The sequence below is a fragment of the Sinorhizobium garamanticum genome, from assembly GCF_029892065.1.
In the GTDB taxonomy this organism is placed as follows: domain Bacteria; phylum Pseudomonadota; class Alphaproteobacteria; order Rhizobiales; family Rhizobiaceae; genus Sinorhizobium; species Sinorhizobium garamanticum.
Genome location: NZ_CP120375.1, coordinates 402,151 through 517,493, shown reverse-complemented (window position 1 = coordinate 517,493; position 115,343 = coordinate 402,151). Strand labels below are relative to the sequence as shown.

Here is a 115,343-nt window from a genome sequence, read left to right as displayed (position 1 = left end):
AAATGCCGCCAGCGTCGTTGGATCTGGCTCCACTACTGCGACGATCTCTCCATTACCAAACGGTGTATTGCAAGGTCCAAAAAAGGTGTCAATACTGACTGGCTCCTTCGGGGATCGCGGTAAGTAGATGTTGAAGTGCGTACCTCGCCCAACCCTTGAGACAACGTCAATGTATCCTGCAAGTGCGCCCACATGGCCGTGCACCGCAGCGAGGCCCAGTCCCGTTCCGCCGGAACGAGAGCGCGTGGTGAAAAACGGCTCAAAAATATGTGGTAGCACCGATTCAGCAATGCCTTCGCCGTCATCACAGACGGAGAGGAGGACATAGTCTCCGGCTGGTAAAGTGCCGCGAGCAAGTGTCTTCGATTGTGAAACAACAGTGTGAGAGACGCTGACCTCAATGCGGCCTTCATTCGAGAAAGCCTCCGAGGCATTCTTGCAGAGGTTCATCAGGATCTGCTGTATTTCCAATGGGCTCCCTTCGATTACCTTCTGTCTTTCGTCAATTTTGAAGTGCAGCTCTACGTCCGCAGGACACGCAACGCGCAGCAACGGAGCTAAATCCATAACCACCTCGGAGAGGTTGAAGGGCTTGGCTATGCGCGCCCGATTTCGGCTTAAAGCGAGGGTCTGGTCAATGATCAGCCTCGCTCGGTAGCCTGCCAAGATAATTTGGCCGATGTAACCTCGAGTCCTCGAGGGGCGACGCAGAAGACTGTGGGCCATCTCGGCATAGCCGATGATTGCACCTAAGATGTTGTTGAATTCATGAGCGATGCCACCTGCAAGTGTGCCGGCAGTCTTTAGGCGCTCCGCATGTTCCAACTGCCTCTCCAGAAGATTACGCTCCGTCTCCTTACGTCGAAGATCTAGGTAATTGCAGACGCGACCAGTAGCGCTCTCAAGAAATTGGAGCTCACTGGAACAGGGTCGTGGACGATCCCGCTCATAGACAAGGCAACAAACCGCGACTAGCTCCTCGGAAGCCTTCAAGGCGAGCATGTGACAAAGACCAGAAATCCCCTCACCAACGGAGCGAACTTTTCGCGCGGAAACGATGTCAAATACTGGCTTCCTCTCCTCTCCCTTGGCACGAGAGGCGATTTCAAGCAGCCGAGCATTCTTCCAGATAGGCCCAGGAGTGGTTGCGGCGAAACACTCAGCTTCCCCCCCCGTGCGAACGTCCAAGAGTGCCAGCGCGCACTGATCAGCATTGAAAAAGCGCTGAAGAACTCGAAGTGCTGCTTGGGTCGAGGAGGTTAGCGTCCCCTTACTTGCTTCACCACCTCTAAAGCAAGTCCCAATCTCCTTCATCGCCGCTTCAAACTCCAAGTGCCTTGCCAACCGATTGGTCTGCAGACGCAACCTTGAAATTAGAGCGACTACAGAAACACAAAGGAATATCGAAAGCGCGACCAGGAAAATCATGCCGTCCACTCGCTCAGATTTTGACAAGGCGTGGCCTTCCAAAGTCGCGCTTCGAGCATTGGTCAGTGGCCCGTCTGAAGGCCAGAGAGGCGGGATGCACTTTCAACATAGTCGAACTCCGAAGGTATATTGCCCCACGAGGCTACTACTATCGAAGCCTGGTGTGCCAAACCGATAAATCGTTACATTTGCAATCTGGGCTTCTCCAACTCCAGAGCACGTCTTTGAAATCGGAATTGTTTTTGCGACATCGCCCGAGGTTACGATCCGCGGCGATTCAGGGTGCCCGGCATAGTCATTCCGATCTCGATGATGTCATCCTGCGGAACGCAAGAGCTACCTGCACCGGCAAGCCCCAAGCTGCCGCTTCACCTGCGAGCAGCGACCAGGAGCGAGTGGCAAGCCGCGCTTGGCTGTGATACGGCGTGCGGTGGCAGCCGATGTGCCGTTTTCAAGGGTAGCCGCAGACGCGGTGTCTGGCGTCGGGGACGCCGAAAGAACCCTGCGGCGAGCCTGCAAAGGCTACGTTGCTGGGGTCAAGTCGGACCACCATTTCGGCTCTTGGTCGGGGAAGCCTCCGGTCGCCGGCACAGCTCAGGAGATCGCCCGTGATCTCGATCCAAAAGCATGGCAGCGTCTTTCCGCCGGTGAGGGCACGAAAGGCGCACGGCCTCATAACTGGGCCTACTGCGAACTCGCAGATCTCGCTGCCGACGAATATAGGGAGACGAAATCGGGACTTTGGACCCGTGGCCTGCTGATCCGGCGCAACGTCAGCGACGGTGATCTCGCATTCTTCACCACATGGTGCCCGGTCTGGACGGGCATCCAGACGCTCGTTTCCGTTGAAGGCCACCGCTGGGCGATCGAGGACAGCTTCGAGACCGCAAAGAACGAGCTCGGACTCGATCACAACGAAAGCCGGTCATGGCATGGCTGGCATCGCCACGGCTCCCTCGTCATGCTCCCCTCCTTGATGACGGTGATCCGATACCGCGCAATGACGCGCCGCCCCAAAAAAAAGACCGCGGATGCCGACCATCAGGATTTGGATCCGCTCGTCTATCCAGGAAGTCCGGCGCATTTCGCCTTCAGGCTCGCCGAGCGTCGCATAAACCCCCGCCTACGTCATCGCACGGTCATGCTGGAGGCGCGCCATCAGGCGGCCGCGCGACGAGCTCATCTGAGAACTAAAATGCAACTGTAATGCTAGAGAGCTTCCGGGAAGCGCCCATCGGGTGTTCGGGCGCTCCGTGGTGTCCAAGCTTGGCTACCTGCGGCTGCAAGCTCCCAATGAACTCATCGCCCCGAGCTTGAACGTCCCCTGCTTCTACCGCATTCCATGAATTCCGCACGCGCGCGATCAAAGGTTTCAGTGATGGATTTCGCGACGTCGTGCATCGCCTTCGCTTGCTCCAATGAACCGACTCCTGCTGGGAGCCGTTGGACCTGAGCCTCAATTGCGTCGATGCTCCTGTCCACTGACCTCTGCGGCTGTACAGGCTGCCTGTGGGACCACTCTTGCTGATCTTGCATCAACTGGTTATAAAGCGGGACCAACTCCGGAGTATGGTCAAACATGGCGGCAAGTTGCGCCTTGTCGCCTGCGTTCAAATAGTCATTTCCCCTTATAAGGGCCCTGGCTCCGTTGTCGCGAACTACTGGTTCATCGTCCGCGAAAGAAGCCAGCGCTCGATCAATAATGCGCCTTCTATCATGATCATGATAAAAGTCCCCCAGGTTGGTCGATAGTACGGCGGCCGCGGCGGCTTTATGCCATTTGTCATCGTTGGAGATGACGTGGTCGACTATTGCCGTTTGCGCATTGGCCTCGTAAAATTTTAGTAGTGGCTGGATCGCGGGAATTTGCCTGCATGCGAAATTAAAGTTGGCCTCGGGAGTACCGTCCGGCAATTCGGGCAGCGCCTTCTCGGACAAAGCCGCAAATGAAGTGCCGAGCCGATTGAGCCGCGCTTCAAACTGCGCTGCGTTGCCTCTCGCGAACTCGCCTTGCACCGCATGGCTCGTTAAACTAAAATGAGCAAGGTTGATCGCCGCTTCGCGCGGGTTATCAGGGGTTAGACCTTTCGCCACTTCTGAAAGTGCGTCTGTCGGCAGGTCAGTTAGTCGTGTGACGCCACCGGTGGTACGGGACGAACTTTCACCTGTACGTACACGTTGATCGCGATCCATGGTCGGACTCCGAAGTTATTTCTTTACCCTACGAGGGTACCATCGAAGCCTGGTCTGCCAAACCAACATTGCGTTACATTTGTAAGCTGGAGAGGCTTCTCCAGCTCCAGAGCGCATCCTTTGAAGTCGGAAGCATCTTGTTCAATTGAACGAAGCCGCTTTCGCGGCATCTGGCAACAATACGGCTTGCGCACTGCGGTCTTCTTTGGCGTCATGCCAGGTCAAGCCGCGATTTAGCTTCTGCTTGGCCGGAACAACCTGTCACCACGGCGCGCTGAGGTTTCCAACACCCTCGTATCTCAAGCGTTCGCAACGCCGCGGCGATCATCAACTCACGTCATCGATAACGAGACGACGAGTGCCCGCAACCTCGGTAAGTTACAAAGGTGTTTTAATCCGATTGAACCTGTAACAATAATATACTCTTTTAACTCGATTATGATTTTCGCGGCGTGGCGTTTTAGTCCATTTCTGGATATTGCGTATCTCAGCCAGGTCCGAATCTTCCGCTCTCTGGGTGCCGCCGCTAACGAGTGGCAACATCGCCTAATGACGGGTTCTATGCCGTGAGGACGCGGCATTTTACTACCAATCGAACGATACGATAGACTGATGATTTCAAACGAAACTAGGCCTTTAAGCATAGCTGTCAGTATCGTGTGTTCACTGGCTGCAGGTTTTTGTGGAGCAAGCATGTACTCAACATTCCGTTACGGATTTGACGGAAGGGCTTTGTTGACGTTTGACATCTTCGCTTTTTGGTATGAGACGCCTTTCTATCTGGGCTACACAACCCTCTCCTTCTATCGGGGTTTGGCTGTCGTCGTCTTAACGTCCGGAACCATTCTGCTAATGCAGCAGATGGTACCCGGACGCAATCGGCAACATCACGGCACCGCGCGCTGGGCTCGCGTGGATGAAATGCGGCGTGCAGGTTATCTTCAGCGGTACAATCGCATCAGTGGTCCAGTGTTTGGGAAGACGAGTGCTCGTTTTTGGTCTGACTATTACCTGACCAATAGCGAGCAGCCTCACAGCCTCATCGTTGCGCCGACGCGCGCGGGAAAAGGCGTGGGCATTGTCATTCCAACGCTACTTACGTTCAAAGGCTCAGTGATAGCCCTCGACGTTAAGGGCGAGCTTTTTGAACTCACCTCTAGGGCTCGCAAAGCGCGTGGCGACAGCGTGTTTAAATTGGCGCCGCTAGACCCAGAGCGACGGACGAGTTGCTACAATCCTCTATTGGATATCATGGCAATGTCGCCAGAGCGGCAGTTCACCGAAGCGCGTCGCCTGGCGGCGAACCTCATTACGGCCAAGGGACAAGGCGCGGAAGGTTTCATCAACGGCGCACGAGATCTTTTTGTCGCCGGCATTCTTGCCTGCATCGAGCGCGGCACGCCAACGATCGGGGCCGTCTACGACCTCTTTGCTCAGCCAGGGGAGAAATATAGCCTCTTTGCGCGCCTCGCGGAGGAGACCCGGAATAAGGAGGCTCAGCGGATCTTCGATGACATGGCAGGTAATGATACAAAAATCCTAACCTCCTACACTTCTGTGCTGGGGGATGGCGGGCTCAACTTATGGGCGGACCCGCTGGTTAAAGCGGCGACAAGCCGATCGGACTTCTCAATCTACGATCTGCGACGTCGCAGGACTTGCGTTTATCTTTGCGTCAGCCCGAACGATCTTGAGGTGGTCGCCCCTCTGATGCGCCTGCTTTTCCAGCAGGTCGTTTCAATTCTGCAACGCTCGCTGCCTGGCAAGGACGAGAAGCACGAGGTGCTATTCCTGCTCGATGAATTCAAGCACCTGGGTAGGCTGGAGGCGATCGAGACGGCCATCACGACGATTGCGGGCTACAAGGGCCGTTTTATGCTCATAATCCAAAGTCTCTCGGCGCTGACCGGAACCTACGACGAGGCTGGCAAGCAAAACTTCCTCAGCAATACTGGTGTGCAGGTCTTCATGGCAACAGCCGATGACGAGACACCGGTTTATATTTCGAAAGCCATCGGTGAATATACGTTTCGAGCACGATCCACTTCCTACAACCAAAGCCGAATGTTCGATCGCAATATTCAGAATTCAGATCAAGGAGCACTCCTATTAAGGCCCGAACAGGTGCGACTGCTTCCTGACAAATACGAGATCGTTCTCATTAAGGGCCAGCCACCATTGCAACTGCAAAAGGTACGATATTATTCCGATCGCGCGCTGAAGCGCATCTTTGAAAGTCAGACAGGCGACCTTCCGGAGCCGGTACCCTTGATGATTGCAGAAGGGAAGCTGGGCGCAAATTCGAGCTTCAACGACTGTTGACCAGCATACTCCGCAAAGCGCGACTGAGGGGCGGCTGAGCGCTTCCCGCGGGATGCGACAGAACGAACCCCTACTTCATGCGATAAGGTGGGCGCTGACGGCGCTAAGACATACCACTACGATAAAGGCGGCTTGCATCGATGACGACCTGCTGCAGGGGACCCTTGCTCAGGGGTCACCAAGTATCTCCAGAAAACAACCGTTTCCAGGTGCGAAGATATGCCTACCACGGGCGGCTGCCTGTCCTCGAGCCAATGCTGTAGCTCAAGAGGGGTTTTGCTTTTTCGGCGGCTGGACGATCAGCGACTAAGAAGTGTGTTGGCTGCCTAATTTTCTGCATCCAAAAGTCAACAAGCGTGAATTCATCGTCCGAGCGGGGTTACTGCGCCTACCCTAGAAACTACCTACACACCCGTCTCGGGTGACCGCACGAAGCGCGCAGCGGCTCGCGCACAACACCGACGGCTGTAAGGACTACTGATCAAGCGGCCAATGTGCCCCCGTAGTGAATATCCACATCAGCGTCGAAGAAATAGCCTGCACCCCGGGACGTTTTGATCAGACGAGGGTTGGCCGGATCCGCCTCAAGCTTTCGGCGCAAGCGCAGGATGAGGACGTCAACACTTCGGTCATACACCTCTTCTCCACGTACTCGGCTCGCAAGCAGAAGCTGTTCCCTGGATAAAACGTCGCGTGGTTTTTCCAAGAAGGCGACTAAGAGATTGAACTCACCTGCGGTCAGCTTGAGTTCGCCGCTCTGTTCAGAGATCAGTCGGCGTTGCTTAAGATTAAGCGTCCAACCGGCAAAATGAAATGAACGCCGATCTTTTGTCCGTGGGATGATGGGCCGCTGCCGCAATGCTACTCGAATGCGGGCCAAGAATTCTCGCATTCCAAACGGCTTGGGAACGAAATCAGTTGCTCCGAGTTCCAGTGCAACAACTTTTTCGGCCTCCTCAAGACGGTCCCCGCTGATGATAATGATCGGAATATCCGATTTTCTCGTCAAATTGCGGATGATGTCCAGTCCATCTTCGCGACCCAAATTAAGATCAAGAACCACGAGATCAACCGGCTCGCACGAGAGCACGCGATGGAGCTGCCCACTATCGCTTACTGCGGTTACCTTGAAGGCATGCGTCGTCAGATACTCGACAATGAGGTGCCGCATGGCGATATCGTCATCGATGACAAGAACGTGTTTCAATTGCTCACCTTTCAATCTTGAACCGGCTTGCAAACCTCTAATCAATCGATCGTCGCCGATTGCTTTCAGGTGTAGTTCCGGATTGTCGGGGATTTCGTAGGACGAGACACCGGTAGAGTTCGGGATCTACTGGCAGGCGCTTTTCCTCGAGACCCTTCGGATCACTGCGCGCGCATTCTTCCAACGGCGTATCGACTAAAATTTCGATGAACTCCCCTTTCTGCAGCAGCTCGCGTATGCGCCGTTTGCCGCGGAACGGCGACATGAAGAATTGCAGGTTGATCGGTCCCGCACGCCCATGAGCTTGGCAGACTTCCGCGACGCGCCGAGTCTCCTCGACGCGATCGGCGTCGGTGAAGCCTACTCCTGATTGAAGCCGTGGTCTAAGTTGTCGCTGTCGACCGGAAGCGTGTATTTGCCGCCGTCGGGCAGGAGCCGATCGAGTGCATTTGCGATCGCCCTGCCGAGGTCGGAAAGTCCGGTGAACGACAGGACAGCAGGGCGCTGGCTCTGCATCGTTGCGCGCGCACCTTTGTTCACGTCCATCGCCTGCCAAAGGGCGTTGTCGACGCCGGAGCGGGAAATCAATTAGCGGGGCTCCGACCGTTGCGCTGGTCACCCGGTCGACGAATACTAAGTTACCGGTCGCCAGCTTATCCTTGTAGGAGTCGAACGCGATCGGCACGCGCGTCGAGATGTTGCAGAAACCGACTTTGTTCATCTGCAGCAATTTCGCTGCCTCGCGCATGAAGGTGTTGACGTCCATTTGTTGCTTGAGCGCGGTGACAGTGGCGCTGGCACTGTCCGTTTTCGCCCGCAGAATACAGCTTCGCCAGAGGAGCGTCGGATTGGCATCGGACCAGATGACATGCAACGCGAACTGATCTGTCAGTAAAGGTCTCGAAGCGGGCGCGACGAGCATGTTACCGCACGAAGCCTTCACCTCGTCTGCAATGACGAAGGTGCAGGCCTCGCCCTCCCCCGCGCTCACGAGGTTCTCGTTATGAGTGCCGATCTCCTTGACGCCCGACCACATCGAACGCGAGATAACGGTAGAGGTCAGGCAGTAGACGGGGCTCCGGCTTGTTGTTGTTTCCACCCCAGCACGATCGAAAGCGCCAGGCACGTCCGATTGGGACGTCCAATCCTGACTGTGAGTGGATGGTCGAGCCCAGTAAGCGGCGACACGATCGAAATTCGAACCCATCCCTCCGGAAAAGCTTCCCTGGCAGCACCTTGATTTCGTTATCTTCTGGCGCTGTCTAATAGGAAGCAGCGAGACCGGTAAAGTTGATTGTTTGGATAACGATCATCTACGCTATGGATGTCGCCCATGCGTACGGATGACCGTTGATGAGATGACGTTGATGCTGATGTTGGCGGTCAATCAGTGAAAGTGAAAGGCTCTATAGAGCTTGACCTCAGGACACCGAATAGAAAAGTTCCAGAACCAGGTGCAGACATAGAAGCTCACATCGGCTCACAACGTGCGCTACCGATATTCGAACCACTAACGCTTCCGCCAGACTCGGCTCCCTGCCGCTTACAAGTATTACCGCACCACATGATCTTATCTGTGTTTCGGCATGCAAATTTGGGCTCTGACGCAGAATTGGTGCATTACTTTCATGTCGCACCGATCAGCCGGGCTTGAAGAAGATCGAGCTTTCCGCGTTTGTACATTTGGCGTTTTACCAGCTTGAGCTTGGTGATCTGCCCTTCGGTTTGCCCATTGGACCATGGTGAGACGATCGCCGCCCGGACCGCCTGAATGTCTTTCGCTACGCCGTTGCCAAAGGAGGCGACCAGACTGTCTCGGGCGCGGTCGATCCACGGCATGAGCTGGGTTTCCATTTTGCGCCGAACCATCAGATGGAAGTCGGTAATGATATCGCGAGCCGTTATGAGCAAGGGGACGCCGCTTTCGATCGCGGCGATGGTGCCGGTTTCGGATTTCGTCAGGTTGTCTCTGTTGGTTGTTAAGAGGCGAGCAATCGTCCTGGCGGAGGGAGTGCGGGTCAACGATTCCGCATCCGCCTTGTCGGCCCGCTTCCGCCGTGTGGCCCATTCACTCACGACCCGGCGCGAACCGCGAAAGCCCTGTGTTCTCAAAAGCCGCCATAGCTCAGTGCCGTTCCGCTTGCCGGCACCCCATTGCACGTCGAGCCATTCGAGATACAGTTCCAACGAACTTTCTCGGGACCGAAAGACATCGTTTCGTTGCCCTCTGAGCACCTGGCGGACCAAGCCGCGGCTATGACCGGTGCGGCGCACGATTTCCTTGATCGTCATGCCGTCCTTTGCCAGCGCCATGATGGCCGCGTTGGTCTGTTCCCGTCGGAGATAGCCTTCGTATTGAAGGCGTTCGGCCGCAGTCAGCAGCTTTGGATCGACGCGCGTTGCGCCGAGCGTCTTGCGGATTTGCCGCATCGATTTGCGGACCGCGTCCAGGAATGCACGGCTGGCATTCTCCATCAAATGCCATCGATCAGCGACCTGCACCGCATCAGGCAACGCCCTTGCGGCCGCCAGCCCGTAAGCGCCGCCACGGTCGCGAGCAACGATTTGGATTTGGGGGTTCTGCCGCAGCCAAGCCTCCGCCGTCGCTGGCTCGCGGTCTGGCAGCAGACTGACCGGCCGCCGCCGTTCCAGATCACACACGATCGTGCCGTAGCGATAATTGCGACGCCAGGCCCAATCATCGATGCCAATCACCGAGGGTGGGGCTGATGGCGGAGGCCTTGCCTGCGGATGACGCTTAGCAAGGTGTCGTTGCTGACGGGAAGCATCAGGCGCTGGGCAAACGGGCCGCCGGGCGTCCACCAAGCGCGAGAGCCAAGTGACGGACAACATGCTCGAGGCGTCCGGTTCGTCTGGCGTAAGGCGGCAGTACACCGCCGAACCGCTCGGCGAATATCTGTCTCCCACAAAGCACGGCATCACCCGCGAATCTTCTTGTCTGCACGAGCAGCCTGACGCGTTTCCCAGAGAGGGGAAGGTCCGCGACCTGGCGGCAATAGCGACTTCGAACCGTTCGTGACATGCGTCCGCATGCCGGACACGCCGCGGTAGCGCCGGCTCGGGAAAGCAAGATGCAAGTTTCATCGTCAATGTGGGTGATGCGTTCGGCGATGAAGAAATCAGAAGCGCGACGCGCTGAGTAGGATGGGATCGAAGCTGTTGTAGAATGAACCTAATGCTGCTTCAGAAGACCAGCCACTGTCTCTCCGCGTCGGCGCGCGTCGGCCGCCAGCCAAATCTCGCCAACTTCATAGACGTCACCATAGCTTCGAAACGGCACAATGACATCGATGGCCGCCGACAGCATATCAATCAGCGTGAGGTCTTCTATGGCAGCTCCTTGCGGGCTGCTCTTGACAAGCGAAAAGAGCTTCTTGAAACCTTGGACGGGATCGGCTCCGTGAATAGTGGAGATTGATCCTGGATGGCCAGAAACAACTTCGCTGAGATATGCCCAAGCGGCATCGTCGCGCATCTCGCCGAGCAGTATGCGGTCCGGCCGCATGCGGAGACTAGCTTGTAGAAGCTGTTCCGCGGTTACGCCACCTAAACCTGCCCCATCCTTCGAATAAAGTAGCCTGACATGATTCTCATGCGGAATTGCGAGCTCGAGCGTGTCTTCAATAGTGATCAGCCTTTCCTGCGGCGGAATGGCGTTGATCAAAGTCTTGCTCATCGTCGTCTTGCCGCTACCCGTGTGGCCGCAAAGTAGTATCGTCAGCCGCCCAGTCACGCACGCGTGCAGGAATTCTTCCAAATTGCCGCGGGCGTAGTACTCAAGGATCTGTTCATCCTGTTGACCTTGGCGCTCCTTGCGCAACCGCCATTGATTCCAGCGTGAAGCGTCATAGCGAGATGAAACTTCCTTGAGTTCCGAAACGCGAGAGGATGGGCGCCGGATTGTCAGGCTGACTGTACCTGACGGCACTGCGGGCGGCAAACAAATCTGTAGCCGCTCTCCGTCCGGCAACTCGGTGGCGCAGAGAGGGTTTCGTGGTCCAACATCTTGTTTTCGTAGCGCTCCCGCCAAGATCGCGATATCTTCGAGATCGTCGTAGGTGAGAGGTGAAGGATATTTCGTATACGCGCCAGCCTGGCGGACGAAAGCCTGCCCAGGTCTATTAATCGCGACCTCTTCGGTCCTGGGGTCCTCAAGCCATTTCAAAACAGGTTTGAGGAGGAAACGCAATTGGGTATGTGCCTCCGCTTGCATTCAAGTCTCCAATCTTCATTGTCGTTGGACTGCTTGGGCTAGGGCCGTCGATTGCGCGCTCTCGTTGTCGCATTGGTCGTGCGAAGCTCGTATATATCTGAGAAATCAAGATCCCGAGCCACGAATATTGACACTGCGTCCCCCTGGTTCTTCTTCAGGGTTGGCGGAATGTTGATCGTTGCTTTAAGCGCCGTGTCGGCGGCTTGTGCCCCATTGTTTTGAAAGCTGTTGAGGTTAGGTCCGCCGGAGCTTTCTGTGTATTGACTGGCGGTCTGGAACGCACCTTGGACGACGCTCAAGAGCATTGCCCCTCCGAAACGTTGCCAGAAATGATTGTCCACCGTGCCAGGCATGCCGGAGCGGCCGAGTTCATCAGCGCCCGGTGACACGAGCGACACCACGGCATGATTCGGTGTTTCGGCCCGGTTCCAGATCACAAAGACGCGCGCATCGCCCTGCTGAAGACCCTGCTGAATCTCGCCGATGACGGTTGTTCCGCGATCTAGAAGCACGACGTTGTTCGTCGCCCCACGGACGTCTTGGGGTAGGACGCACTTTACATAGCCAGGCAAACTTGTATCGATCGCTGTTTGTAAAATGCAGGGAATGATCGTTCCTTGCGTAATCATGAAGTCAGGGTGCGGCAAGAGTGTGGCCCGGCTTGGCTCCTGCACACCTGCTTTCATCCGCTTTGATAGGTCATTATCGACTGAAGCTTCGTCCGCGAGCATAGAGGCATACTTTTCCGAGGTGGAATCCTCTTTGTCTTCGCGAGTGTGACCGATGTCCGCGGGTTGCTCACCACTTTCATAGGCAAAAATAGGCGATTGCTCGGCCTGCGGATCAGTTGCTTCCGAGGAGCTCTGTGCCGGCGGAGGAACTGCCGGCTGCTCAGCCGGCGGGGGTGCTGAACGATCAGGAGCATCCTCAATCGGTGCCGGACGAAAGGGCTCGGTGTTGGTGAAAACTGTTGTTTGAGGCGCAGGGGATTCCACTTCTCTCTTTGAGAGTCCGCCAACCCAGATTAGGGATAGTGATGATGCCACAATAACGCTTGCAATCATCAACTTCTGCGGTCCCGAAAGGCGCCGGCGAGTTGGCTCAGAGACCAGGGATCCGGCTGCATCTACGTCGTGCCGGGTTTGTGGATCGGCGTCGTTCATCGACTTGCCCCCTTCAGAACGCGCCACACATCATGTCTCACTGTACCGGTGCCCGGCTTTCGTCCAATGGGATCGTATGCGCTATTCCAAATGCCTAATACTGTACGGCCATCTCTCAGACGCCATTCACGGGCAACTGCAGAAACCTCGACATAGTCTCCTTTGACCGAATAATTGGCGGCGGCTTCCTTGCCGTCCGGATTGATCCTGTAGATGGAGGGAATGCGCACATTACCTGGAAAACGGAATACAGTACTTACTCCGTTATCAAAAACCTCCAACGGCGTGAGCGAACGGTCGCCCTGTGCGACGTAATGGAAATTGTTGGATCCGGGATCGGCGATTCCGGCCGGCTGATCCAATAAATCCTGAGCCCTCTGTTGATACTGCGCTTTCGCTCGGAGCCGATCGACAATCGACAACCTTTCTACTTCCTTTTGCCGAGCAGCTGCTTCGTCGACAGGATAGACGAATTGTACACTGTAATAGAGGTCAGGCTGCTCTTTGTTGAGCCGAGACATGGTCTTGGTGGAGATACTGAAGACATATCGTCGGGTACCTGCCTCGCTCGCGGTCAGCACGACGACAGGCTGCGGCGGGAGGGCTTGGCTTGCCTTGAAAAAGAGATAGTGGCCGCGAGGAAGGGCTGCCAGATCTTTGCTATTAGAAACGGCGACAGCTGTTACGGTCTCGTTGGCACCGAATGTAACAACTAAAGTGGCCCCGACAGCGGTCGACAGGCGGACCACTTGGTCGGGATTGTAGGCCAGATAGCGCATGCGCGGATCTAGTTTGCCGGCTGCAGGGGTGTCTTCCGCATGCGCGCTTATCGCTAAGGAAAGCAAACAGATTATTGTGAAAAAGGTCCTTGTTGTCATGGCTCGCTAAGCCCCTCGTTCGATACCGTGTCTTCCGCGGCCTGGTAGGAGGTAACAGTCAGCCCCCCTGGATTGGACAGTCTCGATTCACCGGACAGGCTTGTCACCTTTTCATAACGGATGGTTGCGGTCCAAGTACTCACGACCGGCCTCTGGCCATCCATGATGAGCGTTCGTTTGTAGCGAATCTGCTGGACGCCCGGCGCAATATCACTTGAGGAGAAGTGCTCGACATCTAGTCTCCCCCCCTCACCGATTGTGACCTGTGGCGACGTCGGATTAGGGTAATTGAAGAATTGCTGATATTCCTGGCGCACAGATGGTGCGCTGAAACTCGATACGAGATCATAGGCGTATTGAGCTGTGTCCGCTGTATAGCCCTCACGCAGACGGACATATTGCCAGAGTGAAGCGTTGATAACGGCCTGCTCTTGCGTTGCGGGCAGTCGCGACACGGATACTTCGCTGTCAACGGTTCCATCCGCTCGTACCCAGAGATACACAGGCACGAGCTTGGCCAGCGGAACCATAGTGGCGATAGTGAAGGCTTGCGCGATATTTCCAAGAACTGCGGCCGCCGCAATGACCACAAGAATCTTGGAAAGACGCCGCGCCGACTTCGCACGTGACGTTTGGAACGCCTCTACTTCCCTGTAGTGCGCGGAAAGCGCTTCTCGCTCCACCAGGAGAGCATGTTCAGCGCCCTTCATTAGGTTCTCCCGCACATTCGAACTGAAGATCCGATGCCGTGGGTTGCCATCGCTCCACATTCAGCTGAAACGCAGCACCCTTGCAGGTCGCCAGTGTATCACTTGTCTTGCAAGCGGCCAAAGCGAGGAATAAAACCAAAGAACAATACTTCATGCAGTCAACCTACTAGTTTCATTATCATTGCGTTTAACGGCGCGCAACTTGGGCCAATTGGCGGTTGAGGCTGCTGGGAGATTTATTTGAGCCTGGCCAATAGGCACCTGCAATATTGCCGGCAATCACCGGAAGCGCGACGATCAGGGCGTCACCAGCTAGAAAGAGCATGTCGAGTTCGTAAAGCCCGATAATCTTGGCTGCCGTCGTGCCCGCATTGTTGATCACCGCGAGCATTATTGCGAGACCCGCTAATTCCGTAGCGATGACTATAGTCGCCACCATGTTCAACAGGAGAAGCAGCAGCCCGTAGGAGAGGAGCTGGCCGACCCATTTGGAAGCCATGTCGCGGGTGTGATCAAAGAGATAGCCTATCAGGATCAGCGGCCCGATCGCTAAGAGTACCTTGGTAAGAATCCCACAGGCGTCATAGATCTCGAACGCTACCCAAAGCGCACCGTAGAAAACCCACTGTGCGCCTTCAAAGGCGAGAATGTCTTGGCTGTTCATTGGTCCGATTTCGGACGCAATCTTCTGAAAGGCGACCTGGCTTAGAGCAAACATTATGTCAAGCTTTTGCGGAATATTAATCAGCGGAATATTGCTGCCGCTGACCTTGTGAACGAAGCCCGGAATTGTATTCTCAAAGAATGAGACTACGTAAACATGATAGTTCGCCTGCCCCAAGACAAGGGAGACAACGATCGACACTTTGATGATCTTCATGATCCCACCACGAGCATCGACTTCGCCGCGCATCACCAGAATGCCCTGGACTATGATCCAAAGCGTGACGCACGCCACCAGAGGCGCATTGACTGCGCTCTGGATCTTTTCGAGCACTGAGTTCAGTGCGAGTGTAAAGGCACTATCGAAGACCGTATGTATAGCCGTAAACGGCGCAGAAATTGAGAATTTCATCGCTCCAACCTGAATTGGGTCGTTCCACCGCAGTTGGGCGGAGTTGAACTCTTATCTGAGCCGCATTGCCCACCGTTCAACTATGGGAATAAGAAGATCTTCGCGGTTTCCTGGCGTTCTCGTCGCTCGGCTGCGGCCTCCTCTGCGGCGTGGAGGCTGGCCTGTGCAGTGGCCATCGTCAGCAGACTCGTAGCCTGGCTGTTCTGGATAATTGCGTCGTGGATCTGTTTGAGAAGCAATCCGTTTGTGACGGTAGCCTGCATAATGTTCCGTGAACGCGACAGCTGACGTAGCGTGTTGCCATTTTCCCGAAGGCGCTTGTCCATCAACTCGAGATTGTCGGCTGCAATACTCGCGGTATTAGCAGCACCGGTGATCTGCTCACGGAGCAACTCTGCATGTGCGTCGCCGCCATCGATTACGCGATCGCGATCCATGGCGATCGAGCGTGCTGTGGCTGAGACTGGTCTCTTACTGTCAAACATCTGCTCGCTTAGGTTATTCGTCGAGGGGTACTTATTCTCTTGGTTGAGCTGGCTCAACAGCCCTGTGACAGCGAAGGTCGACGTGAACATCGCCACCATCGTCATCGTCTGTTCCAGCAGATCCGCTGTCTTGATGAGGCTAAGACCAGAGTTTACATAAGTCAGCCACGTGTTCACGTTTGTTGTGGGGTCGGTGACGACCCACTGCGCACGGGCCGGCGCCTGCATAATAAGGCAAGCGGCAAGCGTCGTTACTGTCAGTTGGGTGAATTTCATGAAACTTCCTCCGTCAATCTTGCACTTCGTTGTAGCGTGCCATGAACTTGTCGATCCACGCATCAGGGGCATTTCCGTATTTGTCACGGAGCTGATCGACAAAACGCACCGTGTTGGCCCGCCCCGACAGTACGGCGACATATTCGCGCATCTCGCCGAGATCGAACTCGCAGATAACGCTTCCGCTCTCGCGCTTAAGCAGAAATTTGCGGCTGCCGATTGCCATCTGCTCGCGGACGGCCTGAAATTCTCCTTCGGTACACTTTAAGCCGCCGATGTAGGCTGATCGGTCCGCTGTCGGTGATGGGTAGAAGATTTTCGTCATGCATTGTGCAACGAGACTTGCTCCCAGGGGCGATTCGAGAACATGCTCAGGCTGCTGTGTTGCGAGTATCAACATGCCGTTATTCTTGCGAACAGTGAGCAAGAACTTGTCAATGACTGCAGCGAATTGGGGGTTTAATAGATAAAACCGAAACTCGTCGCAGCTCATGACAAACCGACGGCCATCTACGACAGCGCCCACGCGATGCAGGAGGTATGCAGCGGCCGGCGCACAAACCTCTTCGTACTCTAAGAGCTGTGTCATGTCGAAGCCGGTAATGGAGGCATCCAGCCTTACTTCATCCGCCTCGCCATCGAAGGCCCAACCGAGCGCGTTTCCTCTGCACCACCGCTCCAGTCGCGCTCCCGCGCCCTCGGATGGGCTGTGTAACAGGAATTCGCGTAGGCCCGCGAGTGAACGCATACTGGGCTCAAATGAAAGCTGCCGGACGATAGCGCGTTCGAGGCGGCGGTTCTCTTCCGGCGAAATAGCTCCGCGTCCGTCGCTCTCGATCAGGGCCGTCACCCACTCGCGCAGAAAGTCCCGGGAGGCCGATGTATCGTCCAGGCCCCGTAGAGGCGCCAGGCCGCTGGGAACGCCTCTGCGTAGCGCCAGATACGTGCCTCCCGTGGCACGTACCAGCAATTCACCACCGCGGTCCTTATCAAAGAAAACAATCGTACCATTGCGTCCAACCATGCTCTGCTCGAGCATCGCAAGGACAAAGGTCATGAGCGTTGTTTTGCCTTTTCCGACGGGTCCGAATATTGCCGTCATACCCACGTCATTCTCGTGAGGGAGGTAATCGAAAGGAGTTCCACCGTTGGTGCGGAAGCGCGCAACCGCATTGCCCCAGTGGCCCGAATCGGTGCCGCTTGGGAAATTCTCTAATGAGACAAGACCCGCGAAATTTCGTGAGGTGATCGCCCCGGGTCGCGTGCGCCACTTGGTGTTTCCCGGAAGTTGCGCCCAATAAGCCGCCTCCATCCCAATACCCTCTTGGACGATAACGGCGCCCGCATCCGTCAATCGCGTGCGGGCGCTTGCGGCGCGGTCGGCAAGGCTATTGAGATCAGCGGCATAGACGCAGAGACTTAAGTGATGCGAGCCCATCACGAATTCGTTGCTTGCCAGCGCGTCCTCTGCCTCGGCCAGTTCATTTATCTGGGTGACGGCCTTGTCACCGGAACTCGTCATTTGATTGGACTTGAGGCTGAGTTTGGCATGGGCCTGTGCACGCGTGAGGAACGAGAAACTCTGGCTCAACACAAGCGGGAAATTCGCGGACAATAGCGGATTGAGCATGCCTGGCCGCGTCTTTGCCGGATATTCTCGAAATGAAAACATTGAGCCGACGTAGCTATCTCCGGGGGTTCGAATCTCTAGTGCCCGCTTGCCGCAGATTACTCGGTCGGTATAAATAGAAGCGCCTAGTGAGCCGCTTACCACTGGAACCGGGGTAACGCGGCAGGTCATTATCAGTCGGAGCGCCTCCGCGATTTCTGAGAAAATGACGCCATCTTTCTCGCGGATACCGAGTCGGCGGAGACCATAGGCATCGAGGGCGGCACCAGTGATGTGCCACAGATCTTCCAGGTTCCGCGTTTGATTTGCTAAATCGTTCTCGTTTCTATTGTTGCGCTTGATGAACCGGCCCGCGAGTTTGCCGACCGCAGTGCGGGGAAACACCACCAAGGTGAGGAAATGATCGTTGCGAAAGAGTTTTCCGGACAGCACGCGCCGCTCATAAGCTTCGCTCAGACTGCCGGCAAACGCGCTATGGAAGTGCCGTGCCGGGGGCGACGGCACATCGTTATGTCGGACCAGATGAGCACATATTGATACATTATCATCGGCAATGTTGCGCAAGAGCGCATTAAACGCTCGGCAGCGTGCGTTGCGGGTGGCAACGTCTTCAAGTTCAAAGGGCAAACCTTTGACATGTGCCATGGCCATGATTGAGCCGTCTTCGAGAAGTACAATCTGGTCACTTAGGTGACCGATGTATGGTAGATAGATCTCACCAGACCTCTCGGTCCTGCCACTTGTGCCGAGCATTAAACCATTCCTCTTCCTCGTCCCGGCACTTTGATCGGGTTTGGGCTGACGCTTGCCCCGCCCCAGATCGGCGCATCCACGCTTCTGCCAGCGGTCTGCAGATAAAGTAGCGCTACACTCGCGGCGTTATAGTCGCGCTCAACAACAACCCGCGATCCGAACCACAGCGGCACCAGAATAATTTCGTAAAGAGGGTTCTGAACGATGACGATGATTAGGCCGGCTAACATCATGAGCAATCCGGCCAAGCTCAGCGGCACGCCTAGGAATAATGCAGGGCGTGTCGCCGCCACGTAGAGAATACTCTCTTCCAGTCGGTCGCTCATCAGCCCCCCCCTATGAGGGCTTTACCAAGGAAGCTGGCCCCGAACATGATGACGATCCCCCCGATGACACCGGCAACGAGGCCGAGTGAAGCACGACCGAACATCCACGATATGCCGATGGCGACGATGCCGAGAACAGCCAGAGACTGTCCGAAGGGACCAAGGATGAATGCGCAGATATTATTCACCATTGTGGCAGGGTCGGTCCCCCCTGTAACTTGCGCGATCGCTGGCCCGGAGCAGACAACGCTCCAGGCCGCCGCCCCGCCAGCAGCGGGCGCAAAGTCAACCGCCATGCGCAACATGGCGTGCAGGAGAGAAAAGGGATTAAAACGCGCACGATTTCTGTTAGATGACGCCATTACTGTGCTGTACCTCCATTCAATCGAATACAAATGGTTTCTTTTTCGAGGGTTCACGGTCTCCAGACCTCTGGAGTGCTGGAAGGCTGATGAAATCGCCTGCCGAACGGTCTCGCTCATACGAACCCCAGACATCCCATGTTTCTTCCGAGATCGGCTTTTCATCAGTCCCTTCCGGTTGTTCGACCAGCGGTGGCACGATCTCTCGAGCGGCCGACTCAACCTTCTGCACATAACCGTTCGCAAACCCGCGCGTCAGGTCACCCGTGTTGTAGGCCGAGATTGCCTGGCGAAGTGCCAATTGCTTTGCCGCGGTAGTGTCGCCGCCGGCATAGCGGCTTTCAAGCAAATGCGCCGCAGCCACAAGTGACATGCAGGGCTGAAATGCCTTTTCTATCGTGAGATTAAGGAAGGAAAAGTTTTTACTGTTGATCTGCATAAGCCCAACGTCGATTGAATGTTGTGCTTCGAGGCGGGCTTTGACGCTCTGGTGCGCTTGCGTTTGATCATTCCAGTGAAGACTCTCGCCGGTGGTATTGTCATGTGCCGCAAGCGGATCAAAGCCGCTTTCAACCTTGGCAATTGAGGCAAGCGTAGACGGATCCACCCGCGGAGCGCATTCGCGAGCGAGGCGCTCGAACTCACGGAAGGAGAGTGGCGCGGCCTCGCTTGATACGCAAGTCGAGGTCAAAACGGCGACCGCCAAGGGCCAAGCTGCATTCAACATTTCCTATCGCCTCAAAGTCGCGAGCTGCCGAAAGAATCGGCGTCATTTGTCACTCGCGTTTATTAAGGCGGTCTGTTACTCTAGGATGTTCCAGTTCCACGTTTTTGGTTTCATCTGAAACAAATGGCGTGTCCACCGTGTCAGCGAGCACAAGGCGATACGATGCACGGTTGTCGGCCTGATGCGCTCTTTCGCGGCTTGAGCAAATCCACGTTGTGCAAAACGATGGGTCGAAAGGGGCTTCTGTCTAAAATCCTCCAAAGAGTAGAGCAGACAGCACCGATCCAGGTCGGCGCCGCGAAGGCGCGCCGACCTGCCGAGCAACGCATATCGCATCGAGAAGAACCCGCGAATGCATGGTCTGGCGGTTCATATTAGCCATTGGTTCGACGTTCAGCTGAGTATAAGCAAGCATTTCTAGCTCGCGCAAAAATATCCGTGATGCGCGCGAGCTGCGCTCGCATCTCGTCCGTCACGCAGCTGACGTTGCGCTTCTTGAACTGGTAACGGGTCTCGGACGCATGGAGATCGACCATGACATAGGGAGCAGGCTCAGAGAACGCACCATGGAGTGCGGCGCTTCCAAAGAGCCCCGCTTGCCAGTCGTCGACCAGCGCGGGCGCGAACCTGTCGCCGAGATCAAAGCAAGTCCAGAAGCGCGGCCACCGCCGCGTGGGGACGCTTGCTTGCCTCGTAGACATAATTCGCACCCGGATGCCATGTCGGCAGGCATTGCGCTGATCCGTGCGGGCCACAGGATAGCCCGCCGCCACTAGGTCGATTGGGTCGAATAGGCATTCGGCCAGCAAATAAGGGCCTGTGTTGCTTTGCGGTTGACGGGAGGGTGGATCGCGGCGCTCGAGACGCTGTTCAGGGCGCGCACGCTCCCCCGCCTGAAGAGATCGTGCTGGATCTGGACGCACGGACGATCCCCTGCACGGCAACGATCTTGCGATAGCGCGAGGGCTGCGGCTCAATTCCGGCCGGCTGAGCGTGACTTGCCAGCTACGGCCGCGCATGTCATCTGACGGCGCGCCTCCAGCTTGCTGGGCAGCACCGCCATCGTCGGGTCATGGCACAACTCGTCGTGGTTGTTGATATTCTCTTAGCACGAGCGAGCGCGAAGATGCGCTGGTCTACAAGCGTTTGCACCTCATGCTCGATCAGATCTGGATTGCGGGCATCCACGAAGCTTTATGGAGCTTTCCATGTTAGACCAGCAGCCTCAATCTTATGGCAACGATATTGACTTCATGACATCGTCTGCGGAATTTTGCTTTGCGGGCTGAGCTTGTGCGCCGCGCGAGAACCACCCGCTTCAAGGTGGCAGCGGGTGGTCACGGGTCGACAAAGCTGAGGCCGACGCCCGTAAGGGATGTTACTGGCTGGCGTTCGCCTTCCAGTTTCCGCCTGCCACGGGACGACAAATCGATTTCGGAAACCGAGCAGGCCCAGGCTTTTCCGGTGAAGATGGGTGAAAAGGCCTCTCAGAACGGCCGATCGAATCCGGCGTTGTGCGCGATGACGAGATCGGCAGGCTCGACGATCAAGCGCAATTGCTGGAGATCGATCATATGCCGGCCACCATTTCGTCGGTGATGCCGGTCAGGCGGGTGATTTCCGGCGGGATTGAAATGCTCGGTTGGCGCAATCCGCCATAGACGCGGATGACTTCGCCGATGCTGCCGGCTTGATCGAATGTGAAGGCGATCGCGCCGATCTCGATGAGCTCGTCCTTGCGATGATGGAGGCGTCTCGGTCGAGGATCACGCCCTCCAAGGAAAATCCCAGTCGCGCCGCCGCGGCCACAGAACGACGCTCAAGCTTTTTCAGGATGCGATAGCGGCCGGTCTCCTGGACTATCGGAGCTCGCTCAACCCACTCCTAGAATGGCGCTTCTTCGCCCGAAGAACCATCCGGCTTCGCAATGGCTGCCTCGTCCGCAACAAAGAGATCGACTGCCGCGTAATTCGGCTATTCCGGCTCATTCTGAACAACGACTCTTTCATGACTGCATCGCCCCACCAAAGTCGCTACAAGGCATCCGCTTGAACATATCAGGATAAATCATGGAAACCGTCGAAATCAGCAGCCGGAGCGACTTCGCCCTGTGGACGATACAGCGCGCGCAAGAAATCGTGACCGCAGAAGGGCGCAGCTCTTGCGATGGCCGCTCGTGACATGAACGAGGAAGTGCTGGCGGCGACCGCCGCCGCCCTCGGCAGGGCCATCAGTGACGCCATGCTCGAAGTTTTCGATAGCCTGATGGATGGATAAAGCTCACTAGGGCACAGACTTTCAGAGGCACTCCCCCTCGAGGCAGGCCGGCCGAAAATGATTTTGTTTCGAGCATCTCCGCAAGCGGCATAAGGCACAGTCGCCAGCGGATCCCTTGTAACGCGACTGGGGAGCGATATGAGCCGTCCGCTGCTGCAAACCCAGCCTCTATTGGTGCGGAGACCAAGACAATTCCGGAAGAGCTGCGGCTTCACATCGCCGCTGCAACAGGCGGAGCTGTGACCGATCTTACCGGCGGCCTTCACATCAGGACCGCCGGTGTGCTCGTCGGCGGGATAGGAGTTGGTTCGGGCACGGCGACGCAAAGCTTGGCGTGATGCTTGTTCAGGCACGCGCTCTTATTGGGATTCCGATTGCTGGGGTCAATTCTGAGCTGGGCCTGCGCATAGATCTCTTGGCGCTCGTTCATCAGTTGTTTTAGGGTTCCTTTTGGATCCTGGGCGGTACGCGCCTTTGCTTCAGCGCTGGCAAGGGACAAGAATCGCGCACCACGCATCCGCAGCTGGCCAAGGGTGACTCCGCTTGCATCGACAATGACAATGCATTGCGGCTGCCGCAATTCTTGCATCGTTCTCGGGCATCAACGATCGAGACGCAACTCAGCGAAGGCAACACCCTCAAGGACGCTATCAAGAGCGCCGGCATATCAGAGCAAACCTACTATCATTGGAAAGGTGCTGCGAAGCCTGTCGAGCTAAAGGACACTAAGAGCACCAAGCCCCTGCCGGACGGCGATGAGCTGGCAGATCTTGTCCAGCTCGAAGAGGAAAACCAGAGGCTCCGCAAGCTACTGGCGGAGAAGCTGCGAGCGGAAAATGCCGAACTGCGCAAGAGGCTCGGTCTCGACTAAACAGGACCGGGAATGCGCGGGGCGACGTTCTTCGGCGTCCTCCGTGTTACGCCAGAAGGCTTATATTTGCTCCCCAATGGCATCGTCGCGGCAAACGAAGCCCTTGCTGTTCTCCGCTCGTGCCGAAAGGCGCGCCAACTGCGAGGTTAACGAGCAGTTGAAGCGCGCGAGGAAGGTCTGTATTGGTGCGCCCGCAGGAATGCAGCGGCGCCAAGTGGCGTTGAATTTTTCACGGACTGCTTGGGATCGAAAGTAGATGAAGACGCCACAACGGAGATTCGTTGTTGAATTCAAGTCGGGGCGACGACAGCCAAAAGCCCGGACGAAGTCAATCTGGGGAGACACGGATCTCAAGGCTTTGGCCCGCGAAGTGGAAGATGCGGCCTCGCATCTGTTCAATTCAAATGAAGCACCTGGAACGCCTGGCTCCGGTGAAACCAGGCCGGCTGATCCGATCCATGCAGAGTCTGTCAACGAACGCGCCGACGATGTCGACGTTGCGCGAGCAGCGATACCATTTGCGAACGGCGCAGAGGTCGAAATCTCGAAGCCGCATGAGGCCGATCATCCGGCCGAAGCCGTTGTGCAAGTACAGAAGAGCCAATCGGCATCGCAGCCTCGAACGACAGCAACCGGGACTCCTCGAAAGCGTGCCAAACGCGCCCCCGCTCAGGCGATGGTGCACAACTCGAAGGTTGGGCACGAGGATCGAAATGCGCAGACCGGGACTGTCGACAATCCGGTCTCCCTCGACGGGCTTGCCGCTCTGGATGCAGACAACAAGCGCCTCAAGAGGTTGCTGGCTGAACAGCTTCGTGCACAGAACCTTCGGCTCAAAAAGATGCTTGAACGATTTGATGCCGAGTAGCGAGGTCGGACCACGGGCGTCGATGCAAAGAAACTCGCTGAGCAGCGAGTTCCGCGGATAGCCCCGGGCTGCACTGTCTCGATGTCACCTGGCGGGTTTTCGCGCGTTGCACTAGGGGTCGGGTCTGATAACCCGATATTTCTAAGTCAGGCGGAACGTCGAGTTTGGCAGTTGGAGTGCAGAGGCAATGCGCCTGAGCCTGGCGGGGTCGAAATCTGCGCCCAGTTCAATCCTGGTAATTTCGGCGCCAGTGAGACCGCAGGTCAAGGAGAGGTCCTCGACGCTGTATCCCCTTGCCTCGCGACATTGCTTGACAGCGAAACCTATATCGACGCGGTCTCTGCACGTGGCAACGTCCAGCTTGCTCATAGGATTTGTCATGAACTGACTCCTATCAATAATGCGCCAGGAGCGCGCGCTTGTTTCTGAGAGAGAGCCTGCAGCCATCGATATGTCGGCCTGACAGGATCATTGATGTTGCACTGCAATATAGGTCCCAAAAGTTGCCTCATGATCATGATCGGTATTGATCCAGATCGAGATGAAGGATCCTGCATCCATAGAAAGCTGAACGAATCGCGGGCGACGATGCCGGGCATCAGCGCCTCTGTCGTCAAAAGAGCTGTTCTGCTTGACCCCAGCCATGGCACTCAACGTCCCGCGGAGCGCTCTCTGCTTCTGAAGGAAGCGATTAGGTCCGCTCGGGCTTGATCGGAGGGTTGGCTGATGGACGTCGTGGTTGCTTCGCTCAGCTGCTGCCGCCCCATGGCGAGGCTTTGCGGATTATCAGTCCTCTGCCTCTTCGCCGGTCTCAACAGCGCTGTGTAATGTTCATTGTTGATGATGACATCACCGCTGTTCACGAGGTGGCTCCTGTCAAGTGTACTCGTCAGCTCGTCCTGGGCCTCGCGCGTCTTGCCCAAGTGCCGTTCAAACGGCGCTGGCGCGACTTGTCGGGCTTGCTGCTCTTGCAAGACGGCGTATTGCACCTGCGACCCAGCTGCTCCAAAAGCTTCCGCGGGGATTGCGGCAAGCTCGTGCGGCAAGCGCTCCTCTCTCAGTCGGTTTTGCAGCGCCTGCCGATCGGCGACGAGGTAGTTGAGGTGCAGCGGCCGCTGCTGGTCTGGCCGCTCTTCGGTCGCCAATCGATAAACCAGCTCGCGCGTGCCGTCCACCACGAAGACGCCGCAATCAACACCGTTGTTCTGCTGGGCCATGGCGGGTGTCACCAGGGTGGTCGCGTCCAGTCTTGTTGCGAGCTCCCGTGCAAGCGCGTCGTTGGATCCCTGTCCATTGTGCTGGATGGAATCGTAGTGATAGGCGACCGCTCTTTCCGGGTCGCGGCGATCAACGAGCAGCAGCGACCAATGGTTGATGCGTTGAGGATCCGGCGCCGGATCCATAGGATCGGCACTGTTCACTGGCAGGAACACGAAGTCGGCTGGGGCGTCGTTTTGATGATAGATGGACAGCAACCTAGCTTGCACGTCCACGTCGTGACGGCGCAGTTGATGGGCGACCATCGCATCCACCAGCCGCGTTCGGGTGGCGAGCGCTGGATGGGCCTCCTGCAGGTCCTGCTCCAGCAACCGGTAATCCCTGTGGATATGGGCGTCGCTCAGCAGTTCGGCGGCGCCGAGCACCGCCCCCTCGGGGAGGTTGGACGAGCCTGACGGAAAAGCTCCGATCTGAGCATCGGAGGAGGTGGTCAGATCGACCAACGGAACACCGCGATAGGTGTCTGACAGCCTGGCGGTCGCTGGCGAGGCGGGTTCTGGTGCCCTTAATTTGCCCGCCTCATGATACACACGGAGGACGTCCAACGCCCACTTCATGCTATCGTTTTTCGGAAAGAAAGCATTGACGTGATCGACCAGGGATCGGTGATTCTTTAGATCAATCGCTTGGCCACGAGCGCCGAGATCATTCACCAATCGGCAAAGTGCACTCCTGTATGTACCGACCGTGCTCGCGCTATAGTCTCGCTGGGCCGCAACGTGAGTGATCGCCTGATCAATAAGGCCCCGGTGTTCGCCGGACAGATGGGGATAGGGGGCTGAATAGGGCGCTGGCCGCCCGGCAGTAGCTGAATAGCCCGGGCGCTCATGATACGCACGGAGGACGTTCAACGCCTGCTTCATGCTGCCATCGTCTTTCGGAAAGAAAGCCTTGACGTGATCGACCAGGGATTGGTGATTTGTTAGATCAATCGCTTGGCCATGAGCGCCGAGATCATTCGCCAATCGGCGAAGTGCATAAATGTATTTCTGGGCCGTGAGCGCGCTATAGCCTCGCTGAGCCGCAACGTAAGTGATCGCCTGATCAATAAGGCCCCGGTGTTCGCCGGACAGATGGGGATAGCGGGCAGTACTCGTCAGCTCGTCTTGGGTCTCGCGCGTCTTGCCCAAGTGCCGTTCAAACGGCGCTGGCGCGACTTGTCGGGCTTGCTGCTCTTGCAAGACGGCGTATTGCACCTGCGACCCAGCTGCTCCAAAAGCTTCTACGGGGATTGCGGCAAGCTCGTGCGGCAAGCGCTCCTCTCTCAGTCGGTTTTGCAGCGCCTGCCGATCGGCGACGAGGTAGTTGAGGTGCAGCGGCCGTTGCTGGTCTGGCCGCTCTTCGGTCGCCAATCGATAAACCAGCTCGCGCGTGCCGTCCACCACGAAGACGCCGCAATCAACACCGTTGTTCTGCTGGGCCATGGCGGGTGTCACCAGGGTGGTCGCGTCCAGTCTTGTTGCGAGCTCTCGTGCAAGCGCGTCGTTGGATCCCTGTCCATTGTGCTGGATGGAATCGTAGTGATAGGCGACCGCTCTTTCCGGGTCGCGGCGATCAACGAGCAGCAGCGACCAATGGTTGATGCGTTGAGGATCCGGCGCCGGATCCATAGGATCGGCACTGTTCACTGGCAGGAACACGAAGTCGGCTGGGGCGTCGTTTTGATGATAGATGGACAGCAACCTAGCTTGCACGTCCACGTCGTGACGGCGCAGTTGATGGGCGACCATCGCATCCACCAGCCGCGTTCGGGCGGCGAGCGCTGGACGGGCCTCCTGCAGGTCCTGCTCCAGCAACCGGTAATCCCTGTGGATATGGGCGTCGCTCAGCAGTTCGGCGGCGCCGAGCACCGCCCCCTCGGGGAGGTTGGACGAGCCTGACGGAAAAGCTCCGATCTGAGCATCGGAGGAGGTGGTCAGATCGACCAACGGAACACCGCGATAGGTGTCTGACAGCCTGGCGGTCGCTGGCGAGGCGGGTTCTGGTGCCCTTAATTTGCCCGCCTCATGATACACACGGAGGACGTCCAACGCCAACTTCATGGTATCGTTTTTCGGAAAGAAAGCATTGACGTGATCGACCAGGGATTGGTGATTTGTTAGATCAATCGCTTGGCCACGAGCGCCGAGATCATTCACCAATCGGCGAAGTGCATTCGTGTATGCCCCGACCGTGTTCTCGCTATAGTGTTTCTGAGCCGCAACGTGAGTGATCGCCTGATCAATAAGGCCCCGGTGTTCGCCGGACAGATGGGGATAGCGGGCTGAATAGCCCGGGCGCTCATGATACGCACGGAGGACGTCCAACGCCTTCTTCATATCCCTGTTTTTCGGAAACAAAGCATTGACGTGATCGGCCAGGGATTGGTGATTTTTTAGATCAATCGCTTGGCCACGAGCGCCGAGATCATTCGCCAATCGGTAAAGTGCATTCGTGAATGCCCCGACCGTGTTGGCCTTATAGTGTTTCTGAGCCGCAACGCGAGTGATCGCCTGATCAATAAGGCCCCGGTGTTCGCCGGACAGATGGGGATAGAGGGCTGAATAGCCCGTGCGCTCATGATACGCACGAAGGACGTTCAACGCCCTCTTCATGCCAGCGTTTTTCGGAAAGGAAGCATTGACGTGATCGACCAGGGATCGGTGATTTTTTAGATCAATCGCTTGGCCACGAGCGCCGAGATCATTTGCCAATCGGCGAAGTGCATTCTTGTTTTTACGGACCGTGAGCTCGCTATGGTCTCGCTGGGCCGCAACGTAAGTGATCGCCTGATCAATAAGGCCCCGGTGTTCGCCGGACAGATGGGGATAGCGGGCATCATGGGCGCCACTCGCGACAGGAGCCGGATCGGCTCGGCGCGCCTCGGCCACGTCAAGCGCATCCGGCGAGGGCCGGATCTGCTGTTCGCTGGCAGCTAACACTGGCGGGGCGGCGGCCTGAACTGCGGCGTGCCCGGAGCCGGCCGCTGCGAAAGCGTCCGCCACGATGCTGTTGAGGTCGTCCGGTCCAGCGGGCATCCCTGGGTCGCTGAAAAAAGACGAGGCGGGTCGATCGTCCTGCCGCTCCTGAAGCACCTCGCGGAACCCCTGCTCCAGTCGCAGAAGCTCCTCCGGTTTGGTTGGCGGCTCGTCGGCACGATCATCGAACAGCGGCCGGAACGCCTCGGGAATGGCGTCTGACCTGGGGGACGGGGCAGCCCGGCGCCCGCGCTCCTGAGGGCCGCCCGCGGAAACGGCCTCCGCATCGCGAACCCGTTGCAACGCGGAGATGAGCTTGCGGTCGGCCGGAAACAAACTTTTGGCGAATTCGATCCGCGAATCGTGATCCAGCCCAGAGATCGTCTGGCCCCGACGCTCGAGCTCCCCGCCGTCATGGGATGAACGTTCAGCTGTAGGTGTCCGTTTGATATCGCGATCCACTGGCCGACTCCGAAGTCATGTCAACTGACCTATAAGGCTAGCATCGAAGCTTGGTCTGCTAAACCGATATAGCGTTACGTTTGTAGTCCTGCAGAGCCTTCTCCAGCTCTGCTTGGAACTTAATCTAAGCCCAAGGACGACTTGCCAACATCTTCCACACGATCAACACCCTCGCCATTGAGGCCATCGAAAGCGGACGCGAGCAGATTACCAACGAAGCCATCGAGAAATGGGAGCCGGAGTTTGATGCCGAGGCCGCCTCGCATGACGCGGAAACATCCTCGCGGCAATCGCCGGTAACGCTGGCTCCGCACACCGACGAATTCCTGTCGTCTCTGAATCAGCCGGCATGCCGAGTACTATGCAGTCCCGCCCGAATCTCGGACCTGTCGAATGAACCGATGGCGCGCCGGATATTCAGCCTCTCGGAAGGCTTAATCGGTGAGATCATCACCGTCACCAAGGCCGCCGTCGCGGCCATCCGATCCGGGACCGAACGCATTACCACGGCCGGTGTCGACGACCTGCGCCACGTGCCGATCTCGCGCCGGCGCAACGCGGCTCTGCGCGAAAGCCTTCTATGACGGCGATCAACGCTCACGCGCCGATCATCAGCTTTCGCGAACGTTATCGCGATGTCGCTTCTGACCGGTGGCCGGTCATCGTTGGAGCACGATTGCCAAGGGCACGAAGCGCGCCTTGGCAGACCGTCGCTTGGTCGGTTCCTTGCGGTAGAGCGCCTTGCCCTAATTCTGCGTCTCCTCGCGCTCCACCGCGAGGTCGATAGCAACGGCGTCATTCAACTCCTGGACACTGCTGTCTTCCCGCAAGTTCCGTGGAACGATGATCCGCGTTCAGATCCTCGCCGTTGTCGACGGCGTCGGCTTCGAACAGCAGCGGAAACGCGAGCATCAGTCAGCGAGCCAAAAACAGCGGCATAGGCGGCTTCTCAAGTATCCATCTCCTGACGCCCCCGAAGAGCCGCTCATGCAGCCGGCGGTGGCTATAAGCGCCCATGACAATCATGTCGGCGGACGCGTCGATTGCGTACCGAGTGAGCACTGAGGCGACCGATTGGCCGCCGCTCTGCAGCCGGTCGACCACCACCTGAACACCGTGTAAAGCGAGATAATCACCGATGTCGGCGCCCGGCTCGGCGCCGTTTCCGTTGTGGGTCGTCTCGGGATCGACTAGTGTGACACGAACTTCCTTTGCGCCGGACAGAAGGTCCAGCGCTTCCCTAACCGCTCGGGACGCCTCGACTTGCGAATCCCAGCCGACCAGCACGCGCCGTGGCGACAGAGTTGCACCGGCGCCCTTCGGCACAACAAGCACTGGCTTTCCCGATTTGAACAGGCTGCCGTTGATAACAAGGGGTCCGAGAATATTGTCGTCAAGAAGTGAGGGGCCGATGATTGTTAGGTCCGCGCAGAGCGCCCGCTTTCGCACAACCTCATCGACGCTGGCCAGGTCGCAATAAGCGCTGTCGACGTCACAGGAAAGCCCCATCGCTCCCAGCAGTGTCTCGAGTTCCTCGGAGCGCCTCTCCAGTCTAACCATGTCCTGCGAAATTGCCTCGATTTCGCGGCAGTGTTTTTCCAACCTGACCGTGTCCACTGCGTGTACTTCAGTCCGCTGGGGGGCAGTTACGCTGGTGCCACCGCCGAACGCCGGACGCGTGGCAAATCCGATGATCAGTACAGAAAGACGCGCTCCAATCTCGGCACACAACGTGGCAGCTGTAATAACGTCCTGATCGGAGTGGTAAGTTTCCGTCACACTGAGCACAGTTTTAAAAGCCATCTGACCGCTTCTTTCTATGTAACGTCGCATCTGTAAGCGCGTTTTAAGCCCGCAAGACTTGCCCTCAGCACGAGGAGATGCGCTGTAGGACGAGGCCGTTTTCATCCTTCTTTCTGAGCCGGCTGATCCGAACGTCCACGGTGCGTGGTCGGACATGGATGTTGTTCCGCCGCGCCGATCAGCTCAGCCCCGCTGAAGACTTGACCGTGTTTTCTCAACCGGGCGAGTAGCGGGTTGAAGCTCGATAGGTCCGAGGTACTCTCGCGGAGCCCGGTGAGCATCGAGCTTCATCTTAAGGCCGCCACAGCGTAGGGAGGGGCCGTCTTCCACCCGCCCGTGCCAGCGCCAACTTCGACCGCAGATAGTCGAGCAGCTTCTCGGTCCAGTTGACTGGGACGGCCTTGGCGTGGGCTCGCAGTGCGCGCGACTGCAGGTTGCGGAGCTTTCTCTGAAGCCTCTCATGGTCTGACATGATCTCCTCCGTCGAAAAATCGGTGTCATCACGCCAGCGCTACATGCGGGTAGGCTTCGATTACTGCGACCGCATTTATCCACCAGTTTCGTCCCTGCCCTGGCGAGTTTGCGAACCGTCGCAAAACCAAATCGGTGGACGTCGCGCAGGGTCTTCGACAGAACGACCAACCCCCCTGTCGTGAGAAGCACACGTCCGAAGCCCTCGGGGCTCATCATTATGATGGGCGATGCCACCAGGCCGGAGCGCTCCTGGATCGCAAGTCCCACACAGCGGTAAAAAATTTGTAGCCTCCACAGCACTTCCTGATCGGGATCGCCAATGATCAAGACATCACGGCGCCACTCCTTGTTGACAATGAACTCGGCGAGCAGCTCATCATCCACATTGCTTTCCCACAAACCGTAGGAGTCCTGAGCGCGGATCAGCTGAATGAGGCCTTTAAGGAAAGAGGTAGCAAGAGCCGCCTTGTCGTCGACAGCGGGGATAATGAGGTTATTGTGTGGTGTTCTCATTTCGCAGTCCTCATCGTCAAAGGGGATTCTTGTCGGCGGGCATGCCAGCGGTAGCAGCTTGTGTGCGATCGCCAGGTGCAAGGCGCTGGCTTTTCTTATCGGTGTCGGTCTGGCTACGAAACGGATCAAGTGCCCGGGGTGACGGCGCGAGGGGATCGGACTGGAAGATGTTGGCGACTTCGAAGATCAAGTCGCGCGTTCCCTGATAAAGGATTGTGAGCTTGTGCTGACTGCCGAGCCGGTCGAACACAGGGAAACCGACACGCATCATGGGAATGCCTAGACGCGCTGCCGCTTGCCGGCCGTGCGAATGTGTGACGAGAAGATCAGCGCCGGCGCCAAGACTTTCCAGATCGCCGAGATCGCCCACCTGAATCGCTTCCGCAGGGACCTTCTCGAGGATTTTCGAGGTACCGGTCGTCGTGACCACCGCGCTGATCTCGGCACCCATGCCGGTGAAGAAGGTGGCGAGCTGGTAGAGCTGGTCCGGCTCGGATGCGATCGCGATCTTCTTGCCACCGAAATGGAAGTGACCATCCAGCAGGGCGTCCTGCAGCTGTGCGCGGCGACGGCGGACTTTCGTTGGCGCGGGCGCACCGGAAATCGCGGAAAGTAGCGAGACAAACCGATCGACTGCGTTCAAACCGGTCAGCGACTGGAATAGCACGTAAGGCACTCCGGTTAGCGTCTGCAGCATCTCCGCAGGACGGCGCATATGTTCCCCGATCGCGATGCACTGCGCCGCCGTGCCAAGCTCGCGGATTCCCTCGACGCTGGTGCCGCCATAGGTAGTGGGCACCCAGCGGTCATCGGGCACCGTACCGTCGAGCGAGCCGGAGACGTCCGGCAGGATCACCGGCATGAGCCCGAAGCTTTCTACCATCTCGCGCAAATGCTCGATGTCAGCTACAGTGAGATTCCAACCTGGCAGGATCGCGACCTTCCTCGACTGCCGGGCTCGCTCACCGGTTTGCGTGATCGCTTCTATCATCGCGGTGACAGCCTTGGCCCAGCCCTCCTCGATTGCGCCGTCGAAATCCGGCGTTTTGGTCAGCACGACGTCGGTACCTGCAAGTTCTTCCGCGTGCTCCAGCTTGATTTTGGCGAGATCGCCTACGAAATCTTCGCCACGGGTTTCCGCCAGCGCCGTCGTGCATATACCGATCAGCTTTGGCTTTGCGCGGGTTTTGAGATTGAGGATTGCCTGTTCGAGATGGTCCGCCCCGCCGAGGATCGTGGCCACTTCGTCCATTGCCGTCGTTTGCAGGGGGATGGCTTCCTTGAAATGCCGTACGAAAAGCACCAGTGCGAAGCTGGTGCAGCCTTGGCTGCCATGAAAGAGGGGTACCGCACCATCGACCCCAAGAAAGGCGAAAGCGGCCCCAAGCGGCTGCGACGACTTCAGCGGGTTGATCGCCGCCGATTTGCTCTGGGGAAGGATGCGGACCATCAGCCTTCCTCGGGTTGACGACCTTCATGACCTGTTTGCTGGGCTCCTTGTCGGCGGTCGTCGATTTCTTGGCCGACATGGTGACGATCGCGATGCCGATCTCCACCAACGCAATGACGACCGCACGGGACTTTGCGGCGCCGGGGTTGAGAAGCACGGGCTTGCTTTGGAGTCGCGGCCTCCTCCGCGGGCTTGCCCCTTCTTCCGCGATCAGCGCCTTCGTGCGTTCGAGAAGCGGATCGGCCCCGTTCTTCACGAGCAGCACAGCGGTGTGCTGGAATCCGTTTGATGTAGCCTTGGTGCCGTATATCGAGCTTTCCAGGAACGAGATGCTCCAACGCTCGCCCACTCGGCCAACATTGATGAGCGCGGTTGAGCACACCGTCATGGGACGCCAGCGCCTCGGCGAGGTCGAACGCGCGGTCGATTTGGCGTTGGTTATAAATCAGCCCGACCAGCCGCGCGCCGCCCGAACGGAATACTATGTCCGGCACCTTCGAGTTCAGGATCAGGCGGGTGCCCTCGGCTTTGGGGTCGCAGCCGACGATAAGGATCTTCTCCCCGAGGCCGGCAAGCGCTGCGAGGGTACTTTGGGATGTGGACTCGTCGATGCGGCCCTTGCCATAGCATCCGATCTGACGCAAACTTGCCACTTGCTTTTCCTCCTTCGTTCGATCCGTCAACTACGACATGAATGCCGGTCGGCAGCTCTCGCCGCTTGCAACGAAGGCTTCAAAACTCGTGCCAATTTGGCCGACTTCAGCTACAAAAGACTTTTGTGATTTGTTGTCAGCTACTTACCCTCGGACAAACACGAGATTAGCAAACAAGGGCCACGTCGCGGGCCCGACAAACCCGACACGAGGTCCTGATCCACCTCGCGCACCTTGTGGAGGAAGTAAGGGCGCCGTGGCACCGTGCAAAGAGATTGCGCTTCCTCCGGCAATGGGCCATGTGTTTGACGGCAGCAATCAGAGTGCTGGCCGGCCGCAGATGACGGAGCAAGGCATTGATGACTCGCGTCTTCTGCGGATCAGCAGATCACAAAAATTGTGAACACAGTGGAGAGCGCCGCTTTGCAGATCGCCGCCAGCCCAGCAACATCCATTCTTCTGCCGTTTGACAAACGCTCCGCACAGATGGGCCCTCCATTGGACCTGATGCCTAAGCAACGTCTCCCGAACTGCCGGCTGCTTCCGGCGCAGGCCTAAATCGAGATATGCTAGCAGTTTGCCACTCGAGAAAAATCGCCGCGCCATCGGCCCGGCCGCATGGACCAGAATCGTTCTCTTCGCCAAATCCCGGCCGAGCATGCTGGTCTTACCGGCGCTTTCCTCCTCAACGCAACCATACTGGCATGCCGTCGAGAGGGGACGTCCAGCTTTTCGCTTATACGTGATAGCGCAATACGGAACATCCACCTGCTCCAGCGGCTCATCACCTCATCACCGGGCTCAACGGACAGAGCAGGGTAACGTAGCGCACGACGGCCATCGGCGATGGGTGCTGCTGGGTGAGGATGATTCGGCTCCTCAAAACTGCTGGAGCCGGCCCGAAAACTTAAAAATCCGCGCAAATAGCTCACGCGTCGTATTCGCCGAAACACTTAACGCGCATTACGGTCGCGTTGGCGCACGTTCAGCTCGCGTGATGCGCAGTCTCGAATTCTGCGCTTTGCAATCGCATGGTACTTTCATGAATGCACGGCGATTGAACGCTACCTTATGTGACTTTAAACCGCCCAAGCATCTTCTTGAGCTCTAAGTTCTCCGCACGAATCTGCTCAGCGAGCAAACTCTTGAGTCGCTTATTTTCTGCGTCAAGGGCCGCCACTTCCTCGAGGGAGATCGCATGTTCGACAGATTTGGTCTGCTCGCTCTCATCCTGATGCACGCCCATCGAAATATATGTTGTATAGCGCTCGCGCCGTCGAGAAATGCCGCTCCTTGACGGTGTCCGAGGTGGCGGGACTTCAGAGCTCCCTTGCCGATCCACTACAGCATTGCCTGCGGGAGGATTGTCCTGATGCTGCTTCGACACCTCAGCCTCTACACTGTCGCCTGAGGCTACCGGTCTGCGTGCACCGTCGAAGTCACCTGCGTCTCTGGCAACAGGACCTGCGCTCGGATCGGCCTGCGAGCCCTCCCCTACATCAGGCGTTGGGGACGTCTCCGTTGAATTGAATAGATGTGGTGCCTGCTCTTTCACTTCGCGGGCCAAGGCTTCGAAGTCCGTCTCCCCCCAAATTGAGTTCGGGCGTCCCTTTGGCTGCCGCCGCCCGGGCTTGAATTCAACAATGAAGCTCCGTGGTGTTTTCATATGTCTCAACCGCAAGAAACCATCAACGGCCAACGCCGATCGGCGCCACCGCTTCTGGACAAATACTGCTCGTCACTCGTCAATTCAACTGGCGGCAGTCAATGAGCGCATTGGCAATGCAGCAGCTTGCGTGTTTTTTTCGCGAGCCGACCGCGCCAATGAGCAAAATTGCGTTCCCAGCGGACTCCCCATGTGGTTTCAGTCCAGCCCGAGCCGCTTACGCAGCTCAGCATTCTCCGCACGCAACTTGTCGGCCAGGAGTTGACGAAGCCTCGAGTTTTCCTTTTCGAGTTGAACGAGATCTGCCAACTCATCTCCGGCCGGACGAGTTTTGTCGTCCTTTTGATCAACGGGCTTTGCTGCCCGTTTCCACTGATAATAGGTCTGCTCCGATATGCCGGCGCTCTTGATGGCGTCCTTGAGGGTGCTCTTGCGTTCGGCGACTTGCGTCTCGATTAGCTTGAGCTTATCGTTTTTTTCTTGATCGCTATACCTCCTGGGCTTAGCAGCCGTCCCTTTGGAATCACGAACTTGTTCGGCAGCCGCCTTCTGCAGTCGTGGCGACCTCCGCTTTTTAGCAGTGGGGCTTTTAGTTCCCGCATTCGCCTCAATCGTAGCGAACGGTCCCGCCTTACTCTCATCAGCCATCTGTAGTTCCTCCCTGAGCCTCATATGATTTTGGGTTACTACAGATTCAACGCAAGCGTCAAACTGCGACTTCACGTATGGTTGATTTCTAGTGCCCGACGTCGTGCGCGGCTCATGGTTATTGAACTCGCCCATACTGGTGCGGCTCGAAGTTAACCGACAAAAGCCAATGGATTCCCTGCTGCTGCGCGAACGGTGAGGCTTTGACGACGGGGATAGCCCCATGCCCAGCGCGATCGTTGACCGACTTCTGGCCTTCACCGACGGTGCGATTGATCAACCGACCGACGATTGCCGCGCTCAATGTTGACCGCCGCCACTCAGGCACGCTCGGGGGCCTTGGATAGCTGCGTGCCTAGTCTGGAGCCGCTGGTATCACCATAAGCGCTGGACGAGCGCCCCGCGTGGGTCTGGCGATGACGATCGTTATGTTTGTCTCGCTTGTGCCCGGCTCCTTTCGGCCCCAAAACACTGTGCCTTCATATTACCACGGGCGAATTTGCTACATTACCAATCGTGCTCGCCGAGAGACTTGACGAGCATTGCGATCCGACTGCGCACTTGAAGATCGCCGACGCGGGAAAACGCCCGGACGAGTTCGACCCCTTCCCCGCTCGCCGCGACTTCCATCACTTCGGGCGGGATGTCGGCTTGGTTGGCAGCGTCGTGCCCGCTCGATTCGGTTTTGTCAGGCATGCCCTCAAAGAAGCATGAAGCTGCACGTCCAAAGCCTCGGCTATCTGCTGAAGGCGGCTCGCAGCGACCCGGTTCGAGCCTCTTTCGTACTTTTGTACCTGCTGAAATGTCACCCCGATGGCTTGGCCGAGCGCCGCCTGCGACATCTGCTGCCAGACGCGCCGTTGGCGAATTCGACGGCCGACATGAACATCCACAGGGTTGTGCCTGCCTCTCTTTTTCTCGGGGTTAATACTCGGCATAGTTACCTCCCCGGTGCGCCTTCCTCTGTCGATTGCATTTTTCGGCGCGCCGGGGTCCAGATTCGATCTACAGCAAGACGCCTAGCTTAGTTGGCTCAGTTCAGGAAGTCACCAACTCATTGAGGCATCTCTGTTTTCGCGATCGTGGTGCATGCCGGCAGGTAATGCAGTGTTTCGGCAATCCCTTTCAAATGTCTGCTGCCCATCGACTGGCGCTATGCAGTTCACACGTTGGCGGAGGCTTCCGAAAAGCCTGACGGCGCAAGCGATTCCGTTTAGTAACGTCTAAGAGGTTTCCGACTGGGCTTTCATGCGAGCCCCCTCCTCTACCAATAACTCCCGCATCCAGATGCTTGCAGGATCACTGTTGTAGACGGCGGGCCACTGGATAGCCTCGGTGAATGGAGGAACTGGCACCGGAAGTTCGACGGTCCGCAGGGGTGTCGTTTTTGCGAAATAATTGACGAGACGCGACGGCACGGAGGCTATACGGTCGGTGTGTAATAGCAACGGCGGGATCAAGGTAAAGCCCGGCACGACGAGTTCGATACGTCTCATGATCCCGTGCTCCCCCAGTAACCACTCCTCGATGTTGGGCTTAACCGTACGCCCGAAGTTAGCTGAAACATGCCCCATCGACATATATGTTTCGACGGAAAGCTGTCCTGATAGCTGCTTGTTCGTGGCGCAGCCGACGCACACGAGTGTCTCGTCGAAGAGTTTCGCTCTGGGATGCGCGCCCGACATAAACAATTCCGGCAGGATTAGAAAATCGACATCGCCGCGGCGGAGAAGCTCATCAGGCTCGTCATCGAGAGCAACTAACTCGAAGGTGACGGCGGGGGCTTCTCGTGCGACGCGCTGCACGACCTTCTCAAAGAACACGAGTATCATGAAATCGGAAAGGACGAGCCTGAAACGCCGTTCCGAATGGGCAGGATTGAACGTTTCCAAGGAAATGATGGAGAACTGAATGTGCAGCAGGGCGTCCCGAACCGCGGGGGCGAGCGCTTCCGCACGCGGTGTTGGAATGAGTTCGCGGCCCTGCATTGTAAATAGGTCGTCGCCGAAATAGGTGCGCAGCCGGGCGATAGCCGCGCTCATAGCTGGCTGACTGAGATTGATGCTGCGTGCCGCGGCCGTGAGCTTGCGTTCGGTCATCAGAGCGTCGAGCGCCACGAGGAGATTTAGATCAAGGCCTTTGAAACGCATGTCTCAGGGTATCCATAGCGTGGATGATTGGCATTCACACAATCAATTTTACCAATGTTGCGATCTGCTTATATAAGACCGCGAACTTAATCGCAATCAAGGCGTCGACGGAAACTTAAGAAGTCAGGATGGTCCCTGATTTGACCGGTTCTGCTCTGGGGGCTCTCGTCAACCGGCGTCAAATCCGCCTGCCAGGCCTAACGTGCGCTTATCCTACCACTGCTTTGATCGTGTTTGGGTAAATACAACGAGCTGGAGTTCTTGCATGTCCTCGGATGTACAGTGGAAACTATGCTGGGAAAATGAGTTGGAACGCTCAGACCACTCAGAGCTTAATGAGTTCTTCAACAAAACCTACGGGCCGACGGGCGCGTTCCACACGAAACCATTCGAGGGCGGCCGAAGTTGGGCCGGCGCGAGGCCGGAACGACGTGCAATTGGCTACGACTCCCGCGGAATAGCAAGTCACATGGGCTTGTTGCGCCGTTTCATAAAGGTTGGTGAGACTGATCTTGCCGTGGCTGAATTGGGTTTGTACGGGGTGCGACCGGATCTCGAGCGAATGGGCATCGGTCATTCGGTCAGCGCATTGTTTCCAACGCTGCAGGAGCTCGGCGTCCCCTTCGCCTTCGGTACGGTTCGGCACGCCATGCGGAGCCACGTCGAAAGATATGCTCGAACCGGTATGCTTAGCGTGTTGACTGGGGTTAGTGTCCGGTCGACCCTTCCAGATTTTCATCCCTACATGCCCCCCACCCGCACCGAGGACCTGCTCGTCTTGGTAATTCCGATCGGACGCACCATGAGCGAGTGGCCGTCCGGCACGTTGATAGAACGAAACGGACCAGAACTGTGACACAACTCGACTATCTGCGCGAAGTGCCGGTTGATAGCGCCGGCGGCACCGAAGATCGCAGCGTTTACCTGACGTTTGACGATGGCCCCAATCCATTTTGTACGCCGCAGATACTGGATGTCCTGGCTGAATACCGGGTGCCGGCGACGTTCTTCGTCATCGGTGCGTATGCGAAAGAGCAGCCGGAACTCATCCGACGTATCGTCGCGGAAGGTCACGAGGTTGCTAACCACACGATGACTCATCCGGACCTGTCAACATGCGGACCCCACGAAGTAGAACGTGAGATAATCGAGGCAAATAAGGCCATTATCTCGGCGTGTCCCCAGGCTGAGGTCCGCCATATACGAGCGCCTTACGGGGCCTGGAGCGAGGACGTGCTTTCCACATCGGCGAGCGCCGGACTTCGGGCGATCCACTGGTCGTCAGACCCTCGAGATTGGTCTCGCCCAGGCGTCGACGCGATTGTTGACGCAGTACTTTCCACTGCTCGACCTGGCGCAATCGTGCTTCTGCACGACGGCTGTCCTCCCGATGAGGCTGAGCTTCTCGGTCTGCGTGACCAAACTCTTTTGGCCCTTTCCCGTATCATCCCGGTGCTGCATGGGCGTGGCTTTGCAATTCGTGCACTTCCCTAGCATCACTGAACAGACGAGAGCCCATGTATCTGCTTGACACAACCAGCACCGCCGCCATAGCGATCTATGCCCTCCTCTCGACCGCTTACAAGAGCATGCAGGTCCTTTATGCTCGCCCGACAAACGGGTCAGTAGTCTCGGCGGCACGGGTCGAGACCGGCCGCCGGCCAGCCGTGGATGTTATCGTCCCCTGCTTCAACGAGGACCCGCGCATCCTCTCGGCGTGCCTCGCGTCCATTGCAGACCAGGATTATGCTGGAGAACTGCGAGTCTATGTCGTTGATGACGGTTCTAGGAACCGCGACGCCATGGTGCGTGTACATGATGCTTATGCGCGCGATCCGAGGTTCAGCTTTATTCTGCTCCCGGAGAATGTCGGAAAACGCAAAGCGCAGATCGCCGCGATACGCCAATCATCTGGAGATTTGGTGCTAAATGTGGACTCAGACAGCACTGTCGCGTCCGACGTCGTCACCAAGCTCGCATTAAAGATGCAAAGTCCGGGGGTCGGTGCGGCCATGGGCCAGTTGACCGCCAGCAACCGGCGTGACACTTGGCTGACGCGATTGATCGACATGGAGTATTGGCTTGCCTGCAACGAGGAACGCGCGGCGCAGGCACGCTTCGGTGCCGTGATGTGTTGCTGCGGCCCATGTGCTATGTACCGGCGGGCCGCGCTCGTTTCCCTGCTAGATCAATACGAGACGCAACTGTTTCGGGGCAGACCAAGTGACTTCGGTGAGGATCGCCATCTGACGATTCTCATGCTGAAAGCAGGCTTTCGAACGGAGTATGTTCCGGACGCCGTCGTGGCAACAGTCGTGCCGGACACGCTTGGATCGTACCTGTGCCAACAACTGCGTTGGGCACGCAGCACGTTCCGGGACACGTTTCTAGCGCTCCATCTACTACCTGGCCTCGACCGCTATCTCACCTTGGACGTGATCGGGCAGAATATCGGGCCGCTGTTACTCGCCGTGTCGGTAGTGGCGGGCCTTGCACAGTTCATACTGACAGCCACAGTGCCGTGGTGGACGGTCTTGATGATTGCATCCATGACCATGATACGCTGCAGTGTTGTAGCGGTTCGTGCTCGCCAAGTTAGATTTTTGGGCTTCGCGCTGCACACACCCATCAACCTCTTTCTGTTACTTCCTTTGAAAGCCTATGCGTTGTGTACATTGTCTAATAGCGATTGGCTGTCGCGCGGTTTCGTGCCGAATGTACCAGACAGCGGTCGAAAGCAGAACTCGGTGCAAAGCCCAGGGTTGGTGACATCTGACGGCACATACAATGGCGAGTGATAGTCGGATGACCGTAAACGGGCGAGTTTTGGAAAAGAAAGCGAAAACTCAATTGTTAAATCGTGAGTTGGCCCCAGAGGATCTGTGCCCCCTTGAGCCGAGTCCGTTCGAACGGGAGCGCCACACGGGTTTAAGCGTCAAGATTTCCACACCGGATTCCATGGCAACCGTGGCAATCGATCTTGCCGGCGTAAAAAAGTCATACGGTGACCGATCCGTTGTCGATGGGCTATCGTTCACCGTTGCGGCGGGTGAGTGCTTCGGTCTGTTAGGGCCGAACGGCGCGGGGAAAAGCACGATCACGCGCATGATCCTCGGCATGACAACGCCTGATGCGGGTGAGATCACTGTGCTCGGGGTGCCAGTGCCGGCGCGGGCTCGTCTAGCACGGATGGGTATCGGCGTAGTTCCGCAGTTCGACAACCTCGACTTGGAATTCACGGTGCGCGAGAACTTGTTGGTCTTCGGGCGCTACTTCCGGATGAGCACGCACGAGATCGAAGCGATAATCCCATCGCTCCTTGAATTTGCGCGCCTGGAGAGCAAAGCGGATGCCCGTGTCGCGGACCTATCCGGCGGCATGAAGCGGCGCCTGACACTGGCGCGTGCGCTCATCAACGACCCCCAACTCCTGATATTGGATGAGCCGACCACTGGACTCGACCCGCACGCGCGCCACCTGATCTGGGAACGGCTGCGCTCGCTGTTGGCACGCGGCAAGACGATTCTCCTGACCACCCATATCATGGAAGAAGCCGAGCGGTTGTGCGACCGGCTGTGTGTGCTCGAAGAAGGGCGCAAGATCGCCGAAGGCCAGCCTCACGTGCTGATAGACGAGCAGATCGGTTGCGAGGTGCTTGAGGTCTACGGTGGGAATCCCCATGAGTTGACTGCGCTGGTGAGTTCATACGCGCGGCACATCGAGGTGAGCGGCGAGACCCTCTTCTGTTATGCCCCCGACCCAGAGCAGGTGCGAGTGCAGTTGGACGGGCGCGCGGGTCTGCGCATTCTACAGCGTCCGCCTAATCTTGAGGACGTCTTCTTACGGTTGACCGGGCGTGAGCTGAAGGACTGAACGATGTGGAAGCTTTATGCGGCGGCTCTGCCCGCCAACGGGTGGAACTGGGTTGCCGTATGGCGTCGCAATTATCTGGCATGGAAAAAAGTCGCGCTTGCGTCGATCCTCGGCAACCTCGCCGACCCCATGATTTACCTGTTCGGCCTCGGCACTGGCTTGGGAATGATGGTGGGGCGCGTTGACGGCGTATCGTACATTGCATTTTTGACGGCCGGAATGGTCGCGACAGGCGCGATGACCGCGTCGACCTTCGAAACGATTTACGCGACTTTCGCCCGCATGCGCGCTCAGCGCACCTGGGAAGCAATCCTTTACACACAGGTCACGATCGGCGATATCGTTCTCGGTGAATTAGCGTGGGCAGCGACCAAGGCCTCTCTGGCGGGTACCGGAATCGGTATTGTCGCCGCCATGCTGGGCTACGCGGAATGGTTGTCCGTCCTCTATGCGCTGCCGGTCATTGCCCTGACCGGCCTAGCGTTTGCGAGCCTAGCCATGCTCGTCACGGCACTTGCGCCCAGCTACGACTATTTCATATTCTATCAGACGCTCGTCATCACACCGATGCTGTTCCTGTCCGGCGCTGTCTTTCCAGTCGACCAACTGCCTGGCGCTTTTCAACATGTAACACGATTCTTGCCGCTGGCACATTCGATCGAAGTCATCCGTCCGACAATGCTCGGCCGCCCGGTAGTCGACGTCGGTCTGCATGTCGGCGCTCTTTGCATCTACGTAGTAGTACCATTTTTCTTGTCGACTGCATTGCTCCGACGACGCCTTATGCCTTGACCAGACATGGTACGGTGGACAATACGCGTCATCAGTGGACACTTACGCTAACGTCTATTGGAGCGTGCGCGGGACTAGCCATGCCTTATCGCGGCATGGAGGAACGGCGATCGGGCATGGTCGGATCGTTGCCCCTTAGGGGGCGATCACCTGCGCTCCAGCGTTCGTTGCTGCAGTACCTGAGGCGATGGAATCGGCGCCTCACGTTAGATCGAGGCTATTATCTGGGCGCATCGATCCTCGCGGCGCTCCTTCGGCACAGGCGCGAAGTATCCGTGAATGTTACGAGTGTTTTCCGCGCCTCAGACCGTTTTGAGGAGGCAGGAGTCGCTGCTCACCGCTCGCAACGTGTCGGCGTAATCGGCTGCTGCGGCATGAAGCTGTGGAGGTTCCAGTTTGTCCGCCTGGTAGACAACGAATGGCTTGGTCCATCGGAGCCCGCAGCGATGGGAAGTGGCCCGCAGCGGGGCAAGCAACGCGTCCATTGTGAACATGTTTTGGCCACCAGGACCGTAGGACTCTGGAGCACTGCCGGTGGTAACGGCGATCAGCAGCGGCTTGCCCCGGAGTGCCCGACCCTCGTGCTCGTATGTCATGTAGAACATGCGGGTGAGAACGGCATCCTGCCATGCCTTTAGGAGCGCTGGCGTGGAATACCACTGGAAAGGAAACTGCAGCACTATACGGTCGGCTGAGAGAAGGCGCGCAGCTTCGCGCCGGCCATCCCGTGACGAATCGATACCGTTCGGATAGAGAGCCTGCATGTCGGCAATCTCCACCCCCGGCAGTCCGGCTGCCGCCGCGACAAGGGCCTTGTTGACCTTGGAACGGGCCAAATCCGGATGGAAGACGAGGATCGAGGTCTTTGTCATCGTGGTTTCCTTCGTTTCTGGCGGGAAAACGATGATCCAGGATTAGATTCTATTCCAATCGATTTAGACACATAGTTCTATCTGTTTCATGAATTCAAGAAGCCTCTACTCAAGCTACTCGTCCTGTCGATTGTTTGACAGTCGCAATTCGGGACGGCCATCCTCGCGACTCGCAACGCTGTTGATGAGTTCCTCTAAGAAAACTTCGAGGGGCCTTCTGAATCCGAGTCTCTTGCGTGGTCGGTCGTAAAGGCGTTGCTCGATCCATCGCAGGCGCTCTTCAGTGATGGTGCTGAAGTCGGCGTGGTGGCAAGTACTGGCGTGTCAGTCCATTGCGTTTTCGTCGCTGCCGCGTTGCCAAAGCAGAGTATGGATCGGCAAAGTAGAGATCAGCCTGCGGGGCCGATGATCGGCAAATTCTTTGCCGTTGTGCCGACGCCGGCATCAACCGGCGGGCAGATGCGCCGAGGGCAACAAGCGCGCCCGACGCAACGTCGCCAAATCGGCCGAACCGGTGCAGAAGCAGGCGACGGCCAACTGGCGGATGACGATCTCGAAATGCGCGACAACCGCCTCGGTGGACACCGTCGCCGCGCGCAGCACGCCGGCCGCCTGCCCGGCGATGTCCGCGCCCAGGCGGATGGCCTTGGCCACGTCGACGCCGTCGCGGATCCCGCCCGACGCGATCAGCTTCACCGTTGGCAGCGCCCGACGTACCGCCTGCACGCTGGCCGGGGTCGGAATCCCCCAATCGGCGAACGCCATCGCCACTGCACGGTCGGCGGCATCGCGGGCGCGCTCGCCCTCCACCGCGGCCCAACTGGTGCCGCCGGCGCCGGCGACATCGATCACCGCCACGCCCGCCTCGACGAGTGCACAGGCCACCGAGGCGGACAGGCCAGACCCCACTTCCTTGGCCACAATCGGCACGGCCACGCTGCGCGCGGCGCGAGCGATCTGCGCCAGGACGCCTCGCCAGTCGCGGTCGCCCTCCGGCTGTACCGCTTCCTGCAGCGGATTGAAATGGACGATGAGTCCATCGGCCTCCAGCGCATCCACCGCCCGGCGCGCCAGGTCCAGGCCGTCGGCCTCGCGCAGTTGCGCGGCGCCGATATTGGCCAGCAAGGGAATGTCTGGGGCCAGGCGGCGCAGCGCGCGCGTCAGCCCCTGGGAGTTGTGGGATTGCAGGCTCACGCGCTGCGAACCGACGCACATGGCGATCCCCAAGGCTTGCGCTGCCTCGCTCAGATGCCGGTTGATGGCCTCGGCGCGTGGCATGCCGCCGGTCATGGAGCTGATCAGCAGCGGCGCGCGCATGGTCTTGCCCAGCAGCGAGGCGCGCAGGTCGATCTGCGTCAGGTCCAACTCGGGCAATGCGCAGTGTTCGAAACGGATGTGCTCCCAGCCGGCGGCGACCGTGGCCGGCGCCGTTCGCCGATCCAGCACGATGTCCAGATGGTCGTCCTTGCGCCGGCTCAGGGCGATGTCGCTCATGCTCGCTCCATCCATCGCATCGGGCGACGGCGTTGCGTCGGATCGGACCGACGGCAGCGCGCGCACGTCGCCGCCTCCCGCGCGTTCAGGCCGGCGCACGCTGGCCTCCGCCCGCAGCGTCGCTGCGGTAGCGGCTGGTCGAGGTCAGGTAGTACTGCGCGCGGATGGCCGCCATGGCTTCGATCAACGGTCCCCACGGCGCGGGAAAGCGTTCTTCCGCCATCACCCGGTGCAGCATGCGCGTATGGCCGGCCAGCTCGTCGTTGAGGAACTCCACCACAGGCATAGCCGGATAGCGCTGCAGCAGCAGGATCGCCGCGTTGTCGGCCTCGCCGGCCGACCTGTCCTTGTCGCGTCCATGCAGATCGTTCTGCAGGCGCCCTATCGCCGAGATGAGCCGCAGGACCTGGCGAAACGCCGGACGCGCGCGCAAGGTCGCCATGTCCAGCCCCCACAGCAACGACAGGCAACAGAACACGTTCACGTAGGCGATCGAATCGATGCCGTTGTGCAGGTACTCGGCGTAGGACCAGCATTCCGCCCCTGCCGCCTGCGCGTGTCCGGCGCGCAGCGCCGCGCAGTAGCACCGGGTATCGTCGAGAAGCTGAGCATAGTCGCGACGATCGTAGGCGAGCGCGGCCAGCGAAGCGCGCAGCATAGCGCAGCCCTCGAATCCGGGGAGCGCGCACGGCACGCCCTGCCCCAGCGCCTGCTCCACCGCGGCGAGCTGCTCCGGCGCGATCAGGCCAAGGTCGTTGCAATCGTCGAGCCAGAACAGCAGCGCCAGTTCGCGATAGAACGCCACAATCAGCGTTTCGTCCTGCGGATCGCGGCCGGTGCGGGCGCTGGTGTCGCGCAGGCTCGGGTGGATGCGCTGCAGGATGTACTGGCCGCCCCTGACCGCTTCCACGGCATGCTCGTCGGCGAACCCGGTCAGGGAGCGCCCCCACTCCAGCACCTGCGGCAGCGCGCGTTCGGTCTGGATCATGGCGCCGCTCCTGCTCCCTCGGCCAGGACGCGCCGCCCCCAACCAAGCGCCAGCCACAACCCGGCGAGTTCGGCCACGCGCACGACGCGGGTGGGGCAATACAGTTCCTTGCCGATCCACAGCGGCGTCTGCGGCAATGCATGCGCCGCATGGCGGGCGAGCATCCACTCCAGCGCACGCGCCACCGCCTGCGCGATGCGCCGGCGCCCCGTCGGCTCTTCGCTCCCGTCCATCATGTGCAACGCGAACAGCGCATAGGCGGTTTCCTCGAATGTGGAGGCGCGACCGGCGCCCCAGCCGCCGTCGTCGCGCTGCGCCCGCAGCAGCGCCGCCAGCGCGCGCTCGTCGCGCCACTGGGGCTTGCCTTGCGCCAGCGCAGCGACCGCATGCGCGGTGGGATACAGCCACGAAACGTGCCATTTTTCGTTGTCCCAAAAACCGTGAGGGTTGCGATTGGCCTCGACGTAGGCGCTGGTGCCGGCGGCGGGCTTTCCCGACAGTCGCAACGCATGCAGGGCATGGATGTTGGTCGACACCGAGGCATTGCGCTCGCCGGGGAAGGTGACGAACAGCTCGCCGATTTCGAAATGGCGCAACGCATCGACCGCCGGGTCGCGGCCTGCAAGGCGCAGGACGCACAACGCAACGGCGGTGTCGTCCGCATCGGCCGCGAAGTGCAAGGCCGGGCCCAGACCGCGCACGCCCAGGCGGGCGTCGAGCTGCGCGACGATCACGCGCACCGCGTCGGCGAGCGCGGGATGCGCGAACAGCCCGGCCAGATGCAGGGTGTACAGCGACCAGCATGGCTCGAACACATTGATCGGCCAGACGTTGGGAACGACACCTTCGATGCCGCTGCGCGTCGCCCGCGATGCCGCCTGCAGATACGCGTCGGCGCGCCCGACCTGCGGCGTGCTCCCCTGTGTCACGGCGTGCGCACGCCACGCGGCGGTGGCCGCCGGACTGATGCCGATGCTGCCGTCGTCATCCAGGCATGCGGTGGTCGGCGACGTCCCCCAGGCTTCCCAGGAGTGCAGCAACGGATGGCCGCTCGGCAACGTCGCCACCGCCCCCAGCTTGACCAGGCGCGCTTGCCGCAAAGGCAACAGTGCCGGGTGGCGCGGAAACGCCACGCCGCTCCGCAAGGATGCGGCCTCGCCGGACAACTGCGGCAGGATCAGCTCCGCGCCGATCGGCGCGTCTTCCGGCACCGCATGCGCGTAGGGATCGGGCTGGCGCTCGAGGAACCGGGTTGCAGCCTGAACTGCGTCGGCAGCGCCGGGAAGAGGATCGGCACGCTGCAATGCCAGCAACGCCGCCCACGTGGGCGCATGGCGGAACAGCGGGAAGTCCGCGCTTCCCCATCCGCCATCGGCCTGTTGCTGCGCGATGAGCCACGCGTACGCGTCCTGCCGACCGGAGACGTTGCCGTGGAACTGCAGAGCTCGCGCCGTGTCGTAGACGGAGGGACCGACGCTGCCGCCGTCGCTCATCTCGCTCAGCAGGTGGCGCAATTCGGAAAGGATCTGTTCGGACAGCGCGTTCACGCGGGATGTTCCTTCTGCAGAGGGTTGACGAGAACCAGGATCGGCCAGACGCAGCGCACGTCGCCGCCGGCGCGGCGACGCGCCCCGATGCTGGCGCTGGTCCGCCGCATAGGCTTGCGCGCAACGCGCCGCGTGCGCCGCGGCCGTGCTGGCCAACCGCTGCGACCGGCGCCGCGGACTCGGACACAGTGCAGCATGCACCGCTGCCGCCGGCCGATCGCAGCGGCACAGGAGCGACTCCATGCGGAGGCGCTCATGCGCATGGCGCGTGCTTGAACAGATACGCGTTGGCCCGCTGCAGCATCTGCGCCAACCGTTCCGCACGCGGCCCCAGCGGGGCGATGGCCTCCCCGGCGTCGCGCAACAGATCCAGCGCGAACTGGCGCGCTGCCTGCAGCCCCATGATCGACGCGCAGGTCGGCTTCTGCGCCGCCGCGTCCTTGCCGGGGGTCTTGCCCAGCGTCGCGGTATCCGCTGTCGCGTCGAGAATGTCGTCGACCACCTGCAACGCCAGGCCGAAACAGGCGCTGTAGCGATCGAGCGCACAGTACAGCGCAGCGTGCGCGGCATCCTCCGCGATGGCGCATAGCGCGCCCATGCGAACGGACGCGCGCACTAGCGCTCCGCTCTTCATCCGGTGCATCGCCACGATCCTGTCCAGCTCGACGTGCTTTCCGACCAGCGACAGATCCATGGCCTGCCCGCCTGCGGCACCCTCGGCGGACACCGCCTGCGCCAGTTCGCGCACGAGCGCGATACGGTTGTCGCCTGGCGCATCCAGGCTTGCCAGGGTCAGGAAGGCGTGCGCCTGCAGCGCATCGCCGACCAGGATCGCAGTGGCTTCGCCGAACTTGACGTGCACGGTCGGAAGGCCGCGGCGAAGCACGTCGTCGTCCATCGCGGGCAGGTCGTCGTGGACCAGGGTACAGGCGTGCATCATCTCAATGGCGGCGCCGACGTCGTCGAGCATGTGCGCCGGCGTGTCGGCCAGTGCGCCGGCAGCCAGACAGAGCAAGGCGCGGGTGCGCTTCCCGCCATGCAAGGTGGCGTAGCGCATCGCCGCCATCAGCTCGGTCTCACCGTCGTCTTCGGCGCAGAGAAGACGCGCCAGCGCCTGTTCGACCCGCTTTGCGCCGTCCTGCATCCAGATCTCCGGCAGCAGCCTGTCGGATGCGCCGGGCGCCTGCGCGCCCAATCCGCCGAGCGCGGAAGCGGCAGTTCGGTCGTCGTGTAGCGTGGAACCGGTCTGCATGTTGTTCATGTCCTTGTACCTGAAAGGAGACGGCCACGGCGAGCGGCGAGCCGCGGTGTTGCCGGCGTCGCACCGAGCGCGCGCGCCGAGTGGAGCAATGCCGCGCGTCGCCGGCGCCGCTGCGTCGCCACACGGGGCATGCGATGCCGGCTCATGAGAATCCGATGCGGATTGTCATGGACGGATGTGCGGTCGGGTAATAGCGTCGGCCTTTTTCGACGCCGCTCAGCAACCGCGGCCGCACCCCGGCCTCGTGCATGGTCAGCGCCAAGGCGATGCAGAACTGCACCAGTTCCAGCCATACCAGATGGTAGCCGATGCAGACGTGTGGGCCGGTACCGAACTGCAGCATGTCCACCGGCCGGATCGGCTCCGTGCGTTGCAGCCACCGCTCCAGGCGGAACTGATCAGGCGCCTCGTGCAGCAGCGCCGAGGTCGAGAAATGCAGCAGCGGGATGCACAAATGGGTGCCCGCGGGAATGCGCCGTTGGCCGAGTTGCAATTCCTGCAGCGCGCGACGCGGCAGGAGCGTGGTCGCCGGATGTACGCGCAGCGTCTCGCGGAACAGCGCCTCGGCGACCGGACACTGCGCCAGGTCCGCGTGCCGGGTCGGCACCGCGCCCACGCGTTGCGCCTCCTCGACCAGGGCGTCCCACAGCACAGGCTGCCGCGCCAGCTCGATCACCATCCAGGCCATCGTCGAGGCGGTGGTGTCGTGACCGCCAAGCAGCAGCAAGCGGATATTGGCGACCAGGACGTCATCGGAGAGCGCATCGTCGCTGCGATCGAAGGCGCTCACCATGTCGGTGATCAACCCGGTGCGCGCGCCATGCGCGCGCGCGTCGCGGACGAACTGGCGCAACTGCGCGTCGATCCAGTCGCGGGCGGCGCGGCCGCGCCGCAACGGAAGTCCGGGCAGGTCGACCGGGGGCGCGACGATCAACTGCAGCAGTTGCCGGTACTTGCGATGCCATCCCGGCAGGTCCTGCGCGGGGATTCCCATGAGGCTGAAGATGAGCTTGAGCGTCAGGTCGCCGGTTTCGCGCAGGATGGTTACGTCGCCGCGGTCGCGCCACGCCTGCACCCGCGCCCGGATGACCGGTGCGAACAGGTCGCCGGTGCCGGCCTGGGTCAGCCCCTTGGGCAGGAACGCCGCCTTGATCCCATTCCGCGCCTGCCGGTGCGCGCCGCCGTCCTGGGCGACCAACGTTCCGCCAAGCAATTCGGGCGCGATCTCTTCGATCAGCGTCGAGGACACGTCCTTGTGCCGGAGCAGTGCGAACGCATCTGGATCCACGCAGGTCATCAGGTGTCCTGCAGGGCCGAAATCCAGCCAGAAGTGGCTGCCCAGCGTCCGTTCCGCACGCCGCAGCAGACGCGGCAGGTCGCAGACGATGGCGGGAAGATGCCCGACCAGGGGGAAAGCGCCGGGCACGACTGGGATGTCGTGCCGGAGCCGGTGTCGACGGTTCAGCGGGTTGAGCAGCATGGCCATCAGCTCCATCAGCAGCGCGGCGCCACGGCCGCTTCGGCGGTGTCGCCGGCAGGCCGCGCAGCGCGGCTGTTGCCACCGTCAGCGTACGTCGGCACATGCGCCAGCATGCCGCCGTCGATGCACACGACCTGGCCGGTGATGAACGCAGCATCGTCGGAGAGCAGGAACGCCACCAGCGCGGCCACGTCCTCGGGGCGGCCGACGCGCGGCAGGAGCTGGTGCCGGCGCAGATGCCGTTGCATGCACTCGTCCAGCTTGGCGAGGAGGCGCTCGGTCATGATGAGACCCGGCGCAACCGCGTTGCAGCGGATCTGGGCATGACCGTACTGGGTGGCGAGCGAGGCCGACAGCATGTTCATCGCCGCCTTCGACGCGGCGTAGGACGTCTGCGCGGTGTCACCGCTGAGCCCCTGGCACGATGACATGTTGACGATCGCGCCACCGCCGCGGGCGATCATCCGTGGGATGGCCTGCCGGCAGCAGAGCAGCGTGCCGCGCAGATTGGTCGCCATGGTCTGATCCCAGACCGCCAGGTCCAGGTCGAGGATCGCGCGGTCGAGCGGGGTCAGATGCATGGCGCTCGCGTTGTTCACCAGCAGGTCGACCCCACCGAAGTGCCGCTCCGCCGTTTCGAACAGCGCTGCCACGGCCTGCGCATCGGCGATGTCCATGGCCAGGGCCAGCGCGTGGCCCGCTTCGGCCGTGATCTGCGCAGTGCAGGCGATGGCCGCCGAGCCATCAATGTCGGCCACCACCACTCTGCCGCCCTCGCGCGCGATGGCGAGGGCGCATGCCTTGCCGATGCCGGCGCCGGCGCCGGTCACCACAGCCATCTTGCCCTCAAACCGTCCCATCATGTCCTCCTGGATTGCGTTGGTCTTTCGCGGCATGCCGCTCGGCCTCCGCCTGAGGAGGCGCAGGCGCGCTGCCGCGCTCGTCATCGCCAGCGCCGCTTTCGATGACCCGAATGGCGGCGACCGGGCACTGGCTGGCCGCGAGCCGCACGGCGGCGTGCAGAGCCTGCGGGACCGTCGCCACGCACACTTCGGCCACGCCGTCCGGTTCGCGCTGGCGAAAGGTGCCTGGCAGCGTCAGCACGCACTGCCCAGTGGTTCCGCACAGATCCTGGTCGACCACGACGCGCATCTCAGCCCCTTGCGCATGCAGCCGCACCGGCAGCGCGCGGAACGTCCTAAGGAACGCGGAGGGCTCCCGGGTCGGCTGCTCGGCCAATGCCAGCGTGGGGAAGCGCGCCTGGATCCGCGGCAGGCTCTCGGCCAACTGCACGCGGGCCAATTGCGCACCGAGGCAGAAGTGGATGCCGTGGCCGAAGCTCAGCATGATCTTCCCGTCGGTCGACATGCCAGGACTGGTGCCGTAGAACCGTGCGGGATCGAAGCGGTCGGGATAGGCGAAGGCGTCCGGGTCGCGATTGCCGGCCGCGATCAGCACGCGCACGTCCGCGTTCTTCGGGATCACCACGCCGCCCAGTTCGATGTCGCGCTGGGCGATACGCGGAATGGAGCTGAACATGGCGGGCGCGTCGCAGCGCAGGACTTCTTCGACGAATGCCTCCACCCCCGCGGCGTCTCCCTGCAGCCAGTGCCGCTGTTCTGGATACGCCAGCATCGCCAGGACCGCATGGTCGATGGTCGCAGCAGTGGTGGCGAAGCCGCCCAGCAGCATGCCCCAGAGCATACTGATCAACTCCGCATCCGACAGCGTGTCGGCATCGTCGTCGTGTGCGCCGACCAGCATAGACACGATGTCGTGGCGGGGATCGGTGCGCTTGCGCTGTATGAGGTCGCCGAAGTAGGCCTGCACCCTGGCGCTGGCCGCGTCCGCCGCGGCGAGCTGGGGATCGCTGGCGTGCGGGCTCAGGCCTTCCAGAATAGCGCCGATGCCGGCGGCGAGCCCGAACATGTCGTCCTGGGGCATGCCGAACAGTTCGGCGAAGACCAGCATGGGCAAGGCCAGCGCGAATTCCCGATGCAGGTCCACCGCCTCCCCGCGCTCCAGCGCGGGCGCCATGCCGTCCAGGCGCGCTGCGACGATGCGCGCGATGCTCGGCCGCAGGTTGTCGATCTGGCGCATGGTGAAATCGCGCGAGATCAGCCGGCGCAGACGCGTATGCGTCGGTGGTTCCTTCATCGCTAGCGTGGACGCCAGCAGATTGAGCGACAGGCTGGTCGCCGCTCGGGGGAAATAGCGCGCCAGTTCGCCCGGCGCCGGTCCCCGAAACGCATCGCCCGTGGCCTTGAGCGCCCAGTAGATGTCAGCGTGGCGGCTCAACAGAAAGAGGCCCGATGCCGCACGATGCACCGGATCGTGCTCGCGCAACCACCGCATGAACGGATACGGGTCGTGGATGCACGCTGGCGAGGCCAGTTCGGCGAAGGCGTCCCGGCATGCTGCCGTGGTTTCTTGCACGTCCATCTTGGTTACCTGTTGGCTGGCTGATCTGACTGGCGCGCGCCAGGCGCGCCGGCAAATTGCGCAGAAGATCGCGCTTCCCGGCGGCGTCCGCGCATCACCAGAGCACCGGGAACTCCTCGAACCCGCCAGTGATGATCTCCTTGCGCAACTTCAGTTCTTCGGGCGCCACGGCCAGGCGCAGCGCGGGAAAGCGCTGGAAGATCGAACCGAACACCACCTTGAGTTCCAGCCTGGCCAGCTCCACGCCGATGCAGTAGTGCGGCCCGTAGGAGAACGCCAGGTGCGGCTTTGCGTCGCGCCCGATGTCGAAGATTTCCGGGTCGTCGAAATGGCGCGGATCGAACGACGTCGCCGGCAGGCCGACCAGCACCTTGCTCTCCGCGGGAATATGCACGCCCGCGATGGTCACGTCGGTCCTCGGATAGCGCATGATGCCGTCCCAGCCCGCGCCCGGCGGGTACATGCGCAGGATTTCCTCCACCGCCTTGTCCACCAGGGATGGATCGCCGACCAGGCGTTCGCGCTGTTGCGGATGGCGGAACATGGCCAGCAGACCGAATTCGATCTGCGCGACGGTGCTCTCGTGCCCCGCCACCAGCATGCCCGCGGCCAGGCCGATCGCCTCTTCCTCGGTCGCTTTGCCCTGGTCGACCGCCGCGAGCAGATCCGTCAGCAGGTTGTCGCCCGGATCCTGGCGCTTATCCCGCATCTTGCCGCGAATGTAGGCGCGCAGTTCTTCCCAGGCCAGGCGCGACGTGCTGCGCGGGCCGCTTTCATGCTGGTGCGTCATCACCTCGTCGGACAGCGCGGCGAAAAAGGCGTGATCCTCGTAGAGCACGCCTATCAGCGCGCTGATGACCATGGCCGGAAGCGGAAAGGAGAGGTGGCGCCGCAGGTCGGCGGGCTGGGGCTGGGCCGCCAGCGTCTCGAACAACTGCGCGGCGATCGCCTCGACCTGCTGCGCGAGCAGCTTCACCCTGCGGTTGCTGAAGGCCGGCGCCACGATCGTGCGTAACCGGGCATGTTCGCCCCCCTCGTGCGAGACCAGCCACCCCGGCGAACCGAGAATCACCGAATCCGGGGTGAATGCCGCCGGCGGCATTCCCGCGGGCCTGAACGCCGCGTCGGACAGCACCGCCTTGGCCTCGTCGTAGCCTGTCACCCACCAACCTTCGTGCCCGGACGGGAAGCGCACGCGGTGGATCGGACCGTTGGCGCGTAGCGCCAACATCTCGGGCGAGGGTTCAATGTGATCGACGCGCCACATCGGCAGCGTCGGCAAGGGTTGTTCGGACATGGTGGCACTTCACTCTCTAAGCGATGGAAGGGCGGAAGGTGACCGGCAGGCGCTGCGGGCAGCGAATGACGTAAGACGGCATGTAGACGACGTCCTCCGCGGCGATGGTCAGCGCCAGATCGATCTTTTCCGGATAAGCGCGAGGGTCGGCGGCATCCTCGGGAGGCTTGTCGGGGTTGGAATCGATCGCCTTGGCGACGGTGGTCATCTGGGGCTGGGCGAAAGCCGTCATGGTGGGCACCGTCGCCAAGACGATCGTCATCATCAAGCTGTTCAGAAATGCACCGCGCATGGTTTGCCCCTTCGAAAGCCTCGATAAACGTAGCCGAAGTGGTTGAAACTAACCGCTTCGCCCTCTCTTCTACGCAAGAGCTGTGCCAGTCAGACACATTTGAATAGAACCCCTATACTTCAACGGGGTTGTTTGGGTGCAGCGGGCGGCCGTGTCGGGTAAATGACACCCTAGTGTCGCAACCACGACACGCTTGTCGCTTCCGGATGGCTTTAAGACAGAGTCTAACGGTACAGGAGTGCGGCCATCCTCCACCTTCCACAACTCGGTCATTTCGTGACCGCGTCCGTGGCAGCCTGCAGCTGGATGGTTTCGTTCCTGCCCGTGTCACCATCAAATCAACGTAAGACCGTATGTCGGTCTTCGTGGCTGAGGTGGCGCGCCCTACACTGGTCGTCCGAGGGTTGCTCGGACAGGCCGAGCCGATCCTCATCACAGGAGGACGAGCCGTGGTAGAGTATAAAGAATCTTTTGTTGGAATCGATGTCGCCAAACTGAAGAATGGAATTGCTATCGCTGAATCCGGCCGGGAGGGAGAGAGCCGCTTCTGGGGGTTAGGTCGAGGCATCGGATGCCAGCATGCGCCGCATCATCCAGCGGATAGCCGCAAAGTTTGACAGCGTGCATTTCTGTTATGAGCCCGGCCCAACCCGTTACGGCCTGCATCGGCTGATCCGATCGCTTGGCCATGAATGCGTGGTTGTCGCTCCATCATTGATTCCAAGGAAACCGGGCTACAGGGTGAAGACGAACCGTCGAGATGCGCTTGCGCTCGCTCGGCTATTGAGGGCCGGCGAGCTCACGGCAGTGTGGGTTCCTGGATCCGAAGGTGAATGTTGGGAATTCACGACTGTTGATCGATTTCTATCCTTACTTCAGAGGGATGAGGTGAGCAGCCACTCAAACCTGGCAGTCGGAGCGGCTGAATTGCGGTCATTGCGGTCATTGGCTCGGCTTGGACGAATGACCGATTTGGGCCGGGAGCGGACTGTCTGCTCCCCGGCGTTGAGACGGAACAGCCGCCTTGGGCGCGAAGCAGCCTTTCACCGCCCGAACCTCTTTATCCGCTTCCGGCGGAGGGGCCCAAGACTTCGGGTCTCTGATGCGCCAAGAGGAGCCAACCCCTTCATGTCCGCCAAGCCGATCTGCAGTATCTTGCCTGTCATAGTGATTCGATAAGAATGCGGGAGAGTTCATGCATTTAGCCGAGATATTCGCTTCCGGTTTTCGTTGCTTTGCAGCCGATGCGCCTTTGAATATCGGCTTGCAGCCCGGCCTGAATGTACTTGTCGGCCCAAATGATGCCGGCAAAAGCGCCGTTGTCGATGCGCCCCGCCACGTACTTTGGACACGCGGCGACGATTTTCTCCGGCTTGATGCAAGTGATTTCCACGTAAGGGCGGACGGGCAGCGCGAGACGGAACTTCTTATTCGCTGCAAGTTCGACAGTCTTACACCGGCTGAACAGTCCCGTTTTCTTGAATGGTGTTCTAATGAAGGGGGCACGCTGCGGCTCTATGTTTGCGTTCGCGCGACTTTACGCAGGCAGCGTGGGGGCGGTCATATAGTGATGACCCAGTATCGGGCCTGCAAAGATGCTGACGGCCCGCCCGTGGAAGGTGATCTACGCGAATATCTTCGGACGACCTATCTGCGCCCGCTGCGCGACGCGGAGCGTGAGCTTCGGTCGGGGAAGCGGTCTCGGTTGTCGCGAATACTTGGCGCAATGCCGATGATGGCTTCGCAAAGCGCGCCGGCAGCAGCCGGCGGGGCGGCGACTCTTGTTGATACGATGAAGGCGGCTGACGAAAGCGTTGAAAACAATGCCGCAGTCCAGAACATCGAGCAAGCCGTCAACAGGAGCTATCTTGAAAGTCTGTCCTTTGCGGACGATCCGCTCACGGCAACCCTGAGCCTGGGAGCAAAAGGTTCATTCGATCAATTGCTGGAACGGCTTGAGCTTTACCTCAATGCGCCGCCCGGTCAGATTGAACGTCTTAATCGCGGCCTCGGCTACAATAACCTGCTGTTCATGGCAGCCGAGCTTCTGTTGCTGCAATCCCACCCTGATCAGGTTCCGCTCCTTCTCATAGAAGAACCAGAAGCCCATTTGCATCCCCAACTGCAAACGCTGTTTATGCAGGTGCTTGAAGAACGGGCTGCGCCTCCAATGCAGGCTTCTCAACAGCAAGTGCAGGTTCTCTTGTCAACGCACAGCCCAACCCTGGCCGCCGGATGCAGGCTTGATGCGATGATCATGATCATCGGTCACAAGGCCTATCCACTAGCTCAGGGCAAGACCAACCTAGCTGCTGACGACTACGAATTCCTCAAGCGCTTTCTTGATGCGACCAAAGCGAACCTCTTCTTTGCACGAGGCTTGATAGTGGTCGAGGGCGATGCGGAAAACATTCTCCTTCCGGCTATCGCAAGGAGAATGGGCAGGCCGCTTGGCAAGCATGGCGTATCGATCATCAAGGTCGGTCACCGGGGATTGTTTCGGTACAGCCGCATTCTCCAGCGCGCTGATGGGACTGTTATGCCGGTTCCTGTGGCCCTGTTGCCGGATAGGGATATCCCGCCGGATGCTGCAGCCAAGATTGTAGGCGCGCGCAAGACGGAATCGACACTCTTCCCGGCCAAGAAGCAGCAGCACCTCGCTGGCCTGACGAAGGACGACGGTGGAAACGTGCGGAGCTTTCCCTCCGAACAATGGACGCTGGAATTTGACTTGTCGCGGATGCCGGATCTGGCTGCGCTGGTTCACGCCGCAGTGAAGCTCGTCAAGGGCGACCGCAGGAAAACGCGCGATCAAATCATTGCCGATGCGACGGCGAAGGTTGCTGCGTGGCAGGCTGGCGCCAATAAAACCGACGACGATGTCGCCGCCCTCATATTTGCTCCCATGGCCAAAAAAGGCGGGGTCTCGAAAAGTGAAGTCGCAGAACAGCTCGCCCGGCTTATCGATGAACTGCCTGACGCACCGGCCGTCTTTCGAGCGAAGCTGCCGCCCTACATCGCCAATGCGATAGATTATGCGACCAGTAGTCCAGCGCCGCCCGCCGCTGGTGCCGCATGATCACGGTAGCAGAACTGACGCCCGAAATCCTAGCAGCCCTAAGCGAAGAAATGGGAGGCTGCGACTTCTCACAGCCGAGCCAGAGAGCGTTTCTTTCTTCGGTTGCATCGTGCGATGTCCAAGCCGCACCAGGCAACGGGAAGACAACTTTGCTTGTTGCCAAACTGAGCTTGCTGTCTCGCACCTGGAATTCACGTTCGGAAGGCGTGTGTATCATTTCACACACCAATGCCGCACGCATCGAAGTGGAAAAGCGCCTTGCGTCTCATGCCAGTGCATCTGCATTTCTGAGTTACCCGCATTTCATTGGAACGGTTACGACATTCATCGACCGCTTTATCGCCCTGCCATATCTGCGCGGCCTTGGTTGGCCCCTTCGGCGAATTGACGATGCTGTATTCGCGGCAATCGCCAAAAGTAAAGTTGCAAGCCGGCCAAACCTGCGGGCCCTAGCAAGACGCCAGCCGAAGAACGTTGAGAACTGGGTTGCCAATTTGGAGTTCTCACCCGCCTTTAACTTCCAACCTGGGCCCGTGCCAGATCGCATCGGCATCCGCGTACTTCCGCGTCAAGTTGGCCCCCACACAGATAGTGGCGCAGAGCTTGAGCAAATCAAGGCGAGCATTACCAGGGACGGCTACTATCGGTTTGGCGACATGACGGCTCTTGCCGCACATGCAGTGGAGCACTGCCCTGGACTTGTCGATAAACTACGCGCGCGTTTCCCTCTGGTGATCCTGGATGAGGCCCAGGACACACATGGGCCTCAACTTGCCTTGCTGCGCCGGATATTCGATGGAGGCGGTGTAGCATTCCAACTCCTCGGCGACCAAAACCAGACCCTTTACGAAGATCCCACACTTGCGCCGGGCGATTACTGGCAGCCGGCAGTCGAGGCGATACCGCTCAATGAGACCCGGCGGTTCGGCGAACCGATTGCTGCTTTCGCCAGCCGCCTCACGGTGCGGCGACCACAGATAATAACCGGCGTGGAGAATAGTCCCGGCCAACGCCATCTGATCATGTTTAATGAAGCCAGAATCGGAGATGTCATTCCGACCTATGCAGCGAAGGTGCGGGAGCACTGGGGTAACCAGATCCTTGACGGTCACGAAACCTGGGCCGTTAGCTCGCGTCACAATTTATATCGTGACAGACGGGGAAGCTGGCCGAAGAGCCTTGTCGATTACCATCCAGCCTACCGTCCCGGATCATCCGGTAGCAGCAAACCAGCTTCATTTTGCGCAATCCTGAGGCAGGCAGCCACACTGCATGCAGCGTACGAAACACCGGCGCGCATTGCGGAACTGTTCTGTCAGTCTCTATCCGAACTTCTAAGCATAGCGGAATATCAAGGGTCTCACGGCAACAGGGTCAACAGCACCAATGTTTGGCGCATTCTCGCCGCCGACGGAGATAAGCACATTGCCACCCGTCATCTGTTGTACACGCACATCTTGAATGGCCAAGCGGTTTGGAGCGTCCAAGCCTGGCAAGAATTCCTGGGAGCCTTGTCGGCGGTTCTTGGCGTTGCCCTGGACGTCAACGGTGATGATGAGTGTGCTGCTTTCGTGGCGTTCATCGATCAAGGGGCGGATAATGCGGTAGCGGCCGGAGGGCAGATTTCACGAAACGCCGTCACCGTGAATGGCGTGCGGGTTCAACTGGGGTCGATCCATTCGGTAAAAGGACGGACAGTTGATGCCATCCTTGTTTTGGAAACGGAGATATACCGCGGCCAGGCGGCCGACCAGAGAGCTATGGATCTGACGACCGTCCTGCCGCACGCACTTGGTATAGAGAACCGTGACTTCGCGGCAAACGATGCCCATCTAACCGCGGCCACGAATGTCTTTGTAGGGATTACCAGGCCTCGAACCTTGCTCGCCCTGGGCGTTCGCAAGGAGAGTGTCAGTCCCGCCATGATGGAAGCCGCCGTCGAGCAGGGATGGATACTCCAGGATCTGACGGTTTGACCGCGCTTCACGGAACCGCGCCGTGGCAGAATGTATCGCTTGTGACAGATGAGGTATGACAACCACTGTTTTTTGATCCTCGTACGGACGTCGTAAGCTATTGTTATTTAATATGAAATTTTAGCGCTTCGACAACGTCGAAATTGTCGAGCGGCGAAAGAGATGTTGTTATAAATAGCGCAGTGTGACATCGAGGCTTTTTCGCAATGGAATCCATCTCTGCACTGCTGAGGCGTGTCGGCCCAACGCTCTCGACCGAATTGATCGCCGAGATGGCCAAAGACGGCGTCTCGCTTGCCTCCGCCCGGCAGCGCATTGCGCGCGGAGGCCCGGATGTCGTGCGGCTGGCGGGCCTTAGGTTCCCGCACAATGCCCGTTTCATTTACCTCCCGGAGCAGTTCGGTGATCAAGCGTATTGGCGGGCGGTTGAGCGTGTTTTCCAAAACCATGGCAAGGCCTACTGGAGCGCGATGGCCGGACTAAGGGCGCGCGGCGGCTGCTTTCCGCGGAAATACTTTGCCGGTGTCTGCGGCAGTCCCGCCGCACGGGTAAGGCAGCTTTCACCGGACCGCATATTGGAGAGGCTTTCCTCCATCCACATGCTGGAAGAAATCAGCGACCCCGAAACGGGTCAGCCGTTCGTGCAATTCAAACCCTATGTTTATAGGCGCGATGAAATTGCGACCATTCGCGCTCGACTGGTCGCTGAAAACGTCGTTCTCCACGGCATGAAGGAGTGGTGCCGCCGGACGGGCTTCGGCAGCTTCGACAGGGTACGCATCCGCGACGACGAAACGCTGCCAGTAGTTTCGTCTATCACGTGGGATATGTCGGCGCCGTGCTATGCACGCCCACTGGTCAAGGCGTCCGCCTCAGGTCTCAAGCCTGGATTCGTGGTCTGTGACGTCAATCTCCGGGGTGTTCTCGATGAGGATGCCGTCGCGACGTTTGTTCGCAAACATGACCTGGCATCAGCGCCAGCGAATGTCGCTCCCATTATGCCATTCCTCATCGCGGATGGCTTCACGACGGCCGGATTCAGCATGGCGAAGAGCAAAGGTGTTTTGGCGACAACGACGGCGCACCTTTTTGGCGGAGATGTAGCCAAGGCGCTGAGGGATCTAATCAGCCTTCTTTCTGATACGGGGAAGACAGCGTCTGTTAATCCCGAACATGTGGAACGCGTCCTGTCAAACCTGACCAGGATCGAGGGGGCGGCAAACAACCTACGCGGCGCCTTGTTCGAGATCGTTGTAGGCTCCTTGGTAAAAGACGTGGAAGGGGGATATCTGCGCGCAGGTGAAAAATGGACGGACTTCAGTTCCGGACGTTCGGCCGAGATTGATGTGCTGCTTGACCGCCCGGACGACAAAGGTGTCCTGATCATTGAATGCAAATCGAAGATCCCCGGAAGCAGGGTCAACCTTGAAGAAGTCCAGAAATGGCATGGCGATCGGGTACCGCTGCTCCATAGCATCATCCGCATGGATAGCCGCTTCTACAACAAGCCGTTGAGTTTTGAGCTCTGGACGAACGGGCCTATCGCGGACGACGCACTGGCCTGGCTACGCGAGCAGCCTGTACGAAGTGATCTCAGCATCGCGTGGAAAGACGGCGCAGAAATGAAAACATACACCGACAGTGCTGCGAATGCCGCCATCCGCAAAGCACTGAACGAACACTACTTCCGGCATCCTCTAGCGAAGATAGAAGGCGCGGCACGCCGTGCGGCTCAACAACCAACATCAGCCATAAATGTATGAGTCTCGATGCAGATCCAGTCGCGCAAGGTTGGGCTCGCCGACGGACGCTATTGAAAGACCTTAAGCATTTCCCGCGTTATCGGCGCAACGAATTTGACCTATATCATGCTGCTGCCCGTGCGGCTTCTTCTGGCACGCTGCGGATTCATCCCAAGCCAGCATGGTCAGCGGACGGGAGCTTGAGCTGTTTGCAGAAGTGGTCACAGCCAAAGGCTGAGCCTATAAACATTTGACACCCAGCAGCTTCACCATTTCTGACATCGCGTTTGAAATCATATGGAAGCATTATGTACGAGCGATGAGTTTCTTCCCGTCCGGCACCGGCAGGACTCTGGAACTTCTGTCCAACCCGATCTGTGCGGAGGCGCCGCGTATGTCCGCTTTCAGTGGAAGGTTCCGACTGCCCGAAATGACCGATAAGGGCGCCCTGCCGCCCGTCCGGACGGGGGCCGCAAGGGGACCGTCTGCTGACAAGCTAACTGCTCGAAAAGTGGACCTTGAAATCTTGCGAGGCCTTCCAAACATCCACTGGCGTTCAACATCGCCCGCGGCTCAGTTCAGCTCGTCTTCTAACTATCTCGACGAGCACTTACGGGTTTGCCTACCCTTCGGTCGAGGGCTCCTTTCTGAAAGTGCTGATCCGGATACCGTCACCAAACAACGTTGGCGCGAATGACGAGATAATCCTCCGTTCATTCAACCATAAAGCGAATTGTTCGTTAATCGGATCTCTGTCGATTCTTGGAGACTTTCCATAGATGACTATGTCGCGGTACGGCACGGGCAAACCTCGGAGCACATCGCGCACTTCGCCCATGGTCAGTACATCGTGCAACTTATTGAACAACGATAGTTGCAGCGATTCCGGGTAAGAGTTGAGAATGACCGCGCGAACGAAATCCGATCCGTAATCTTTTGCCACGATCTTTGACCGATCGAGGACAGGACCGATGGCAGTGGCAAGCGACGGATTTTTTGAAACAAGGTCTGGGTCAATATCGCCGATGATTGCCATTTTCTGACTATCGGCGAGATTGGAATTCAGTAACCTTTCGATGACTTTGGCGTCGATCGAGAACTCGTTTCGCTTGGTCCTGTAGTCCTTGAAATTCAATTCAATGAATAGGGCCTTATGCTCATCGTCCTCGAGCTTTACGAAATTGTCGACTGAGAAAGCAGCTCTGCGCTCCTCGATCAATATCCTGATCTTTGTCGGTCCAACCTCCGGCAGAACCGTGAAGGGCAACGGCAATTTGCGGACATGTAACCTATAGACTTCGTCCGGCAGCGCGTCATTCTCAATCACGAATTTCCGCAGCGCAAACGCATTTTTGCCGTTCGGGATTGCCTTCCGAGAGAGAGCCTCGCTCGCTTCACTCTGAAGATAGGCCGTGAGAACTTCGGGGCTGAAAGCCTCGCTGGTGAGAAACGCCAAGCAATTCTCCCAAGTGCTGCCGATCTTCTGTTCCTTAACCAGAGAGGAGTGAAACGCGGCCGGAACCCCTTCGAACGACGGGAAAGTCGCCGTCTGCATACTGAGGAACTCCGAACGAAGATCGAGACCTACCTCATCGTGGCCCAGCACCTCGATGATCGCGGACGGATCTTCGGCAGTGTTGTTTTCAAGTTTCAGCAAGACATCTCGGACGTAGGCCTCGAAACCGGAGCCGACATGCTTTAGCAGCGGACTGTAGTTGGCTTCACGCAGTGAGGAGAAATGCTTGGTATCCAGATCGCCAGGCGTTGGGAATTTGACGACCTGTTCCATGATGAGTTGAATGTTGCCAAGGGAAATCCGGTATAGCCCTTCCGCTGCGACGTACGAGACCACATCGTGATTATCAGCGATGGCTCGAATATCGGCTATTTCGACCTGAAGGGACTTCAGGATGCCCAGATCGAATTCAACGCGTTCGGCGAGAATCCTGCTCAGTTCTTGAGACGCAAAACGTGCCAATGTGAAGCCAGCGGGAGTTCCTTGCTTGATCGCACCATTTGGAGCGTGCGCAAGGATTCTTGCCGCGTGTGAGACTGCCAAATCACTTCTCAAGGCGGCCACTGTGAAAGCTGGCCATCTCCGGATCAGCGTGGAAACCAATCGATCTACATGCGCACCTCGGGCATAGTAGCTTTGGAAAAAGTCCTTGCATTCGTCGACGTGGCTGGCGATGAATTCGAGTGCGCTAGTGGTTTGAGCTGCGTACTCCTGGGGGTTTTCCAGCAAGCCATCGATGATGAATCGGTTGAGGACGTAGGTTCGTCCGAAATCATCCTCGCGCATCGAGGCAATGACTTCCGAGATGCTGTCCAACTGAAAATCGGGTTCAGGATTGCTGAAACTGCGGATCTGAATCAGGAATTTGTTGTCATTGCGCGACAGGCGCCCGCTGTGGAACAGTGAGGTGTACTGATAGTAGGTATCGTCCAGGTAACCTTCCAGAATGAGGAATTTCAGGAGATCCCGGCTCTCGCCGACCTCTGCAAAAACCTCTTCTATAAGCGCGGAGCTTTCCCTCACGACCTCATGGAATTTTCTTGTCCGAAGCAAAGACAGCTCAGCCTTAAGTTCCTGAGCCTTCTTTTCCATCTTCTCCCTGTGCTCAGGAGACTTGTGCTCGATTTGCGTCTTGCGTTCCGCGAAGGACCAATTTGGATCCACCGCCGCTTCTATCCCCCGAAGATCCACACGCGATTGTTGGCCAGCATTGTTCGTGACCCTCATAGGCGGCTGTGAGAAGAGATCATCGAACTGGGGATGCTGAGGTAGCGCAGCGAGCGCTATCTGGCCGAAACTTGGGTGCAAATGTGTGTAGTATTCTGGCACGCGTTCTACGATCGCCATGGCATAGATACGGTGGAGTTCAGCGAGATCCCTAGCGTACTGCTCATCGCTGCGGACTAGGTCTGCTTGGATCTGCTCTAGCTCAGAGCGGATCTTGTCTCGCGACTTCTCAACGAATTCATCGTACCGGTTCAGCACTTTGGATAGCGCACCTTCCCGACGGTGCAGCGCGGCGAAGTCCTTCGGAATGACGTTCTTGTATATCAGGACGGCGAGCAGCTTGTTTGGATCCAGTGCGCCATCTCCGTCTGCTCGGAGATTGGACGCGTAGATCACGTACTCGTTGAAGATATTCGCAATTAGCCTCAGATCACTCAGATATCGGGAAACCTCGCGAACGAAACGCCGATCAAGCCGCCGATCAAGATCGATACGCTGAGTATGTTCGAGGACCTTATCTATCGAGTTGGAATGGTTGATCACCGGAATGACGGGAACGATGAATTCGAAGAACTTGGTCCTGTCCGTGTTGATGAATATGTCGTCGCGGAGAGCGTAAAGGAATCGAATGCGCCGATGTATGTCGGCGTTCTCATTCACCAGCGCATTGATTTCGCGTAACGTCACGAAGATGTCGGGATTGTCGAACCGGTCCAAGTCTTCGATGACGACCAGGTCGTATTTGGTGGACTGGAAGAAGTAGATAATCTCGTCGAGGTGCCGATTGAGGATCGATTCCTCGTCCGCAGCCTTCGGGGCGATCTGAATGTCCTTGAGGGAAATGCTTTTCAGGGAAAGCCCCAGGCTTTTCAAATATGCGGTGTGAACCAGCCGCCAAACGAACAGCGCTGCAACAGCAAATGATACGATGTTGAACCAGTTGGACAGTTCCAACGGCTTGAAGAACTTCCCGGAAATCACATCGGATTGATTGGTGACGAGATACCAAAGGCAGAACACCCCTAGGCATACTGCCAAAGAACTGGCTGCGGACCATTTCTCTGGAATCTGAATCCTCTTGAAGCGCGACAGCGGCAGCTTGTTTGCGCCCGCGCCGTATAGGATCTGCTGCAGGATGCTTCGTTCGATTTCCTGTTTGCTGACCCGCACCCCAGGAACCTCGCCTTCCGGCAAGAAGGATGCCAACGACAGTTCCAGCTTAGGTCGTGGGTATTTCAACAGGAAGGACTTGATGACGCTGCTTTTTCCCGAGCCGTAGGGACCGGTCAATGCAATGTTCAGCACCTCGTCGTTGTTCGTGGCGAACTCTAATGCCTCGTGGTAGATCCCCGTCTGATCGGCGTTGCTTGTCGGCGCCAGATCAACAAATCTGCACACGGGGATTTTCTGAGGAGACTTCCAGAGGTGGCGTTTCCACATGCGTAGTAAAGAATACACTGAAACAATTCCGTGGCTCGGTTTACATCCCATCTCTAGCCGCGAACGTGGCAGCCTTTGAAGAAGGTGTATAGGAAGTCGGTGAGGTGGCAACGCCTTAATAAATAGAGATTTCAACTTTCCCGCGATATTTTGAGGCTTTACGATCGCGGCCGTCGACAGAACGGCTAGTCCAGTTGCGCTGTATAAATCATAGACCTATTTCTGCGGCTTCAATCGCAGGCTGGAAACGCGACAAGAGATAGGTCGGCGACGCAAATCGATAAGGTCTGTATTTGGCGCAAGAGACCGACCGCTTTCAATAGAGCGAGGGGGGTGATGTGAAGGACCGAAATGGGGCGCAAAGCGGCCCGGCATCCGCAAGTCGCTCAAGACCGACGGCATGTGGATGGTGGTCGAGCCGACGGCCGGCGACACACTTGAAGACAATATCAATCCCGTCGGGCGGCTCTACTACTCGGCCTCGACGATGAACTGAGTAGGGGAGCGCCCGCCCGGAAAGACTCTTCTCACCGGATTGAAGGCCATGATAAGAGCCCCCATGGGCATCAAGAACTATCTGATCGAGGGCGGTTCCGGCACTGGAAAAACGTCTGTCGCTACCGAACTGGAGCGGCGGGGCTACCATGTCGTCCATGGTGACCGGGTCTTGGCCTATGTTGGCGACCCCGAGACAGGCCAGGCACTCGCAGGGCCGCCCAAAGGCGCGGACCGCATGGTTTGGGGATACGCGCACTGGATCTGGCCGGTCGACAAGGTCCGGGCTATTGCTGCCGACACCACCCATCCTGTCATCTTCTTCTGTGGCGGCTCGCGCAATTTCCACAAATTCCTGGACCTATTCGACAAGGTTTTCGTGCTCGACATCGACCTTGAGACGTTGAACCGACGATTAGATGGGCGGCCGAATGAGCCGGGCTTCGAGCCGGCCGAGCGGGCGCTGGTACTCCGCTACCATCACACCCGGGAATATCTTCCCGCTGGCATCAATATCGACACGGCCGGTACCGTCCCGAGTATCGTCGACGATATCCTCGCTCAACTCCCCGGAAGCCCTGAAAGTATTGTGATTGCGGCATTGGCGCTTTCGTAGCCGACCGGCAGCTTTCAGAACGACAAACCGGGTGCCTTAACGACCGTCTGGGGCGCACATCGGTCGTCCGCGAAGCGTGGCGGGAATGACTGGACCCGGGCTCGAAGCAGTCTTTGCCCCATTGCCATATCAGACGGCTGCAAAAGTCGCTTCGTCTGGGCGGTATAAGAGCTTTTGAGATTTGCCGGCTTATAGCCGCCGGCAAGAGATTTCGGCCGCCCGCCCACACACCGTTGGTGACATAGGCTACAGCAGACAGCCCTCAGATGAGAAGCCAAGATCTTCCGTCATCAGGAGTTGCATTTCGCTCGCTCCGCTCGCACTCTGTCCGGATCGGCGCCGCTGACGCACCAATATATTCAAATATCGATTTCTCGCGGCAGAAAGGATCAATGATTCCCTTCGCGCCGCCCCTTTACTCCCTCAGCCGGAGCCGCCATGTCGTTTTCGGATCTCATCTATCGTCCCTTTGAGACGCTCATTCGTCCGCTCGATATTCCTTACACGCCGCTGCCGTCACGCGGGCCTTTCGCGCTGCTCGTGCATTTCGCCTCGATGTTCCGCGGCGTGCTCGCGGCCGTCGCCATCCTCATGATTGCCATCGAAGGCATCAATCTCGCGACGATCTGGGGCATTTCCTTCGTCGTGGACGGGGTGACCGCCAAGGGCGCAGCCGCTTTCCTCGAAGAGGATTGGCCGACGCTGGCCGTCCTCGGTGTGCTGATTTTCCCGGTGCTGCCGCTGCTGATCTTCCTCGGTAACACGCTGAACTCGCAGACGGTGGCGGTATGCATGCCGGCCGCGATGCAATGGCAGGGTCACAAGGCGGTGGAGCGTCAGGACCTCGCCTTCTTCCACGACCTGTTTGCCGGCCAGGTGGCCACGCGCATTTCCCAGGTCGCGTCCGCCGTGCAGCAGCAGATCGTCGTGGCCTTTTACCAGGTACCGCTCTTCTCGGTGCAGTTTGTCGGCTCACTCGTTCTGCTCGGCGCGCTGTCCTGGCCGCTGGCGCTTCCCGTCTTCGTCTGGATCGCGGCCAACATCGCGCTTGCGGCGGCAGCCGTGCCGCATTTTTCTGAGCGTTCGCGCAAGACCGCCCGCGCTCGCAGCCTCGTCGTCGGCGCCATGACCGACCTCTATAGCAACATCCAGATGGTAAAGCTGTTCGCGGCAGAAGACAGCGAGGCGGGCGCGATGCGCAACATCATGGAGAACGCCATCCAGACCCAGCAGCGCGAAAGGCGCATCCACTTGACGACCGACACGAGCGTCATCCTGGTCAATACTGTCCTCACACTCGCTATTTCCACCATAGGCTTCTGGGGACTTGTGGGCGGATTCGTCACCATCGGCCAGTTCGTCGCCTCGATCGCGATCGTGCTGCGGCTCAACGCCAACTCGCGTGCTTTCCTGCAGATGGGCCAGCAGATTTTCCAAGCGGTGGGAACGATCCGCGACGCCATGCCCGTCGTGACCACGCCGCCGACGATCATCGACATGCCGAACGCCAGGTCGCTCACGGTGACGGCCGGCGAGGTCAAGTTCAGGAACGTACAGTTTGAATACCGGCAGGGACAGGGTGTGATCGAAGGCCTGTCGCTCACCGTGCGCGCCGGCGAGAAGGTGGGGCTTGTGGGTCTTTCCGGCGCCGGCAAGTCGACCCTGGTCAGCCTGCTCCTCCGCTTCTTCGAGCTGAAGGGCGGCGCGATCTCCATAGACGGGCAGGATATACGCAGCGTCACGCAGGCGAGCCTGCGTGAGAGCATTGGCGTGGTCACCCAGGATGTGTCGCTGCTGCATCGCTCGGTCGGCGACAATATCCGCTACGGCCGGCCAAGCGCGTCGTGGGAAGAGGTGAAACATGCCGCGATACTGGCCGAGGCGGACGGCTTCATCGCCAATCTCAAGGACAGCGAAGGCCGCACTGGATACGACGCATTCGTCGGCGACCGCGGTGTAAAACTGTCCGGGGGCCAGCGCCAGCGCGTCGCCATCGCCCGCGTCCTGCTTAAGGATGCGCCCATTCTTGTGCTCGACGAGGCAACGTCAGCATTGGACAGCGAAGCCGAGGCCGCGGTGCAGGACAAGCTCGCCCTACTGATGGAGGGAAAGACGGTGATCGCCATCGCGCATCGCCTCTCCACCATTGCCAGCATGGACCGGATCGTCGTGCTCGATAAAGGCCGCATCATCGAGGAAGGAACGCCGTCGGTGCTACTCGAACGAGACGGGCTCTACGCACGGCTATGGAAGCGGCAGACGGGTGGCTACATTGCTGATAGGGTCGAGGCGACGCCTCTGTCGCCTTGAAGGAACATGTGGGCCCGCGAGCCTCCGGCTCGCGAAGGTCATTTGGTTGCGGTTAGAAAGCCGGCTATTCGGCAATCGCGCGACGCCCAATAGCGCCGCCCAGCAAATCTTGCCACAATCCTTGCGAGTTGATATTTGGAGATTCTCCCGGAATGCGCGTGAAGCAAGCTCCGGGACAGGAATGATCTTGCTGAGCGAGATAGGTCACCGATGCTGCCCTAAAGGCAACATAGTGGCAAAAAAGCAAAATAGCGTGGCAATCGACAAAAAAGGACTCCCAGAGCTGAAGTACGTGCATCCTTTTCAGGAGGGAAGCGGAAGGGCCCAAGAGGCGTTCGTTTGGCAGTTAGTCGACGTTTCGGTAATCACCAACCCGCGCATGATCGAGGCGTCAATCGAGACCACGAACGACCCGTCCAATCCGGTGATGAAACACGTCATTGAGGACGCGATGAACCCGGCCCGCAGGGGTGCATCCGATCCGCATTCGAAGACTTGCGGGTGGTCGGCGAGGAGCCCCTGCAACACCATGTTCGCACCGCCCGGCCGGGCGAGGAAATCACAGGAACGGTTCTCGGCCACGACAATCGCGTTGCCAGCCTTGTGACAGATCAAGGGATTGTCGTCGCCGATCGCGCGGACCTGCCGGAGAGGTTGCCAGACGACGAGGAAATTACCTTCACCGCCCGGTCGGACTTTTCCCTCCTGTTGCGAGAGCAGCCGGCGCAGGAGGCGCAATCGCAGGCGGCGCCAGCGAGGCAGCCCCAGCAGGACCATAACCCGGAGTTGATGGCGATCGAGGCGCAAATGGCGGCACAGCGCAGCCGTGAGCGCGACGACCACGATCGCGGGCGGTAACCGGCCAAGCGGCTTTTAAAACGGCAAGAGCTATCGTGAGCAGGCGGCGCCAATGCTCTACGCCCTCCCCTTCTGTTGGGTGATTTGACGGACAAGCTACGATAGCCCCTCCCCCACGCAACCGCTGGCGCGGTCCTTCACTCTGTTGCGGCCCTTCGGGTGCATGGGCTCGCTTCGGCTATCTCCGTTTTTTGCCGTCAACCAACGGAAGGAGACGGCAATGCAGAGCATCAAGGACACCTACCAGCGCATCACCGATGCCATCATCGAGCAGCTTGAAGCCGGCACAAAGCCGTGGATTCGGCCCTGGCGCGGAAACAGCCGCGGCTCCCTCGTTCCGTGCCGCGCAACAGGCGAAGCCTATCGCGGGATCAACGTCCTGATGCTGTGGCTTGCAAGCGAGCTCGCCGGCTACGAGGAAAACACCTGGATGACCTACCGCCAAGCTCAGGATCTCGACGGCCAGGTTCGAAAGGGCGAGAAAGGGTCCCTCGTCGTCAAGTACGGCACCTTCACCCCCAAGGAGCGCGAAGATGACGACGACCGCGCAATCCCGTATCTGAAGGGCTACACGGTCTTCAACGTCGAGCAGATCGAGAACCTTCCAGACCGGTTCTATCGACCCGTCGAGGAGCTGCCGGCGACGCCAGTCCCGCATCTCGAGACCGTGGAAACCTTCGTCCGCAACACCGGCGCGGCGATCACCTACGGCGGAACAACCGCGTGCTATCGTCCCGCCCCCGACGATATCCTCATGCCCGATCGGGCACGGTTCGTCGACGAGGTTCACCTTTACTCGACCTTGCTTCACGAAACGTCGCATTGGTCAGGCGCAAAGCATCGCCTCGACCGTGACTTGAGCGGCCGATTCGGCAGTGAAAGCTACGCCATCGAGGAGCTGGTTGCCGAGCTGTCCGCTTCGTTCCTCTGCGCCGATCTTGGAGTGGCCCACGATCCTCGCGACAACACTGCAACTTATCTAGAAAGCTGGCTCAAGGTGCTAAAGAACGACAAGCGGGCGATCATCACCGCGGCCGCCGACGCTCAGGCAGCAGCCGACTATCTGCATGAGAAGCAAAGGGCGCCGTCGCAGTGAGGGGCCTCAGATCAGTTTCGCGCTTCGAACGTGTCTGTGGACGGTTGCCGCGACGCAGACAATCGGTTTCGATTCAGCCTACTATTCAATCGGAGTTGACGACGGCCAACTTTTAGGTCGGCTGACCAAGTAAAGGTCCGCGTTGCCGAGATTTCCGAATGATGGCATCTTCGATACGCTTTTTACGGGAAAGATGCCTGAAAAGCGCATCGGAAGGAAATACCTCACGTGAATATTCAAACCGTCTCGACGATAGATGTCCGCGTCGAGCGGCACGCGAAACACCTTTCCAGGCAGCTAAAGCTGCTGCGTGGCGTTTGTTTCCGCCGCTATGGCAGAAGACACTCAGACCGTTGACGTCTGGTGAAGCTGCGCAAGTGGTGTGCGTCTCTGACGGGTATCTCCGCCAGCTTTCGATCGACGGCAAGGGCCGCACGCCGGAGGTCTCGTTGAACGGCAGACGATCCTACACAGTTGCTCAGAAAAACGAGCAGCGCCACCACATGGCCTTCAATTAAGCCGACGGACGCCATCACTTATCTCCTCGAAGGCGGCCAGGTGAGAAGCTCCAGACGATCGCGGTTACGAATTTCAAGATCGATCGGCAAACCACGACCACAATACCTCGCGCAATATCTTGCGCTGGCCGGCTATCGGGTGCTGGCGGTCGATCTCGATCCAAAAGCCTCGCCGACATCCATGCTTGGGGTGCAGCCGGAGTTCGACGTTGCGATGGAGAGACGCTGTATGAAGCGAAGCGATTCGATACGACGAGAAGCGACGGCCGCTGAAGGAGATCATCAGAAAGACCTGTTTCGACGGACTCGACCTCGTACCTGGAAATCTCGAGCTCATGGAATACGAGCATGAAACTCTGCGGGCACTGAACGAGCGCTCAAGAAACGGAGAAGTGTTCTTCAAGCGCGTCGGAGCGGCCATTGCGGAGGTTGAGCAGGAATATAACCTCGTCGTTATAGACTGCCCGCCGCAGCTCGGGTAACTGACTCTCGGCGCGGTCTGTGCCGCCACCTCTCTTCTCATCACAATTCATCCTCAAGTGGTCGACGTCGCTTCGATGTCGCGGTTTCTGCTCGTAACATCGGACCTGCTTTCCGTTGTCAGAAAAGCCGGCGGCGACCTTCAGCACGAGTTCATCAAGTACATCGTGACCAGGCACGAGCCGTTTGATGCGCCGCAGTTTCGGATCGTCGGGCTTCTGCGCAGCCTGCTCGGCACCGACGTGCTGACAGCCACCGAGATCGAAAAGGGCCAGGTGCGCAAGTCGACTTACGACCGGGCTCTGGACTCCGTTAATGCAAGCATTTCGCAAAGGGGCATCATTCGTCGTCCATCCTCTTCTCGAGGAATGCCTCGATCTCAAGCGCCAGATCGATCGGCTCATGGCCGACCGTCCGCACATGCAATTCCGGGTTCTCCGGGACCTCATAGGGCGAGGACACCCCGGTGAAGTTCGCAATCTTGCCGGCGAGCGCCTTCTCATAGAGCCCTTTCGGATCGCGACGCGCGCACTCGTCGAGCGGGGTATCGACGAATATCTCGATGAACTCGCGCTCGTCCATCAGCTCTCGCGCCATGCGCCGTTCGTCGCGGAACGGAGAAATGAAGGACACGAGCACGATCAGGCCGGCGTCGGCCATGAGCTTGGCGACCTCGGCCACGCGGCGGATGTTCTCGACGCGATCCTCTTCGGTAAAGCCGAGGTCCCGATTGAGCCCGTGGCGCACATTGTCGCCGTCGAGCAGATAGGTGTGCTTGCCGCGCGCATGCAGGATCCGGTCCAGCGTGTTCGCAATCGTCGATTTGCCGGAGCCGGAAAGGCCTGTGAACCAAAGCACGGCAGGCCGCTGGTTCTTCATCGCGCTGCGCGCGCCCTTGTTCACGTCGAGCGCATGCCAATGGACATTGTCGGCGCGGCGCAGCGGGAAGTCGATCATGCCGGCGCCGACGGTGGCGTTCGTCACCCGGTCGACGAAGATGAAGTTGCCTGTCGCCCGGTTGTCCTTGTAGGCGTCGAAGGCAATTGGCGTCTGCGTCGAGATGTTGCAGACGCCCACTTCGTTCATCTGCAGCGACTTCGCCGCCTCGCGTATGAAGCTGTTGATGTTGACCTGGTGCTTGAGCGTCGTCACCGTCGCGCTGACGCTGTCCGTCTCGGTCCTGAGAATGTAGCTGCGCCCTGGCATCATCGCATTGGCGTCGAACCAGATAACATGCGCCTGGAACTGGTCCGCCACGAAGGGCCGCGAGCCGGGGGCGACGAGCATGTTGCCGCGCGAGGCGTCGACCTCATCCGAAAGCACGAGCGTTACAGCCTCGCCCTCCCCCGCCGTCTCGACGTTGCCGTCATAGGTGACGATCGCCTTGACTGACGAGCGTTGCCCGGATTTCGCGACGACCACCGGATCGCCGACCGAGATCCTGCCGGACGCAACCTGTCCGGCATAGCCGCGGAAATCCGCGTTTGGCCGCATGACCAGTTGGACCGGGAAACGGAACGGCTTCTCCCGATCGGGCGGGTCGAGTTCAACCGTCTCCAGATAATCAAGCAGAGCCGGCCCCTTGTACCAGGGCGTGTTCGCGGAAGCCGAGATGACATTGTCGCCGTAACGGGCGGAAATCGGGATCGGCCGAACACTGGCAAAGCCGAGTTCCTTGGCAAAGACCAGGTAGTCTTCGACGATCTCGTCGAATACCTGCTGGCGGAAGTCGACCAGGTCGATCTTGTTGACCGCCAGCACGACATGCCGGATGCCGAGCAGCGAGGCGATATAGGAATGGCGCCGTGTCTGCTGGAGAATGCCCTGGCGGCTGTCGATCAGGATGATGGCGAGATCCGCGGTCGAAGCGCCGGTCACCATGTTGCGCGTATATTCCTCGTGGCCGGGCGTGTCGGCGACGATGAACTTGCGCTTCGACGTGGCGAAATAGCGGTAGGCGACGTCGATGGTGATGCCCTGTTCACGTTCTGCCTCGAGCCCATCGAGAAGCAGGGCCAGATCGATCTCCTTCCCGTTGGCGGCGCCTGGGCTGCCGACGCGGCCGAGATTTGCCAACTGATCCTCGAAGATCAGCTTCGCATCGTAAAGCAAGCGTCCGATCAGGGTCGACTTGCCGTCGTCGACAGAGCCACAGGTGATGAATCTCAGGATCGACTTGTTGTCGTGCTCGGCCAGATGCGCCTCGATGTCATGCGGCGGCATGGTTTGAAGATACGACATCAGAAGTACCCCTCCCGCTTCTTTTTCTCCATCGCCCCGACCTCGTCCGTGTCGATCAGGCGACTCTGCCGTTCGGATGTGCGCACAGTCAGCATTTCTCGCAATATGTCCGGAAGCGTGGCAGCCTCGGATTCGACCGCCCCGGTCAGCGGATAGCAGCCGAGCGTGCGGAAACGCACCAGGCGCTCCGCGACCTCCTCGCCAGGCTGGATCGGCATGCGGTCGTCATCCACCACGATCAGCATGCCGTCGCGCCGCACGACCGGTCGCCGGGCCGCAAAATAGAGCGGCACGATCGGAATGTTCTCGCGCAGGATATATTGCCAGACGTCGAATTCGGTCCAATTGGAAAGCGGAAAGACGCGCATCGTCTCGCCGTTGCCGACCCGCGTGTTGTAGGTCTTCCACATCTCGGGACGCTGGCGCTTCGGGTCCCAGCCGTGCTGGGCGCTGCGGATGGAAAAGACGCGCTCCTTGGCCCGCGACTTCTCCTCGTCGCGTCGCGCTCCCGCGAGGGCCGCGTCGAACCCGTATTTCTCCAGCGCCTGCCTAAGCGCCATCGTCTTCATGACGTGGGTGTGGACGTTGGACCCGTGCGTGAACGGCCCGATGTCCTGATCGATTCCGTCCTGATTGACGTGCACCAGGAGATTGAACCCAAGCTCGCGCGCCATTCGCTCGCGAAACGCAATCATCTCCCGGAACTTCCATCTGGTGTCCACATGGAGAAAGGGAAAAGGCGGTTTGGCCGGGTAGAACGCCTTCATTGCAAGATGCAACAAAACGGACGAGTCTTTTCCAATGGAATAAAGCGCGACCGGATATGAAAACGTTGCAACGGCTTCTCGAATGACATGAATGGCTTCGGCTTCAAGCCGACGGAGATGAATAAGAGACAATTTATCGCCTTGTTTTTACTCTGTATTCGACTTACGCCCCATCGACGAGGTCGTGAAAGCTGAAACCTGATGTGGCCGTCGCCTTTCGGCTCACGTTATTTGGCCGTTCACTTGGAATGACGTGCCCTTACTACATCTTCCCCGAATACCAGAACTGCATTCATGCTGCCCATGCCGAAGGCGTTCCTCATGGCGACGCGCACCCCGCGTCCCAGCCGCCGAAGCCGAGCCCACGGTTGCGCCGAAGCGATGCGCATTTTTCGCATCGCAGGAAAGCCCGGGCCCATCGAAGGGCTTTCTACACATCCGAAATTATCTACTGCGAGCGGAGTTCCTCCCGCGCCTACTCCGTGCGACACGGCAGCCGATCCGGATCTGGTTCAAGATGTGCTATGCCCGCACAAGATGGCCGCAAGGGCCAACATCTCCCCTGGCGCATGACCATGCTCAAATCATTGCCATGCCGCCGTTCACGTGAATGGTCTGGCCGGTGACGTAGGCCGCTTCAGTGGAAGCGAGATACGCGACGGCGGACGCGACTTCGGCGCTAGTGCCCATGCGGCGGGTGGGGATCGCCGCCATGATAGTCTCCTTCTGCTTGCCATTGAGCTTGTCGGTCATAGCCGATTCGATGAAGCCCGGGGCGACGCAGTTTACGGTAATGTTGCGTGTAGCGATCTCCTGCGCCAGAGACTTGGAGAAGCCGATCATACCGGCCTTGGAGGCGCAGTAATTGGTCTGGCCAGGATTGCCGGTCACGCCGGCGACCGAAGTGATGTTGATGATGCGGCCATTCCGGCGGCGTATCATCGGACGGGTGAGCTCCCGAGTTAGCTCGAACACCGCGGTGAGGTTGACCTTCAGGACACAGTCCCAGTCGGCGTCTGCCATGTGCACGAACAGGCCGTCCTTGGTGATGCCGGCATTGTTGACGAGGATGTCGACGCCTTCGAGATCGGCCTCCGCCTTCTGAGCTAGCGCCTTGACCTCGTCACGATTCTCCAGATTAGCTGGGAACAGCTTGACGCGGTCCCCGAGCTCAGCGGCAAGCATCTCCAATTTCTCAACGCGGGTACCGTGCAAGCCGACAATAGCACCCTGCGCATGTAGCGCGCGGGCGATCGCCTCGCCGATACCTCCCGATGCGCCGGTGACGAGCGCCTTACGGCTGGTCAATTCGAACATGTCTTATCCTCTTCTCAATCATGCAGGCTGGTGAATTCGGTTAACTTTTAAAGCCGCCGCGCCAGAACTCCTCGACGGCGCTGAGTCACCCGGGCACTCAAGCGCCAGCGGCGCCGCCTACTAACGGCGGCGACGTCGCGGTTGATGCGCCGCGCCAGGCCAGACAGCACCTTGGCGGCGCCGATTCGTAGATCGTCGCGCCGCCGTTGGAGGGGAGACTCGTCCCACCGCTGAAGCCGGTGCATTCGCGCTGGCAACGAGCCGCTCCTTCTCCTGTCGAGACCAGCGCCGACGCCCTTCGACGTAACCACCTAATCTGATGCTTCGTCACAAGACTTCTCTTGGTGCTTACATTAAGACTTGCACCCTCAGCCTAGCTCACCAAGGAGGCGGTCACGGACCGATGGAGTGATTCGGCAAGCATCTGGATACGGGATGGTGAACTTGCAGGACGCATCTCGCAGGGCTTCTACACCTGTTTGAATGCTAGAATTGCGTTCAGGCCGCCCATGGAGAACGCGTTGCTCATGGCCACGCGCACCTTGCGCTCGCGCGCAACATTGGGCGTGACATCGAGATCGCATTTGGGATCTGGTTCGCGATAATTGGCGGTCGGCGGCACAACATCCTCTTGGATCGCCATCACACAGGCGATCATTTCAAGCGCACTCGCTCCACCGAGGCAATGCCCGTGGGTGGACTTGGTGGAAGAGACGGACAGCGAACTAGCATGGTCCCCGAAGACGCGCCTGATCGCCGCCGTTTCGATTTCATCGTTGGCCTTGGTGCCGGTGCCATGCGCGTTTAGGTAGTCCACATCCTCGGCATTCAGCCCGGCATCGGCAAGGCAGGCGCGCATCGCCGCTTCCGGCCCCTCGACAGTCGGCGAGGCGATGTGGAAGGCATCGGCGGAAAGGCCGATGCCGGCGATCTCGGCAAGGATCGTCGCGCCCCGCGCCGTGGCATGCTCATAGCTTTCCAGCACGGCCATGCCCGCACCCTCGCCCAGCACCACGCCCCTCCTGTCGGCGGAGAAGGGCCGGCAAGTATCCGGAGCGAGTACGCGCATGACTTCCCATGCCTTCAACACAAAAAATACGAATGGCGCGTCGCTGCCTCCGGCAAGCATCACGTCGGCCCGGCCAGCCCTGATCTGGTCGACCGCCGAGGCGATCGCATGGTTGGCCGAGGCGCAGGCGGAGGTGGCAGCGAAGACCGGCCCGCGCAGGCCGAGGCTCATGCTGACATTGCAGGCAGCTGCGCTCGGCATCCCCTTTACTCCAGTCAAGAGATCCATTCGGGTCGCGCCGCCGCCCAAAAGGAGGGCGCGGTAGGCTTTTTCGGTCGCGTCCCAGCCACCGAAGCCGACGCCCACTGTCGCGCCGAAGCGATGGGCATTTCCTTTATCGCAGGAAAGTCCGGCCTGTCGCATGGCTTCGTGCGCCGCAAGCACGGCAAGCAGGCTGCAGCGGGCCATGGAGACGACTTGCCTGCGGTCAATGTCGTGCTCAGGCAGCGCCTTGATCTCGGCGCCGATCGCGCCCTTCAGCCCATGAAGCTCTGCATTGACAATCGGGCCGATGGCGGAGCGGCCTTCGCGCATCCCTGTCCAAATCGAGGCGGCGTCGGTGCCTAGTCCGCACAGCCCGCCTATTCCGGTGATGACGACTCGTCTGTCCATTCAAGACTCCTTAGCAAGCAAGCCGCGCATGGCTTCCACAATGCCTCCGACACTCTGGACACCCGACCACGCCTCGGCCGTGTTCATTTCGATCTTGATGTCGTAGGCTTGCTCCAAGTCCCAGAGCACGTCCGCGAATCCCAGTGAGTCGATGCCGAGCTCGCTCAATTCAGTCCCAGTCGTTATATCGCCGACGATGGATGCAGTCGTGCCCTCGCCGCTCTCCGCTTCGACGCGTTTCTTGATTATGGCAATGATTTCCGTTGCGAGTTGATCAGCCATTGTGTTCCTTCCATTTCAGTTTGGCTTGACGTGGGACGCGGCTCAATTCCTGAGGCGAGCCGCGTCGCCAAATTACCATCAGACTTGCACAACTGCCCAAGCCCATTGCTTATAAGAGCCGGAGACGTTCCGGCGGGTCCGCGGCATAGGCTCGGTGACGAAGAAAGTCGCCGGCTTCCCAGGCGTGTGGGCTATGCTATGTAGCAACCGCTAAGATTGGTAAAATCGATTGTTTGGATGAAATTCATTCGTTCTATGGATATTTCTACGTGGCGCTCGAAGCGCCTTGATCTGACTCTTCTTGTCGTACTTGGCGTTCTGAGAGTAAGCCTGATCTTACCGCACGCCGCCGCAGCACTAATCCAGTTCCTATCCAAACTTGCCGTCGCAGAACGATGCAATCGACACGTGCGCTACTTACCTATAGGAGCGGGGGAGTGGTTATAGCGTCGTCGGCCAAGAGATCGACCCTTGTAGTGGCGCGTCTTGCGCCGGTCGTGACATGAGGTCGGCAGGTATTTCAGCGTGCAGGACCGCCTGCTCTATCCACTGTGTGGATGCTTGTCATCACTACAATCAATTTTACCACTCTTCCCGAGCGCCGTTAGAAAAGCTGACTTAACCCGGAGAAAGACCCGCGCCAAGGGAGTAGGTGCCGCGCAACTCAAGCACAACACTACCAACGGCAAAAATCAGCCTGTCAACACGAGATCCTGGATGGCCTCGGAGCAGGTGATCAGCGCTATGGAGCCGCAAGCCTCCCTAGATTAAACGAGCTGGCGGACAGCCAAGATACTGTGCTGGGGTCACCGCCACTGTTAGATGGAAAAACGCTCAATGTCCCATTCCACACTGTCGCCTGAGCCATTTGCAATCCTCGCGATGCCAAGGGCTGGCACACACTACTTGGAAGAACTTCTAAACGAGCACCCGAATGTGTTGAGCAACGGTGAACTGCTCAATATCTACGATACGAATTGGCCCGATAAGGATCGCCTGCTGGGCAGCGATCGCGAGCTTCTTGAGCGTGCCTTCTTGCGCTACCCCACGCGAAGCGACAAGACGGTGACGCATGTTGGCTGCAAGATCAATGAACCTCAGTTTCACGAGCGTCCCGGCTTTTTTGCTGAGCTGGCCAATTGGTCAGGGCTCAAGGTTATCCTTATGATTCGCAGAAACACATTGGAATCGCTGAGATCGCTTGTGCAGGCAAGGCAAACCCGCCATTGGCTTAAGTTCAGTTCGGACGATGCCTCTCCACCGCCGCCCGTGACGTTGTCACTCGCTGCCTGCGAGGCCTACTTCAAAGCTGCCGACGACTTCCACGCTCAGGTCGCGAACGCCTTCGGGCCAACCAAAATGCTTGCAATCGAGTACGAGAGGCTTCTTCGATACCCCCACGCTTGCGTTGCAACTATCTTGGATTTCCTTGGGGTCCCAGCGCGTCAGCTCTCTGGTCGCAGCATTCTTCAGCGGCAAGAAACGCGCCCGTTGGACCAAACGCTTCAGAATTTTCATGAGTTGCGGGTACACTTCGCAGATGGACCTTACGCGAGATTTTTTGAGCTTGGTGATGTCTGATGAGCTGCGGTGACTGACGGCGGATAGGTCTGTGTCGCTAGACTCGAAGCGACCGGATGCGCTTTTGGCGTCCTCGACCGCGCCCTTCTGACATGGTGAATTCGGATGCCTTACAGCTCCGGCTCCAGATTACGTCTTCCACAGCCGCGAAATTCGGGCCGCGGCAGCCGAGCGCGCCTCGGATGTGTTCGCGATCGACGCAGAGGTCAATAGCTGGGATCGACGAATGCGCTTTGCCGCTGCTCGGCAGACCAGATTCCTTGGCCCTGGAAAGCTGAAACGCCGTGTCCATGCGACGCTCGCACGTGTCAGCACGAGTTCGCCGTGACAATCCGCCGCATCGCGTTCCGCTCGCAGGCGAAGGACCCTTCTGCCCGCCTAGCCCGCTGCGCGCTCCACGCAAGTGCAACCATGCTCGGACGCAGCATCGAAACATCGGGCACGGAGTCGCTTGGTACCGCCGCCTCTGGTGCAGCCTCTTAAACTGACTACCTAGTTTTATCACTCACATATTGCTGGAGAGAACGTGCTGGAAAAATTCGAACGCTACCCGCTCACCTTTGGACCCACGCCTATCGAGAAGCTTGACCGCCTCGGAAAGCACCTTGGCGGTAAAGTGGAAATCTACGCCAAACGCGAGGACTGCAACTCCGGTCTCGCGTGCGGCGGAAATAAGCTCCGTAAGCTCGAATACATCATCCCCGACGCGATCGCTGCTCATGCAGACACCCTTGTTTCTATCGGCGGCGTGCAGTCAAACCACACGCGGATTGTCGCCGCGGTCGCCGCCAAGATCGGCATGAAATGCCTCCTCGTGCAGGAGAGCTGGGTGCCGCATGAGGACGCCGTCTACGACCGGGTCGGCAACATTCTGTTGAGCCGCATCATGGGGGCGGACGTCCGCTTCGTCGATGAGGGCTTTGACATTGGTATCCGCCGCAGTTGGGAACAGGCTCTCGAAGACGTCAGGTCGAAGGGCGGCATACCCTATGCGATACCGGCCGGGGCTTCCGCTCACAAGTACGGCGGGCTCGGCTACGTCGGTTTTGCAGAGGAGGTGCGCGCCCAGGAGCAACAGCTGGGGTTTGTCTTCGACTATATCGTCGTGTGCACCGTCACGGGTTCTACGCATGCCGGCATGGTCGTCGGTTTCGCCAAAGACGGCCGACAGCATAGTGTGATTGGGATCGATGCCTCCGCCACGCCCACTAAAACCAAGGCGCAGGTGCTAAGTATTGCCCAGCATACGGCGAAACTGGTCGATCTCGGCAGGGAAATCATCGAAGATGACGTCACCCTCATCGAGGAGTACGCGCATCCGTGTTATGGCATTCCGTCCGACGAAACGAAGGAGGCCCTCCGCTTGTGTGCTCGGCTCGAAGGTATGATTACTGATCCCGTCTACGAGGGCAAATCGATGCAAGGTCTAATCGATCTCGTCAGGAAAGGCTTCTTTCCAGAGGGATCGCGGGTTCTGTACGCGCATCTCGGCGGCACGCCAGCTATCAACGGTTACAGCTATACGTTTCGCAAAGGGTGATGCTCGACGGATAGCTTTCGGGGGTTCTGGTTTGCCGGTGATCACGGCTTCCAGCTCAATAATCGCCCGCAAAGCTTCGGCGTTGCGACCCGCGGCCTCTGCTGTAACCAGAGGTGCCCTCGGCATCGCCATGACCTGCGGTTGACTTGCTTCCGTCGCAACGAGATGGCAATCCGTCGATAGTCTCGGCGAATGAAGTGGGCGGCGGAAGACTTGCAGCGAACCATCAGTCGCCAGTTTTCGCTGGCAAGGCGCAGCAGCGTGAATGGCCGAACGTTCCGCGGACCTACTGCATGTCTTCTTAAAATCGGGCTCGATTTGAGGACAAAGACATGCAGAAATTCAAAGTTCTACAGCGACGTTTGCGCGGTTGATAGACGCGCGGCGCTGTAGGCAAACAATCAGGTATTACGAAACTACTGGTCCTTACCGACACTTCAGCCTTTGTGCCGGGCCGGCACAGTCTATCAGCCGCTCGATGTAACCGTGGCCAATGCCATGGAAGCTTGGTCACGCCTATCTCACCGCTCCGCTCCGCCACCATCGTTCCTGATAGGGTTGAGCTTCGGTTACATCCTGAATCCTCAAGCGCCAGCATGCCGTCAGCCGACCGGTGCTTCAACGCCCACCTCTCCTCAGCCGTCCGTTTAATCATCATTTGGTCGCCTCCCCGTCTGATTGGGCCGCTCGCGCTGCGGCGGCGATTTCGCGGCGCAGCCACCGATACTGCGGGTCGCGATGGCAACGCTCATGCCAAATCAGCGTGGCCTCGTACGGCGTCAGTTCCACGGGTGGATCGACAACCGCGAGCGGCAGCATGGCGGCGATCCGGATCGCCACGCGGTTCGGCAGAATTAGCACCAAGTCGGTCGCCGCGATCACGATCGCCGCCGTTAATACGTTGGAAACCACCATTGGGTTGCAATCCAGCAATATTGCGATGTTGGCCGACGCGTCATAGATCTGCCCGAAGCGGTCGTTGCATTCCGAGGTAATGACGACGTGGCGCAAAGCCTCGAAAGTCCCGATGGTCCATTCCTGGGCCAAGGCCGGATGATTGTGGCGCAGCAAGCAGGTGAAGCGATCCTCGTAGAGCCTGCGCCGCAGGTAGCCGGGCGGAGCGGCACCGATCTGCCCGACGGCCAGGTCGATCTCACCTCGCTCAAGTCTACGCAGCGCGCCAACTAAGAACGAATCGGTAACGATGTCGAGATGAGGGGCGCGCTCGCGCAGCCGCGGCAGGAGACGCGGCAGCAGAACTAACGCTTGGTGGTCGGGAATAGCCATCGTCACCTTCCATCGACATTCTCTTGGAGCGAAGCTGCAGTTCACCATCTGGCGAACCGTACCCAACACCGAAGGGAGCATTTGGGCCAAGTCTTCGGCCAGCGGCGTTAAGACGAGGCCGCCCGAGCCGCGAACCAGAAGATCATCATTGAACATGCCGCGCAGCCTTGACAACGCTCGGCTCATTGCCGGTTGGCTCCGACCGACATGTAGAGCCGCGTGAGTGATGTTCCGGTACTGCAGCAAGGCTTCGAGATCGACCAGTAGGTTTAGGTCGATGGACGTCAGGTTCCGCATCTGCCGTTGTTGTGCGGCATCACCGCGACCGCCGATCAGCGCCATGTTCGGGCGCTTCCAAGCGGGCTGATCCATGGGTTTCTTCTCCTGGTGTTTTCGTGCAATGCTTTGAAATTCAAGCGTTGCAACATCAAATAAGCGTGCAAGAAAACTCTTCTGACCTCTCCATCAGATTGGATGGCTGCCAATTTTCTAGTCAGATGCACTTGGGCTATGACACCCTCGAACTGCCCTGACGCGGCTCACATGTACAGCCGTTCATGTCCTCGACCCTTGCATGGCGTCGGCTGGCGGCCCGCCTGCATTGATGATTTCGACTGTATCGTACCCCGGCAAAGCCTCCTCAGGAGAGGCTTGGCGGCTTTGGCGCGTCGTCAATGAACAAAACTCGATCGTGACGCCCCGCTTGTCGACGGCCGGGGTTGAGATAGACCCTCCTGCTTCACCTTCGACCTCATTAACTCGCAAGTGGCGGAGGTCGCAGGCTGCCTCCGGCAAAGGCAGACGCGCTTCTCCACTTGCGATACACGGAGCTGAAGCGAGCAAAAAGCTTGTCGTGTTGCCGACGTTTAGATGGTGATCGCGCGGACTGCACTCGAGATTACGCTCGCTACACCATACTTGGACCACCGCAATAGTCACAAAATCACCTCTGTGAACATGACACCCGTGAATTGCTCGTGGAGCCCGCTTCAATCCGAGGCCGGCCTTACCAATCATGTGTTCTTTACAACAGTGCGCATTGGGGTGGGTGTGGCTTTCCATCGTTTGCCTCCAGTTATATTTCACGGCTTTCTAATCCCATTCGGCAAGGCTGGAAAAATCCACTTTTCGCATAGCTTCCATCCACGCTATGGATACATGCGTTTTACCTACCTGCAGGCAAGCAGCCCCCCAACGGAGCCTGTCCATTTGGGTTGAACGGCGTCCGCCCGACGCGACTGCCGCAAAGCTCCAACCCGGATAGGTGTCGGCTTCGATACCTAAGGCCCTCCACGACAAAGGGGTCCAAAAGTCGAATCAGACTTCGGGGATGGTGCACGCAGAAAGGCATCGTCCGGATGCGGCTGCGCCTTCTACTGAGCTTAAGCAAACCGCTCCAGAACACCGGCATAGTCACCTGTCGCCACCGCAATTCTGGACGCCGCGGATGTGTTCATTTCCGTTGGACAGCATGAGGGGATACTGTCCATGTCCACGTGTCCTTTTATGCTGCATCAGGTTGCGAGCGCTGTAACCGCGCCGGCCCCGACGCCCGGTCAATGGCCTGGAGAAATCGTTGTCGAAGTGGCCGGCCGAGCAGTCCGGCTTGGTTGACGTTCCTGCTGGGCCAGGTGATCTCAACGATATCGAATTCATCGTCGCCGGTGATCTGCATTAGCCTGCGAGAGACGCTGAAGAGTCCGCCTACAGCGCTATTACATTGCACTTCCTTCGAAGGCGTTTTCAACCATGCCCCGGGCGTATGATGGAATACAGACTTTGCATGGCCAGACCGGCGCGGTGGACACTAGTATCGCCACTCGTTGATTGTAACCGAAAGGCGCCACCGATGATTGAAGATGCGGCCGATGCGCTTCGACGTAATCTCACCGAAGAAGCATTTGACCCCCATGGGTCCAGTGGCGACGAGGTCGGAATGAAATCCATCTTGAAGCGCAGGGTCGATACTCAGTGAGGCCACCACAGTCTTGGGGCTCGTGGGTGGAGGGTTGGACGATTAGGTCCTCCTCCGGTGTCACTCTACGAGCGACGCTTCAGAAAACTCCCAACCTGATGCTCTGGTCTTCGCGTTGAGCGCGATGAACGGAGCTGTCGTGCCGGAGTGCTTTCAGTTGTGGGGTCAACATCTTCACCGCTCGTTTGGGCAGCCAGACTCAGTGGGCGACGAAGCGCCTGATCTTCTATTCGTCGACTCAAAGGAATCAGCCACCAGTCCGGAGGTGAAGCCGACGACGTCTATTCGACAACACGGCTGAACTGATTGCTTGGATGCCAATCATCCACACCATGGGTACATCAAGACATGCGTTTCAAAGGCCTTGATCTAAATCTTCTCGTTGCGCTCGACGCTCTGATGAACAAACGAAGCGTTACGGCGGCGGCTCGCAGCATCAACCTCAGTCAGCCGGCGATGAGCGCGGCTATCGCGCGGCTACGCACCTATTTCGGCGACGAGTTGTTTAAAATGCAGGGCCGCGAACTTATCCCAACACCGCGTGCGGAAGCGCTCGCCCCTACGGTCCGCGACGCCCTGCTGCACATTCAGTTCTCCATCATTTCCTGGGACATGTTCAACCCAGCCCAATCGAAGCGCCGCTTCAGGGTCATCCTTTCGGATTTCATGACACTCGTGTTCTTTGAGAGGGTCGTGGAGCGCGTGGCCCGGGAGGCTCCCGCCGTCACCTTCGAGTTGCTACCTCTCGATGGCGATCCCGATGAGCTTCTCCTCCGCGGCGACATCGATTTTCTAATCCTACCGGATTCGTTCATGCCGAACGCGCATCCCAAAGCGAAGCTGTTCGACGAGACACTCGTGTGCGTCGGTTGCCCCACGAACGAGAAGCTATCGGGGCAGCTTTGCTTGGAGGGATTCATGTCGATAGGACAGGTTGCAACCAAGCTCGGACGTTCGCTGATGCCCTCGGTCGAGGAGCGGTTGTTGCTCGAGTACGGCTTCAAGAGACGTGTCGAGGTCGTCGTGCCGGGCTTCAGCCTGATTCCGCCCGTGCTGTCAGGTACTAACCGTATAGCGACTATGCCCTTGCGGCTGGTCAAGCATTTCGAACGCATGATCCCCCTGCAGATCATCGAACTTCCGCTGCCACTTCCTACATTCACCCAGGCTCTCCAATGGCCCGCCCTCCACAATAGGGATCAGGCAAGCATCTGGTTGCGGGAGATACTGCTCCAGGAAGCGTCACGTATGGTTGCTCCGCCGTGAGGGCGCGGGCCGACTTAAGCGTTCCTAAACGGTTCAACACCCATTGCGTATACCATTCATACGCGAGACGATTAAAAGGGTGCAACCTCAACATCTGGATCGGAGCTACATGAGGACCTCATGCCCACCTTTAGCCTGAAGCGGTTAGACGCATGTGGCCGGTCGCGCCCAACCAGCACCGCCTCCCGTGGTCGCACTTAATGCACCCAGCCACTCGGGGGAAGGTGCCTTGACATCGTTCCGTTCAGCAGGTCGAGATAGGCTTGGACCTCACGTCGGCTTTCCGCCGAAAGCCGACGTAGCTCTGCTCGGGCAGCCTTTGCCGGCACGACGCCGAGAGAAGCCGCCACGGATATCCAATCAAGCTGGTGAAACAACGCCTGCCACCCGCTTCCGACATAGGGTTGAATATCGATCCAACGAGGTGTCCGTTTGTGAAAACAGGCCCTCAGCTCGGCATAGCCTCCTGGCAACTCGGCTGCCGCAATATCTCGCCAGAACGGTGCGTCATTTCGTTTGCAATCATAGTGCAGCCGCAGGAAGTCTCGAACTCCTGTCCACGAGCGCGCGTTAGCGCTGTTATAAGCTTCGATTGTGTGAGCAGGCACGACCCCACCTCCGTTGGTGAGAACGCGTCCTATATTCCTTAGCTGTTCGAACGTGTGGGTCGCAAGCGCTGCGTCCAGCGGCTCTACGAAACCGGACGCCGTTCCGAGTGCCACAAGGTTATTGACCCACGCCGTTTCGAAATAGCCTTGATCGAGCGAAAGCAAGTGCTTCGGCTGGACGCGGTGTCCAAGGCGGTGCTCGACCTCTGCGACTGCAATGGCATGATCCGCATATCTGCTACTGAACACGTATCCCGCAGTGATCTTGCGATTCAGTGGGACCTCCCACATCCATCCGGCCTTCATGGCGGTCAAACGGGTTACGGGATCGGGGCACATTTCTGACGGCTCAAGATCAAAAGTGATCGCACGATCGGTCGGCAAAGTGTTTGCGAAAGACCGCCAGCGTGTACCGAAAACACTGCCGAGCCCCAATCTGGCAAATCCCGACGCATCGATCACGAAGTCGACCTCCAGTTGTTCGCCATCGAGATGCAAGGACCGCACACACCCCCGCTCGTCCAGCCTCATCCCGCATACAGCGCTCGCATGGGCAATGATCCCACGGCTCAATCCGACTCGCTTCAGGTACCGCTCGAAAGCCTCAGCGTCAAAGTGGTAGGATCGACAAAGGCCGGACTGGCCGGTCGCCAGCAATCGCTCGATATCCTTTTGCGACGCGTGCCTTGCGATTGCGTCGAATCCTGGAACGCAAGTGTGAAGGTCCTCGCCCATCGCGATTCTCGCCGACAGCAGAGGAAAGAAGCCATCGACCCGCCATTCGATTTCCGGGATGCCCGGTCCACAGAACAGACGATAGTACCGATCTGAAATTCCTCCACCTCTCCAATTGTCATAGAGCACTCCAAGCTTGTACGTGGCGCCGGCTTCACCAACGAAAATGTCCAAGTCGAGCTCATTACGGCACAACGTATCAACCAGATTGCGCGAGCCGCCCTCCCCAAGGCCGAATGAAAATAGCTCCGGAGTCTCTATGACTGTGACATCCACGTCTGGTTCGAAGACCCGGCGTAGCTCAATAGCGGCAAGCCAGCCCACAAGGTCGCCTCCGACGATTCCTATCCGCCTCGCATTCGTCAGATTCAGCATTCAGAATTCCACGTCAGTTCTGAGTGGAACGGTCCGGGTCCTGCGACGGCGCCTCCCTTATCTCGCGAATCCACCAGCCGTTGGGACTTTCGTGAGAATTGTGTTTCCCATTCTCGTCGTGAAGGCCGAGAATGCGCAGGTTTTTCGACAGCTTTCCAAGCGCAGCTAAACAGACCAAAACGAGCACGCTTCCGAAATAAGCAAGTTGAAGAAGCAGCAAACAAGCCAGTGTCGTAACAATTAAGCTCTGGCTGGGCTGCGAAGCTAAGTAGATTGTAAGAGCAGTGGTAGACAGGAGCAGCCATAGAATGGAACGAACGGTTCTTAAGAGCAACGCCGTTCTCCTGGTTTTGCCGTCTGATCATGCGGCCACCCTTGCAAGAGTCCAACAGAGGAATGACGTCCTGACATGACTTCGATCCAATTGGCTGCCCTCGGCGCAGTCGCAATCCCATCTCGTTGGCTCCGGCGAGTGCCGGCAGCCCCAGCGGCAAGGCCTTATTGCGATCGATGGCAGGTATAATTGCGGGGTCATGTAGTGTTGGAGTCATTCAGTCATCATCCGCGAAGCACGTGTTCTTTCGATAGATGTTTCCTCTGGGACCAAATGCTAGTGCCTGCCAGTGGTGCCGAACCAAGCAAAGTTCATATCCCATCATGCTCCCGCGGCATGTTCCAAGCACGCCCTTCCCCCGAGGAGTGACGTTGCGCTTTCCGTCGTGCCAAGCTGGTGCCAGGCTCTCTCGGAGCTGCGGGATACCTTCAAAGAGTGCCGTACCCTACTGATCAATTGCGGGCCGTTCTTGTCGCGAAAAGCCTAGGTGCTCAGCCCTGCGTGCCCGCCAGAGCAGAAAAAGCACGCTCCCGAAATAAGCGAGCTGAAGAAGCAGCGAGAACGCTAGTGTACTGACGATTAATCTGCGAATGGAATGCGAGGCAAAGTATACCGCGATGGCGTTGGTGCATAGCAACAGCCATAGGGCGCGATGAAAGACTGCGAAGCGCATTATCGTTCTCCTGTTTCTTCTCTCGGATCATGCCGCAATCGTGTCCGCCCCGATATGAGTCTGGCAGTTCTTGGGGCAGACGCGGGCGCAGGCCCCGCAGCCGATACAGCGGCCTGGGTGGTCGACCACCATGATCATACGATTGAGATCGCCATCGAAGTTATCGTCCTCACCATCGCACACGCCAAGAATTTCACCTGCATCGTCGATGCCGTGAAGGTGCATTACCTCGCGTGAGCAAACCTTGAAGCAACGACCGCAGCCGATGCATGTCGCACCGTCGATGGCGGTCAGATATTTCGGCATCCACCTGGACCCGTCGCGGGTCACGAATGAGCATATCATCGTGAGTCCTCCGACGCAGCGAATTCTTTCTTGGCAGCGTCCAGCTCAGCAAAAGCGTGGAATGTCCTCTCCGCGACCGCCATGATTTCGGCCCAGTTGACCGGAAGATCCTCCGCGAGGTCGTGCAATTCCATCTTCGCAGTTCCAGCACGCGACTGCAGCTTGCGGACTTGCTTTTTCAATTCTTCAAAATCTGACATGGCCTTTTTCCCAACAACCGGCTCCATCACGCCCGCGCTACGTCTGGATAAGCTTCAATGGCTGCGACCGCATCCTTCACCAGCTTTGTCCCGGTCTTTTCGCATTTGCGTAGCGAATCGAAGCCGAACCGGTGAACGCCGCGCAGGGTCTTCGACAGCACGACCAACCGCTTGGTCGTAAATACTACTCGCCCGAAGCCCTCGGCGCTGATCTCCATCGTCCGCGACACCAATAGGTCAGAGCGCGCTTCGATAGAAAGGCCGACCGCGGCGTAATAAACATCGAGCCTCCACAGCGCGTCCGGATCAGGGTCGCCGATGATTGGGATTGCACGGCGTTGTTCCTCCTTAACGATGAACTTGGCCAGCAGCTCAGCGTCGCACTTGCCGTCCCACGATCCGTAGGAATCCTGAGCCCGTATCAGCCGCACGAGGCATCTGATAAAGGGGGTGGAAAGGAGTTTGCCGTGGTCGACAGCCGGGATGCTCGCCGGATCAGCTAACGTTGTCATGCTTCAGTCCTCGCTCTCGAAGCAGGGTTTCTCTTTGGCTGCGCCTGCTTCCGCTACCACCTTGCGTAGCCAAGGTGGAGGAGCCGTCCTGAGCATTGTCTGGATGCGCGAAAGCAAGTGCTGGATGGATTCAGGCTGCGGCACTTTGATCGGATGAATCTTTGCCGAAATGACCTTGGCTGCCGAAGGCCCGCCGATAGCGAGACAAAATAAGAGCTGGCAGCCCCTCAACGCTGCAACTTTCGGAGCGATGCGGTCATCACCTTCGGTTCGATGCCTACCGCTTTCGTCAGAAACGTCGTCGAATGCAACGGCTTCCACAAAACTCCACTCGTGGGGCAGCACGTCATAGACGGCAAAATGTCTAGCCGAGCCGAAATGGGCGTTCAGTCCTTTCAGGTCTTGAGTGGCGATCGCTATGCGCAATGCGCCTGCCTGCCGTTCCGGCATCTGTTTCTGGAACCTATCACTGACGAGCGAGAAACGACGAATGGAGCTCATTCTACAATCCCCGATTACAGACTGGATCAAGTGCGTCAGGCGTCGGCGGGTGTTGGTTAGCCTGCATGATATTGGCAACCTCGTAGATCATGTCGCGCGTTCCCTGATACAGGATTGTAAGCTTGTGCTGACTGCCCAACCTGTCAAAGACAGGAATCCGGCATGCATCAGCGGAATGGCGAGACGCTCTGCAGCTGGACGGCAGTGCGAATGCGTCACGAGAAGGTGGGCGCCAGCAGAGAGGCGTTCCAGGTCACAGAGATCGCCGGTTTGGACCGTCTCGGCCGGCACTTTTTGCAATATTTTTGAAGTCCCGGTGGTGACGGCGGCTGAAATTTTCGCACCCATGCCGACATAAAAATCTGAGAGCTGCAGGAGTTGATCCGGCTCCGCGGAGATCGCGATCTTCTTGCCGCCCAGATGGAAGTGCCCGTCGAGCATGGCGTCCTGCAACTGCATGCGGCCGCGAAGGACCTTCGCCGGAGCTTGTTCGCCCGACACTGTCGTAAGCAGCAAGATAAACCTGTCCGCATTCTTCAGCCCCGCCAGCGACTCAAACAGCACGTAAGGCACAGCGGTTAACCGTGGCAATGCTTCGGCCGGTCGCCGCATGTGCTCGCCCGTGCCCATGCACTTCGTCGCCGCGCCGAGATCGCGTATGTCCCCCACCTTCTTCGGGGCGGGTTTTTGCTTTCCCGGCCGCGCAATTCGGTCGACGATAGCGGTAACAGCCTTGGACCAACCCTCCTCTAGCGCCTCCGGCGCGTTGGCGAGTACCACTTCCGTACCTGTAAGTTCTCTTGCCCGCTTAAGTTTGATGTTCGCGAGGTCGCAAGTGGTGTCGTCGTCGCCGGTCTCTACCAGTACCGTCGTGCAGACCGCGATAAACTGCGGCTCTGCACGCGCTTTGGAATTGAGGATCGCCTCTTCGAGACGATCCTCGCCGCCGAGAATCGTTGCCAGCTCGTCCATCGCGGTCGTCTGCAGCGGGATCGTTTCGAAATGCCGAACGAGCAGCACAAGTGCAAAGCTGGTACACGCCTGGCTGCCGTGGAACAGTGGCACTGCGCCGTCGAAGCCCAGAAAAGCGAAGGCAGCGCCAAGCGGCTGGGACGACTTCAGAGGGTTAATTGCCGTTGATTTGGCTTGGGGAAGCATGCAGGCCACCGAATACCTCAACACTCACCGACGTGGCGGGCGGTCTTCCCGCTTAGATTCAGGATGCTTGCGCTTTCTTCTCCCGATCTCTCCTGCCCGGCCAAGGGCTCCTCCCATGGCGCCGGTTCGCGCACCTGTTCCCAGATGGGGTTGTGGATTGCCAGGTCGATCTGGCGCGCGAGTTCCACCATGCCCTCATAGCCGGCGTAAGCGTGATGGCGTTCCTGATTGATGTCGAGCCAAGGCATTTTTGCCTTAAGCGCGATAAATTGGGTGCGACCGCCCGACAGCATGATGTCAGCGTTTTGTTCGGCTAGACTCGAGTATAGCTCGCGCGGTGTCATCGTCTCATACATGTGGTTCTCGTTCTTGAGGATCTGCTTGATCCGCTCCCTATCATCGACGGTCGATTTCTTGATCGATGTTCCGACGATCTCCATGCCTAGCTCCGTCAACGCGTGGACGATCGACCATGACTTGACACCGCCGGTGTTGAGAAGAACACGCTTGCCTTGGAGACGAGGGCGGTAGGCCTCAAGTCTTCTCCACGCCTTTGCCTCTTCTGCTGCAATCAGCGCTTCAGTGCGACTGATAAGCTCGGGCTCAGCACCTTTCTTTACGACCAATTCAACGATCTGCCGGAGTGCTTCCGAGGTGTCGGTAACGCCATAGAAGGAGCCCTCGAAGAACGGAATATCCCAGCGTTCCTCCATCTTGCGGGCGAGATTAATGAGAGCGGTCGAGCACACCATCATAGCTGCCCGTGCACGGTGCGCTGTGGCAATATCGAGGTAGCGCGCGTCTCCAGGAATACATGCGCGTACACGGATGCCAAGCTTGTCCAAGAGCGGCCTTACTAACCAGAATTCGCCGGATAGGTTGAATTCCCCAAGGATATTGATGTCGCGCGGCCCGGCATCATCCGGCTCTACCGTGCCTATGACATGGTCGAGCAACGCCTCGCCGGCCAGCTTATTACCGAGGTTCTTTGAACCGACGAAGCCCGGCGCATCAATCGGCACCACTGGTAAGCCGAATTTTTCCGCCGCCCGCTTGCACACCGCCTCGATGTCGTCGCCGATCAGTGCCGTCACACAGGTCGCATAGACGAAGATCGCCGGCGGCGCATATGCTTCGTTGATCTCCCGGATCGCTTTGAAAAGCTTCCGCTCGCTGTGCCCCATCACCACGTCGAGTTCTGTGAGGTCAGTGGTAAAGCTCGTGCGCCACAGCATTGGCCCTGACGACGCCGTGCCGCGATTGTCCCAAGAATTGCCCTCGCAGGCGAGCGGTGCGTGGACCAGATGGGCAACGTCAGTGATCGGCTGCAGAACCACCTTGGCGCCGTCGAAAGCGCAGCCGCCAGCTGCCGCTCCCGGGGTTGGCGGCTTTGAACAGCCCTTCTTGCGAGCCTCGGCGTCCTTGCTGCGGTTGTTCTCGCAGGCAGGCTCGTTAAAGGCATCCTGGATTTTGGCACTGAGCGAGAGCATTGCGCTGGACCCCAAATTGATCGAAAGATGGCCGGCCTACGCCGGCCGCCGCTCTTAGCGAGTGAGGTCATAAGAGATGTCGGTCACACCCGGCTGCATCGTGTCGCGATCGAGCTTGTCGAAGATCTTATCGAGGATCGCCGTCAACACACGCAGTCCGCCTTGGTAGCCCATAAGGGGAAAACGATGGTGATGGTGCCGGTCAAAGATCGGAAACATCAACCGGATCAGAGGTGTTCCGGTGTCGCGCTCCAGATACTTGCCATAGGAATTGCCGATCAGCAGGTCCACCGGTTCGGTGAAAAGCAGTGAGCGCATTGCCCAGAGGTCCTTGCCCGCCCAAACCTGTGCATCCTTACCGAACGGTGAGCATCCCAGCAATTCCTTCATCTCGGCTTCCCAGGCTGAGGTGCCGTTGGTGGCCAGGCAGTGTGTTGGCTCGCCACCGGTTTCCATGACGAACCGCGCCACGGCGTATACGAAGTCAGGGTCGCCGTAGATCGCGTATTTCTTGCCGTGCAGCCAAGACTGGCTGTCTGCCATAGCGTCGACCAACCGGCCGCGCTCCAGGCGAATTGCCTCAGGGATTTCCTTGCCGGAAATCTTCGAGACCTTCATCAGGAATTCGTCGGTAGCCTTGATACCGAGAGGATAGTGGAAGGACGCCGTCGCCTGTCCGACCTGTTCGCAATATTCCAGGGTCCTGCGAGTATTATAATGCTGCAGTGATACTGTCACCTCCGCATTGAGTGCTCTTCTCACGTCTTTGATCTTCGTGCCTCCGTCATACATGCGGAATTCGCCATCGGACGGCGTATCGAACTGGTCGGAGGCATCCTGGATGAAGGTGTACGACACGCCCATAAGGTTGAGCAGGCGCTTGAGTTCGCGATTGTTCCCGACACAGAAGCCATCGAAGCCCGGGATGATGTTAATCGTGCCAGCCGCTTTCGTGCGCTCCTTGCCTTTCCAGAAGTGCTCCAGGATGCCTTTGACCATGCTGTCATAGCCGTCGACGTGGCTGCCGACGAAGGCGGGCGTGTGAGCGAATGGCACGTCAAATTCGGGAGGGACTGCGCCTTCGCTCTTGGCGTTCTCAATGAAACCATGCAGATCGTCACCAATGACCTCCGCCATACAGGTGGTAGAGACGGCAATCATCTTCGGATCGTAGAGAGTGTAAGTATTGGCGAGCCCGTCGACCATGTTCTTCAGACCGCCGAACACCGCCGCATCCTCCGTCATCGAGGACGAAACGGCCGATGAAGGCTCCTTGAAATGGCGTGACAGGTGCGAACGGTAATAAGCAACGCAGCCCTGACTGCCATGGACAAACGACATCGTCCGCTCGAATCCCGCCGCCGCGAACACGGCGCCGAGCGGCTGGCAGGCTTTAGCGGGGTTCACCACGAGAGCTTCGCGGGCGAGGTTTTTCTCGCGATAATCCCAGCTTTTCGTGAATTCGCTTTGATCAGTAACAATCTGATCCGGGTGTGGGCATTCGAAGTTTAGCTTCTTCTCGGCGAACATTCGCCTGTATTCCGGCTCGCGGAACAGGGGAGCATGGTCGAGAATTTTTTCGGCCGATTGCGGCATAGTGGTCACCTTTTTTTCATCTGGCATCTATACGGCGGCACAGAGACGTTCGAGACGTTTCTGGTCTCTCGCGGCCCTTGTCAGCGAGAGACCTCGCTCTCATTCGGCTGCAACTGCTGCCGTAGGCACCGTCATTTTCTTCCAGGGCGCGTCGTAGAGGTCCCAGACCGGATTGTTGATGGCTAGATCCATGTCGCGGGCGAAGATGGCGAAGCCGTCATAGCCGTGATACGGCCCGGAATAATCCCAGGAATGCATCTGACGGAATGGGATGCCCATCTTCTGCACCGGGTATTTCTCCTTGATGCCGGAGCCGACGAGATCCGGGCGAATCCTTTCTATGAACTTCTCCAGTTCGTACCCGGTTACATCGTCATAGATTAGCGTGCCCTTCTTCACGTAATGGCCAGTGCGCTGATAGTCGTCGTTGTGGGCGAATTCGTAGCCGGTGCCCACGATCTCCATGCCGAGGTCCTCGTAGGCGGTGACGACGTGACGGGGGCGCAAGCCGCCCACATAGAGCATCACCCTCTTGCCCTGGAGGCGCGGCCAATACTTGTCGATCACAGCATCCGCCAAGCGCCGGTACCTGGCGATGACTCTCTCGGTCTTGTCTTCGATTTCCGGCCCGAAATGCTTGGCTATCTCGCGCATGGAGGCTTCGATCTGAGATGGACCGAAAAAATTGTATTCCATCCAAGGGACACCGTACTTTTCCTCCATGTGCCGACAGATGTAATTCATCGATCGATAGCAGTGGATGAGGTTGAGCTTGGCCTTTGGCGCTCGCTCCACTTCGGCGAGCGTGGCGTCCCCCGACCAGTTGCCGATCACGCGCAGCCCCATCTCCTCGAGCAGGATGCGTGAGGCCCAGGCGTCGCCGCCGATATTGTAGTCGCCGATCACGTTAACGTCGTAAGGACCGGTTTCGAACTCGACTTCGGTCTTGTCGAAGACCCAATCGCGTATCGCGTCGTTGGCGATGTGGTGGCCGAGCGATTGCGAGACGCCGCGGAAGCCTTCGCAACGGACCGGCACGATCGTTTTCGCGTGCTCCTTGGCCTTTTTGCGCGATACCGCCTCGATGTCGTCGCCAATCAGGCCTATCGGACATTCGGACTGCACGGTGACGCCTTTGTTAAGGGGAAAAAGTTCCTGGACCTCGTCGATGACCTTTTCCAGCTTCTTGTCACCACCGAAGACAATGTCCTTCTCCTGAAAGTCGGAGGTGAACTGCATCGTCACGAAAGTGTCGATACCCGTCGTGCCGACGTAGTAGTTGCGCCGCTGTGACCAGGAATACTGACCGCAACCGACCGGCCCATGTGAGATGTGGACCATGTCCTTGATCGGACCCCAAACTACCCCTTTCGAACCGGCATAAGCGCAGCCGCGGATCGTCATCACGCCTGGAATGGACTTAATATTCGATTTTATGTCGCATTCGGAAACCACCTGTCCTTCCTCGCCGGCCTCCTCCTTGTCCGTTGCGACACTAAGGTGCTTTTTGCGGCGCTTCGCCGCCTTGTCTGGATACTGCGACAGCACTTCCTCGATAAGCTTCTCATGCAGAGCACTGTCATTCTCGTAGTCGAGGCTCATTGGGCCTGTCCCTTCAAGGTTCGGGTGATGCCTCACCAACTGGACGTCGTTCTTAGAATGGCGCGCCGCATCAGGGTCCGCGCCCCTTGCGTGCTGCGGCGTCTACTGGGCTGCTGGCACCCTCGCTTCCTTGGCCTGGAGTTCGGCAAGCATCTGCTCGTCGCTCTTCATGATCCCGAAGTCGAGCAGCATGTCCTCCAGTTCCTCCATGGTGATCGGTGTGGGGACTGTGCCTTGGCCCGAATTGGCATGGATCTTTTCAGCCAACGCGCGATATTCCCCGGCCTGTTTGGAGTCCGGCGCATACTGGATGACCGTCATCTTCCTGAGCTCGGCATGCTGGACGATGTTGTCGCGTGGCACGAAGTGGATGAGCTTGGAATTCAGCTTGGCAGCCAGCGCTTCGGCGAGGTCGAGCTCGCGGTCGGTCTGACGCTCGTTACAAATCAGCCCGCCCAGACGGACGCTGCCGGCGGTGGCATATTTCAGGATGCCCCTGGCGATGTTGTTGGCGGCATAAAGTGCCATCATCTCACCGGACATGACGATGTAGATTTCCTGGGCCTTGTTTTCGCGGATCGGCATCGCGAAGCCGCCGCACACCACGTCGCCGAGCACGTCGTAGGAGACGTAGTCGACATCGTCATAGGCGCCGTTTTCTTCCAGGAAGTTGATCGAGGTGATGACGCCGCGCCCGGCGCAGCCGACGCCAGGCTCCGGGCCGCCGGACTCGACGCATTTGATGCCTTTGTAGCCGACCTTCAGCACATCCTCGACCTCGAGGTCTTCAACCGAACCTTCCGTCGCGGCGAGATGCAGTACCGTGTCCTGCGCCTTCGCGTTGAGGATAAGGCGCGTGGAATCCGCCTTAGGGTCGCAGCCGACGATGAGAATCTTTTGCCCGAGGTCGACAAGAGCGGCGAGCGTATTTTGAGAGGTGGTGGACTTTCCGATACCCCCCTTCCCATAGAACGCGATTTGACGCAGACCTGCCATGTTGCTTTCCTTCGTTTGTTTGAACCATCGCGGTTGCCCGCGCCATGAATGCCGCCGGCAGCTTGCGCCGCCTCGCCAAATGGACTTCAAAAGTCGTGCCAAGTCGCTTGAGCGAACCTAACAAGAGCCAATCTGCTTTTTGTTCCAAATGTTTAGACTAAAAAACGCGCGGCTGAGGAGACAAGCCTTTGTCGCTGAACGGACAAAGGTGACGGACAATGTCGCAAGCCTGGCTTAAACGTCTCAGGGGGCGGCAAAATGATGCTGCTGGTCAACGACACGGGACTTGGCAGATTGAAGGACCCTCGTTCGATCCAAACCTTGCTTGCCAGAACAATAAGCTAATTTTGCGCACTGTCGTCACCTTTGTCGGCTCCGCGACATAAGCTTATTGTCCAAGTCGGTGTGTTCATTCCTCAACCTATATACCTAAACAACAAGCAATCATCTCTCTTGTCGGCTCACTCGAGCGACTTGGCACGAGTTTTGAACGACTTGCTCGCGGCGGCACGCAAGCCAGCCAAAAGAGTTCGACCAACGAAGGAAGCAGACATGACAAGCACAAAAAAAGGCGGCGGTCGTTCATAGCACTCCACTCAATCGGCGACTTCTCCTAGCCGCGTTAATTTTCGTGCCCGTTTGCGGACTATCGGTGGCGGCCCGTGCTGCTGTCATCGACCACGATAAGGTGCAACGGTTTCCCGACACCACCTCCGGCTTCCTCAAGACCTTCCAGCCTTATCTCAAAGTCGATAGCGGCTGTGTCCCTTTCCCAGCCGTGGATGCCGCCGGCAACGTCAGCGGCGGTCTGAACCCATCGGGAACGATGAACGGCGGTTGCTCACGCAACCTTGGACAGATCTATGTCAAAGCGGGGCACTACAAGGGCGAGTGCGCCGTCATGTACTCTTGGTTCTTTCCTAAGGAGCAGAGCGTCAACTGGCCCCTTTTCACGGGGATCGGTATGATCGGCAGAATGTCGTCGTATGGCTGGCGAGTTGCGATGGTCAAGCGCAGGTTAACGCGGCCACCTACTCGAACCGTGGTCGTTACAAAACGACGACACAGCCGCACATGGATGGAACACATCCACTGGTCGCCTATCAGCAGAACCGATTCGGGCACAACGTCGTGGGCACGAGGACTCGTGGCGGGACGCAGCCTGCAATCAGGTGGTTCGACATGACCGAGGCAGCGCGGCTCACGCTCGAATTCTATGACTTCGGCGTGGGCGTGCCATTCAACTCTAACAACTTCCGCTCCAATCTGGCCAAGGCCTATTATGGTTGACGCTTGCCGCCAGGAGATCGCGTATGAGGTCGTCTGCCGCCCAGCCCTATTCAAATCCGATTCGACCACCGGGCGCGGCGCACGATGGAATACCTCAGCGCTGTAGCTATGACACCGGCCGCCGCGGTGGCCAAGCTTCATGCCGCGGGCATGCAAGTGTGGGTACCTGCCAGTGCGTTCTCACGCGGCAGAGTCGCCAGCATGCAACTTGCTGGTGCTGAAAGCAGCGCATAGAATGGAACCGCGGGTACAGCCTCATCACTTGAACGGAAACGTCAATGTCGGAAGTTAGCACAATCGGGTTGGATCTGGCGAAGAAGGTGTTCCAGATGCATGCGCGGCTGCATCAGGAGCCTGATCTTCCGCAAGAAGCTGCGCCGTGATCAGGTGCTTAAATTTCTTGCCCCCAGCCGGCTTGCACAGTTGCCATGGAGGCCTGCGCCAGCAGCCATTACTGGGCGCGCGAGACCGCGAAGCTGGGGCATAAGATCAGGCTCATTGCCCCAGACTCGTGAAGCGGCAGAAGAACGATGCAGCCGATGCGGAAGCAATTGCGAAGCCGCGCAGCGGCCGACCATGCGTTTCGTGGCGGTTAAAAGCGAGGAGCAGCAGGCCGCCGCTGTAGTGTTTCGCGCCCGCGATCTTTTGGTGCGTCTGCGAACGCAAACCATCGTTGCAATCCGCGGCCAGGGGGCACTCGCATTTTAGACACACTCACGCATTCCAGCTGCGGGTCGGGAAGCACGCACGACAACAGCGCCGGCCATTTACGATTGTAGAGGAAGCAGCCCCTAAAGCTTCCCCGTCTTCTAAGCTGTGCCACGGGACGCCTATGATCAGATTCCGAACGCTCCCCCCCCCTCGGCGCCCTCACTTTTCTGATGACCGGATGCACCGACGTGACCGCAGGCGGTTCGACGGCCGGCGCTAGCATGACCTCGGCCAAGCCAGTTGCCACCAAGACTCCGCGGCAATGCACCACGCGCTCCCCCAAGTGCCTTTACGGCACTGGACCGCTTGGCGTTCCGTGTTCTTGCTGGTCGAAGGAAGGCGCCCCGGATCGCGGCATCACTACGAGATAGCTATTGCATGACGCGCTCGACTGTCCCTCAGCCGCGCCTGGTCCTGTCTCTCACGCTGCCCAATGCAACCCATTGCCAAGGTCAGGTATTGACCTATCAAGGAGTCGATCATGGCTGATTTTGCGAAGATGAAACGGCTGATCCGGGATTGCCAGAAAGACATCGCCGAATATCTGCCGCCAGAAAGCGACATCACCGAACACCAAGTGGTGCAGCGGCTCATAAACCGCCTTGAGGGCCCACAGAATTTACGCTGCCGATCGGCAGGTTCTCGCGCATTGTCTCGAATGGCATATCCTGCTGCGTCGGTGCTTTCTCAAGCATGTAGCCGCCTTGGTTTGCTGACGACGCTGATGTAGTGCTTCGGATAACCGGCGTTGGAAACGTGCGTTGTCGCGATAGCTGCTGATCCTAGTTGCATCATCGCTGGCATAGCAGCAGAGCAGAAGCGACATCTTGGCGTGGCTGACGTTCCCGCCCTCTGAATTCGCCGCTTCCTGGATGAACCCACGCGCGGCGCACAAAATTTCCAAGCCGTCGTGGAACGCCGTTATGTCCCTAACGAATAAACCCTCGGCCGAGCCGGAATAGGCCCCATGATTGTCCATCGGCGTCCGCCCAATACGCGCTCCGCAGTGCCGCCTCGTCCGCGCGGTCGATTGCGCGATTTCGTCCTGTTCGGCGTAAGCGAACACATCTGTCGCTTGCGCACCATGTGGTGTGACTGGTGTCGGCGAGGAGTCTATGCAATACGGCGAGAAGGTGCCGCCAACGGCCGCGCCCCTCCTTTCCAGTATGTGCCACGTCTTGGTCGATTTCCTCTGACCGCCAAATGGGCCGAGTGGCACCGGCAGATTTCCCTCGAACAATGCACGTCGTCTCGAGGTCCGCCAGCCATCAGACGTGAATGCCTGCCGGGCAGCTTATAGCGCTCCTATGAACGACAATGCCCCTGCGGGCCGGTCAACCCCAGGCCAGAATCAGGTCTTGAATCCCAAATACGTGGCCGCCATGGGTGATCGGCGCCGTACCGTCCTTTATTCGGAAAGTGGGGATGCGTGCCAGCCATTCGTCGAGCCCAATGACAATTTCTCGCCGGGCCAGATGTGCTCCGAGGCAAAGATGAGGACCATAGCCGAAGGCGGTGTGGTGGTTGTCCTGTCGTGCCAGATCGATGGTATCAGGGCACGCAAATTCTGCGGGGTCACGATTGGAAATCATCGTGGCGCAGGAAACATAGTCTCCCTTACGAATCGGCGCGCCTTCAAAGTCAATATCCTTTGTTGCCACGCGGATCATCTGAACGGTTGAATAGGCGCGCAATAGTTCTTCAGCCGCGAGCACGATCCGGTCCGGTTCGTTCCGCAGCAATTCCTGATCGTTCGGATTGCGTGCAAGATAGGCCAAGTCAAAGCCTATCGCGGCTGCGACCGTGTCGAGTCCCCCGACCAAGAAGAGTACACCGATGCCACGGACTTCCTCGTTCGTTAATGAGCGACCCTCGATGTGCGCCTGCACGACGAAGGTCATGAAATCAGCGGCTGGTTCCTTGCGGCGCATCGCTGCAACTTCGTCAATGAACTCCACGATCGATTGGGCCGCTGCGGTTCGCGTGACTTCGTTGCCGTGGAGCAAATCGCTTACCCGGCCAAGTAACATGTCGGATCGGCTATCTGAGAGCCCCAGAAAGCCAAGGAAAACGTTAGCTGTGAATGGATAGGCAAAATCCTTCATGACGTCACAGCTGGTCTGCGATCGGGCGATCCGGTCCGTCAGCGCGCTCGCTTGTTGACGGACAATCCGCTCCAGCGCTTCCACCCGCCTAGGTGAGAACAGCGGATTTAGTAGCGCACGAAAGACGCCATGGGCCGGTGGACCGAGCTCGAGCGGGATCATTGGCCAACTTTCGCCGAGTGCGGAGGAGAAGATGCTGCGATGACTGGAAAAGGTCTCGAGGTCTTGCAGCACCTTGCGCTGGTCACTCGCGCGCGTGATCACCCAGGTCCCCCGTCCATCGCGCGTGTTACGGGGAGAAAAAAAGATCGGGGCGCCTCCATGGACGGATGCCACAGCTGCGTGCGGGTCTCCGTTGGGTGTCGGTGCCATGCCCGGCGACGTGAAGAGATTGAAGTCCTTCACAAAACCGGGCGGAACGTGATCTGGAATGGGGTTGCTCTGCACTCGACTTCCCCTTCTCTCTAGTTACTCATCAGCTTGCGCTTATTGACCCGGCAAGGTCGTTAGTCTCCGTTGGGGCTGCGGCCCGCGGAAGAGCGGAAGTGATACTTGCGGAGCGGCCGCATTTTTTCGGGTTCGAACGGCGGGATGAAGACGCCCGATCACGCGCTCGCCGACGACGGCGCGGGTTGGACCAAAATGGAGCGAGGTGGTGAGCGTCTCCGATTCCGTGCAGCTTTAGACATTTCAAACTTGTTTCTCCTCCTTCGTTTAATCGCGCTTACCCATGACGCAAGTACGGCCTGGCAGCGGATCGCGCCGTGCGACGGAATGGCTTCAAAACCCATGCCAATTTGACTGATCAAACTGGGGAAGTGATTTTATGGCCGCTTTTCAGCTATTTAGCCCTGGAAAATCGAGAGCTTCATGTAGTGGCCTGCGTGTCGCGGATCCGACAAACCGACTGGAGGTGCCTAACGACGTCAGCTCAGAGCCCCGTACGTTCATTTTCGGACGGCGTGGGCTGTCGAGACGGATTTGACCAGGTGAGATCCGACAGCAGTTGCCGTCAGTCTGGTGACGCGACTTTCAGGTGTGCTGGGCCACGCACTGCATAACCGCCTTGAGGTCAGACACACCCGTCATCGGCTCTTCTATGAGAAAACAGCGTCCGAATCGATGCCCATCGGTGCAGACCATACGCACTATGGTCTCACAGCCGGATTTCGATAGAACGAACGCAATCGGAAAAATGCTGCTCCCGCGGATCCCTACGCCGGATATGTCTCGAACGACGCATATCTGCGGCACGAGCTTGAACCCTGAGGCTACCGTGCGTGGCGGAGCGGCCTGAGGTGAGCGAAAGCGCATAGGGCATGGGAAACGAGCGATGGGAACTAACAATAGCTTGCGACGTCTCATCCCAGGCACTGCGGCCGCAACGCTTATGGCCGCGAGCGAATGAGCCTGCGCCACGAGCGCCTCGCGGCACAGTATAGCCGCTAGGAAGAAAAAAGGGCGCGATCTGGCGAGGACCAGACCGCGCCCCCAGCACGATCCGGGGGAGGACCAGACCGCGCCAAACCGCACTTGTCGTGCGGGCCCCGGGAGGGACTTACTCGGCCGGCTTGACGACCTTCGGAGTGACTTCGATCGCCACCTTGCCGCCGAGCGCCAGGACGAGCTGCGCCTGATCAAGCTCTCCTTCCCACTTAGCCACCACGACGGTCGCAACGGCATTGCCGATCAAGTTGGTGGTCGCCCGGCATTCCGACATGAAGCGGTCGATACCGAGGATCAGCGCCATGCCGGCGACCGGCACGGAGGGAACGACCGAGAGCGTTGCGGCAAGCGTGATGAAGCCCGCGCCGGTGATGCCGGCAGCCCCCTTCGAGCTCAGCATAGCGATGAGCAGCAGCAGGATCTGGTCGCCGTAGGAGAGCGGCGTATCGGTCGCCTGCGCGATGAAGAGTGCCGCAAGCGTCATGTAGATGTTGGTGCCGTCGAGATTGAAGGAATAGCCGGTCGGAATGACAAGGCCGACGACCGAGCGCTTGCAGCCCGCCTTCTCCATCTTGTTCATGAGGCCCGGCAGTGCGGCTTCGGAGGACGAGGTGCCGAGCACCAGGAGCAGCTCCTCCTTGATGTAGCGGATGAGCGAGACGATCGAGAAGCCGTTGTAGCGCGCCACCGCACCGAGCACGACGAGGACGAAGACGAACGACGTCAGGTAGAAGGTGCCGATCAGCATGGCGAGATTGGCGATCGAGGCGATGCCGTATTTGCCGATGGTGAAGGCCATGGCGCCGAAAGCGCCGATCGGGGCTGCCTTCATCAGGATCGCCACCAGCCGGAAGATCGGCAGGGTCAGCGCCTGCAGGAAATCGACGACCGGCTCCGCCTTCTTGCCGACCATCGCCAGCGAAACGCCGAAAAGCACCGAGATGAACAGGACCTGCAGGATGTCGCCTTCGGCGAACGCGCCGACAAGCGTCGTCGGGATGATGTGCATCAGGAAGCCGGTGATCGACTGCTCATGCGCCTTCTCGGCGTAGGTCGCAACCGCCTTCGCATCGAGCGAGGCCGGGTCGATATGCATGCCGACGCCCGGCTGAACGATATTCACGACAACGAGGCCGACGACGAGCGCGAGAGTGGAGAAGGTCAGGAAGTAGATCAGCGCCTTGCCGGCGACGCGGCCGACCTTGGCGAGATCGGTCATGCAGGCAATGCCGGTCGCAACCGTCAGGAAGATGACGGGGGCGATAATCATCTTGACGAGCATGATGAAGGCGTCGCCGAGCGGTTTCAGCTCGGTACCGATGTCCGGATAGAAATGCCCGAGCAGGATACCCGCGGCGATCGCGGCCAGCACCTGGACATAGAGGTGACGATAAAAGGGTGTCTTGCCGCAGACCTCCGCGGAATGTTCAACGATCATGATGATGTCCTCCACATTAGGCGCGTGACGTCGTACACCGCGAACTGACGCTTACGGGCTGAGGTGGTCTACAGCTCTTGTAAGTCGCTCCTAACCCAAATTGGCCGTGTACATGCGAAGTCTTTCACTTTCCTCAGGACCAAAGCAGTCTTCGAATGCCTTGCATTCTCGGCAACTGGAGGCGGTGCATAGGGACAAGCCCTCAGCTTCACAGAGCTTTCGATAAAGGTACTTTTTCCATCTCATGTTATTGGTATTGCCGGCTGCGAGCGTGGGGAAATGCGTGGCGAGCAAGCGGCTGAGTTCAGCGCGGTCCCAGAGACCAAGCTCCAGCCAGAGATGGTCTTGACGCAACGAACGCCGGGCTATGATCTTGGCAAAACGGCCGCTCGCTGGATCGTCCGGTCGAGCATGCGCGAGCAGCAGACATCGTAGAAGCTCCTCCTCCACGCCAGGTTCGGGGTCACTCACCTCTTCCAAGGCGAAGGCGTGGATAACAGTGGCGGGAAAACTGTTGACCAGCATGTCCCGAAGCTCGGCACGCGAAAGCCCCGTCGCCTCCGTGATAGTTGCCTCGCTGGCGTCAATCTCCTCCAGCGCACGCGAGAGGACACAGGCAAGCACGTACTGATCGAAATCCATCTCCAGGTCTGTAGGCGGCCATGGTCCGAGGCCGAGCGATTGCAATAATCGTCGCCAGCCAGGCCGATCGGCCTTTCGGACCCCAAGGGTCATTCTCTCCGGTAGGGTGCGGATCTGAGCCAGACTTGACATGTTGCTTTCCTCCTTTGTCACATACACCCGTACTCACGAGATCATTGCCGCAGCCCTGGCCGCCCCGCGACAAGGAAGGTTCAAAACGCGTGCCAATCGCGTCCACAAAGCCGATGAGAAGGTTTGTGGTTACTTTTCAATGACTTGATGATGCGTGTAGTGAGGCAGCGGCGAAGACCGCCGTGTTGCGGGATGGACAAGCCCGACATTAACTGTCGGTTCTGTGCCAAAGGCAGCGGCCCGGATTACTTGTGAAGCGCGAGATGCTGGACCGCATGCCTCCTAGCAACTGAATACACGCACGCCAGGTCCTAGCCATGCGCGGCAAAGCGCCGCTGTTACAGCCTTGATGTCAAATGGCATGGCCCTTGCTTCTCGCTCGTTGGACGTCCGCAAGCAGCCGACAAGAGGAGCAAAAGCTCCCCGGCCCTGGATTTGGTAACCGTTTCGGGGCGGGTGGCGAAATCTGGAAGATGCACTCCAAAATAGCAGGTTTCTAAACAGTGTTCAGGGCGGGCAAATGCGCCAAAATTGCAAACGGAGCAATACTGATGGCTACCAATAAAAGACTACCTTTCGTCACTTTTCGCACGCGTGTTCGCGATGAAACCGTGGACGGGACCAATCCATATCGTTGGGAAGACAAAACAACCGATGATTACTTCGGCAGCAAGCGCGTCATGCTATTCTCGCTTCCCGGCGCCTTCACCCCGACCTGCTCGACTTATCAACTGCCCGATTTTGAAAAGCTCTATGATGAATTCGAAAAGCAAGGAATAGAAGCCGTCTACTGCCTCTCTGTCAATGATGCATTCGTGATGAATGCCTGGGGAAAGGCGTTGAAGCTGGAGAAGGTCAAGCTCATTCCTGATGGTTCAGGCGAATTCACTCGTAAGATGGGCATGTTAGTCGCGAAGGATAATCTCGGCTTCGGCATGCGCTCCTGGCGCTATGCTGCCGTAGTCAATGATGGAGTGGTGGAACATTGGTTCGAGGAGGAAGGTCTCTCAGACAACTGCGCATCGGATCCCTACGGGGTCTCGTCGCCGCAGAACATTCTCGAAGCGCTGAAGTGTCTTAGGGTCGCGTCCGCCCCCTGATCAAAGAAGAGAACGGGTCATAGCTCTGGGACACCGCTAAAGGGCGTTGCTCGACAAGATCACCTCTAGTTACCAGGTCTGGTTCAACGTTGGGAGTGTCCGATGAGAGGCGTAATAAGCAAGCCGCGCTGGACGATCATCTCGTCGACTGAGTAACCCCCAGAATGCACGTGGGTTGCCCAGTGCTTTCGTGGCACGACCCAGACAAATCGCGCATAACAGCCGCATTCTGCGTTGTCCGATCTCCGACTGTGTCGGAAATACGACATGGCAGTGTTTGAGCCTCGCGTTGTTTTTAGGGTGGTTTTTCCGTTGGCACACTATGTGCAACGTGATTTGCGAGTGCATCTCGGAAACCAGGAGAAACGATGTCATGATCACGATTACCGAAAAGGCCATCGTCGTAGTGAAGGATGCGCTTTGCCGGGCCCCGCAGCAGGCGAACGGCTTGCGCATCGCCGTCCAAGTGGGCGGTTGCGCCGGTCACAAATACCTTGTGGGCCTGGACAACGGGCCTCGCGAGCGGGATGCTCTCATTGAGACGGGTGGAGTCAAGGTGTTCGTAGATGCAGGCTCCCAACCCCATGTCACGGGCTTGACCGTAGATTTCGTCGCGGGCTCCCAGTCCTCCGGTTTTATCTTCGATAATCCCAATACGCGGGAGAAGTGCGCCTGCGGCAAGTCCTTCGGCTGATCGCCTAAGACAAACGACAATGCGGGACAATCGAGATACACTCGCGGAACACTTCTCCAATGGCGGCGTCCGAGTGGGGCGAGTACCGCGGTTGGACGCGCTGCATCATCGGCAGGTGGAGGTGGTAGCTTGAGGCCTATCTATCTTGACAACAACGCAACAACGCGAGTCGATGCCGAAGTTTTTCAAGGGATGCTGCCGTTCTTTATCGATCAGTTTGGCAATGCTTCATCGATGCATGATATTGGCGCCGCTGCGGGCAAAGCGATAAAGACGGCGCGCCGGAAGTTGCAAGCGCTGATCGGCGCGAAGTTCGACCACGAGATCACGTTCACCTCGGGCGGGACCGAAAGCGACAATGCGGCGATCCTTTCTGGGCTCGAGGTGAATCCCGAGCGCACGGAGATCGTCACTTCGCCGGTCGAGCATCCGGCGGTGCGGACGCTCTGCGCACATCTTGAGAAGACGCGTTGCGTGAAGGTCCACAGGATACCGGTGGATCATTATGGCCGTCTCGACTTTGACGCCTACCGGGCCGCTCTCACCCATCGGGTGGCAATCGTTTCGATCATGTGGGCGAACAACGAGACTGGAACAATCTTCCCTGTCGCTAAGCTTGCTGAGATGGCCAAGGAAGTAGGCGCGCTTTTCCACACAGACGCAGTGCAGGCCGTCGGCAAGCTTCCGATCGATCTGAAATCGACCGCAATCGACATGCTATCGCTCTCCGGCCACAAGCTACATGGGCCGAAGGGCGTCGGCGCACTCTACATAAGACGCGGCGTGCCTTTTCACGCACTGATCAAGGGGGGCCGCCAGGAGCGCGACCGACGCGCGGGCACAGAGAACACGCCCGGGATCGTTGGTTTGGGCAAGGCGGCCGAACTCGCCTTGCAGTACATGGACAAGGAAAACAAACGAGTAAAATCGCTGCGGGATCGATTGGAGAAAGGACTTCTGGAGCGCATCCCCAAGTCCTTCGTCACCGGCGATCCGCTGGCTCGGCTGCCGAATACCACAAATGTAGCCTTCGACCGCGTCGACGGTGAAGCCATACAGTTTCTGCTCAATCGCCACGGCATCGCTTGTTCCTCTGGCTCCGCCTGCACCTCTGGCTCCCTGGTACGAAGCCATGTTCTAAGGGCTATGAACATTCCCCACACTGCGGCACTCGGAGCAGTTCGCTTCTCCTTTTCACGGTACAACCTCGAGGAGGAGGTAGATCGGGTGCTGGAAGTCACACCGGAAATCGTGAAGAAACTGCGCGACTCCTTTCCTATTTCGGCGGGGTAAACGAAGTGCTGAGGACTCAGAATCCGCAGCTCGCCTGACGGAAGAACCGAGGACAAGACCTCCGGGTCTTTCTCAATAAGCACGCTTAGCTCGGTGTCGAATCTCAATAGACTGTTCCCGGTCAGACCGAGTCGGCTGATGTGTCGCCTGGCATTTGAGAATGCTGGTCGACCCATCGCAATCGCCAGCTTTGAATCAGCCATTCGAGTTCCTCCTTGTACTACGCGCAGCCTTACTCGCAGTTCCAAGCGATCGCGGCGAACCGCTGCACGCTGGAAGGTGGCGTCTATGATGGCGCCATCAAGGCGGCGCGCAGCGGTTTTCGTCGAATTCTCGGCCCAACGACGGCGGACAGCAGCGGATAAGCTGCTGGTCCACGTCCTCGATCACACACAAAGGAGACCCCATCCAACTGCCAAGTGACAGCAGCAGCACTCGTTGTCGGCTTTTTGACAGTGTCGGACATGAGACACTGCCTGTCAGCGTGACCGCATCGATTGGGAACGGTTTTGCGGTTGGCACAGCAGTTGCTCCGATAAGGGGAACTACCTTAACGCAGCCAACAGGAGTTCCGCCATGAACAACCTCGCCGGACAGGCAGTCGACACGACGAGACATGCAGGCGAAGCCAACCACCGGTTGCCAGCGGCCAAGTCTGTGACCGTCAAGCTCCCGCCGCATGTGGATGCCAAGATCTCACGACACGGTTGGGCGTGACAACAAGGGCGCTCGCTCGTCCCGCCGTCTGATGATGCGCGCCGAGCGACACTGTAGAGCGCCTCGTCTGAACGCGCCTGGCAGTTTCCACATCGGCTCCGCCGATCGTTAGGCGTACGTCGCGCTTCGTCACCGTCGCCGTCACCTGCCTCGTCGCCTACCTCCTGCTCATCCCGTCTTTCTTGCTCGATTTCTCGAAGAGCCTGCTTGCCGCGTCCGTCTTCATGTCCAACATGTCTTTTTGGAAGGCGTCTGGCTATTTCGCCGCCGACGCCATATTCCGGCCGCTGCTGCACACATGGTCGCTGTCGGTCGAGGAGCAGTATTACCTGTTCATGCCGGTGGCGGCCTTCATCATCTATCGCTATCTCGGCAAGCGCTGGCTCACGATCCTGCTGCCGGTGATCCTCATCAGTTTCGGCTTGAGCGTCTATGCGACCGAGACGGCGCCGAGCGCCAATTTCTTCGTCCTGCCGACGCGCGCCTGGGAACTTTTGATCGGCGCGGCACTGGCGCTGGGCAGCATACCGGCGGTGCGCTCGAGCTTGCTGGCCGAAGCGATCGGCATTCTCGGCCTCGCGCTCATCGCTTTCGCCGTCTTTGCCTTCGATGAGGCGATCTCCTTTCCTGGCCTCAATGCACTTTATCCCTGCCTCGGCAGCGCGCTTCTGATTTATGTCGGCAAGTCGCCGGTCCAGCCTTTCGCGACCAGGCTTCTGTCGCAACGCCCCTTGGTCGGCATCGGCCTCATCTCCTTTTCCCTTTATCTCGTCCACTGGCCGATCGTCTCGTTCCTGCGCTACCAGTCGCTCGACAATCCAACGCCGATGCAGGTGGTGAGCATCATCGTTGCAAGCTTCGCGCTTGCCTATCTCTCGTGGCGCTTCGTCGAGCAGCCCTTCCGCAAGCCCAACCCCGCGATCACCCAGTCGCGCCTGCTCGCCGGAGGTGTGGCGGCCATAGCCCTGTTTGCCGTGGCCGGCGCCGTCGGCGTCGCCGCGGACGGCTTTCCGGGCCGCACGCGGGATTTCGTCGAGCAGAAGATTGCCGGCCACGACCAGTGGAACCAGGGAACCTGCTTCCTCAGCGACAACCCCGATTACCGCGAATGGAACGCCGTGGCCTGCACGCTCACGGCGGCCGACGGGCCGGAAGTGCTGCTTTGGGGGGATTCCTTCGCCGCTCATTATGTTCCTGGCATCGTGGAAAATGCCGAGCGGTTCCCGGTCAGGATCTTGCAATATACGGCGGCAGGATGCCCGCCGATCGTTTCCTATTATTCCTATGCCCGGCCGCGCTGCGCGGATTTCAACGCCAATGCGCTCAATATCATCAAGGAGCGCAATATCCGCACCGTGATCCTCACTGCCCGCTGGACCGACCTGCAATCGCGCGGGCTCGACCAGCTTCAAAGCACGTTGGCCGGACTCGAACCAATGGGCGTGAAGGTCTACTTGATTGGCCAGTCGCCGCAATTTTCCACTAATGTGCAGGTCATCGCATACACGAAGGGCAGCCGCGACCCGAACGCGGTGGACAAATGGACGGTCTTCTTCGATCCGGCGATCAACACGGAACTGAAGCAATATGCGGGCGTCGCGACCTTCATCGACGCGATGCGGATCTGCGAGGGCGCGCTCTGCCCCTACCGCGAGAAGGGCGAGTATCTCTACGAGGATGCCGAGCACTTTTCAGTCAAGGGGAGCAGCCAGGCCGTACTCGCCTATTTCCCGCTATTTGACAATCCACCGGTGCCAGCCCGGCGCTCCGACAAGCGCCAACTACCCCTTGAAAACGATCTCAGCCGGCCGGTGTTTGAGGGGGGCGGCAAACTATGACGATGAAGAAAGACTATCACCGGCCGCTTGCGCTGATCGCCGGTCTTCTTGTTCGCTTGTGGCCGCAGCTTCTGCTCAACGGCACCGTCAGGTACAGCACTCGAGACCTTCTGCTCGATGCCACCGTGACGGTCGGGCTGCGAATACCCACTAGACGGTATGATGGTGCTGTCGCTGATGGTGCTGGCGGAGCTTCCCGGGGCTGACGGCGCTGGCGCTACTGAGGCAGGCGCCCCCGGTTCAGCTCAGCAAACGCAGCGGCGCGAGAATACCGACTGTATGCTGCCTGCGACGGCGGCAGTCGTCCCGCCTATTCTTTCCCTACTATGCGGCATGGCGCTTCCTCGGCGATACGGTACGCGAATATTCACGGCTGGCGTTCGAACGCGTGGCGTTTTCGGGCGAGAGGCTCAAGATATTCGAACTGCTGCGCTCGCACGGCCTAGTCACGGTCATCCCCGTCTGTTGGGCGATCCGCTGGTTCGCCAAGCGCATGAACGGCGCTGATAGGGACCAGCCTTGCAAACTATCAGAGCATTACATCTCTTGGGCTGCACATCCTCAAGCCAGGGCGCAAACACGCTCGAGATGGCGTCCGCGCCTCGCAGGGAATTTCTGTGATGAACGCAGAACTGACAAAGGATAACGTTCAGCTCACCATCACACGCGCTCACCTCCGCTTTTTAGGAGATACTATATTTGGCATATCGCGCAACGGAAGCGCGATTGGCCCTTATCAAACCGACTTGAGACGAGATGGCTCCGGCATCAGGTCGTTCTGCTGAGAGGTCGCAGCCGACGCGGAAAGCAAGATCGCGAACGCGGTTACCCGAGATGAAGATGATAGTGGAGCACCGGGCGAGCATTCATGTGACTTTTCGAGGCAATTAGCAGCAGCAGGCCCAGCGCTAACGCGCTAGAACCGAAGAGAAGGCAAGGCCGGAGAACACTCCTTCCTGTGCATTTGCGTATTTTGGATGCCTGCTTGGGCCGCATTCGGGGACGGTTTCCTGTCGAGCAATACACGATTGGGAGGGGCGCATACATCGGAGCGATCATTGGGCGCGAGGTTCTCGCTGTGACTAATGCTCCCAAGGACGTCGCCGATATGAAGCGGGCCGAGAAAGAGTGCCTAGATCATGAGCGTTTTCACAAGGGCTCTCTAATTTGGTTGGTCCAATAGCAGCCCTTCTTGCAGCCGTAGCTGACAGCAGCCTGAAAACCCCCCGGATATTTTCCGCCACGGCGGTTCAGCTGAGCGTCAGGTTGTGACAATACACTAAGGTAGGAGTCTTGCCCCCAAACTGGATCTCAGCACACCTGATGCGAATATTGCTAATTGAAGACGACGAGACCCTTGGCAGTGCGGTACGCGAACATACGGTGGCTGATGGCCACGCCGCCGATTGGGTCAAAGACCTGTCCGAAGCGCGGGACTACGCAAGTGTGGTCGCCTACGAGCTTACCCTTCTCGACATTCACCTGCCTGACGGTAACGGCATCGACTACGTGCGGGAGATGAGAAAGCGGCTTGATTCGACACCGGTCATCATCCTGACGGCTCGTGATCAGATCTCAGATCGTATCGAGGGGCTCAACGCAGGAGCCGACGACTATTTGCTCAAGCCGTTTGATCTCGGCGAACTCTCCGCCCGCATTTACGCTGTGGCGCGTCGCCATGGGCACTTCCCCGAGCCTATATATTCTCTCGGAACGCTGGCCATACAGTCGGCCGAGCGACGCCTCTACCGCCACGGGCAGGCCGTCTACTTGACTGCGCGCGAATGGGCGGTGCTCGACTGCCTTCTGCGCCGGCCCGGAACGGTAGTTTCGAAGCGGAAGATCGAGGACGCGCTCTATTCTTTCGGTTCGGAGATCGAGAGCAACACAGTGGAGGTTTACGTCAGCCGGCTCCGCAAGAAGATCGGCGGGGACGTAATAGCGACCGTGCGTGGTCTCGGGTACAGGCTCGTGGTCACATGACGAACTCGCGCAGCTTGACGCGCAGGCTGATACTGGGGCTGGGCGGCGCAACGCTCCTGGTCTGGATTTCCGTCCCTACCATTGCTGCGCTCAGGCTGAGCAAAGTGGTCGATGACCTCTCCGACGACCTGCTGAAGCTAACTGCCGTGTTTATGGAGCCGGCGCTAATTGATGAAGGGAAGGTGGACTCCGATTACATTCGTGTACCTGGCTATACGCCCAGTTTCGAAAAATACTGGACCGTCCGCTATTCGGTCGAGGTGAACCCTAGGCCGTCCCCTGGTACTCCAGCGCTTGATGGATTTTCGCAAACGGCTACTGACCGCATCTATACACTGAAGATGCCAGACGGCAGGATTCTTCGCGTGGCCGAACCACTCGATCTCCGCCGTCAGTCAATCAAGAACGGCGCAGCTCTTGTCTTGGTCCCGATACTCGTGTTGCTGCCCTTTAGTATAGCCGTCTGGTGGATGGTGATCCGGCGGTCGCTGGCGCCCATCAAAGTACTGCAGCAGGAGATCGGATCGCGCGACGGCTGCAATCTCTCACCCGTGGGCGTGATTGATCTCCCAGCAGAATTGGCCCCCATCGCGGCCTCCGTCGATCGGCTTCTGGAACGTCTGCGGACGGCCCTCGATCGCGAACGCGAGTGCGCCGCAAACAGTGCACATGAACTGCGCACGCCGATCGCAGGTTCGCTCGCTCAGATGCAGAGGCTCGTGGCCGAACTTCCCCAGGGCTCGGCGAAAACGCGCGCGCGCGGCATTGAGAAAGCGCTGTCGAGCCTTGGCTCCCGTGTCGAAAAACTGCTTCAACTCGCGCGGGCCGAATCGGAAATCGGCGTCGCAGTCCACGCGATCGATCTTGTCCGAGCGGTTCGGCTAGAAATTGAGGACCTCGGGAAAAAGCCGCAATATGCCGGACGGCTAATCCTTGACGTCGACGGCTGCCCCAGTTTGATGCGCAAAGTAGACGTCGATGCGTTTGCTATCCTGCTTCGTAACCTAATCGAGAATGCGCTCATACATGGACTGCCCGGTACCCCGGCAACAGTTTCCGTCCGAACTGAAGGGTCCATCGCCATTGCAAACGCGGGACCGGTGGTACCGCTCCCCGACCTTGAAGAGATAACGAAGCGATTTAGGCGTGGTGCTACCGGAGCGGCGGGGTCAGGCCTTGGTCTACACATCGCTAGTATGGTGATCAAGCGCATCGGTGGGAGTCTTGAACTTGCGTCGCCTGCCCGTGGTCGCGACGATGGTTTTGAGGCGATTATTCGAATCCCTCCATGACACTGGTTTGTTTCAACGCCCGAGTTGCGCGTGGGAAGGATTGTGCGCTGCTGGTCAGGCAACGAGAATGTCGAACTGACTTCATTTCGATGGGTGTCTGACGATCATGAGAGTGTGTTATTCAGGACATCGTTGTGACGGTGGTACGGTCACTTTTTCGCAGAGTCAGTTCGATCGCGCTGCTGCGTCGCCCGGCCGAGGTCGCAACTCGGTCGCATGGTGTACAGAGCGATCAGGCGTTCATTGTAGAGTTCTCGATCCTGTCGCATATTGGACAAAAGCGCTATCGAGTTGATCACATTGGCACACGAAGTGCGCGGTAATCGGCAGGTTCGGTTGCGAGCATAGTGCCGACGATCTCTTAGTAAATAGTGACCGATTTCATTGCCAAAAGCGACTTTGGTGATTACCCCACCTGGAGTTCCCGAAAATGCACGGAGGGGAAGTGATTTCTGCGACGCTAGGACACTGGGCCGCTGACGCTGAAAGCTCGGCCGAGCGGCGAAGTATCGAAGCTGCGGGACTACAAAAGAAACCCTACAGGCAAGGTCAGTTAGCGGAGCGGACATGAACAAATATATTTGCGAGTTCTCCGCGACAAGGTAGCGGCGGCTCTGCCTGAGGCGGCAAGCCGATCGAGATCTCGCTCCAGGACGAGGCGCGGGTCGGCCAACACGGAACGTTGACACGGGTCCGGGGCCAGACGCGGAACCGCCCGCGCGGCCCTGGGATACATCTGCGGCGCCGTTTGCCCGGCGCGCGCCGCCTCCGCCACCCTCGCCCTGCCGAAGGCCAATGCCGAGGGCCCTGTCCCTGCATCTGGCGGAAATCAGACGTCAGGTCGCCGCCGGGGCACATGCGATCCTGGTGCTCGACGGAGCAGGCTGTCGTAGCGCGCAGGATCTCATCTTACCCGACAACCTCACGCTTCTGCACCTGCAGCTCAATCCGATTAAGAACATCTGGGATGTATCCCCGCAAGAACAAGCTCGCCGTCACCGTCTTAGGCGGCTGCGACGACATCATTGACAAATACTGTCAGGCCTAGGACTTCTTCGCAAACGACAGGCGTGCCGTCAATTCCACCGCTTCACGCAAATGGCGCACAGGTCAACTTCTAACGCCGTTGGTGGTATCAGCTGTCGCGGCGGCAAACCACATCCCAATCTATTGGAGCGGGACAAGCATGCCGCGGCCGCGGCCTCGTCCAAGCCTCAGGTGCTTATGGCTGCCCTCATGAGACCGGATTTTCGATCACGTCGGACTGAGAGCCAGTGCTGTAAGAGCATGCCCTTTTGGACGGTTTTTCTTTCGCGTCGATGAGGCTGATCCGTCCTCTCCGCCCAAACACTGGTCGCCAGCTCAACAACGCTTGGCCTTGTCGTCTTCATGAGCAGCGTCTGCATCAAGTGTGCAGAGCTTCCCGGTCGAGGGAATTCTATCGACAGAACGTGAGACGACGCTGAATCGCCGCTGCGTAAATCGCTAGTAGGGTTCAGGTTGCTGTCAGCCAGGGCTGCCACAAGGGCACAAGCAGACGGGAGAACTCATGAAGTAGCAGGCCTTATCAATGCCGTCCGACGTGCCCGATCGACGCTGTTCATCCGCAGACACGTCACGAACCAAGAGAAAGACGTACGGTGATTACCTCAACAAAAGAATACCGCCGCGGGACTCGCGAAGCCATCGACAAATTTTAGTTGAGGACGATACTTGCTGCGGCCGCGCTGGTCCTGGTGACGACCGCTCCGGCTTCGGCCGCCACTTATCAAGGCGACGACTTGGTGCATCGGATTCAGCCGCTGGATAACCCCGCCTCATTTCTCGACCCGCAAAGCTCGCGACCGCTCGTCAGCTGGAAGTCGAAGCGGATTCCAGACTAACCACAACCAAAGGAGAATGCAAATGAGCAGTTGTGTTGGCGAGACCGTTCCCATTGATGTGACCGACATTCTTGCGCGGCTAAAGGGCTTGTCGGCTGCCGAGGAATTCTTCGAGGTCCTTGGCATCTCCTATGATCCGAAGGTGCTCAATGTTTCGCGGCTGCACATCATGAAGCGCATGGGGCAG

The 115,343-nt window shown here is 58.8% G+C and carries 76 protein-coding genes and 21 pseudogenes (2 of these 97 only partly in view); 34 read left to right on the top strand and 63 right to left on the bottom strand.

Going from position 1 to position 115,343, the window contains the following annotated elements; translation table 11 throughout:
- Positions 1-1,470, bottom strand: partial view of a two-component system VirA-like sensor kinase gene (locus tag PZN02_RS31610; protein WP_280663475.1) — the 5' portion only. It extends 303 nt beyond the left edge of the window; 1,470 of the gene's 1,773 nt are visible here — the first part of the coding sequence; it begins with the start codon at positions 1,468-1,470; the stop codon falls past the left edge of the window.
- Between the two features lie 358 nt (positions 1,471-1,828).
- Here PZN02_RS31610 and PZN02_RS31605 point away from each other — a divergent pair.
- A pseudogene (locus PZN02_RS31605) lies at positions 1,829-2,477 on the top strand (IS701 family transposase); the annotation flags it as partial.
- 250 nt (positions 2,478-2,727) lie between these two features.
- On the opposite strand, the gene PZN02_RS31600 reads toward PZN02_RS31605, so the two are convergent.
- Positions 2,728-3,621: a hypothetical protein gene (locus PZN02_RS31600; RefSeq protein ID WP_280663474.1), complete on the bottom strand. Its 894-nt coding sequence runs from the start codon at positions 3,619-3,621 to the stop codon at positions 2,728-2,730.
- A 612-nt stretch (positions 3,622-4,233) separates the two neighbouring features.
- On the opposite strand from PZN02_RS31600, the gene virD4 reads away from it, so the two are divergent.
- Positions 4,234-5,943: a type IV secretion system ATPase VirD4 gene (gene virD4 / locus PZN02_RS31595; protein ID WP_280663473.1), complete on the top strand. Its 1,710-nt coding sequence runs from the start codon at positions 4,234-4,236 to the stop codon at positions 5,941-5,943.
- Positions 5,944-6,424: 481 nt separating this feature from the next.
- Here virD4 and virG read toward each other — a convergent pair whose 3' ends face one another.
- From virG to PZN02_RS31520, 15 genes and pseudogenes are all read right to left on the bottom strand, one after another.
- Positions 6,425-7,150, bottom strand: a complete 726-nt coding sequence (gene virG, locus PZN02_RS31590) for a two-component system response regulator VirG (protein ID WP_280663790.1) — start codon at positions 7,148-7,150, stop codon at positions 6,425-6,427.
- 48 nt (positions 7,151-7,198) lie between these two features.
- Positions 7,199-8,180 (bottom strand): annotated as a pseudogene (locus tag PZN02_RS31585) (adenylyl-sulfate kinase); the annotation flags it as partial.
- Positions 8,181-8,776: 596 nt separating this feature from the next.
- A pseudogene (locus PZN02_RS31580) lies at positions 8,777-10,322 on the bottom strand (ISL3 family transposase).
- Positions 10,323-10,343: 21 nt separating this feature from the next.
- Positions 10,344-11,384, bottom strand: coding sequence for a P-type DNA transfer ATPase VirB11 (gene virB11 / locus PZN02_RS31575; RefSeq protein WP_280663472.1), 1,041 nt, complete (start codon positions 11,382-11,384; stop codon positions 10,344-10,346).
- 38 nt (positions 11,385-11,422) lie between these two features.
- Positions 11,423-12,547 carry a type IV secretion system protein VirB10 gene (gene virB10 / locus PZN02_RS31570; RefSeq protein ID WP_280663471.1) on the bottom strand — a complete coding sequence of 375 codons (1,125 nt, stop codon included), beginning with the start codon at positions 12,545-12,547 and terminating at the stop codon, positions 11,423-11,425.
- Positions 12,544-13,425: a P-type conjugative transfer protein VirB9 gene (locus PZN02_RS31565; protein ID WP_280663470.1), complete on the bottom strand. Its 882-nt coding sequence runs from the start codon at positions 13,423-13,425 to the stop codon at positions 12,544-12,546. The genes virB10 and PZN02_RS31565 overlap by 4 nt, the downstream gene beginning before the upstream one ends.
- A complete protein-coding gene (locus PZN02_RS31560) occupies positions 13,422-14,135 on the bottom strand; it encodes a type IV secretion system protein VirB8 (RefSeq protein WP_280663469.1) in 714 nt (237 codons plus the stop codon). Before PZN02_RS31560 ends, PZN02_RS31565 begins: the two co-directional genes overlap by 4 nt.
- The gene (locus PZN02_RS31555) at positions 14,122-14,289 is read right to left on the bottom strand and encodes a type IV secretion system lipoprotein VirB7 (protein ID WP_194732549.1); all 168 of its coding nucleotides are present in this window, start codon (positions 14,287-14,289) and stop codon (positions 14,122-14,124) included. Before PZN02_RS31555 ends, PZN02_RS31560 begins: the two co-directional genes overlap by 14 nt.
- Before the next feature lie 33 nt (positions 14,290-14,322).
- Positions 14,323-15,210, bottom strand: a complete 888-nt coding sequence (locus PZN02_RS31550; protein WP_280663468.1) for a type IV secretion system protein — start codon at positions 15,208-15,210, stop codon at positions 14,323-14,325.
- Between the two features lie 80 nt (positions 15,211-15,290).
- The gene (virB5, locus tag PZN02_RS31545) at positions 15,291-15,971 is read right to left on the bottom strand and encodes a pilin minor subunit VirB5 (protein ID WP_280663467.1); all 681 of its coding nucleotides are present in this window, start codon (positions 15,969-15,971) and stop codon (positions 15,291-15,293) included.
- Between the two features lie 13 nt (positions 15,972-15,984).
- Positions 15,985-18,354 (bottom strand): type IV secretion/conjugal transfer ATPase VirB4, encoded by a 2,370-nt coding sequence (gene virB4, locus PZN02_RS31540; protein ID WP_280663466.1) that lies wholly within the window; start codon positions 18,352-18,354, stop codon positions 15,985-15,987.
- Positions 18,354-18,680, bottom strand: coding sequence for a type IV secretion system protein VirB3 (locus tag PZN02_RS31535; RefSeq protein ID WP_280663465.1), 327 nt, complete (start codon positions 18,678-18,680; stop codon positions 18,354-18,356). Before PZN02_RS31535 ends, virB4 begins: the two co-directional genes overlap by 1 nt.
- Complete coding sequence (gene virB2 / locus PZN02_RS31530) at positions 18,680-19,042, bottom strand: pilin major subunit VirB2 (protein ID WP_280663464.1); 363 nt, start codon at positions 19,040-19,042, stop codon at positions 18,680-18,682. Before virB2 ends, PZN02_RS31535 begins: the two co-directional genes overlap by 1 nt.
- 19 nt (positions 19,043-19,061) lie before the next feature.
- Complete coding sequence (locus PZN02_RS31525) at positions 19,062-19,769, bottom strand: type IV secretion system lytic transglycosylase VirB1 (RefSeq protein ID WP_280663463.1); 708 nt, start codon at positions 19,767-19,769, stop codon at positions 19,062-19,064.
- Positions 19,770-21,181: 1,412 nt separating this feature from the next.
- Positions 21,182-21,632 (bottom strand): annotated as a pseudogene (locus PZN02_RS31520) (exonuclease domain-containing protein); the annotation flags it as partial.
- Positions 21,633-21,838: 206 nt separating this feature from the next.
- Between PZN02_RS31520 and PZN02_RS31515 the strand changes: the two are divergent.
- Positions 21,839-22,046: pseudogene (locus tag PZN02_RS31515) on the top strand (hypothetical protein).
- Between the two features lie 262 nt (positions 22,047-22,308).
- Here PZN02_RS31515 and PZN02_RS31510 read toward each other — a convergent pair.
- Positions 22,309-22,635: a heme-binding protein gene (locus PZN02_RS31510; RefSeq protein ID WP_280663462.1), complete on the bottom strand. Its 327-nt coding sequence runs from the start codon at positions 22,633-22,635 to the stop codon at positions 22,309-22,311.
- 18 nt (positions 22,636-22,653) lie between these two features.
- Here PZN02_RS31510 and PZN02_RS31505 point away from each other — a divergent pair.
- Together PZN02_RS31505 and PZN02_RS31500 are read left to right on the top strand one after the other, a co-directional pair.
- Positions 22,654-22,917, top strand: a pseudogene (locus tag PZN02_RS31505) (transposase); the annotation flags it as partial.
- Positions 22,918-23,173: 256 nt separating this feature from the next.
- Positions 23,174-23,785 carry a hypothetical protein gene (locus tag PZN02_RS31500; protein WP_280663461.1) on the top strand — a complete coding sequence of 204 codons (612 nt, stop codon included), beginning with the start codon at positions 23,174-23,176 and terminating at the stop codon, positions 23,783-23,785.
- Positions 23,786-23,926: 141 nt separating this feature from the next.
- Here the strand turns inward: PZN02_RS31500 and PZN02_RS31495 are convergent, their stop codons facing one another.
- A complete protein-coding gene (locus PZN02_RS31495) occupies positions 23,927-24,166 on the bottom strand; it encodes a helix-turn-helix domain-containing protein (RefSeq protein ID WP_280663460.1) in 240 nt (79 codons plus the stop codon).
- 269 nt (positions 24,167-24,435) lie between these two features.
- A pseudogene (locus tag PZN02_RS31490) lies at positions 24,436-28,245 on the bottom strand (Ulp1 family isopeptidase); the annotation flags it as partial.
- Between the two features lie 608 nt (positions 28,246-28,853).
- Here PZN02_RS31490 and PZN02_RS31485 point away from each other — a divergent pair.
- Positions 28,854-29,066 (top strand): annotated as a pseudogene (locus PZN02_RS31485) (TniB family NTP-binding protein); the annotation flags it as partial.
- A 331-nt stretch (positions 29,067-29,397) separates the two neighbouring features.
- Here PZN02_RS31485 and PZN02_RS31480 read toward each other — a convergent pair.
- From PZN02_RS31480 to PZN02_RS31440, 9 genes and pseudogenes are all read right to left on the bottom strand, one after another.
- On the bottom strand, positions 29,398-30,285 hold the full coding sequence (locus PZN02_RS31480; RefSeq protein WP_280663459.1) for a universal stress protein: 888 nt from the start codon (positions 30,283-30,285) through the stop codon (positions 29,398-29,400).
- Between the two features lie 292 nt (positions 30,286-30,577).
- Complete coding sequence (locus PZN02_RS31475; RefSeq protein ID WP_280663458.1) at positions 30,578-30,757, bottom strand: hypothetical protein; 180 nt, start codon at positions 30,755-30,757, stop codon at positions 30,578-30,580.
- Positions 30,758-30,785: 28 nt separating this feature from the next.
- Positions 30,786-31,272 (bottom strand): annotated as a pseudogene (locus PZN02_RS31470) (NifX-associated nitrogen fixation protein).
- 16 nt (positions 31,273-31,288) lie between these two features.
- Complete coding sequence (gene nifN / locus PZN02_RS31465; RefSeq protein ID WP_280663457.1) at positions 31,289-32,722, bottom strand: nitrogenase iron-molybdenum cofactor biosynthesis protein NifN; 1,434 nt, start codon at positions 32,720-32,722, stop codon at positions 31,289-31,291.
- A 479-nt stretch (positions 32,723-33,201) separates the two neighbouring features.
- Positions 33,202-33,375: pseudogene (gene nifH / locus PZN02_RS31460) on the bottom strand (nitrogenase reductase); the annotation flags it as partial.
- A 1,069-nt stretch (positions 33,376-34,444) separates the two neighbouring features.
- Positions 34,445-35,041 carry a hypothetical protein gene (locus PZN02_RS31455; protein ID WP_280663456.1) on the bottom strand — a complete coding sequence of 199 codons (597 nt, stop codon included), beginning with the start codon at positions 35,039-35,041 and terminating at the stop codon, positions 34,445-34,447.
- A 198-nt stretch (positions 35,042-35,239) separates the two neighbouring features.
- The gene (locus PZN02_RS31450; protein WP_280663455.1) at positions 35,240-35,689 is read right to left on the bottom strand and encodes a transposase; all 450 of its coding nucleotides are present in this window, start codon (positions 35,687-35,689) and stop codon (positions 35,240-35,242) included.
- Positions 35,690-36,196: 507 nt separating this feature from the next.
- A pseudogene (locus PZN02_RS31445) lies at positions 36,197-36,627 on the bottom strand (helix-turn-helix domain-containing protein).
- 285 nt (positions 36,628-36,912) lie between these two features.
- Complete coding sequence (locus PZN02_RS31440) at positions 36,913-37,839, bottom strand: LysR family transcriptional regulator (RefSeq protein ID WP_280663454.1); 927 nt, start codon at positions 37,837-37,839, stop codon at positions 36,913-36,915.
- 265 nt (positions 37,840-38,104) lie between these two features.
- Here PZN02_RS31440 and PZN02_RS31435 point away from each other — a divergent pair, with 265 nt between their 5' ends.
- From PZN02_RS31435 to PZN02_RS31415, 5 genes are read left to right on the top strand one after another with little or no spacing between them, the layout of a single operon-like run.
- Positions 38,105-38,695, top strand: coding sequence for a NodA family N-acyltransferase (locus PZN02_RS31435; protein ID WP_280663453.1), 591 nt, complete (start codon positions 38,105-38,107; stop codon positions 38,693-38,695).
- The gene (nodB, locus tag PZN02_RS31430; protein WP_280663452.1) at positions 38,692-39,333 is read left to right on the top strand and encodes a chitooligosaccharide deacetylase NodB; all 642 of its coding nucleotides are present in this window, start codon (positions 38,692-38,694) and stop codon (positions 39,331-39,333) included. Before PZN02_RS31435 ends, nodB begins: the two co-directional genes overlap by 4 nt.
- Positions 39,334-39,356: 23 nt before the next feature.
- Positions 39,357-40,637 carry a chitooligosaccharide synthase NodC gene (nodC, locus tag PZN02_RS31425; protein WP_280663451.1) on the top strand — a complete coding sequence of 427 codons (1,281 nt, stop codon included), beginning with the start codon at positions 39,357-39,359 and terminating at the stop codon, positions 40,635-40,637.
- Between the two features lie 7 nt (positions 40,638-40,644).
- Positions 40,645-41,712 (top strand): nodulation factor ABC transporter ATP-binding protein NodI, encoded by a 1,068-nt coding sequence (nodI, locus tag PZN02_RS31420; protein ID WP_280663450.1) that lies wholly within the window; start codon positions 40,645-40,647, stop codon positions 41,710-41,712.
- A 3-nt stretch (positions 41,713-41,715) separates the two neighbouring features.
- The gene (locus tag PZN02_RS31415) at positions 41,716-42,504 is read left to right on the top strand and encodes an ABC transporter permease (RefSeq protein WP_280663449.1); all 789 of its coding nucleotides are present in this window, start codon (positions 41,716-41,718) and stop codon (positions 42,502-42,504) included.
- Positions 42,505-42,806: 302 nt separating this feature from the next.
- On the opposite strand, the gene PZN02_RS31410 is transcribed toward PZN02_RS31415, so the two are convergent.
- The 10 genes and pseudogenes from PZN02_RS31410 to PZN02_RS31360 form a co-directional block, all read right to left on the bottom strand.
- Positions 42,807-43,376, bottom strand: coding sequence for an NAD(P)H-dependent oxidoreductase (locus PZN02_RS31410; protein ID WP_280663448.1), 570 nt, complete (start codon positions 43,374-43,376; stop codon positions 42,807-42,809).
- Positions 43,377-43,820: 444 nt separating this feature from the next.
- Positions 43,821-44,885: a type 2 isopentenyl-diphosphate Delta-isomerase gene (fni, locus tag PZN02_RS31400; RefSeq protein ID WP_425336391.1), complete on the bottom strand. Its 1,065-nt coding sequence runs from the start codon at positions 44,883-44,885 to the stop codon at positions 43,821-43,823.
- A gap of 70 nt (positions 44,886-44,955) precedes the next feature.
- Positions 44,956-45,858, bottom strand: a complete 903-nt coding sequence (locus PZN02_RS31395) for a terpene synthase family protein (RefSeq protein WP_280663446.1) — start codon at positions 45,856-45,858, stop codon at positions 44,956-44,958.
- Complete coding sequence (locus PZN02_RS31390) at positions 45,855-47,405, bottom strand: hypothetical protein (RefSeq protein WP_280663445.1); 1,551 nt, start codon at positions 47,403-47,405, stop codon at positions 45,855-45,857. The genes PZN02_RS31395 and PZN02_RS31390 overlap by 4 nt, the downstream gene beginning before the upstream one ends.
- 253 nt (positions 47,406-47,658) lie before the next feature.
- A complete protein-coding gene (locus PZN02_RS31385) occupies positions 47,659-48,657 on the bottom strand; it encodes a polyprenyl synthetase family protein (RefSeq protein ID WP_280663788.1) in 999 nt (332 codons plus the stop codon).
- A 151-nt stretch (positions 48,658-48,808) separates the two neighbouring features.
- Positions 48,809-50,152, bottom strand: a complete 1,344-nt coding sequence (locus PZN02_RS31380; RefSeq protein ID WP_280663444.1) for a cytochrome P450 — start codon at positions 50,150-50,152, stop codon at positions 48,809-48,811.
- Between the two features lie 8 nt (positions 50,153-50,160).
- A complete protein-coding gene (locus PZN02_RS31375) occupies positions 50,161-51,006 on the bottom strand; it encodes an SDR family oxidoreductase (RefSeq protein ID WP_280663787.1) in 846 nt (281 codons plus the stop codon).
- Positions 50,993-52,588, bottom strand: a complete 1,596-nt coding sequence (locus PZN02_RS31370) for a cytochrome P450 (protein ID WP_280663443.1) — start codon at positions 52,586-52,588, stop codon at positions 50,993-50,995. Before PZN02_RS31370 ends, PZN02_RS31375 begins: the two co-directional genes overlap by 14 nt.
- Positions 52,589-52,682: 94 nt before the next feature.
- Positions 52,683-53,885 carry a cytochrome P450 gene (locus PZN02_RS31365; protein WP_280663442.1) on the bottom strand — a complete coding sequence of 401 codons (1,203 nt, stop codon included), beginning with the start codon at positions 53,883-53,885 and terminating at the stop codon, positions 52,683-52,685.
- A 16-nt stretch (positions 53,886-53,901) separates the two neighbouring features.
- Positions 53,902-54,006: pseudogene (locus tag PZN02_RS31360) on the bottom strand (cytochrome P450); the annotation flags it as partial.
- 524 nt (positions 54,007-54,530) lie between these two features.
- Between PZN02_RS31360 and PZN02_RS31355 the strand changes: the two are divergent.
- The 4 genes and pseudogenes from PZN02_RS31355 to PZN02_RS31340 all read left to right on the top strand — a co-directional run.
- Positions 54,531-54,996, top strand: a pseudogene (locus tag PZN02_RS31355) (IS110 family transposase); the annotation flags it as partial.
- Positions 54,997-55,372: 376 nt separating this feature from the next.
- A complete protein-coding gene (locus tag PZN02_RS31350) occupies positions 55,373-57,256 on the top strand; it encodes an ATP-dependent nuclease (protein ID WP_280663441.1) in 1,884 nt (627 codons plus the stop codon).
- Positions 57,253-59,232, top strand: coding sequence for a UvrD-helicase domain-containing protein (locus PZN02_RS31345; RefSeq protein ID WP_280663440.1), 1,980 nt, complete (start codon positions 57,253-57,255; stop codon positions 59,230-59,232). The genes PZN02_RS31350 and PZN02_RS31345 overlap by 4 nt, the downstream gene beginning before the upstream one ends.
- A gap of 206 nt (positions 59,233-59,438) precedes the next feature.
- Positions 59,439-60,995, top strand: a complete 1,557-nt coding sequence (locus tag PZN02_RS31340) for a hypothetical protein (RefSeq protein ID WP_280663439.1) — start codon at positions 59,439-59,441, stop codon at positions 60,993-60,995.
- A gap of 601 nt (positions 60,996-61,596) precedes the next feature.
- Here the strand turns inward: PZN02_RS31340 and PZN02_RS31335 are convergent.
- Complete coding sequence (locus PZN02_RS31335) at positions 61,597-65,115, bottom strand: YobI family P-loop NTPase (RefSeq protein WP_280663438.1); 3,519 nt, start codon at positions 65,113-65,115, stop codon at positions 61,597-61,599.
- 415 nt (positions 65,116-65,530) lie between these two features.
- Between PZN02_RS31335 and PZN02_RS31330 the strand changes: the two are divergent.
- From PZN02_RS31330 to repA, 6 genes and pseudogenes are all read left to right on the top strand, one after another.
- Positions 65,531-65,647 (top strand): annotated as a pseudogene (locus tag PZN02_RS31330) (SAM-dependent methyltransferase); the annotation flags it as partial.
- A 69-nt stretch (positions 65,648-65,716) separates the two neighbouring features.
- A complete protein-coding gene (locus PZN02_RS31325; RefSeq protein WP_280663785.1) occupies positions 65,717-66,268 on the top strand; it encodes an AAA family ATPase in 552 nt (183 codons plus the stop codon).
- A gap of 438 nt (positions 66,269-66,706) precedes the next feature.
- Positions 66,707-68,578 (top strand): ABC transporter ATP-binding protein, encoded by a 1,872-nt coding sequence (locus PZN02_RS31320; RefSeq protein WP_280663437.1) that lies wholly within the window; start codon positions 66,707-66,709, stop codon positions 68,576-68,578.
- A gap of 268 nt (positions 68,579-68,846) precedes the next feature.
- A pseudogene (locus PZN02_RS31315) lies at positions 68,847-69,436 on the top strand (cell filamentation protein Fic); the annotation flags it as partial.
- A gap of 220 nt (positions 69,437-69,656) precedes the next feature.
- Positions 69,657-70,532, top strand: a complete 876-nt coding sequence (locus tag PZN02_RS31310; protein ID WP_280663436.1) for an ArdC family protein — start codon at positions 69,657-69,659, stop codon at positions 70,530-70,532.
- A 228-nt stretch (positions 70,533-70,760) separates the two neighbouring features.
- Positions 70,761-71,853: pseudogene (gene repA, locus PZN02_RS31305) on the top strand (plasmid partitioning protein RepA); the annotation flags it as partial.
- Between the two features lie 16 nt (positions 71,854-71,869).
- Here the strand turns inward: repA and nodQ are convergent.
- The 5 genes from nodQ to PZN02_RS31280 all read right to left on the bottom strand — a co-directional run bounded on the left by nodQ (position 71,870) and on the right by PZN02_RS31280 (position 77,818).
- Complete coding sequence (gene nodQ, locus PZN02_RS31300) at positions 71,870-73,771, bottom strand: bifunctional sulfate adenylyltransferase/adenylyl-sulfate kinase NodQ (RefSeq protein ID WP_280663435.1); 1,902 nt, start codon at positions 73,769-73,771, stop codon at positions 71,870-71,872.
- Positions 73,771-74,670 (bottom strand): sulfate adenylyltransferase subunit CysD, encoded by a 900-nt coding sequence (cysD, locus tag PZN02_RS31295; RefSeq protein ID WP_280663434.1) that lies wholly within the window; start codon positions 74,668-74,670, stop codon positions 73,771-73,773. The genes nodQ and cysD overlap by 1 nt, the downstream gene beginning before the upstream one ends.
- Before the next feature lie 447 nt (positions 74,671-75,117).
- The gene (gene fabG, locus PZN02_RS31290; RefSeq protein ID WP_280663433.1) at positions 75,118-75,855 is read right to left on the bottom strand and encodes a 3-oxoacyl-[acyl-carrier-protein] reductase; all 738 of its coding nucleotides are present in this window, start codon (positions 75,853-75,855) and stop codon (positions 75,118-75,120) included.
- Between the two features lie 469 nt (positions 75,856-76,324).
- Positions 76,325-77,536, bottom strand: coding sequence for a beta-ketoacyl-[acyl-carrier-protein] synthase family protein (locus tag PZN02_RS31285; RefSeq protein ID WP_280663432.1), 1,212 nt, complete (start codon positions 77,534-77,536; stop codon positions 76,325-76,327).
- Positions 77,537-77,818: an acyl carrier protein gene (locus tag PZN02_RS31280; protein ID WP_280663431.1), complete on the bottom strand. Its 282-nt coding sequence runs from the start codon at positions 77,816-77,818 to the stop codon at positions 77,537-77,539.
- Between the two features lie 837 nt (positions 77,819-78,655).
- Between PZN02_RS31280 and PZN02_RS31275 the strand changes: the two genes are divergently transcribed.
- Positions 78,656-79,399: a sulfotransferase gene (locus PZN02_RS31275; RefSeq protein ID WP_280663430.1), complete on the top strand. Its 744-nt coding sequence runs from the start codon at positions 78,656-78,658 to the stop codon at positions 79,397-79,399.
- A gap of 526 nt (positions 79,400-79,925) precedes the next feature.
- Complete coding sequence (locus PZN02_RS31270; protein ID WP_280663429.1) at positions 79,926-80,939, top strand: 1-aminocyclopropane-1-carboxylate deaminase; 1,014 nt, start codon at positions 79,926-79,928, stop codon at positions 80,937-80,939.
- Positions 80,940-81,593: 654 nt separating this feature from the next.
- On the opposite strand, the gene PZN02_RS31265 is transcribed toward PZN02_RS31270, so the two are convergent.
- Positions 81,594-82,598: a LysR family transcriptional regulator gene (locus PZN02_RS31265; protein ID WP_280663428.1), complete on the bottom strand. Its 1,005-nt coding sequence runs from the start codon at positions 82,596-82,598 to the stop codon at positions 81,594-81,596.
- Positions 82,599-84,549: 1,951 nt separating this feature from the next.
- Between PZN02_RS31265 and PZN02_RS31260 the strand changes: the two genes are divergently transcribed.
- Positions 84,550-85,467 carry a LysR family transcriptional regulator gene (locus PZN02_RS31260; protein ID WP_280663427.1) on the top strand — a complete coding sequence of 306 codons (918 nt, stop codon included), beginning with the start codon at positions 84,550-84,552 and terminating at the stop codon, positions 85,465-85,467.
- 197 nt (positions 85,468-85,664) lie between these two features.
- Here PZN02_RS31260 and PZN02_RS31255 read toward each other — a convergent pair whose 3' ends face one another.
- The 12 genes and pseudogenes from PZN02_RS31255 to nifH (PZN02_RS31205) all read right to left on the bottom strand — a co-directional run bounded on the left by PZN02_RS31255 (position 85,665) and on the right by nifH (PZN02_RS31205) (position 96,592).
- Positions 85,665-87,185, bottom strand: coding sequence for a tryptophan halogenase family protein (locus tag PZN02_RS31255; RefSeq protein ID WP_280663426.1), 1,521 nt, complete (start codon positions 87,183-87,185; stop codon positions 85,665-85,667).
- Between the two features lie 13 nt (positions 87,186-87,198).
- Positions 87,199-87,519 carry an exopolysaccharide production repressor protein gene (locus tag PZN02_RS32385; RefSeq protein WP_425336377.1) on the bottom strand — a complete coding sequence of 107 codons (321 nt, stop codon included), beginning with the start codon at positions 87,517-87,519 and terminating at the stop codon, positions 87,199-87,201.
- Positions 87,520-87,964: 445 nt separating this feature from the next.
- Positions 87,965-88,192: an exopolysaccharide production repressor protein gene (locus PZN02_RS31250; protein WP_280663425.1), complete on the bottom strand. Its 228-nt coding sequence runs from the start codon at positions 88,190-88,192 to the stop codon at positions 87,965-87,967.
- A gap of 27 nt (positions 88,193-88,219) precedes the next feature.
- A complete protein-coding gene (gene fdxB, locus PZN02_RS31245) occupies positions 88,220-88,537 on the bottom strand; it encodes a ferredoxin III, nif-specific (protein ID WP_280663424.1) in 318 nt (105 codons plus the stop codon).
- Positions 88,534-88,737 (bottom strand): CCE_0567 family metalloprotein, encoded by a 204-nt coding sequence (locus tag PZN02_RS31240; protein WP_280663423.1) that lies wholly within the window; start codon positions 88,735-88,737, stop codon positions 88,534-88,536. Before PZN02_RS31240 ends, fdxB begins: the two co-directional genes overlap by 4 nt.
- Positions 88,738-88,763: 26 nt before the next feature.
- Positions 88,764-89,249, bottom strand: a complete 486-nt coding sequence (locus PZN02_RS31235) for a NifX-associated nitrogen fixation protein (protein WP_280663422.1) — start codon at positions 89,247-89,249, stop codon at positions 88,764-88,766.
- A 3-nt stretch (positions 89,250-89,252) separates the two neighbouring features.
- A complete protein-coding gene (gene nifX / locus PZN02_RS31230; protein WP_280663421.1) occupies positions 89,253-89,750 on the bottom strand; it encodes a nitrogen fixation protein NifX in 498 nt (165 codons plus the stop codon).
- A gap of 1 nt (position 89,751) precedes the next feature.
- A pseudogene (locus PZN02_RS31225) lies at positions 89,752-90,917 on the bottom strand (nitrogenase component 1).
- A gap of 8 nt (positions 90,918-90,925) precedes the next feature.
- On the bottom strand, positions 90,926-92,398 hold the full coding sequence (nifE, locus tag PZN02_RS31220; RefSeq protein WP_280663420.1) for a nitrogenase iron-molybdenum cofactor biosynthesis protein NifE: 1,473 nt from the start codon (positions 92,396-92,398) through the stop codon (positions 90,926-90,928).
- A gap of 54 nt (positions 92,399-92,452) precedes the next feature.
- The gene (gene nifK, locus PZN02_RS31215; protein ID WP_280663419.1) at positions 92,453-93,994 is read right to left on the bottom strand and encodes a nitrogenase molybdenum-iron protein subunit beta; all 1,542 of its coding nucleotides are present in this window, start codon (positions 93,992-93,994) and stop codon (positions 92,453-92,455) included.
- A 99-nt stretch (positions 93,995-94,093) separates the two neighbouring features.
- On the bottom strand, positions 94,094-95,596 hold the full coding sequence (gene nifD / locus PZN02_RS31210; protein WP_280663418.1) for a nitrogenase molybdenum-iron protein alpha chain: 1,503 nt from the start codon (positions 95,594-95,596) through the stop codon (positions 94,094-94,096).
- Between the two features lie 102 nt (positions 95,597-95,698).
- Positions 95,699-96,592, bottom strand: a complete 894-nt coding sequence (gene nifH, locus PZN02_RS31205; protein ID WP_280663417.1) for a nitrogenase iron protein — start codon at positions 96,590-96,592, stop codon at positions 95,699-95,701.
- Between the two features lie 625 nt (positions 96,593-97,217).
- Between nifH (PZN02_RS31205) and PZN02_RS31200 the strand changes: the two are divergent.
- Positions 97,218-97,882: pseudogene (locus tag PZN02_RS31200) on the top strand (NPP1 family protein).
- 278 nt (positions 97,883-98,160) lie between these two features.
- Positions 98,161-98,569, top strand: a pseudogene (locus PZN02_RS31195) (IS110 family transposase); the annotation flags it as partial.
- Between the two features lie 635 nt (positions 98,570-99,204).
- Here PZN02_RS31195 and PZN02_RS32380 read toward each other — a convergent pair.
- The 5 genes and pseudogenes from PZN02_RS32380 to PZN02_RS31170 all read right to left on the bottom strand — a co-directional run.
- A pseudogene (locus PZN02_RS32380) lies at positions 99,205-99,518 on the bottom strand (LLM class flavin-dependent oxidoreductase); the annotation flags it as partial.
- 3 nt (positions 99,519-99,521) lie between these two features.
- Positions 99,522-99,630: pseudogene (locus tag PZN02_RS31185) on the bottom strand (nuclear transport factor 2 family protein); the annotation flags it as partial.
- 297 nt (positions 99,631-99,927) lie between these two features.
- Complete coding sequence (locus tag PZN02_RS31180; protein WP_280663415.1) at positions 99,928-101,145, bottom strand: cytochrome P450; 1,218 nt, start codon at positions 101,143-101,145, stop codon at positions 99,928-99,930.
- A gap of 1,111 nt (positions 101,146-102,256) precedes the next feature.
- Entirely contained in the window at positions 102,257-103,582 is a 1,326-nt protein-coding gene (locus PZN02_RS31175) for a dicarboxylate/amino acid:cation symporter (protein ID WP_280663414.1), read from the bottom strand.
- 90 nt (positions 103,583-103,672) lie between these two features.
- On the bottom strand, positions 103,673-104,356 hold the full coding sequence (locus PZN02_RS31170) for a nitrogen fixation protein NifQ (protein WP_280663413.1): 684 nt from the start codon (positions 104,354-104,356) through the stop codon (positions 103,673-103,675).
- Positions 104,357-104,907: 551 nt separating this feature from the next.
- On the opposite strand from PZN02_RS31170, the gene PZN02_RS31165 reads away from it, so the two are divergent.
- The 8 genes from PZN02_RS31165 to nifW all read left to right on the top strand — a co-directional run.
- Complete coding sequence (locus PZN02_RS31165; protein WP_280663412.1) at positions 104,908-105,456, top strand: peroxiredoxin; 549 nt, start codon at positions 104,908-104,910, stop codon at positions 105,454-105,456.
- A 373-nt stretch (positions 105,457-105,829) separates the two neighbouring features.
- Positions 105,830-106,150, top strand: coding sequence for an iron-sulfur cluster assembly accessory protein (locus PZN02_RS31160; protein WP_280663411.1), 321 nt, complete (start codon positions 105,830-105,832; stop codon positions 106,148-106,150).
- Positions 106,151-106,279: 129 nt separating this feature from the next.
- Positions 106,280-107,443, top strand: coding sequence for a cysteine desulfurase NifS (gene nifS, locus PZN02_RS31155; protein ID WP_280663410.1), 1,164 nt, complete (start codon positions 106,280-106,282; stop codon positions 107,441-107,443).
- A gap of 576 nt (positions 107,444-108,019) precedes the next feature.
- Complete coding sequence (locus PZN02_RS31150) at positions 108,020-108,160, top strand: hypothetical protein (protein ID WP_280663409.1); 141 nt, start codon at positions 108,020-108,022, stop codon at positions 108,158-108,160.
- Positions 108,161-108,237: 77 nt separating this feature from the next.
- Positions 108,238-109,998 carry an acyltransferase family protein gene (locus PZN02_RS31145; protein ID WP_342394751.1) on the top strand — a complete coding sequence of 587 codons (1,761 nt, stop codon included), beginning with the start codon at positions 108,238-108,240 and terminating at the stop codon, positions 109,996-109,998.
- 1,323 nt (positions 109,999-111,321) lie between these two features.
- Entirely contained in the window at positions 111,322-111,981 is a 660-nt protein-coding gene (locus tag PZN02_RS31140; RefSeq protein ID WP_280663408.1) for a response regulator transcription factor, read from the top strand.
- Positions 111,978-113,273, top strand: coding sequence for a sensor histidine kinase (locus PZN02_RS31135; protein ID WP_280663407.1), 1,296 nt, complete (start codon positions 111,978-111,980; stop codon positions 113,271-113,273). The genes PZN02_RS31140 and PZN02_RS31135 overlap by 4 nt, the downstream gene beginning before the upstream one ends.
- Positions 113,274-115,178: 1,905 nt before the next feature.
- Positions 115,179-115,343: the start of a nitrogenase stabilizing/protective protein NifW gene (nifW, locus tag PZN02_RS31130; RefSeq protein WP_280663406.1), read on the top strand. 216 nt of this gene lie beyond the right edge of the window; the window shows 165 of its 381 coding nt (coding positions 1-165); it begins with the start codon at positions 115,179-115,181; the stop codon falls past the right edge of the window.

What these genes read in the sequence shown, in the direction of transcription:
- PZN02_RS31455 (WP_280663456.1), bottom strand. Translation starts at nt 35,041, where the DNA reads ATGAAAACACCACGGAGCTTCATTGTTGAATTCAAGCCCGGGCGGCGG.
- PZN02_RS31135 (WP_280663407.1), top strand. Translation starts at nt 111,978, where the DNA reads ATGACGAACTCGCGCAGCTTGACGCGCAGGCTGATACTGGGGCTGGGC.
- virD4 (WP_280663473.1), top strand. Translation starts at nt 4,234, where the DNA reads ATGATTTCAAACGAAACTAGGCCTTTAAGCATAGCTGTCAGTATCGTG.
- PZN02_RS31435 (WP_280663453.1), top strand. Translation starts at nt 38,105, where the DNA reads ATGTCCTCGGATGTACAGTGGAAACTATGCTGGGAAAATGAGTTGGAA.
- PZN02_RS31415 (WP_280663449.1), top strand. Translation starts at nt 41,716, where the DNA reads ATGTGGAAGCTTTATGCGGCGGCTCTGCCCGCCAACGGGTGGAACTGG.
- PZN02_RS31275 (WP_280663430.1), top strand. Translation starts at nt 78,656, where the DNA reads ATGTCCCATTCCACACTGTCGCCTGAGCCATTTGCAATCCTCGCGATG.
- PZN02_RS31495 (WP_280663460.1), bottom strand. Translation starts at nt 24,166, where the DNA reads ATGACAAATCCTATGAGCAAGCTGGACGTTGCCACGTGCAGAGACCGC.
- nifH (WP_280663417.1), bottom strand. Translation starts at nt 96,592, where the DNA reads ATGGCAGGTCTGCGTCAAATCGCGTTCTATGGGAAGGGGGGTATCGGA.
- virB2 (WP_280663464.1), bottom strand. Translation starts at nt 19,042, where the DNA reads ATGGCGTCATCTAACAGAAATCGTGCGCGTTTTAATCCCTTTTCTCTC.
- PZN02_RS31535 (WP_280663465.1), bottom strand. Translation starts at nt 18,680, where the DNA reads ATGAGCGACCGACTGGAAGAGAGTATTCTCTACGTGGCGGCGACACGC.
- PZN02_RS31170 (WP_280663413.1), bottom strand. Translation starts at nt 104,356, where the DNA reads ATGTCAAGTCTGGCTCAGATCCGCACCCTACCGGAGAGAATGACCCTT.
- PZN02_RS31165 (WP_280663412.1), top strand. Translation starts at nt 104,908, where the DNA reads ATGGCTACCAATAAAAGACTACCTTTCGTCACTTTTCGCACGCGTGTT.
- fabG (WP_280663433.1), bottom strand. Translation starts at nt 75,855, where the DNA reads ATGTTCGAATTGACCAGCCGTAAGGCGCTCGTCACCGGCGCATCGGGA.
- PZN02_RS31385 (WP_280663788.1), bottom strand. Translation starts at nt 48,657, where the DNA reads ATGCAGACCGGTTCCACGCTACACGACGACCGAACTGCCGCTTCCGCG.
- PZN02_RS31560 (WP_280663469.1), bottom strand. Translation starts at nt 14,135, where the DNA reads ATGAAGGGCGCTGAACATGCTCTCCTGGTGGAGCGAGAAGCGCTTTCC.
- PZN02_RS31450 (WP_280663455.1), bottom strand. Translation starts at nt 35,689, where the DNA reads ATGGCTGATGAGAGTAAGGCGGGACCGTTCGCTACGATTGAGGCGAAT.
- fdxB (WP_280663424.1), bottom strand. Translation starts at nt 88,537, where the DNA reads ATGATATGCTCATTCGTGACCCGCGACGGGTCCAGGTGGATGCCGAAA.
- PZN02_RS31480 (WP_280663459.1), bottom strand. Translation starts at nt 30,285, where the DNA reads ATGGCTTTTAAAACTGTGCTCAGTGTGACGGAAACTTACCACTCCGAT.
- PZN02_RS31285 (WP_280663432.1), bottom strand. Translation starts at nt 77,536, where the DNA reads ATGGACAGACGAGTCGTCATCACCGGAATAGGCGGGCTGTGCGGACTA.
- PZN02_RS31500 (WP_280663461.1), top strand. Translation starts at nt 23,174, where the DNA reads ATGAAGACGCCACAACGGAGATTCGTTGTTGAATTCAAGTCGGGGCGA.
- fni (WP_425336391.1), bottom strand. Translation starts at nt 44,885, where the DNA reads ATGGATGGAGCGAGCATGAGCGACATCGCCCTGAGCCGGCGCAAGGAC.
- nifK (WP_280663419.1), bottom strand. Translation starts at nt 93,994, where the DNA reads ATGCCGCAATCGGCCGAAAAAATTCTCGACCATGCTCCCCTGTTCCGC.
- PZN02_RS31510 (WP_280663462.1), bottom strand. Translation starts at nt 22,635, where the DNA reads ATGCAAGAATTGCGGCAGCCGCAATGCATTGTCATTGTCGATGCAAGC.
- PZN02_RS31365 (WP_280663442.1), bottom strand. Translation starts at nt 53,885, where the DNA reads ATGTCCGAACAACCCTTGCCGACGCTGCCGATGTGGCGCGTCGATCAC.
- PZN02_RS31565 (WP_280663470.1), bottom strand. Translation starts at nt 13,425, where the DNA reads ATGACAACAAGGACCTTTTTCACAATAATCTGTTTGCTTTCCTTAGCG.
- PZN02_RS31525 (WP_280663463.1), bottom strand. Translation starts at nt 19,769, where the DNA reads ATGTTGAATGCAGCTTGGCCCTTGGCGGTCGCCGTTTTGACCTCGACT.
- PZN02_RS31600 (WP_280663474.1), bottom strand. Translation starts at nt 3,621, where the DNA reads ATGGATCGCGATCAACGTGTACGTACAGGTGAAAGTTCGTCCCGTACC.
- PZN02_RS31255 (WP_280663426.1), bottom strand. Translation starts at nt 87,185, where the DNA reads ATGCTGAATCTGACGAATGCGAGGCGGATAGGAATCGTCGGAGGCGAC.
- nodI (WP_280663450.1), top strand. Translation starts at nt 40,645, where the DNA reads ATGACCGTAAACGGGCGAGTTTTGGAAAAGAAAGCGAAAACTCAATTG.
- PZN02_RS31555 (WP_194732549.1), bottom strand. Translation starts at nt 14,289, where the DNA reads ATGAAGTATTGTTCTTTGGTTTTATTCCTCGCTTTGGCCGCTTGCAAG.
- nodC (WP_280663451.1), top strand. Translation starts at nt 39,357, where the DNA reads ATGTATCTGCTTGACACAACCAGCACCGCCGCCATAGCGATCTATGCC.
- PZN02_RS31345 (WP_280663440.1), top strand. Translation starts at nt 57,253, where the DNA reads ATGATCACGGTAGCAGAACTGACGCCCGAAATCCTAGCAGCCCTAAGC.
- nifX (WP_280663421.1), bottom strand. Translation starts at nt 89,750, where the DNA reads ATGAGCTCCATTCGTCGTTTCTCGCTCGTCAGTGATAGGTTCCAGAAA.
- PZN02_RS31160 (WP_280663411.1), top strand. Translation starts at nt 105,830, where the DNA reads ATGATCACGATTACCGAAAAGGCCATCGTCGTAGTGAAGGATGCGCTT.
- PZN02_RS31320 (WP_280663437.1), top strand. Translation starts at nt 66,707, where the DNA reads ATGTCGTTTTCGGATCTCATCTATCGTCCCTTTGAGACGCTCATTCGT.
- PZN02_RS31265 (WP_280663428.1), bottom strand. Translation starts at nt 82,598, where the DNA reads ATGGATCAGCCCGCTTGGAAGCGCCCGAACATGGCGCTGATCGGCGGT.
- PZN02_RS31475 (WP_280663458.1), bottom strand. Translation starts at nt 30,757, where the DNA reads ATGTCAGACCATGAGAGGCTTCAGAGAAAGCTCCGCAACCTGCAGTCG.
- PZN02_RS31250 (WP_280663425.1), bottom strand. Translation starts at nt 88,192, where the DNA reads ATGCGCTTCGCAGTCTTTCATCGCGCCCTATGGCTGTTGCTATGCACC.
- PZN02_RS31325 (WP_280663785.1), top strand. Translation starts at nt 65,717, where the DNA reads ATGGGCATCAAGAACTATCTGATCGAGGGCGGTTCCGGCACTGGAAAA.
- PZN02_RS31380 (WP_280663444.1), bottom strand. Translation starts at nt 50,152, where the DNA reads ATGGCCATGCTGCTCAACCCGCTGAACCGTCGACACCGGCTCCGGCAC.
- PZN02_RS31350 (WP_280663441.1), top strand. Translation starts at nt 55,373, where the DNA reads ATGCATTTAGCCGAGATATTCGCTTCCGGTTTTCGTTGCTTTGCAGCC.
- PZN02_RS31370 (WP_280663443.1), bottom strand. Translation starts at nt 52,588, where the DNA reads ATGGACGTGCAAGAAACCACGGCAGCATGCCGGGACGCCTTCGCCGAA.
- PZN02_RS31550 (WP_280663468.1), bottom strand. Translation starts at nt 15,210, where the DNA reads ATGAAATTCTCAATTTCTGCGCCGTTTACGGCTATACATACGGTCTTC.
- PZN02_RS31440 (WP_280663454.1), bottom strand. Translation starts at nt 37,839, where the DNA reads ATGCGTTTCAAAGGCCTTGATCTAAATCTCCTCGTGGCGCTCGACGCT.
- PZN02_RS31235 (WP_280663422.1), bottom strand. Translation starts at nt 89,249, where the DNA reads ATGACAACGTTAGCTGATCCGGCGAGCATCCCGGCTGTCGACCACGGC.
- PZN02_RS31410 (WP_280663448.1), bottom strand. Translation starts at nt 43,376, where the DNA reads ATGACAAAGACCTCGATCCTCGTCTTCCATCCGGATTTGGCCCGTTCC.
- PZN02_RS31310 (WP_280663436.1), top strand. Translation starts at nt 69,657, where the DNA reads ATGCAGAGCATCAAGGACACCTACCAGCGCATCACCGATGCCATCATC.
- PZN02_RS31340 (WP_280663439.1), top strand. Translation starts at nt 59,439, where the DNA reads ATGGAATCCATCTCTGCACTGCTGAGGCGTGTCGGCCCAACGCTCTCG.
- PZN02_RS31280 (WP_280663431.1), bottom strand. Translation starts at nt 77,818, where the DNA reads ATGGCTGATCAACTCGCAACGGAAATCATTGCCATAATCAAGAAACGC.
- PZN02_RS31260 (WP_280663427.1), top strand. Translation starts at nt 84,550, where the DNA reads ATGCGTTTCAAAGGCCTTGATCTAAATCTTCTCGTTGCGCTCGACGCT.
- virB4 (WP_280663466.1), bottom strand. Translation starts at nt 18,354, where the DNA reads ATGCTCGGCACAAGTGGCAGGACCGAGAGGTCTGGTGAGATCTATCTA.
- PZN02_RS31395 (WP_280663446.1), bottom strand. Translation starts at nt 45,858, where the DNA reads ATGATCCAGACCGAACGCGCGCTGCCGCAGGTGCTGGAGTGGGGGCGC.
- nifE (WP_280663420.1), bottom strand. Translation starts at nt 92,398, where the DNA reads ATGCTCTCGCTCAGTGCCAAAATCCAGGATGCCTTTAACGAGCCTGCC.
- nifD (WP_280663418.1), bottom strand. Translation starts at nt 95,596, where the DNA reads ATGAGCCTCGACTACGAGAATGACAGTGCTCTGCATGAGAAGCTTATC.
- PZN02_RS31375 (WP_280663787.1), bottom strand. Translation starts at nt 51,006, where the DNA reads ATGGGACGGTTTGAGGGCAAGATGGCTGTGGTGACCGGCGCCGGCGCC.
- virB10 (WP_280663471.1), bottom strand. Translation starts at nt 12,547, where the DNA reads ATGAACGACGCCGATCCACAAACCCGGCACGACGTAGATGCAGCCGGA.
- PZN02_RS31140 (WP_280663408.1), top strand. Translation starts at nt 111,322, where the DNA reads ATGCGAATATTGCTAATTGAAGACGACGAGACCCTTGGCAGTGCGGTA.
- virB11 (WP_280663472.1), bottom strand. Translation starts at nt 11,384, where the DNA reads ATGCAAGCGGAGGCACATACCCAATTGCGTTTCCTCCTCAAACCTGTT.
- nodQ (WP_280663435.1), bottom strand. Translation starts at nt 73,771, where the DNA reads ATGTCGTATCTTCAAACCATGCCGCCGCATGACATCGAGGCGCATCTG.
- virB5 (WP_280663467.1), bottom strand. Translation starts at nt 15,971, where the DNA reads ATGAAATTCACCCAACTGACAGTAACGACGCTTGCCGCTTGCCTTATT.
- PZN02_RS31240 (WP_280663423.1), bottom strand. Translation starts at nt 88,737, where the DNA reads ATGTCAGATTTTGAAGAATTGAAAAAGCAAGTCCGCAAGCTGCAGTCG.
- nifN (WP_280663457.1), bottom strand. Translation starts at nt 32,722, where the DNA reads ATGGTCCGCATCCTTCCCCAGAGCAAATCGGCGGCGATCAACCCGCTG.
- PZN02_RS31150 (WP_280663409.1), top strand. Translation starts at nt 108,020, where the DNA reads ATGAACAACCTCGCCGGACAGGCAGTCGACACGACGAGACATGCAGGC.
- PZN02_RS31175 (WP_280663414.1), bottom strand. Translation starts at nt 103,582, where the DNA reads ATGATCGTTGAACATTCCGCGGAGGTCTGCGGCAAGACACCCTTTTAT.